This window comes from Actinophytocola sp. KF-1 (assembly GCF_054661535.1).
Genome location: NZ_BAAFVK010000004.1, coordinates 85,094 through 197,361 on the forward strand (window position 1 = coordinate 85,094; position 112,268 = coordinate 197,361).

Annotated in this window: 112 protein-coding genes and 1 pseudogene (1 of these 113 cut by a window edge); 67 read left to right on the top strand and 46 right to left on the bottom strand. The window is 72.2% G+C overall.

The annotated features are described in order from the left end of the window. Positions 1-331: 331 nt before the first annotated feature. Entirely contained in the window at positions 332-1,294 is a 963-nt protein-coding gene (locus ACYQ77_RS13450; RefSeq protein WP_459710908.1) for a helix-turn-helix transcriptional regulator, read from the bottom strand. Further along, a complete protein-coding gene (locus ACYQ77_RS13455) occupies positions 1,291-2,262 on the bottom strand; it encodes a helix-turn-helix transcriptional regulator (RefSeq protein WP_459710910.1) in 972 nt (323 codons plus the stop codon). Before ACYQ77_RS13455 ends, ACYQ77_RS13450 begins: the two co-directional genes overlap by 4 nt. A 145-nt stretch (positions 2,263-2,407) precedes the next feature. On the opposite strand from ACYQ77_RS13455, the gene ACYQ77_RS13460 reads away from it, so the two are divergent. Continuing rightward, a complete protein-coding gene (locus ACYQ77_RS13460; RefSeq protein ID WP_459710912.1) occupies positions 2,408-3,130 on the top strand; it encodes a FadR/GntR family transcriptional regulator in 723 nt (240 codons plus the stop codon). Further along, positions 3,127-3,843 (top strand): sterol desaturase family protein, encoded by a 717-nt coding sequence (locus tag ACYQ77_RS13465; protein WP_459710915.1) that lies wholly within the window; start codon positions 3,127-3,129, stop codon positions 3,841-3,843. The genes ACYQ77_RS13460 and ACYQ77_RS13465 overlap by 4 nt, the downstream gene beginning before the upstream one ends. Here the strand turns inward: ACYQ77_RS13465 and ACYQ77_RS13470 are convergent. Beyond that, entirely contained in the window at positions 3,840-4,526 is a 687-nt protein-coding gene (locus tag ACYQ77_RS13470) for a TetR/AcrR family transcriptional regulator (protein WP_459710918.1), read from the bottom strand. The genes ACYQ77_RS13465 and ACYQ77_RS13470 overlap by 4 nt on opposite strands. Positions 4,527-4,619: 93 nt before the next feature. Here ACYQ77_RS13470 and ACYQ77_RS13475 point away from each other — a divergent pair, with 93 nt between their 5' ends. Then, a complete protein-coding gene (locus ACYQ77_RS13475; protein ID WP_459710920.1) occupies positions 4,620-6,770 on the top strand; it encodes an MMPL family transporter in 2,151 nt (716 codons plus the stop codon). Here the strand turns inward: ACYQ77_RS13475 and ACYQ77_RS13480 are convergent. After that, a complete protein-coding gene (locus ACYQ77_RS13480) occupies positions 6,767-7,447 on the bottom strand; it encodes an ArsR/SmtB family transcription factor (RefSeq protein WP_459710922.1) in 681 nt (226 codons plus the stop codon). The two genes, ACYQ77_RS13475 and ACYQ77_RS13480, sit on opposite strands and share 4 nt — an antisense overlap. 64 nt (positions 7,448-7,511) lie before the next feature. Here ACYQ77_RS13480 and ACYQ77_RS13485 point away from each other — a divergent pair, with 64 nt between their 5' ends. Further along, positions 7,512-8,162 (top strand): flavin reductase family protein, encoded by a 651-nt coding sequence (locus tag ACYQ77_RS13485; protein ID WP_459710923.1) that lies wholly within the window; start codon positions 7,512-7,514, stop codon positions 8,160-8,162. On the opposite strand, the gene pafA is transcribed toward ACYQ77_RS13485, so the two are convergent. The 8 genes from pafA to arc form a co-directional block, all read right to left on the bottom strand. Continuing rightward, a complete protein-coding gene (gene pafA, locus ACYQ77_RS13490) occupies positions 8,087-9,445 on the bottom strand; it encodes a Pup--protein ligase (RefSeq protein WP_459710925.1) in 1,359 nt (452 codons plus the stop codon). The two genes, ACYQ77_RS13485 and pafA, sit on opposite strands and share 76 nt — an antisense overlap. A gap of 81 nt (positions 9,446-9,526) precedes the next feature. Beyond that, positions 9,527-10,282, bottom strand: a complete 756-nt coding sequence (prcA, locus tag ACYQ77_RS13495) for a proteasome subunit alpha (protein WP_459710926.1) — start codon at positions 10,280-10,282, stop codon at positions 9,527-9,529. A gap of 37 nt (positions 10,283-10,319) precedes the next feature. Continuing rightward, positions 10,320-11,201 (bottom strand): proteasome subunit beta, encoded by an 882-nt coding sequence (gene prcB, locus ACYQ77_RS13500; protein ID WP_459710929.1) that lies wholly within the window; start codon positions 11,199-11,201, stop codon positions 10,320-10,322. A gap of 54 nt (positions 11,202-11,255) precedes the next feature. Beyond that, on the bottom strand, positions 11,256-11,450 hold the full coding sequence (locus ACYQ77_RS13505) for a ubiquitin-like protein Pup (RefSeq protein WP_459710932.1): 195 nt from the start codon (positions 11,448-11,450) through the stop codon (positions 11,256-11,258). Between the two features lie 104 nt (positions 11,451-11,554). Further along, positions 11,555-13,063: a depupylase/deamidase Dop gene (dop, locus tag ACYQ77_RS13510; protein WP_459710934.1), complete on the bottom strand. Its 1,509-nt coding sequence runs from the start codon at positions 13,061-13,063 to the stop codon at positions 11,555-11,557. 23 nt (positions 13,064-13,086) lie between these two features. Continuing rightward, a complete protein-coding gene (locus tag ACYQ77_RS13515; protein WP_459710935.1) occupies positions 13,087-13,971 on the bottom strand; it encodes a hypothetical protein in 885 nt (294 codons plus the stop codon). Between the two features lie 36 nt (positions 13,972-14,007). Next, complete coding sequence (locus ACYQ77_RS13520; protein WP_459710937.1) at positions 14,008-14,910, bottom strand: aldo/keto reductase; 903 nt, start codon at positions 14,908-14,910, stop codon at positions 14,008-14,010. After that, positions 14,911-16,725 (bottom strand): proteasome ATPase, encoded by a 1,815-nt coding sequence (gene arc / locus ACYQ77_RS13525; protein WP_459710939.1) that lies wholly within the window; start codon positions 16,723-16,725, stop codon positions 14,911-14,913. A 516-nt stretch (positions 16,726-17,241) separates the two neighbouring features. On the opposite strand from arc, the gene ACYQ77_RS13530 reads away from it, so the two are divergent. The 4 genes from ACYQ77_RS13530 to ACYQ77_RS13545 all read left to right on the top strand — a co-directional run bounded on the left by ACYQ77_RS13530 (position 17,242) and on the right by ACYQ77_RS13545 (position 19,846). Next, positions 17,242-17,664: an Rv0361 family membrane protein gene (locus ACYQ77_RS13530; RefSeq protein WP_459710941.1), complete on the top strand. Its 423-nt coding sequence runs from the start codon at positions 17,242-17,244 to the stop codon at positions 17,662-17,664. Between the two features lie 161 nt (positions 17,665-17,825). Next, the gene (locus ACYQ77_RS13535) at positions 17,826-18,470 is read left to right on the top strand and encodes a hypothetical protein (RefSeq protein ID WP_459710943.1); all 645 of its coding nucleotides are present in this window, start codon (positions 17,826-17,828) and stop codon (positions 18,468-18,470) included. Between the two features lie 31 nt (positions 18,471-18,501). Beyond that, a complete protein-coding gene (locus tag ACYQ77_RS13540; RefSeq protein WP_459710944.1) occupies positions 18,502-19,272 on the top strand; it encodes a hypothetical protein in 771 nt (256 codons plus the stop codon). After that, positions 19,259-19,846, top strand: coding sequence for a hypothetical protein (locus ACYQ77_RS13545; RefSeq protein ID WP_459710946.1), 588 nt, complete (start codon positions 19,259-19,261; stop codon positions 19,844-19,846). Before ACYQ77_RS13540 ends, ACYQ77_RS13545 begins: the two co-directional genes overlap by 14 nt. Before the next feature lie 27 nt (positions 19,847-19,873). On the opposite strand, the gene ACYQ77_RS13550 is transcribed toward ACYQ77_RS13545, so the two are convergent. Next, the gene (locus ACYQ77_RS13550; RefSeq protein ID WP_459710948.1) at positions 19,874-20,707 is read right to left on the bottom strand and encodes a tRNA (adenine-N1)-methyltransferase; all 834 of its coding nucleotides are present in this window, start codon (positions 20,705-20,707) and stop codon (positions 19,874-19,876) included. A 130-nt stretch (positions 20,708-20,837) separates the two neighbouring features. On the opposite strand from ACYQ77_RS13550, the gene ACYQ77_RS13555 reads away from it, so the two are divergent. Next, the gene (locus ACYQ77_RS13555) at positions 20,838-21,557 is read left to right on the top strand and encodes an Rv0361 family membrane protein (RefSeq protein WP_459710950.1); all 720 of its coding nucleotides are present in this window, start codon (positions 20,838-20,840) and stop codon (positions 21,555-21,557) included. Here ACYQ77_RS13555 and ACYQ77_RS13560 read toward each other — a convergent pair. After that, the gene (locus ACYQ77_RS13560; protein ID WP_459710951.1) at positions 21,554-22,684 is read right to left on the bottom strand and encodes a M50 family metallopeptidase; all 1,131 of its coding nucleotides are present in this window, start codon (positions 22,682-22,684) and stop codon (positions 21,554-21,556) included. The genes ACYQ77_RS13555 and ACYQ77_RS13560 overlap by 4 nt on opposite strands. A 99-nt stretch (positions 22,685-22,783) precedes the next feature. On the opposite strand from ACYQ77_RS13560, the gene ACYQ77_RS13565 reads away from it, so the two are divergent. Together ACYQ77_RS13565 and ACYQ77_RS13570 are read left to right on the top strand one after the other, a co-directional pair. Continuing rightward, positions 22,784-23,662 carry a RecB family exonuclease gene (locus ACYQ77_RS13565; protein WP_459710953.1) on the top strand — a complete coding sequence of 293 codons (879 nt, stop codon included), beginning with the start codon at positions 22,784-22,786 and terminating at the stop codon, positions 23,660-23,662. Next, the gene (locus ACYQ77_RS13570; protein ID WP_459710955.1) at positions 23,663-24,430 is read left to right on the top strand and encodes a thioesterase family protein; all 768 of its coding nucleotides are present in this window, start codon (positions 23,663-23,665) and stop codon (positions 24,428-24,430) included. A 65-nt stretch (positions 24,431-24,495) separates the two neighbouring features. Here the strand turns inward: ACYQ77_RS13570 and hisG are convergent, their stop codons facing one another. From hisG to ACYQ77_RS13585, 3 genes are read right to left on the bottom strand one after another with little or no spacing between them, the layout of a single operon-like run. Further along, positions 24,496-25,341, bottom strand: a complete 846-nt coding sequence (hisG, locus tag ACYQ77_RS13575; RefSeq protein ID WP_459710957.1) for an ATP phosphoribosyltransferase — start codon at positions 25,339-25,341, stop codon at positions 24,496-24,498. Between the two features lie 11 nt (positions 25,342-25,352). Continuing rightward, the gene (locus ACYQ77_RS13580; RefSeq protein WP_184809902.1) at positions 25,353-25,616 is read right to left on the bottom strand and encodes a phosphoribosyl-ATP diphosphatase; all 264 of its coding nucleotides are present in this window, start codon (positions 25,614-25,616) and stop codon (positions 25,353-25,355) included. A 39-nt stretch (positions 25,617-25,655) separates the two neighbouring features. Next, positions 25,656-26,348 carry an HAD family hydrolase gene (locus tag ACYQ77_RS13585; RefSeq protein ID WP_459710959.1) on the bottom strand — a complete coding sequence of 231 codons (693 nt, stop codon included), beginning with the start codon at positions 26,346-26,348 and terminating at the stop codon, positions 25,656-25,658. Positions 26,349-26,400: 52 nt separating this feature from the next. Here ACYQ77_RS13585 and ACYQ77_RS13590 point away from each other — a divergent pair, with 52 nt between their 5' ends. Then, positions 26,401-27,300: a PAC2 family protein gene (locus ACYQ77_RS13590; RefSeq protein ID WP_459710961.1), complete on the top strand. Its 900-nt coding sequence runs from the start codon at positions 26,401-26,403 to the stop codon at positions 27,298-27,300. A 10-nt stretch (positions 27,301-27,310) separates the two neighbouring features. Continuing rightward, positions 27,311-28,450, top strand: a complete 1,140-nt coding sequence (locus tag ACYQ77_RS13595; protein ID WP_459710963.1) for an MFS transporter — start codon at positions 27,311-27,313, stop codon at positions 28,448-28,450. 74 nt (positions 28,451-28,524) lie between these two features. Here the strand turns inward: ACYQ77_RS13595 and mshC are convergent, their stop codons facing one another. Continuing rightward, on the bottom strand, positions 28,525-29,763 hold the full coding sequence (mshC, locus tag ACYQ77_RS13600) for a cysteine--1-D-myo-inosityl 2-amino-2-deoxy-alpha-D-glucopyranoside ligase (RefSeq protein ID WP_459710965.1): 1,239 nt from the start codon (positions 29,761-29,763) through the stop codon (positions 28,525-28,527). 129 nt (positions 29,764-29,892) lie between these two features. Between mshC and ACYQ77_RS13605 the strand changes: the two genes are divergently transcribed. Together ACYQ77_RS13605 and ACYQ77_RS13610 are read left to right on the top strand one after the other, a co-directional pair. Then, complete coding sequence (locus ACYQ77_RS13605) at positions 29,893-31,068, top strand: S8 family peptidase (protein WP_459710968.1); 1,176 nt, start codon at positions 29,893-29,895, stop codon at positions 31,066-31,068. A gap of 15 nt (positions 31,069-31,083) precedes the next feature. Continuing rightward, the gene (locus ACYQ77_RS13610) at positions 31,084-31,323 is read left to right on the top strand and encodes a hypothetical protein (protein WP_459710970.1); all 240 of its coding nucleotides are present in this window, start codon (positions 31,084-31,086) and stop codon (positions 31,321-31,323) included. Here the strand turns inward: ACYQ77_RS13610 and ACYQ77_RS13615 are convergent. Next, positions 31,309-32,277 (bottom strand): aldo/keto reductase, encoded by a 969-nt coding sequence (locus ACYQ77_RS13615; protein WP_459710972.1) that lies wholly within the window; start codon positions 32,275-32,277, stop codon positions 31,309-31,311. The genes ACYQ77_RS13610 and ACYQ77_RS13615 overlap by 15 nt on opposite strands. Before the next feature lie 55 nt (positions 32,278-32,332). On the opposite strand from ACYQ77_RS13615, the gene ACYQ77_RS13620 reads away from it, so the two are divergent. Next, positions 32,333-32,983 (top strand): DUF427 domain-containing protein, encoded by a 651-nt coding sequence (locus ACYQ77_RS13620; RefSeq protein WP_459710974.1) that lies wholly within the window; start codon positions 32,333-32,335, stop codon positions 32,981-32,983. Between the two features lie 37 nt (positions 32,984-33,020). Here ACYQ77_RS13620 and hrpA read toward each other — a convergent pair whose 3' ends face one another. After that, the gene (gene hrpA / locus ACYQ77_RS13625) at positions 33,021-36,929 is read right to left on the bottom strand and encodes an ATP-dependent RNA helicase HrpA (protein ID WP_459710976.1); all 3,909 of its coding nucleotides are present in this window, start codon (positions 36,927-36,929) and stop codon (positions 33,021-33,023) included. A gap of 86 nt (positions 36,930-37,015) precedes the next feature. On the opposite strand from hrpA, the gene ACYQ77_RS13630 reads away from it, so the two are divergent. Beyond that, positions 37,016-37,393 carry a PPOX class F420-dependent oxidoreductase gene (locus tag ACYQ77_RS13630; RefSeq protein WP_459710977.1) on the top strand — a complete coding sequence of 126 codons (378 nt, stop codon included), beginning with the start codon at positions 37,016-37,018 and terminating at the stop codon, positions 37,391-37,393. A 7-nt stretch (positions 37,394-37,400) separates the two neighbouring features. Here the strand turns inward: ACYQ77_RS13630 and ACYQ77_RS13635 are convergent, their stop codons facing one another. Together ACYQ77_RS13635 and ACYQ77_RS13640 are read right to left on the bottom strand one after the other, a co-directional pair. Next, positions 37,401-38,027: an L-threonylcarbamoyladenylate synthase gene (locus ACYQ77_RS13635; protein WP_459710979.1), complete on the bottom strand. Its 627-nt coding sequence runs from the start codon at positions 38,025-38,027 to the stop codon at positions 37,401-37,403. Between the two features lie 60 nt (positions 38,028-38,087). Further along, the gene (locus ACYQ77_RS13640) at positions 38,088-38,738 is read right to left on the bottom strand and encodes a TetR/AcrR family transcriptional regulator (protein WP_459710981.1); all 651 of its coding nucleotides are present in this window, start codon (positions 38,736-38,738) and stop codon (positions 38,088-38,090) included. Positions 38,739-38,836: 98 nt separating this feature from the next. Here ACYQ77_RS13640 and groL point away from each other — a divergent pair, with 98 nt between their 5' ends. Further along, positions 38,837-40,453 carry a chaperonin GroEL gene (groL, locus tag ACYQ77_RS13645; protein WP_459710983.1) on the top strand — a complete coding sequence of 539 codons (1,617 nt, stop codon included), beginning with the start codon at positions 38,837-38,839 and terminating at the stop codon, positions 40,451-40,453. A gap of 402 nt (positions 40,454-40,855) precedes the next feature. Here groL and ACYQ77_RS13650 read toward each other — a convergent pair whose 3' ends face one another. The 3 genes from ACYQ77_RS13650 to ACYQ77_RS13660 are packed head-to-tail and all read right to left on the bottom strand — an operon-like array spanning position 40,856 to position 43,366. Then, a complete protein-coding gene (locus ACYQ77_RS13650) occupies positions 40,856-41,227 on the bottom strand; it encodes a DUF3037 domain-containing protein (RefSeq protein ID WP_459710985.1) in 372 nt (123 codons plus the stop codon). Continuing rightward, entirely contained in the window at positions 41,211-41,996 is a 786-nt protein-coding gene (locus ACYQ77_RS13655; protein WP_459710988.1) for a HipA family kinase, read from the bottom strand. The genes ACYQ77_RS13650 and ACYQ77_RS13655 overlap by 17 nt, the downstream gene beginning before the upstream one ends. Positions 41,997-42,013: 17 nt before the next feature. Beyond that, the gene (locus ACYQ77_RS13660) at positions 42,014-43,366 is read right to left on the bottom strand and encodes an MFS transporter (protein ID WP_459710990.1); all 1,353 of its coding nucleotides are present in this window, start codon (positions 43,364-43,366) and stop codon (positions 42,014-42,016) included. A 72-nt stretch (positions 43,367-43,438) separates the two neighbouring features. Here ACYQ77_RS13660 and ACYQ77_RS13665 point away from each other — a divergent pair, with 72 nt between their 5' ends. Beyond that, on the top strand, positions 43,439-43,948 hold the full coding sequence (locus tag ACYQ77_RS13665; RefSeq protein ID WP_459710992.1) for a winged helix-turn-helix transcriptional regulator: 510 nt from the start codon (positions 43,439-43,441) through the stop codon (positions 43,946-43,948). A 744-nt stretch (positions 43,949-44,692) separates the two neighbouring features. Here the strand turns inward: ACYQ77_RS13665 and ACYQ77_RS13670 are convergent. Next, the gene (locus tag ACYQ77_RS13670) at positions 44,693-45,211 is read right to left on the bottom strand and encodes a hypothetical protein (RefSeq protein WP_459710994.1); all 519 of its coding nucleotides are present in this window, start codon (positions 45,209-45,211) and stop codon (positions 44,693-44,695) included. 252 nt (positions 45,212-45,463) lie between these two features. On the opposite strand from ACYQ77_RS13670, the gene ACYQ77_RS13675 reads away from it, so the two are divergent. Continuing rightward, positions 45,464-46,453 (top strand): hypothetical protein, encoded by a 990-nt coding sequence (locus tag ACYQ77_RS13675; protein WP_459710996.1) that lies wholly within the window; start codon positions 45,464-45,466, stop codon positions 46,451-46,453. A gap of 67 nt (positions 46,454-46,520) precedes the next feature. Further along, positions 46,521-47,666 (top strand): annotated as a pseudogene (locus tag ACYQ77_RS13680) (extracellular catalytic domain type 1 short-chain-length polyhydroxyalkanoate depolymerase); the annotation flags it as partial. Here the strand turns inward: ACYQ77_RS13680 and ACYQ77_RS13685 are convergent. Next, positions 47,618-49,921, bottom strand: coding sequence for an MDR family MFS transporter (locus tag ACYQ77_RS13685; protein ID WP_459710999.1), 2,304 nt, complete (start codon positions 49,919-49,921; stop codon positions 47,618-47,620). The pseudogene ACYQ77_RS13680 and the gene ACYQ77_RS13685 overlap by 49 nt on opposite strands. Before the next feature lie 62 nt (positions 49,922-49,983). On the opposite strand from ACYQ77_RS13685, the gene ACYQ77_RS13690 reads away from it, so the two are divergent. Beyond that, positions 49,984-50,553 (top strand): mycothiol transferase, encoded by a 570-nt coding sequence (locus ACYQ77_RS13690; RefSeq protein WP_459711001.1) that lies wholly within the window; start codon positions 49,984-49,986, stop codon positions 50,551-50,553. Positions 50,554-50,634: 81 nt separating this feature from the next. On the opposite strand, the gene ACYQ77_RS13695 is transcribed toward ACYQ77_RS13690, so the two are convergent. After that, complete coding sequence (locus tag ACYQ77_RS13695) at positions 50,635-51,942, bottom strand: cytochrome P450 (protein ID WP_459711003.1); 1,308 nt, start codon at positions 51,940-51,942, stop codon at positions 50,635-50,637. Between the two features lie 161 nt (positions 51,943-52,103). Here ACYQ77_RS13695 and ACYQ77_RS13700 point away from each other — a divergent pair, with 161 nt between their 5' ends. The 16 genes from ACYQ77_RS13700 to ACYQ77_RS13775 all read left to right on the top strand — a co-directional run bounded on the left by ACYQ77_RS13700 (position 52,104) and on the right by ACYQ77_RS13775 (position 63,516). Next, entirely contained in the window at positions 52,104-52,334 is a 231-nt protein-coding gene (locus ACYQ77_RS13700) for an acyl carrier protein (protein ID WP_459711005.1), read from the top strand. Further along, positions 52,331-53,887, top strand: coding sequence for a long-chain-fatty-acid--CoA ligase (locus ACYQ77_RS13705; protein ID WP_459711007.1), 1,557 nt, complete (start codon positions 52,331-52,333; stop codon positions 53,885-53,887). The genes ACYQ77_RS13700 and ACYQ77_RS13705 overlap by 4 nt, the downstream gene beginning before the upstream one ends. A gap of 38 nt (positions 53,888-53,925) precedes the next feature. Continuing rightward, positions 53,926-55,182, top strand: coding sequence for an SDR family oxidoreductase (locus ACYQ77_RS13710; protein ID WP_459711009.1), 1,257 nt, complete (start codon positions 53,926-53,928; stop codon positions 55,180-55,182). Between the two features lie 23 nt (positions 55,183-55,205). Beyond that, a complete protein-coding gene (locus ACYQ77_RS13715; protein WP_459711011.1) occupies positions 55,206-56,144 on the top strand; it encodes an isopenicillin N synthase family dioxygenase in 939 nt (312 codons plus the stop codon). 13 nt (positions 56,145-56,157) lie between these two features. Continuing rightward, entirely contained in the window at positions 56,158-56,775 is a 618-nt protein-coding gene (locus tag ACYQ77_RS13720; protein ID WP_459711013.1) for a hypothetical protein, read from the top strand. Next, on the top strand, positions 56,772-57,674 hold the full coding sequence (locus ACYQ77_RS13725) for a transglutaminase domain-containing protein (RefSeq protein ID WP_459711014.1): 903 nt from the start codon (positions 56,772-56,774) through the stop codon (positions 57,672-57,674). The genes ACYQ77_RS13720 and ACYQ77_RS13725 overlap by 4 nt, the downstream gene beginning before the upstream one ends. Further along, positions 57,671-57,916 carry an acyl carrier protein gene (locus ACYQ77_RS13730; protein WP_459711016.1) on the top strand — a complete coding sequence of 82 codons (246 nt, stop codon included), beginning with the start codon at positions 57,671-57,673 and terminating at the stop codon, positions 57,914-57,916. Before ACYQ77_RS13725 ends, ACYQ77_RS13730 begins: the two co-directional genes overlap by 4 nt. Position 57,917: 1 nt before the next feature. Next, the gene (locus tag ACYQ77_RS13735) at positions 57,918-59,192 is read left to right on the top strand and encodes an aspartate aminotransferase family protein (protein ID WP_459711017.1); all 1,275 of its coding nucleotides are present in this window, start codon (positions 57,918-57,920) and stop codon (positions 59,190-59,192) included. Between the two features lie 76 nt (positions 59,193-59,268). Then, positions 59,269-60,393, top strand: a complete 1,125-nt coding sequence (locus ACYQ77_RS13740) for a glycosyltransferase (RefSeq protein ID WP_459711019.1) — start codon at positions 59,269-59,271, stop codon at positions 60,391-60,393. Positions 60,394-60,425: 32 nt separating this feature from the next. Continuing rightward, the gene (locus ACYQ77_RS13745) at positions 60,426-60,776 is read left to right on the top strand and encodes a DUF190 domain-containing protein (protein ID WP_459711021.1); all 351 of its coding nucleotides are present in this window, start codon (positions 60,426-60,428) and stop codon (positions 60,774-60,776) included. Continuing rightward, complete coding sequence (crcB, locus tag ACYQ77_RS13750) at positions 60,773-61,240, top strand: fluoride efflux transporter CrcB (RefSeq protein ID WP_459711024.1); 468 nt, start codon at positions 60,773-60,775, stop codon at positions 61,238-61,240. The genes ACYQ77_RS13745 and crcB (ACYQ77_RS13750) overlap by 4 nt, the downstream gene beginning before the upstream one ends. Further along, the gene (locus ACYQ77_RS13755) at positions 61,240-61,551 is read left to right on the top strand and encodes a DUF190 domain-containing protein (protein WP_459711026.1); all 312 of its coding nucleotides are present in this window, start codon (positions 61,240-61,242) and stop codon (positions 61,549-61,551) included. The genes crcB (ACYQ77_RS13750) and ACYQ77_RS13755 overlap by 1 nt, the downstream gene beginning before the upstream one ends. Further along, entirely contained in the window at positions 61,548-61,916 is a 369-nt protein-coding gene (crcB, locus tag ACYQ77_RS13760) for a fluoride efflux transporter CrcB (RefSeq protein ID WP_459711027.1), read from the top strand. Before ACYQ77_RS13755 ends, crcB (ACYQ77_RS13760) begins: the two co-directional genes overlap by 4 nt. Positions 61,917-61,920: 4 nt before the next feature. Further along, positions 61,921-62,556, top strand: a complete 636-nt coding sequence (locus tag ACYQ77_RS13765) for a class I SAM-dependent DNA methyltransferase (protein WP_459711029.1) — start codon at positions 61,921-61,923, stop codon at positions 62,554-62,556. Positions 62,557-62,641: 85 nt separating this feature from the next. Then, on the top strand, positions 62,642-62,773 hold the full coding sequence (locus tag ACYQ77_RS13770) for a hypothetical protein (protein WP_459711031.1): 132 nt from the start codon (positions 62,642-62,644) through the stop codon (positions 62,771-62,773). Positions 62,774-62,871: 98 nt separating this feature from the next. Beyond that, on the top strand, positions 62,872-63,516 hold the full coding sequence (locus ACYQ77_RS13775; protein WP_459711032.1) for a phosphoribosyltransferase: 645 nt from the start codon (positions 62,872-62,874) through the stop codon (positions 63,514-63,516). On the opposite strand, the gene ACYQ77_RS13780 is transcribed toward ACYQ77_RS13775, so the two are convergent. Beyond that, positions 63,497-63,679, bottom strand: coding sequence for a hypothetical protein (locus tag ACYQ77_RS13780; protein WP_459711035.1), 183 nt, complete (start codon positions 63,677-63,679; stop codon positions 63,497-63,499). The genes ACYQ77_RS13775 and ACYQ77_RS13780 overlap by 20 nt on opposite strands. Positions 63,680-63,761: 82 nt before the next feature. Here ACYQ77_RS13780 and ACYQ77_RS13785 point away from each other — a divergent pair, with 82 nt between their 5' ends. The 8 genes from ACYQ77_RS13785 (at position 63,762) to ACYQ77_RS13820 (ending at position 74,062) form a co-directional block, all read left to right on the top strand. Further along, positions 63,762-64,154, top strand: coding sequence for a ChaB family protein (locus ACYQ77_RS13785; protein ID WP_459711037.1), 393 nt, complete (start codon positions 63,762-63,764; stop codon positions 64,152-64,154). 17 nt (positions 64,155-64,171) lie between these two features. Continuing rightward, a complete protein-coding gene (locus ACYQ77_RS13790; RefSeq protein ID WP_459711039.1) occupies positions 64,172-64,348 on the top strand; it encodes a hypothetical protein in 177 nt (58 codons plus the stop codon). Between the two features lie 234 nt (positions 64,349-64,582). Further along, positions 64,583-65,092, top strand: a complete 510-nt coding sequence (locus ACYQ77_RS13795) for a YbaB/EbfC family nucleoid-associated protein (RefSeq protein WP_459711041.1) — start codon at positions 64,583-64,585, stop codon at positions 65,090-65,092. Between the two features lie 6 nt (positions 65,093-65,098). Continuing rightward, a complete protein-coding gene (locus ACYQ77_RS13800; protein WP_459711043.1) occupies positions 65,099-65,416 on the top strand; it encodes a WXG100 family type VII secretion target in 318 nt (105 codons plus the stop codon). A 4-nt stretch (positions 65,417-65,420) separates the two neighbouring features. Then, the gene (locus ACYQ77_RS13805; RefSeq protein WP_459711045.1) at positions 65,421-71,522 is read left to right on the top strand and encodes a WXG100-like domain-containing protein; all 6,102 of its coding nucleotides are present in this window, start codon (positions 65,421-65,423) and stop codon (positions 71,520-71,522) included. 18 nt (positions 71,523-71,540) lie between these two features. Then, entirely contained in the window at positions 71,541-72,008 is a 468-nt protein-coding gene (locus tag ACYQ77_RS13810) for a hypothetical protein (protein WP_459711048.1), read from the top strand. Between the two features lie 23 nt (positions 72,009-72,031). Then, a complete protein-coding gene (locus ACYQ77_RS13815; protein ID WP_459711049.1) occupies positions 72,032-73,564 on the top strand; it encodes a TNT domain-containing protein in 1,533 nt (510 codons plus the stop codon). 84 nt (positions 73,565-73,648) lie between these two features. Next, positions 73,649-74,062 (top strand): hypothetical protein, encoded by a 414-nt coding sequence (locus ACYQ77_RS13820; RefSeq protein ID WP_459711051.1) that lies wholly within the window; start codon positions 73,649-73,651, stop codon positions 74,060-74,062. A gap of 3 nt (positions 74,063-74,065) precedes the next feature. On the opposite strand, the gene ACYQ77_RS13825 is transcribed toward ACYQ77_RS13820, so the two are convergent. Continuing rightward, entirely contained in the window at positions 74,066-74,650 is a 585-nt protein-coding gene (locus ACYQ77_RS13825; protein WP_459711053.1) for a TetR/AcrR family transcriptional regulator, read from the bottom strand. 67 nt (positions 74,651-74,717) lie between these two features. Between ACYQ77_RS13825 and ACYQ77_RS13830 the strand changes: the two genes are divergently transcribed. Further along, complete coding sequence (locus ACYQ77_RS13830) at positions 74,718-75,176, top strand: GNAT family N-acetyltransferase (RefSeq protein ID WP_459711054.1); 459 nt, start codon at positions 74,718-74,720, stop codon at positions 75,174-75,176. 105 nt (positions 75,177-75,281) lie between these two features. After that, positions 75,282-77,027: an Hsp70 family protein gene (locus ACYQ77_RS13835; protein ID WP_459711056.1), complete on the top strand. Its 1,746-nt coding sequence runs from the start codon at positions 75,282-75,284 to the stop codon at positions 77,025-77,027. On the opposite strand, the gene ACYQ77_RS13840 is transcribed toward ACYQ77_RS13835, so the two are convergent. Further along, positions 77,002-78,138, bottom strand: coding sequence for an acyl-CoA dehydrogenase family protein (locus tag ACYQ77_RS13840; protein WP_459711058.1), 1,137 nt, complete (start codon positions 78,136-78,138; stop codon positions 77,002-77,004). The two genes, ACYQ77_RS13835 and ACYQ77_RS13840, sit on opposite strands and share 26 nt — an antisense overlap. After that, the gene (locus ACYQ77_RS13845; protein ID WP_459711060.1) at positions 78,135-79,922 is read right to left on the bottom strand and encodes an AMP-dependent synthetase/ligase; all 1,788 of its coding nucleotides are present in this window, start codon (positions 79,920-79,922) and stop codon (positions 78,135-78,137) included. The genes ACYQ77_RS13840 and ACYQ77_RS13845 overlap by 4 nt, the downstream gene beginning before the upstream one ends. A 100-nt stretch (positions 79,923-80,022) precedes the next feature. Here ACYQ77_RS13845 and ACYQ77_RS13850 point away from each other — a divergent pair, with 100 nt between their 5' ends. Next, positions 80,023-81,177, top strand: coding sequence for a TetR/AcrR family transcriptional regulator (locus ACYQ77_RS13850; RefSeq protein ID WP_459711062.1), 1,155 nt, complete (start codon positions 80,023-80,025; stop codon positions 81,175-81,177). Positions 81,178-81,305: 128 nt separating this feature from the next. Continuing rightward, positions 81,306-82,214 (top strand): hypothetical protein, encoded by a 909-nt coding sequence (locus ACYQ77_RS13855; protein WP_459711064.1) that lies wholly within the window; start codon positions 81,306-81,308, stop codon positions 82,212-82,214. A 978-nt stretch (positions 82,215-83,192) separates the two neighbouring features. Here the strand turns inward: ACYQ77_RS13855 and ACYQ77_RS13860 are convergent. The 6 genes from ACYQ77_RS13860 to ACYQ77_RS13885 form a co-directional block, all read right to left on the bottom strand. Continuing rightward, positions 83,193-83,852 carry a DUF899 domain-containing protein gene (locus ACYQ77_RS13860; RefSeq protein WP_459711066.1) on the bottom strand — a complete coding sequence of 220 codons (660 nt, stop codon included), beginning with the start codon at positions 83,850-83,852 and terminating at the stop codon, positions 83,193-83,195. Further along, on the bottom strand, positions 83,849-84,319 hold the full coding sequence (locus ACYQ77_RS13865; protein ID WP_459711068.1) for an SRPBCC family protein: 471 nt from the start codon (positions 84,317-84,319) through the stop codon (positions 83,849-83,851). The genes ACYQ77_RS13860 and ACYQ77_RS13865 overlap by 4 nt, the downstream gene beginning before the upstream one ends. Next, positions 84,316-84,645, bottom strand: a complete 330-nt coding sequence (locus ACYQ77_RS13870; RefSeq protein WP_459711070.1) for an ArsR/SmtB family transcription factor — start codon at positions 84,643-84,645, stop codon at positions 84,316-84,318. The genes ACYQ77_RS13865 and ACYQ77_RS13870 overlap by 4 nt, the downstream gene beginning before the upstream one ends. A gap of 1 nt (position 84,646) precedes the next feature. After that, positions 84,647-85,078, bottom strand: coding sequence for an SRPBCC domain-containing protein (locus tag ACYQ77_RS13875; protein ID WP_459711072.1), 432 nt, complete (start codon positions 85,076-85,078; stop codon positions 84,647-84,649). A gap of 152 nt (positions 85,079-85,230) precedes the next feature. Then, positions 85,231-86,490 (bottom strand): cytochrome P450, encoded by a 1,260-nt coding sequence (locus ACYQ77_RS13880; protein ID WP_459711915.1) that lies wholly within the window; start codon positions 86,488-86,490, stop codon positions 85,231-85,233. A gap of 131 nt (positions 86,491-86,621) precedes the next feature. Beyond that, positions 86,622-87,761 carry an endonuclease gene (locus ACYQ77_RS13885; RefSeq protein WP_459711074.1) on the bottom strand — a complete coding sequence of 380 codons (1,140 nt, stop codon included), beginning with the start codon at positions 87,759-87,761 and terminating at the stop codon, positions 86,622-86,624. Between the two features lie 178 nt (positions 87,762-87,939). On the opposite strand from ACYQ77_RS13885, the gene ACYQ77_RS13890 reads away from it, so the two are divergent. The 9 genes from ACYQ77_RS13890 to ACYQ77_RS13930 all read left to right on the top strand — a co-directional run bounded on the left by ACYQ77_RS13890 (position 87,940) and on the right by ACYQ77_RS13930 (position 98,834). Then, positions 87,940-88,791 (top strand): SDR family NAD(P)-dependent oxidoreductase, encoded by an 852-nt coding sequence (locus tag ACYQ77_RS13890; RefSeq protein ID WP_459711076.1) that lies wholly within the window; start codon positions 87,940-87,942, stop codon positions 88,789-88,791. Continuing rightward, positions 88,788-89,321, top strand: coding sequence for a carboxymuconolactone decarboxylase family protein (locus ACYQ77_RS13895; protein WP_459711078.1), 534 nt, complete (start codon positions 88,788-88,790; stop codon positions 89,319-89,321). The genes ACYQ77_RS13890 and ACYQ77_RS13895 overlap by 4 nt, the downstream gene beginning before the upstream one ends. After that, complete coding sequence (locus tag ACYQ77_RS13900; RefSeq protein ID WP_459711080.1) at positions 89,318-89,941, top strand: TetR/AcrR family transcriptional regulator; 624 nt, start codon at positions 89,318-89,320, stop codon at positions 89,939-89,941. The genes ACYQ77_RS13895 and ACYQ77_RS13900 overlap by 4 nt, the downstream gene beginning before the upstream one ends. A 348-nt stretch (positions 89,942-90,289) precedes the next feature. Then, a complete protein-coding gene (locus ACYQ77_RS13905; RefSeq protein ID WP_459711082.1) occupies positions 90,290-92,416 on the top strand; it encodes a sensor histidine kinase in 2,127 nt (708 codons plus the stop codon). Further along, positions 92,413-92,835 (top strand): roadblock/LC7 domain-containing protein, encoded by a 423-nt coding sequence (locus tag ACYQ77_RS13910; protein WP_459711084.1) that lies wholly within the window; start codon positions 92,413-92,415, stop codon positions 92,833-92,835. The genes ACYQ77_RS13905 and ACYQ77_RS13910 overlap by 4 nt, the downstream gene beginning before the upstream one ends. Further along, positions 92,832-93,986, top strand: a complete 1,155-nt coding sequence (locus tag ACYQ77_RS13915; RefSeq protein ID WP_459711087.1) for an ABC transporter substrate-binding protein — start codon at positions 92,832-92,834, stop codon at positions 93,984-93,986. The genes ACYQ77_RS13910 and ACYQ77_RS13915 overlap by 4 nt, the downstream gene beginning before the upstream one ends. A 357-nt stretch (positions 93,987-94,343) precedes the next feature. After that, on the top strand, positions 94,344-94,763 hold the full coding sequence (locus ACYQ77_RS13920; protein WP_459711089.1) for a YciI family protein: 420 nt from the start codon (positions 94,344-94,346) through the stop codon (positions 94,761-94,763). Between the two features lies 1 nt (position 94,764). Then, positions 94,765-96,039 carry an RNA polymerase sigma factor gene (locus tag ACYQ77_RS13925; protein ID WP_459711091.1) on the top strand — a complete coding sequence of 425 codons (1,275 nt, stop codon included), beginning with the start codon at positions 94,765-94,767 and terminating at the stop codon, positions 96,037-96,039. A gap of 137 nt (positions 96,040-96,176) precedes the next feature. Further along, complete coding sequence (locus tag ACYQ77_RS13930; protein WP_459711093.1) at positions 96,177-98,834, top strand: hypothetical protein; 2,658 nt, start codon at positions 96,177-96,179, stop codon at positions 98,832-98,834. 31 nt (positions 98,835-98,865) lie between these two features. Here the strand turns inward: ACYQ77_RS13930 and ACYQ77_RS13935 are convergent, their stop codons facing one another. Further along, positions 98,866-99,507, bottom strand: coding sequence for a hypothetical protein (locus tag ACYQ77_RS13935; RefSeq protein ID WP_459711095.1), 642 nt, complete (start codon positions 99,505-99,507; stop codon positions 98,866-98,868). A 129-nt stretch (positions 99,508-99,636) separates the two neighbouring features. On the opposite strand from ACYQ77_RS13935, the gene ACYQ77_RS13940 reads away from it, so the two are divergent. Continuing rightward, a complete protein-coding gene (locus ACYQ77_RS13940; RefSeq protein WP_459711098.1) occupies positions 99,637-99,939 on the top strand; it encodes a hypothetical protein in 303 nt (100 codons plus the stop codon). Positions 99,940-99,972: 33 nt separating this feature from the next. On the opposite strand, the gene ACYQ77_RS13945 is transcribed toward ACYQ77_RS13940, so the two are convergent. The 3 genes from ACYQ77_RS13945 to ACYQ77_RS13955 are packed head-to-tail and all read right to left on the bottom strand — an operon-like array spanning position 99,973 to position 101,621. Further along, entirely contained in the window at positions 99,973-100,905 is a 933-nt protein-coding gene (locus tag ACYQ77_RS13945) for a class I SAM-dependent methyltransferase (RefSeq protein ID WP_459711100.1), read from the bottom strand. A gap of 4 nt (positions 100,906-100,909) precedes the next feature. After that, positions 100,910-101,323, bottom strand: coding sequence for a TIGR03668 family PPOX class F420-dependent oxidoreductase (locus ACYQ77_RS13950; protein ID WP_459711102.1), 414 nt, complete (start codon positions 101,321-101,323; stop codon positions 100,910-100,912). Positions 101,324-101,345: 22 nt separating this feature from the next. Beyond that, positions 101,346-101,621 (bottom strand): DUF2087 domain-containing protein, encoded by a 276-nt coding sequence (locus ACYQ77_RS13955; protein ID WP_459711104.1) that lies wholly within the window; start codon positions 101,619-101,621, stop codon positions 101,346-101,348. A 156-nt stretch (positions 101,622-101,777) separates the two neighbouring features. Here ACYQ77_RS13955 and ACYQ77_RS13960 point away from each other — a divergent pair, with 156 nt between their 5' ends. The 4 genes from ACYQ77_RS13960 to ACYQ77_RS13975 are packed head-to-tail and all read left to right on the top strand — an operon-like array spanning position 101,778 to position 105,434. Then, positions 101,778-102,392, top strand: coding sequence for a M15 family metallopeptidase (locus tag ACYQ77_RS13960; protein WP_459711106.1), 615 nt, complete (start codon positions 101,778-101,780; stop codon positions 102,390-102,392). After that, on the top strand, positions 102,389-103,495 hold the full coding sequence (alr, locus tag ACYQ77_RS13965) for an alanine racemase (protein WP_459711108.1): 1,107 nt from the start codon (positions 102,389-102,391) through the stop codon (positions 103,493-103,495). Before ACYQ77_RS13960 ends, alr begins: the two co-directional genes overlap by 4 nt. Beyond that, positions 103,492-104,451 (top strand): D-alanine--D-alanine ligase family protein, encoded by a 960-nt coding sequence (locus ACYQ77_RS13970; protein ID WP_459711110.1) that lies wholly within the window; start codon positions 103,492-103,494, stop codon positions 104,449-104,451. Before alr ends, ACYQ77_RS13970 begins: the two co-directional genes overlap by 4 nt. Continuing rightward, a complete protein-coding gene (locus tag ACYQ77_RS13975; protein WP_459711113.1) occupies positions 104,448-105,434 on the top strand; it encodes an acyltransferase family protein in 987 nt (328 codons plus the stop codon). Before ACYQ77_RS13970 ends, ACYQ77_RS13975 begins: the two co-directional genes overlap by 4 nt. Here ACYQ77_RS13975 and ACYQ77_RS13980 read toward each other — a convergent pair. Further along, positions 105,426-106,289 (bottom strand): S1 family peptidase, encoded by an 864-nt coding sequence (locus ACYQ77_RS13980; RefSeq protein WP_459711115.1) that lies wholly within the window; start codon positions 106,287-106,289, stop codon positions 105,426-105,428. The genes ACYQ77_RS13975 and ACYQ77_RS13980 overlap by 9 nt on opposite strands. A gap of 153 nt (positions 106,290-106,442) precedes the next feature. Between ACYQ77_RS13980 and ACYQ77_RS13985 the strand changes: the two genes are divergently transcribed. Continuing rightward, positions 106,443-106,688, top strand: coding sequence for a hypothetical protein (locus ACYQ77_RS13985; protein WP_459711117.1), 246 nt, complete (start codon positions 106,443-106,445; stop codon positions 106,686-106,688). A gap of 9 nt (positions 106,689-106,697) precedes the next feature. Here ACYQ77_RS13985 and ACYQ77_RS13990 read toward each other — a convergent pair whose 3' ends face one another. Continuing rightward, positions 106,698-107,603 (bottom strand): LysR family transcriptional regulator, encoded by a 906-nt coding sequence (locus ACYQ77_RS13990; RefSeq protein ID WP_459711119.1) that lies wholly within the window; start codon positions 107,601-107,603, stop codon positions 106,698-106,700. Positions 107,604-107,673: 70 nt separating this feature from the next. Between ACYQ77_RS13990 and ACYQ77_RS13995 the strand changes: the two genes are divergently transcribed. Next, on the top strand, positions 107,674-108,507 hold the full coding sequence (locus ACYQ77_RS13995) for an SDR family NAD(P)-dependent oxidoreductase (protein ID WP_459711121.1): 834 nt from the start codon (positions 107,674-107,676) through the stop codon (positions 108,505-108,507). A gap of 39 nt (positions 108,508-108,546) precedes the next feature. Here ACYQ77_RS13995 and ACYQ77_RS14000 read toward each other — a convergent pair whose 3' ends face one another. Beyond that, positions 108,547-110,787 carry a hypothetical protein gene (locus ACYQ77_RS14000; protein ID WP_459711123.1) on the bottom strand — a complete coding sequence of 747 codons (2,241 nt, stop codon included), beginning with the start codon at positions 110,785-110,787 and terminating at the stop codon, positions 108,547-108,549. 165 nt (positions 110,788-110,952) lie between these two features. Continuing rightward, positions 110,953-111,786 (bottom strand): class I SAM-dependent methyltransferase, encoded by an 834-nt coding sequence (locus ACYQ77_RS14005; protein WP_459711124.1) that lies wholly within the window; start codon positions 111,784-111,786, stop codon positions 110,953-110,955. 110 nt (positions 111,787-111,896) lie between these two features. On the opposite strand from ACYQ77_RS14005, the gene ACYQ77_RS14010 reads away from it, so the two are divergent. Beyond that, on the top strand, positions 111,897-112,268 hold the start of the coding sequence (locus ACYQ77_RS14010) for a glycoside hydrolase family 76 protein (RefSeq protein ID WP_459711126.1). It continues 1,113 nt past the right edge of the window; 372 of the gene's 1,485 nt are visible here — the first part of the coding sequence; its start codon is at positions 111,897-111,899; its stop codon lies off the right edge, out of view.

A 112,268-nucleotide genomic window follows, 5' to 3' on the forward strand; every position in this document is an offset into this window, starting at 1 on the left:
GCAGCCCCACCACGGCAGCCCCACCACGGCAGCCCCACCACGGCAGCCCCACCACGGCAGCCCCACCACGGCAGCCCCACCACGGCAGCCCCACCACGGCAGCCCCACCACGGCAGCCCCACCACGGCAGCCCCACCACTGCACAGTCGGGGCGCTCCACACGCCAGTGGCCACAGGAACGGAGGCCCGCCGCTATCGGTTGCCCCCGGAACTACAGACACCGACCACCGGCGCCCTCGAAAGCGACGGGGCGCACGCAACCGAACCTGCCGCCCCGGTGTGAGCGCGCGCCGGACCGCTCAGCGGACACGACCCGGCAGCGGGCCGGGCGTCAGCGGTAGCGGGCCAGTGCTCCCAGTGCGCGGGTGCGCAGCGCGGACACCAACTCCTCCGGGCCCTCGACCACGGCGTCACCGCCCAGGCCGAGCAGGAGGCGGACCATCCACGACAGGTCGGCGTAGCGCATCCACACCCTCAGGTGGCCGCCGTCCAGTTCGGCCACTTCCTCCACCGGGTAGTACTCCGACACCCAGCGGCCGTCCGGGGACAGGACGAACTGGGCGACCGGCTGGTCCGGTTGCGCGTGGAAGAGGCCGGCCGTCGTGTCGGTGTGTTCCGCGTACGGCGGTGGGGCGGCCGGCTCGTCGAGTTCCGTCACGTCGTCGATGCGGTCCATGCGGAACAGGCGCACGCCCTCCGCCCTGCGGCACCACGCCTCCAGGTAGCCGCGGCCCTCCACGATCAGCATGCGCATCGGATCAACCGTGCGTTCGGTGATCTCGTCCTTGGACGCCGTGTAGTACGTCATCCGCAGGGCCTTGTTGCCGCGCAGTGCCTTCTGGACCACCTCGCGGGCCTTCGCCGTCGTCGCGCCCTCGCGTACGCCCAGGCCCACCGCGACGCCCGCGGGTTGCGCCTGGCCCGCCGCCGCCTCGATCTTGGCCACGGCTCTGCGGACGGCGTCCGCGTCGGCCACGCCCGGGGCGTCCAGCAGGGTGCGCAGGGCCACCAGCAGCGCGGTCGCCTCCGAGCCGGTCAGTCGCAGCGGGCGGCTCATGCCCGCGTCGAAGTTGACCGAGATCGTGTCGCCCTCGAAGGACAGGTCGATGAGGTCGCCCGGGCCGTAGCCGGGGAGGCCGCACATCCACAGCAGTTCGAGATCCTTGCGCAGCTGCCTGGCGGTCACGCCGAAGTCGGCCGCCGCCTCGTCGACGGCGATGCCCGGCCGCGCGATGAGGTACGGCACCAGGGCCAGCAGCCTCGGGAGGCGGTCGGTCGATGATGTCGTGTTCACGTCGCCTCCGCCACCGCGAGCAGCCGCTCGTGCACCGCCTTGCGCAGCACGTCCGGTTCCAGCACCACCGCGTCCTGCCCGTAGCCCGCGATCCAGCTCGCCGCCGAGTCGGTGTGCAGCACCTCCAGCTCCACCAGGTCACCCGGTTCGCCGTCCAGCACGCGCTCGCCCACCACGGTCGCGCGCCTGCGCAGGCCCGCCGCCCGGTGTTTGGCCAGCCACAACCGCACGGTCGACGTCTCCGGTGGCTCGTTGCTGGAGCTGGCCACGAACTTCAGCAGGTCGACGTCCTCCGGGCGGCGCACGGTGCCCGGCTTCCCCACCAGGCGCACGTCGCCGACGATGCGGGACAGGCGGAAGCACCGGGGTGCGTCGCGGTCGCGGTCGTGCCCCACCACGTACCAGCGGCCGCGCCACGACACCACGCCCCACGGCTCGAGGGTGCGGCTGCGCAGCTCGGCAGGCGACGGTCTGCGGTAGTCGAAGCTGACCGCCTGGCCCGCCTGCACCGCGGCGAGCAGCGGGCCGAAGGCGGGCTCGGTCGTGCGCACCTTCGGCTCGACGACCGCCGGCGCGCCCTGGTCCACGTCGACCCCCGCGGCACGCAGCTTCAGCAGCGCGCCATGCGCGGCGCCCGTCAGCTCCGGGGAGTCCCAGAGGCGGACGGCCAGCGCGACCGCGGCCGCCTCGTCGGGCTCCAGCTCGATGTCGCCGAGCTCGTAGTCGCGGCGGGCGATGCGGTAGCCGTCGACCTTGTCGAACGACCAGTTGCGCCCGACCTCGAGCGGGATGCCCAGCTCTCGCAACTCGGTCTTGTCGCGCTCGAACATGCGGAAGAACGCGTCGTCATTGGGCGCGTCACCGTAGCCGGACACAATCTTGCGAATGCTCTCGGCAGGCAGGTACTGGCGCGTGGACAGCAGGCACAGCACCAGGTTCACGAGTCTTTCAGCGCGGACGACGGACACGTTTCGAACTCTAGCCCGACTGGTCGAGGCGAGTCCCGTTGGCGCGCCAAGGTGTTCGAACGAACGGTCCATTGACTCGGTCAAGATGCCCCAAGCACTGGTATGACCACTTGACCTCTGGCCCGTGACCAGGTAGTTCTTGGGCATGGCCCTGCAACCCGTGTCCCGGCGCTCGGTGCCGGACGAGGTGTTCGACCAGATCCTCGACGACGTCGTCAGCGGTGAGTTCGCCCCCGGCGAGGCGCTGCCCAGCGAACGGAAACTCGCCGAGGTGCTCGGGGTGTCCCGGCCCGCGGTCCGGGAGGCGCTGCAGCGCGTCGCCCAGGCAGGGCTCGTCGAGGTGCGCCAGGGCGACGCGACGACCGTGCGGGACTTCCGCAGGCACGCGGGTCTCGACCTGCTCCCCCGCCTGCTCCTCCCCCGGGGCGAGCTCGACCCGGCCGTCGCGCGCAGCGTGCTCGAGGCGCGGCTGCTGATCGGCCCCAAGGTCGCCGAACTCGCCGCCGCCCGGGCGGGCGCGCGGATCGAGGCGCCACTGCGGGCCGCCATCGCGGCGATCGACGACGACCCCGACCCCGTCGCGCGGCAGCGGCACGCGCTCGTGTTCTGGGACCACGTGGTCGACGGCGCCGACTCGATCGCGTTCCGGTTGATGTTCAACAGCCTGCGCGCCGCCTACGAACCCGCGCTCGGCGCGCTGGCCACGCTCATGGCCGCCGAGGTCGACCAGGTCGACGTGTACCGGGCGCTCACCGACCGGATCGCGGGCGGCGACGCCGACGGGGCCCGGCACGCCGCGCAAGCCCTGCTCGCCCCCGCCACCGAAGCGCTGCTCAGCGCCATCCGACAACTCGAGGAGCTGCCATGACCGACGTGCAACGGCTCGCCAAGCAGCGCGTCGCCGAGGACGAGGCCGCGTTCACCGGCCCGAAGCGGCGTTCGATCGGCCTCGGCGGCGCGGCGAAGGCGTTCTTGCGCCACCCGTCCCCCTGGATGATCGGCGTGCTCCTCGCCGGCGCGGCGACGGCTCGCGGCCTGGTCGGCGACTGGCGGCTGTCGGACCTGTGGACGCCGCTCGTCATGCTCGCCGTCTTCCCGTTCTTCGAGTGGGCGGTGCACGTCTGCGTCCTGCACTGGCGGCCGCGGCACGTCGGCCGCGTCACCATCGACCCGCTGCTGTCGCGCAAGCACCGCGCCCACCACGCCGACCCGCGTGACGTGCCGCTGGTGTTCATCCCGTGGCAGGTGCACCTGTGGCTGGTGCCGCTGGTCGTGGCGGTCGGACTGCTCGCGTTCCCCCGGCCCGGCCTCAGCCTCACCTTCCTGACCGTCGTCGGCCTGCTCGGGCTCGGCTACGAGTGGACCCACTACCTGATCCACAGCGACTACCGGCCGCGCTCCCGCGTCTACCGCGCGATCTGGCGCAACCACCGGCTGCACCACTACAAGAACGAGCACTACTGGTTCACCGTGACCAGCTCCGGCACGGCCGACCGCGTCCTGGGGACCTACCCCGACCCGGCGACGGTCGCGACCTCCCCCACCGTCCGCGACCTGCACGCCAGGGAGGGGCGCGGCTAGTCCGGCAGCTCCGTCAGCTCGTCGGCCAGCAGGGACTCCTGCTCCCGGTCCAGGCCGTTGCCCTTGAGACCGTGGCCGAGCACGAGCATGCTCCGCACGATCACCTCGTCGCGCAGGTTCTCCGACAGGTCGGACAGCGGGCCGTTCAGCAGCGTGGCGAGGCCGTGCACCATGGCCCACGCGGTGATCTCGGTGATCGGCCTGCGTTCCGGGGTGAGGTAGCCGACCGCGACCAGGTCGTCCAGCGCGCTGACCAGGAGCTGGTACGGGCTCGTCTCGGTCCGTTCGATCGGGGGCGGCGCCTGGCCCGCGGGCGCGAACACCGTGTGGAACAGGCCCGGTTCCTGCCTGGCGAACGCCAGGTAACCGCGGCCGAAGGCGCCGAACCTCGCCAGTGCGTGCCGGACGGGGTCGCCGCCGGTCGACGGGCGGTCCGCGAACGCCTTGACCATGGCCGTGGTCAGTTCCTCGAGCGCGCGCTCCTTTGCCGCCGACAGCAGCTCCTCGTGGTTGGCGAAGTGGCGGTACGCGGCGGTCGGCGTCACGCCGACCTCTCTGGCCGCGGCCCTGATCGTCACCGAAGCGGGGCCGCCCCTCGCGGCGAGGTCGGCAGCCGCCGCGACCAGCGCGTTGCGCAGGTCGCCGTGGTGGTAGCCGCGTTTGCCCGGCGTCGAGTCGTCCATGCCCGCAATGTTGACACCAGTAAACATCCATGGCAAGTTAACACCCATCAAGTTTACGACTGTACACATTGGGCGACGCTGAGAGGGAACACCATGTTCGGACGAATCGGACGGTTCACCGCGTCCCACGCACGGGCGGTGCTCACGATCACCGTCCTGCTCATGGTCGGGGCGGCGGCGCTGGGCATCACCGCGTTCGGCAAGCTCCAGACGGAGGGCTTCGACGACCCGAACGCCGACTCGAGCCAGGCGATGGCGCTGATCGACAGCCAGTTCGGCGGCGAGAACGACGTCGTCTTCCTGTTCTCGTCGAAGACCGGCTCGATCGACGACCCGGCCGTGACGAGCGCGGCGGCCGAGCTGACCGACCGGCTCGCCACCGACCCGGGCATCACCGGGTTCACGTCGTACTTCACGACGAAGGCGCCACCGATGCGGTCGGCGGACGGCCAGTACGCGATCGGCGTCGCGCGGCTGACCGACGAGGGCCACGTCAAGGAGCTGCGAGCGGACTACGCCGAGGGCGACGGCCCGCTCCAGGTCCGGATCGGCGGCCCGGACGCGATCGGCGTCGACATCAGCAACCAGGTCGCGAGCGACCTCGCCGTCGCGGAGGCCATCGCGGTGCCGATCATCATGGTGCTGCTGGTCATCGTGTTCGGCAGCGTGATCGCCGCGCTGCTGCCGCTCGCCATCGGCACGATCGCCGTGTTCGGCACGTTCGCCCTGCTGTCCGTGCTCGGCTCGCTCACCGACGTGTCGGTCTTCGCCATCAACCTGACGACCGCGCTCGGCCTCGGCCTCGCCATCGACTACGCGCTGCTGATGGTGTCCCGGTTCCGGGAGGAGCTGGACCGCGGCCACGACACGATCGAGGCCGTCGCCCGCACCGTGGAGACCGCGGGCCGGACGATCGTGTTCAGCGCGCTGACGGTCGCGGTCGCGCTGGGGGCGCTCATCCTGTTCCCGCTGTACTTCCTGCGTTCCTTCGCCTACGCCGGCATCGGCGTGGTGCTCATCGCGATGACCGCCGCGATCCTCGTCCTCCCCGCGCTGCTCGCGGTGCTCGGGCACCGCGTGAACTCGATGCGGCTGCCCTGGGTGAAGCGGACCCCGGGCTCGGTGTCGGCGCTGTGGGCGCGGGTCGCGGGCGCGGCGCTGAAGCGGCCGTTCCTGCTGGGCGCCCCGGTGGTGCTCCTGCTGGTGGTGGCCGCCGTGCCGCTGCTGAAGGTGGAGTTCGGCACGCCGGACGACCGGGTCCTGACCGACTCGGCGGAGACCCGCGTGGTCGGTGACGTGCTGCGCGCGGACTTCCCCAGCGACGACGCGAAGGCGCTCCAGCTGGTGACCAGGCACCCGGCGGGCACGACCGTCGTCGGCGACTACGCGCAGGACCTGTCGCGCCTGCCCGGCGTCGAGTCGGTGACCGCCAGCGTCGGCACCTACGCCGACGGCCGCGCGGTCGGCCCGGGCGTCGCGGCGTACGCGGCGAAGGACATGCAGCAGCGGCTGACCGTGCTGACCTCCTACGACGCCCACTCCACCGAGGGCCAGGAACTGGTCACGAAGGTGCGCGAGACCCCGGCCGACGGCATGGAGGTGCTGGTCGGCGGCCCCGCGGCGCGCCTGGTGGACAGCAAGGACGCGATCGCGAGCAAGCTGCCGCTGGCGGCCGGGCTGATCGCGGTGAGCACGTTCCTGCTGCTCTTCCTGTTCTCCGGCAGCGTGCTGCAGCCGCTGCGGGCCCTGCTGTTCAACGTGCTGGGCCTGTCGGCGACGATCGGCCTGATGGTGATGATCTTCCAGGAGGGCTGGCTGGCGTCCTGGCTCGGCTTCACCCCACTGCCGCTCGACACGAGCATGCTGGTGCTGCTGTTCTGCGTGGTGTTCGGCCTGTCGATGGACTACGAGGTGTTCGTCCTCAGCCGCATCAAGGAGATGCACGACCAGGGCGCTGACCTGCGCGAATCGGTCAAGCACGGCCTGTCGCGCACGGGCAGGCTGGTGACGATGGCGGCCGTGCTGCTGGCGGTGAGCCTCCTCGCGTTCGGCACCAGCGGCGTCAGCTTCGTCCAGATGTTCGGCATCGGCAGCGGCCTCGCGATCCTCGTCGACGCCACCCTGATCCGCGGCGTGCTGGTCCCGGTCGGCATGCGGGTGCTCGGCCGCGCGGCCTGGTGGTCACCGCCCGCGCTGCGCAGGCTCCACGACCGGATCGGCCTGCGGGAGAAAGACCTCGTTTAGGGAGCGAGTGCGGCGCCCAGGGACTCCGGTTCCTGGGCGCCGAGTCTTGCCAGCCAGCCGTCGTCGTGCACGGTGACCGCACGGTGCGGGTCGCGGCTGAGCCAGCCCGCCGCCAGCCCACGACGCAGGATCGCCGCCGGGAGGGCGCCCGCGAGGTGCTCACGCCGCTCGGTCCAGTCGAGGCAGTCCCGCAGCAGCGCCCGCCGCGGTGTCCCGACGTCGATGCCCAGCGCGGCGAAGGTGGCCCACCCGCGTTCGGTGACGGCGAGCCCGTTCCGGTCGTCGACCAGCCCCGCGCCGATCAGCCCGTCCCGCAGCGCCACCCCGAGCCGGCCCGCGAGGTGGTCGTAACAGGTGCGGGCGTCGGCCAGCCGACGGGCCCGCACGCTCTGCCGGAGACCGCGCGGCTGCTCGGGCCCGGCGAGGCCGGCGAGCCGTTCGACGACCTCGGCGACCTGCGGACCGGACAGGCGCACGTACCGGTGGCGGCCCTGCTTCAAGGTCCGCACGAACCCGGCGTCGGTGAGCACGCGGACGTGCTCACTGGCGGTGGACGCCGCGATGCGGGCCGCGTGGGCCAGCTCGCTGACCGTCCACGCGCGGCCGTCGATGAGGGCCATGCACATGGCGGCACGGCTCTCGTCAGCGAGCACAGCGGCTACCGAGGCGACGGACATACCCCGATCGTAGGCAGCGGACACGTCGGCCGGGACCGAAGCGTCGAGCCGCGAAGCTGGCGCCATGGTGATCGATCCGCCCGTGCTCTACCCGGGCACCCCCGTCGTGCTGCTGTCGAGCGTCAACCACGACGGCTCGACGAACCTCGCGCCGATGTCGTCCGCGTGGGCGCTGGGCCGGACGGCGGTGCTCGGCCTCGGCACCGAGGGGCACACGTTCGCGAACCTGCGCGAGCGGCCCGACTGCGTCCTCAACTACGCGAGCGCCGACCTGTGGCAGGCGGTGGAACGGCTCGCCCCGCTGACCGGCGGCCCGCCCCGCGGCCTGTTCCGCACGGAACGGGACAAGTTCGGCGCGGCGGGCCTCACCGCGGTGCCCGGTGACGTCGTCCGCGCCGACCGGGTCGCGGAGTGCCCGATCCAGGTGGAGGCCGTGGTCCGGGACGTCCGCGCCCTCACCACCGGCGACGGCGGTGTGGTCGAGGTCGAGGTCCGGCGCGTCCACGTGCACCCGGAACTGGCCGAGCCGGACCTCAGGCACGTCCGGGTGTCCGCGTGGCACCCGCTGCTCTACGTCTTCCGCCACTACGTCGCGGCGGGAGCACGCCTCGGCCAGACGTTCAGGGCGACGTCGAGCCCTCAGAGCGAGGCGATCAACCGCTCCACGCGCTCGTCCACCGCCCGGAACGGGTCCTTGCACAGCACGGTCCGCTGAGCCTGGTCGTTCAGCTTGAGGTGCACCCAGTCCACCGTGAAGTCGCGGCCCGCCTGCTGTGCGGCGGCGATGAAGTCGCCGCGCAGCTTGGCCCGCGTCGTCTGCGGCGGGGTGTCCTTGGCGGCCTCGATCTCCCCGTCCTCGGTCACCCTGGCGACGAGGTCCTTGCGCTGCAGCAGGTCGAAGATCCCGCGGCCGCGCCGGATGTCGTGGTAGGCGAGGTCCAGCTGCGCGATGCGGGGCGAGGACAGCTCCAGCCCGTGCTTGGCCTGGTACCGCTCCACCAGCCGGTGCTTGATGGCCCAGTCGATCTCGCGGTCGATCCGCGTCAGGTCCTGCGCCTCGACGGCGTCGAGGGTGCGGCCCCACAGCTCGATGACCCGCTCGGCCACCGGGTCCGGCCCGCGCTTCTCCACGTGCTCCTTGGCACGCGAGAAGTACTCGCGCTGGATGTCCAGCGCCGAGGCCTCCCGGCCGCCCGCCAGCCGCACCAGCCTGCGGCCGGTCAGGTCGTGGCTGATCTCGCGGATCGCGCGGATCGGGTTGTCCAGGCTGAAGTCCCGGAACTGGACGCCGTCCTCGATCATCTCCAGGACGAGGTTCGCGCTGCCGACCTTCAGCAGCGTGGTGGCCTCGGCCATGTTCGAGTCGCCGACGATGACGTGGAGCCTGCGGTAGCGCTCGGCGTCCGCGTGCGGCTCGTCGCGGGTGTTGATGATCGGGCGGGACCGGGTGGTCGCGGACGACACGCCCTCCCAGATGTGCTCCGCGCGCTGCGACAGGCAGTACACGGCGCCACGCGGGGTCTGCAGGACCTTGCCCGCGCCGCAGATCAGCTGGCGCGTGACCAGGAACGGCAGGAGCACGTCCGCGATCCGCGAGAACTCACCCGCCCTGGTGACCAGGTAGTTCTCGTGGCAGCCGTAGGAGTTGCCCGCCGAGTCGGTGTTGTTCTTGAACAGGAAGATGTCCCCGCCGATGCCCTCGTCGGCCAGCCGCCGCTCGGCGTCGACGAGCAGGTCCTCGAGGATCCGCTCCCCCGCCTTGTCGTGCGTGACCAGCTGCACCAGGTCGTCGCACTCCGCGGTGGCGTACTCGGGGTGCGAGCCGACATCGAGGTAGAGACGCGAGCCGTTGCGCAGGAAGACGTTCGAGGAACGTCCCCAGGACACCACTCGCCGAAACAGGTACCGCGCGACCTCGTCCGGGCTCAGCCTGCGCTGTCCGTGGAAGGTACAGGTCACGCCGAACTCGGTTTCGATGCCGAAGATCCGCCGCTGCATCCCTTCAGCCTAGGCGCTTCCCGGCCGGAGATCTCCTGGCCGCACCGAGGTGAGATGAACAAGTCATCGAAGAACTCCTCATCAGCCCTCGTCGGATCCGGTGGACCCGGCTTCCTGTGATTCCTCCTGCTGCTCCGCCGACCCGGACGATTCGGACGGAAGCAGCGCGGTGAGCGCGGCGCCCTCGATGCGCCGGAACGCCCGCTTGGGCCGCGACCGCTCCAGCACCGCGACCTCGAGCTTGCCGATCCCGTTGTCACCGTTGGTGACCCCGGCGGAGAGCGCGGTGACCGCGAACGCGAGCGCGGCCTCCAGCGACATGCCCTCCTCGTAGGTCTCCTTCATCTTGTTCGAGATCGGCTCCGTCTGCCCGCCCATGACCAGGTACGACGGCTCGTCGACGATCGAGCCGTCGTAGGTCAGGCGGTACAGCTGGTCGGTCTCGGCCGTGGCGCCGACCTCGGCGACGCACAGCTCCACCTCGAACGGCTTGAGCTGGTCGGAGAACACCGACGCCAGGGTCTGGGCGTACACGTTCGCGAGCTGGCGGGCCGACACGTCGCGCGGGTCGTTCGCCAGACCCCACAGGTCGACGTGGCGGATGCCGCCGCGGCGCAGGCCGTCGTACTCGCTGTAGCGGCCGGTCGCGGCGAACCCGATCCGGTCGTAGATCTCCGAGACCTTGTGCAGCGTCGCCGACGGGTTCTCGGCGACGAACAGCACGCCGCCCGAGTACTTGACCGCCACCACACTGCGGCCCCGGGCGATGCCCTTGCGGGCATACTCCGAGCGGTCCCGCATCAACTGCTCGGGTGAGGCGTACAGCGGCATCGTCACGGTGGGGGCTCCTCGTCTCTCTCGTCTCGGGTCGGCGTCAGCCGCGTGGCTGGCTGGTCCGCTGGGCCACCACGGCCTCGGCGACCGCGGCCGCCTCCTCCTCGGGCACGTGGACCGCGCCCTCCTCGGCCGTGATGGTCACGATGCTGGGGTAGATCTTGCGGGCGAGGTCGGGCCCGCCGGTCGCCGAGTCGTCGTCGGCGGCGTCGTACAGCGCCTCGACCGCGTTGCGGATGGCGGTGCTCTTGTCGCTGTTCGGGTCCCACAGCTTCTTGAGCGCCGACCGCGCGAACAGCGAGCCGGAACCCACGCCGTGGAAACCGGCCTGCTCCTCGTAGCGGCCGCCGACCACGTCGAACGACACGATCCGCCCGGCGGTGGCCGGATCGGGCGCGTCGACGTCGAAGCCGACGAACAGCGGCAGCGCGGCGAGCCCCGCCATCGCGCTGTCGAGGTTGCCGCGGACCAGCGCCGCGAGCTTGTTCGTCTTGCCGTCCAGGGACAGCGGGACGCCCTCGATCTTCTCGTAGTGCGACAGCTCGACCTGGTAGATGCGGACCATCTCCAGTGCGAGGCCTGCCACGCCCGCGATGCCCACCGCGGAGTAGGCGTCGGTGACGACGACCTTCTCCATGTTGCGGTGGGAGATGAGGTTGCCCGAGGTCGCGCGCCGGTCACCGGCGATGAGGACACCGCCGTTGAACGTGATCGCGACGATCGTGGTGCCGTGCGGCGGCTGCGGGTCGAGGTCCGCCAGCTGCCGCATGCGCACCGGCTCCTCGATGCCGAGGCCCCGGGCACCCGGCAGCAGGTGCGGCGCCTGCACGCGCAGGAAGTCGATGAACGAGGACGTCTCGGCGGTCATGTAGGCAGCCGGGAGCGCGGCGCCCGGCATGGCGCGGGATGAGGTGTTTTCCATGCCTCTTTCTGTCCTGTCGGCGGGAGGAACGGCGAGCGAGGAACCTACCCTCGCCTACTCGCCGCCCTTTTGCACGTACGCGCGGACGAAGTCCTCGGCGTTCTCCTCGAGCACGTCGTCGATCTCGTCGAGGATCGTGTCGACGTCCTCGCCGAGCTTCTCCCTGCGTTCCTGGCCGGCAGGGGCCGCGCCGTCGACATCGTCGTCGCCGTCACCGCCGCCTTGCCGGTGCGTCTGTTCCTGAGCCATCTCGCCTCCCGGTATCGGGACTGGTTGCCGTCAAGATTACCGACCGGCACTGACATTTTCGCGGACCATCCGGCTGATGATCAGGTTCGCCTGCCGCGAAACCATCACTTTCTCGTGGTGCCGGTGAGCGCGTCGACCAGCTCTTCCGCGGTCGCGGACGCTTCGAGCAGCTCGCCGACGTGTGACTTGGTGCCCCGGAGCGGCTCCAGCGTCGGGATACGGACGAGCGACTCGCGCCCCAGGTCGAAGATGACCGAGTCCCAGGACGCGGCGGCGATCGCGTTCGGGTAGCGCTCCAGGCAGCGGCCGCGGAAGTACGCCCTGGTGTCCTGCGGCGGCGTGGTGATGGCCGCCTGGACCTCCTCCTCCGTGACGAGCCGCTTCATCGACCCGCGCGTGACCAGCCGGTTGTACAGGCCCTTCGCCAGCCGGACGTCGGAGTACTGCAGGTCGACGAGGTGCAGGCGGGGCGAGTTCCAGCCGAGGCCGTCGCGGGCGCGGAAGCCCTCGAGCAGCCGCAGCTTGGCGGGCCAGTCGAGCCGGTCGGCGCACTCCATCGGGTCGCGGGCGAGCGCGTCGAGGATGTCGCCCCACGTCTGCAGGACGTGCATCGAGACCTCGTCCTGCTCGGTGCGGTCGATGTGCTCGGAGATCAGCTCGTGGTAGGCCCGCTGGATGTCCAGCCCGGTGAACTTGCGCCCGTTGGACAGCTCCACGGTCGTCTTGAGCGTCGGGTCGTGGCTGATCGTGTGCACCGCCCGCACCGGGTCGGCCAGCTTGAGCGCGTCGAACCGGACGCCCGCCTCGATCAGGTCCAGGACCAGCGCGGTCGTGCCCACCTTGAGGTACGTGGAGGTCTCGGCCAGGTTCGCGTCGCCGATGATGACGTGCAGCCTGCGGTACTTGTCCGCGTCGGCGTGCGGCTCGTCGCGGGTGTTGATGATGCCGCGCTTGAGCGTGGTCTCCAGGCCGACCTCGACCTCGATGTAGTCGGCGCGCTGGGACAGCTGGAAGCCGGCCTCCTCCCCCGCCGCGCCGACGCCGACGCGGCCGGACCCGACCACGACCTGCCGGGAGACGAAGAACGGCGTGAGGCCCGCGATGACCGAGGTGAACGGGGTGTTGCGGGCCATCAGGTAGTTCTCGTGCGTGCCGTAGCTCGCGCCCTTGCCGTCCACGTTGTTCTTGTACAGCTGCAGCCGGGGCTGGCCGGGCACGGTGGCGGCGCGCATGGCCGCCTCCTCCATCACCCGCTCGCCTGCCTTGTCCCAGATCACGGCGTCGCGGGCGTTCGTGACCTCGGGCGCGGAGTACTCGGGGTGCGCGTGGTCGACGTAGAGGCGGGCGCCGTTGGTGAGGATGACGTTCGCGGCCCCCAGGTCCTCGACCTCGGGGTCCGACGGGGGCATCCCGGGGGCGCCGAGGTCGAAGCCCCTGGCGTCCCGCAGCGGCGACTCGACCTCGTAGTCCCAGCGCGCGCGGCGCGCGCGCGGGATGTCCGCCGCGGCCGCGTAGGCGAGTACGACCTGGGTCGATGTCAGTACCGGGTTGGCGGTGGCGTCTCCTGGCACGGCGATGCCGTACTCCACCTCGGTACCCATGATCCTGCGCATGTCACCAGCCTACGGGGACCTGCTCACTCCGCGTCGACAGCCACGCATTCGGTGCGCCCGCTCGTCACGTGCAACCGGACACCGTCCGTGGCCTCCGGCGAGCCCCAGAAATCGATGTCGGCGGTCAGCGTCGTACTACCGTCGCTCGACCGCAGTTCGAGGTCGACGCCCCGGTTGTCCTTGGTGTCGACGTACTCCTCGCGCTTGACGACCGCCCAGCCGTCCGCCGCCGCGACGAGTGCGTCGGCGGCCGGGCCGAGGTCGTCGAAGGCGGTGACCTCCGCGTAGACGACGTCGTACATGGACCACCGCGCCCCGCTGCGCTTGCCGGCCGAGCAGCTCCCGTACGCGCGGCGTTGCTTGTCCTCGACGTGCACGCCCTCCTTGGGGCGCACGCCCAGCTCGCGCTCGACCGCGGCCAGGGTGTCGTCGACCTCGTCGAGCATCGCGTCGAGCCGCTCACCCTGCCTGCCGGTCAGCTCCGGCGCCTCGACCGCGCCAGGCAGGTTCAGCTCGGACCGCTCGTAGGTGGTGCAGTCCTTCTCCACGACCATCCGCACCGTGCCGTCGGCGCGGACCACGAGGTCCACCGGCTCGCCGAACTGGTGGTGGTTGGCGAGCACGAGGGTGCCGTCCTCGGCGCGTTCCGGCTGCCAGCCCAGCTTCAGCGCCGCCGCCCGCAGCTCGTCCGGCGTGCCGTCGACGCGTGCGGACAGCCGCCAGCGGTGGTCGTCCGGCGGGTCGGAGAGCGGCTTGGTGTCGCACGTCTCGCCCGTGAAGGTGGCGTCGACGTCCGGGTCGACGGCCGTCAGCACCGCCAGGACCCCCTGCTGGACGTGCTCCGGCACGTCGATCGGTTCTTCCGACTCGGCGCAGCCCGCGAGGGCCGAGACCGCGAACAACGCCATGACCAGTGATCTACCCCTGCGCACCGGGGAATCACATCACGCCCAGGCGAGCGCCGAGCGGTGTTTCCAGTAGTCCGCGGGCGGTTCGGCGAGGTCGGGCAGCTCCGCGTGCGGCAGGGACGCCGCGGCGAGGTTGCTCGCCAGCTGGCGGGTGCCCGCGGCCCCGGACAGCACGGTGTCCGCCCATGGCTGCGCCAGCGCGGCGGCCAGCGCGACCGCGTCCGGGCCGACCTCGAGGGACCTCGCGAGGGCGGCCACCGGTTCCGGTGGCTCGACCGCGAGCCTGCCGTTGGCCAGCGCCTCCTTGACGAGCACGTGCGCGCCCGCGGCGTGCGCCTCGGCGAGCGCGGGGCCCGCCGAGGGCTCCAGGAGGTTCCAGGTCGACTGCACGGCGGTGAAGACCGGCTGCCCGTGGCGTTCGAGCGCGAGCGCCCTGCGGACGGTCGTGGCCTGGTCGGGGCCCGAGGTGGAGAAGCCGGCCCGGACCGGCAGCGCCGCCAGCGCGTCCTGGAGCGCCAGGTCGTCGAACAGCGGGCTGTCCGGGGTCAGCGAGTGCACCTGGTACAGCGCGATCCGGCCGCCGAGCAGCGCGGTGCTCTCCGCCCACTGCGCGCGGAACCGCTCGAGGGTGTGGGACTTCTCCTCGTGCACGGCCGCGTCGAGCCGCCAGCCGCCCACGTACGCGTAGCCCCATTTGCTGGACACCGTCACGTCGGACGGCGCCCGCGCGTCGAGCCAGCCCGCGAGGAACTCCTCGGCGCGCCCGTACGAGCGGGCCACGTCCACCCAGCGGACACCGGCCGCGTACGCGGCGTCCAGCACCGCCCACGACGCGTCCCGCATGGCGTCCACAGAACGGGAAGGCGGCAGCTCGGACCGGCCGACGTTGATGTACGCCGGCCGGCCGAGTGCCGCCAATCCCAGTCCGATACGTGCCAACTACAGGTACTGCCCCGTGTTGGTCGCCGTGTCGATCGCCCGGCCCGACTCCTGGTTCTTCCCGGTGACGAGGGTGCGGATGTAGACGATCCGCTCCCCCTTCTTGCCGGAGATGCGGGCCCAGTCGTCGGGGTTCGTGGTGTTCGGCAGGTCCTCGTTCTCCGCGAACTCGTCGACGATCGCGTCCAGCAGGTGCTGCACGCGCAGGCCGGGCTGCTTGGTCTCCAGCACCGACTTGATCGCCGCCTTCTTCGCCCGGTCCACGATGTTCTGGATCATCGCGCCCGAGTTGAAGTCGCGGAAGTACAGCACCTCCTTGTCACCGTTGGCGTAGGTGACCTCGAGGAACCGGTTGTCCTCCGTCTCCTCGTACATGCGCTCGACGGTGTGCTGGATCATCGCGTCGATCGTCGCCTTGGCGTCCCCGCCGAACTCGGCGAGGTCCTCGGCGTGGATCGGCAGGTTCTGCGTCAGGTACTTCGAGAAGATGTCCCGCGCCGCCTCCGCGTCCGGCCGCTCGATCTTGATCTTGACGTCGAGCCGGCCGGGCCGCAGGATCGCCGGGTCGATCATGTCCTCGCGGTTGGACGCGCCGATCACGATGACGTTCTCGAGGCCCTCGACACCGTCGATCTCGCTCAGCAGCTGCGGCACGATCGTGGTCTCGACGTCGGACGAGACACCGCTGCCCCGCGTCCGGAAGATCGAGTCCATCTCGTCGAAGAACACGATGACCGGGGTGCCCTCCGACGCCTTCTCACGCGCCCGCTGGAAGATCAGGCGGATGTGCCGCTCGGTCTCGCCGACGAACTTGTTGAGCAGCTCGGGGCCCTTGATGTTGAGGAAGTACGACTTGGCCTCGTGTGCCTTGCCGTCCCCCCGCGCCGCCGCCACCTGCTTGGCCAGCGAGTTCGCCACCGCCTTCGCGATGAGCGTCTTGCCGCAGCCGGGCGGGCCGTAGAGCAGGACGCCCTTCGGCGGCCGCAGCTCGTACTCGCGGAACAGCTCCGCGTGCAGGAACGGCAGCTCCACCGCGTCGCGGATCTGCTCGATCTGCCGGAACAGGCCACCGATGTCCTCGTAGCGGACGTCCGGCACCTCCTCCAGCACCAGGTCCTCGACCTCGGCCTTCGGCACCCGCTCGTACGCGTAGCCCGACTTGGCGTCGACCAGCAGCGAGTCACCCGGCTTGAGGGTGGCCTCGCGCAGCGGGTCGGCGAGCCAGACCACGCGCTCCTCGTCCGCGTGCCCGACCACGAGCGCGCGCATCGGCGGCGAGTCGTCCGCCTCCGCGAGCAGTTCCCGCAGTGTGGACACCTCGCCGATGCGCTCGAAGGTGCCCGCCTCGACGATGGTCAGGGCCTCGTTCAACCGCACCGACTGACCCCGGCGCAGCTCGTCGACCTCGACCGCGGGTGAACACGCCACCCGCATCTTGCGGCCCGCCGTGAACACGTCCACGGTGCCGTCTTCGTGCCCCTGGAGGAACACGCCGTAGCCGCTCGGCGGCTGTGCGAGCCGGTCGACCTCCTCCCGGAGCGCGAGGAGCTGGCTCCTCGCCTCCCGCAGGGTCTCGACCAGCTTCGCGTTACGCTCAGTCAACTGGCTGACCCGCTCCGACGCCTCGGCGAGCCGCTGCTCGAGCAGGCGGGCATGCCGAGGCGAGTCCGTCAGTTTCCGGCGCAGCAGCGCTACTTCCTCCTCGAGGAACCGGATCTGGGCAGCTTCCGACGGCTCGTGCCCAGAAGCCGCCTCCAGTCCAGCGCCGTGCTCGTCGGCCTCCTCTGGCCGACCACCGGGACGATCGTGCTGCATGTCGGCACCTCCTCCCGAAATTCTTCCTACCCCCACGGTACCGGTGTAGACCGACAAAGTAAGACCATCCACATCTCGGAACCGTCGCGTCACACCACGGAAACCGTGACAGTTCGAAGTGGATTAGGCCATCTCGGCGCGTGTCGGAACCACCCACCCGCTACGGTGCGTCAGGTAGTCGACCGACGATGGAGCCGTCGGCGGCAACTCGGAGACTTGGCGATGGGGTCGCCACGGAAAAGGGAGATACCAGCGATGTCGCAACCGCCGCAGCAGCCGGGGCAGTGGGGCGGCCAGCCCGGGTGGGGCCAGCAGCCCGGCCCTGGTCAGCAGCCTGGCGGCTATCCTCAGCAGGGGGGTTACCCCCAGCAGGGCGGATACCAGCAGCAGGGGGGCTATCCGCAGAGCGGCCCGCAGCCCCAGCAGCCGAACCCGTACGGACAACAGCCGCAATTCGGACAGCAGCCCTACGGTCAGGGCGGCGGCTACGGTTACCCACCGCAGAAGAAGAGCGCGATGCCGTGGATCCTCGCCGGCGGCGGTGTGGTCGTCGTGGCCGTGGTCGTGGTCCTCATCATCGTGCTGACCGGCGGGGGCGGCACGAGCAGTCCTCAAGACCTGGCCGAGTCTGCCGCCAGCGCGATGAACGACAAGGACTACGACGCGGTCGCCGAGCTGACCTGCGAGGGGGACAAGGAAGACGTCAAGGAGAACGTCGACATCGGCTCGGCCGACCCGGCGTTCAAGAACGTCTCGGTCGAGTTCACGATCGGCGAGGTGAAGGAGGAGGGCGACACCGCCACCGCCGACGTGTCGATGAAGCTCAGCAACCTCCCCGCGGAGTACGAGGGGATGCCCAGCAGCGTCAACGGCGTCCTGAACATGAAGAAGGACGGCGGGGACTGGTGCATCACCGGCTTCTCGCCCGCCGCGGGCTGACGTAACGAATTGATCAAGCGGCCGCCGCCCGGGCGTGTCCCGGCGGCGGCCGCTGTCGTGCGTCTTGCCTACGATGGCACCGTCGACGGAATTGCCGGGAACGTACCGCGCTCCTGCTCCGTCTTCGTTGCAAAGACCGAGTGAGGAGTCCGGGGCCCGACATGACATATCCACCCCAGCAGCCTGGCCAGTTCAACCAGTCGTCGTACCAGGGCCTGGGCAGCTACTCCGGTGGTCAGGGCGGACCGGGGAACAAGAACACCGGCAAGATCGTCGCGATCGTGATCATCGCGCTGCTGGTGCTCGGCGGTGGCGGCGTCGCCACGTACTTCCTCACCAAGGGCGGTGACGACCCGAAGAACGACGCGTCCTCCGAACAGACCAACCGGGACGACTCGAAGGACACGGGGAGCGACGAGGACCCGTCCACCGACGCGTCACCGGATCGTGACCAGGAGGACGACTCCGACGACTCGGATGCGAGCAACACTCCAGACGACGTGCGCGATGACTACATGGCCGCGTACGAGAACAAGGACTTCGCCGACGTGGTCGACAACGCCTGCCGGGCGTACAAGACCAAGTTCGGCACCGACACCTCCGAGCTGGAGACCAAGCTCGCCGACTACGACATCTCCGCGTCGCCGGACGGCGAGGTCGAGATCGACGACCAGCACCCGGACAGCGCCACCGCGAAGATCGACCTGACGCTCGTCGGCGACGGCCAGACCCAGGAGCCGAAGATCCTCATCAAGATCGTGCAAGAGAGCGGCCAGTGGCGGTTCTGCGGCGAAGGCACCGCCTGACCACCCGTCCCCGACCATCGGAGCCCCAGTCATGACGTACCCGCCGCAGCCGGGCCAGCCCGGTCCGTACGGCCAGCAGGACCCCTACGGCCAGCAGGGCCAACCCGGGCAGTACGGGCAGTACGGCCAGCAGCCGCAGCAGGGCGGCCAGTACGGCCAGCCGCAGCAGGGTGGTCAGTACGGCCAGCAGCCGCAGCAGGGCGGTCAGTACGGCCAGTACGGGCAGACCAGCCAGTTCGGCACCGACCCCTACGGCCAGCAGCAGTACGGCGGCCAGCCCGGTTACCCGGGCGGCGAGCCGCCCAAGAGCAAGCGCGGCATGATCATCGCGATCGTCGTGATCGCGGTGCTGCTGGTCGGTGGCGGCATCACCACGTTCCTGCTGCTCAACAAGGACGACAACGGGTCGGGCAACACGGCGGGCGGCAAGGAGACGAGCCAGTCGTCCGAGCCGACCACCGGGGACGACCCGACGTCGGAGGACGAGCCGACGGACGAGACCACCACCGAGGAGGAGCCCGGCGGCGGGGGCGACCCGGAGGAGGTCGCCGCGGCCGCGCAGGACTACACCGACGCCGTCAACAACGAGGACGAGGCCGCGGCCACCGAGCTGACCTGCGAGAAGAGCGGCGGCGGCACCATGTACGACGCGCTCGCGGGCCAGGCGACCGCCGAGGTGGGCGAGGTCACCATGGTCAGCGACACGCTCGCCACGGTGGACATCACCGTGCAGGGCGCCTCCGGCCAGGCGATCCCGCTGCCGCTGGAGTTCAAGGACGGAGCCTGGTGTGTCTCGATCTGACGAGGACGTCGCGACCCCCGGCGACGCCGGGACGGGCAGCGGCGAGGCGACCGGGCCCGCCGGCGGGCGGAACAAGGTCCTGATCATCTCGGTCGTCGCGGTGGTCGTGCTCCTGGTCGCCGGGCTCGTGGTCTACCTGCTGACCAGCGGCGACGACTCGGGCAACCAGGCGGACCAGTCCCACGACGTGCCGACGATCACCGGGTCCGCGGCGCCGACGACCGAGGGCACGGCGTCGCCGAGCGCCTCGGTGGCCCCGCCCGCGACGGCGACCGGAGTGACCGGCGCGCCGGAGGCGCCCAAGGACGCGCAGGACGCGGAGTCGGTCGCCGAGCAGGTCGCCACCGCGATCTCCGGCGCCGACGTCACCACGCTGAACGAGCTGTCCTGCGACCCCGGCAGCGCGGGCACCGAGGAGACGTTCCCCGCCGACGCCAAGGCCGAGGTGGTCGGCGAGCCGAAGATCACCGGGGACACGGCGACCGTCGACCTCAAGCTGACCATCGGGCAGAACGAGCCCGCCACGGTGCCCATGCCGCTGACCAAGAAGGACGGCCGCTGGTGCATCCCGTGACGTGACGCCTGCCCTGGCCCGCGCGGGTCAGGGCTGGCGGCCGCGTCGCTGCGGTCTCGGCGTCACCACGCCGTCGGCGAGCCTGCGGGCCGTCAGCAGGAACGCCGTGTGCGCCTGCATGCGGTGCTCGGGCCGCACGGCGAGGCCGACCACGTGCCAGGGCCGCATGAGCGTCTCCCACGCCTCCGGCTCGGTCCAGCACTGCTGTTCGCGCAGTGCCTCGGTGACCCGCGACAGCTGCGTCGTCGTCGCCACGTACACCACGAGCACCCCGCCCGGGATGAGGTTCGCCGCGACCGTCGGCAGCACCTCCTCGGGCGAGAGCATGTCCAGGATGACCCGGTCGACCTCGCCCTCGTGGGTGGCGAGGTCACGGACCCGCAGGTCCCAGTTCTTGGGTTCCTCGCCGAAGAACGAGGTCACGTTGCGGACCGCGTGCACGGCGTGGTCGTCGCGGACCTCGTAGGAGATGACCTGCCCCTCCGGGCCGACGGCCCGCAGCAGCGAGCAGGTGAGCGCACCGGAGCCCGCGCCCGCCTCCAGCACGCGCGCCCCGGGGAAGATGTCGCCCCACATGACGATCTGCCCGCTGTCCTTCGGGTAGATCACCTGCGCGCCGCGCGGCATGGAGAGCACGTAGTCGGCGAGGCGCGGGCGGAGCGCGAGGTAGCCGGTGCCGCCGACGGACGTGACGACCGAGCCCTCCGGCTGTCCGATGAGGTCGTCGTGGGCCACCGCGCCCCGGTGGGTGTGGTACTGCTCGCCCTCCGCGAGCACGAGCGTGTAGTGCCGTCCCTTCGGATCGGTGAGCTGTACCCGGTCGCCCACCCGAAACGGCCCGCTCGCCCTGACCTCCGTCACCCGAATCCCGCTCCATCTCGTCCGTGCCGATGCCGACCGCGTGATGGTCGCAGAGACCCGCGACGGCTCGTTGACGGGGACCGGCACTACCCTGACCACGCCAGCCAGCATGTGATCATCAGGGGAGATCATGACGTACCCACCGCAGCAGCCCGGCCCGTACGGTCCGCAGGACCCCTACGGCCAGCAGAACCCGTACGGTCAGCAGAACCCGTACGGGCAGCAACCGCAGTACGGGCAGCAGCCGTACGGCGCTCCGCAGTGGGGTCAGCAGCCCGGCTACCCGGCCGCCCCGCCCCCGAAGAAGAAGACCGGGCTGATCGTCACGCTCGTGATCGTGGCCGTGCTGGTGGTCGGCGGCGGGGGTGTCGCCGCGTTCCTGCTGCTCAAGGACGACAACGGCGGTTCGGGCGGCGGTGCGGACAGCCCGCGTGCGGCCGCCGACGCCTACGTCGAGGAGCTGGGCGCCGCGGTGAGCAAGGCACCCGCGGACGCCTCCCTGGACAAGGTCAAGCCGCTGATGTGCGCGGACGACTACAAGGAGCTGAACGGCGAGCTGCAGGACGCGAAGAAGGACGACGACGCGTCTGAGAAGCCGGACCCGACGACGTTCACCGTCGCCAACTTCAAGGAGGAGGGTGAGGGCGCCACGTTCGACATGACGCAGAAGCGTGGCGACCGGGAGCGCGACCCGCTGAAGATGGACGTCAAGAAGGAGGACGGCCGGTGGGTCGTCTGCGGCATCTACAACGGGTCGAGCGACTCCGAGGGCAGTGACGGGACCAGCGGCGCCGAGGAGCCGACGGCCAAGGACGACACGATCCCGAACCCGATCCCGAAGACCAGCTAGTACCTGTGCCGGGGGATCAGGCTGGCCCGCAGGTCGTCCCGGTGGAGGACGCCCGCGGGCCTGCCCTCCTCGTTGACCACCAGGAACTGCCAGGCCGCGGTCTCCGCGACGCGTTCGGCGATGTCCTCGCCCGCCTCGGAGTCCAGGAGCACCGACTCGGGGCGGATCGGCTCGGCGGCCTGCTCGGCGGGCGCCATCGGTGACGTCTCCGCCAGGCGTTCCGCGGCGACCGGGTCGAGCAGGCCGGCCGCGACCCCGTCGGCACGCACCAGCACCACCCCGCGCCCCGCGGCGGCGCTGAGCGCGTCGGCCACCGGGCTCTCCGCGGGCAGCTGCAGGATCGGGCGCACCAGGTCGGCGAGCGCGAGCCCGTCCGGCCAGTTCCTGCGCTGGTCGGCGGCGAGCTCACCCCGCGCGCCGGACACGACGAACCACGCGGTGAGCGCGCACACGCCCAGGCGCAGCCAGCGGTCGGGGCTCTCGTTGGCGAGGCCCCACAGCGCCCACAGCATCAGCAGCCCGGCGACCAGCCAGCCACCGACGACCGCGGCGCGGGTGCCGATCCCCCGCTGCCCCGACACGGCCCAGACGCCGGCGCGCAGCAGGCGGCCGCCGTCCAGCGGCAGGCCGGGCAGGATGTTGAAGACGGCGACGGCCACGTTGGCGACCGCGCACTCGAGCACGAGCAGCCAGACCGGGCCCTCGGACGGCATGAACAGCAGCAGGACGCCGCACAGCCCGGCCAGCACCGCGGACACGGCGGGGCCTGCCGCGGCGATCATGCCCTCCTGCGACGGTTTGCGCGGGGTCCTGCTGATCTCGGCGAGGCCGCCGAGCAGGAACAACCGCAGCCTGCGCACCGGGATGCCCAGTTGCAGCGCGACCACGCAGTGCCCGAGCTCGTGCGCGAGCACCGAGACGCCCAGGAGCACCGCGAAGGCCGCGGCGAGCGAGATGGACACGACCGCGTCCGCGTTCGGCAGGAAGCGTTCGACCAGCGGCGCGTAGAGCACGACGATCGCGACCGACCCGATCCACCACGACGGTGACAGCAGCACGGGCACCCCACGGAACCGGAAGAGCAGCAGGCCCCCGTCGCGCTCGGCCCAGTCCGGTCCGTGTGTCATGCGAAGCAGACTAAGGGGAAACATGTGGGAAAGCCGTGTGAGACGGACATGCGCGGCCCTTGCCCGGAATTGTCGGTGGTACCGCCTAGGGTCTTGGTCATGACGGAAACCCCTGCCGCGATCGTCGAGGAGGACGTGCCGCTGCCGCGCAGGCCCGCGTTGTCGCCGTCGCGGGCCGGTGACTTCAAGCAGTGCCCCCTGCTGTACCGGTTCCGGGCGGTGGACCGGCTGCCCGAGACGCCGTCGGTCGCCCAGGTGCGCGGGATCGTCGTGCACGCGGTGCTGGAGGAGCTGTTCGCGTTGCCGGCGGCCGAGCGGGTGCCCGACCGGGCGCACGCGCTGCTCGGCCCGGTGTGGGCGCGGCTGCGGGAGGAACGGCAGGAGCTGGCCGACCTGTTCCCCACCGAGGACAGCCAGGACCACTGGCTGGAGTCGGCGGCGCGGTTGATCGACGGGTACTTCACGCTGGAGGACCCGCGCCGCCTCGACCCGGAGGCACGCGAGCTGCTGGTGGAGACCGAGCTGCCGTCCGGGGTGCTGCTGCGCGGCTACATCGACCGGCTGGACGTCGCGCCGACCGGGGAGATCCGCGTCGTCGACTACAAGACCGGCACGGCGCCCCGCGAGATCGGCGAGGCCAAGGCGCTGTTCCAGATGAAGTTCTACGCGCTCGTGCTGTGGCGCCTGCGTGGCGTGGTGCCCAAGCAGCTGTGGCTGATGTACCTGGCCGACCGGCAGTCCCTGCGGTACACCCCGGACGAGGCGGAGCTGCTGCGCTTCGAGCGGACCCTCGACGCGGTGTGGCAGGCGATCCTGCGTGCGGGCAAGACCGGTGACTTCCGGCCGAACAAGAGCAGGCTGTGCGACTGGTGCTCACACCAGGCGCTGTGCCCGGAGTTCGGTGGCACGCCACCGGAGTACCCGGGCTGGCCGGAACCCGACGCGGGCGACGAATCCGTTGTGGACAGGGCGGACTGAATGTTCTACGAACCACTCGGCGACGACCGCTACCGGTCCACTGTGCACACCACGGGCCCGTGGTCGTCGCAGACCCAGCACCTCGGCCCGCCGTCGGCACTGCTGGTGCGCGCGATGGAGCGGCTGCCCTCGGCCGTGCCCATGACGATCGCGCGCGTGACGGTCGAGATCCTGGGCCCGGTCCCGGTGGCCGAGCTGTCGGTGACCGCGGCCGTGGACCGGCCGGGCCGGTCGGTGGAACTGCTGAGCGCGGAACTGTCGGCCGGCGGCCGCGTGGCGGTGCGGGCGAGGGCGTGGCGGATCGTCCGCTCGGACACGAGCGCGGTCGCGGCCACGATCGACGAGCCGTTGGCGCCGCCGTCGGCGGGCCGGGTGATGACCCGGCCGGAGGGCTGGCACCCCGGCTACCTGGACGTCATGGAGTGGCGCTCCCTGGCGGGGTCACTCGGCGAACCGGGCCCGGCGACGGTGTGGGCGCGGCAGCAGGTCCCGCTGGTGGGCGACGAGGAACCGTCGGGCCTGCAGCGCGTGCTGACGGTGGCCGACTCGGGCAACGGCGTGTCGAGCCTGCTGGACCCGAGGAAGTGGCTGTTCATCAACTCGGAGCTGACGGTGCACGTGTACCGCGAACCGGCAGGCGAGTGGATCGCGCTGGACGCGAAGACGGCCATCGGCCCGGACGGCTTCGGCACGGCGGTGTCGGTACTGCACGACCTGAGCGGTGCCGTGGGCCGCGGCGCGCAGGCACTGCTGATCCGACCGCAGTAGACGAACGCCGGGTCCACGCTTCAGCGCACTCAACGTCCCGAGGGCGTCGTCGAGGGCATCGGGTGTCAGAGGCGGCAGGAGCGGATGTCCGACGCCAGGACCGCCCGCGCGCCCAGCGCCGCGAGCTTGTCCATGACCGCGTTGGCTTCCTTCCTCGGCACCATCGCGCGGACGGCCACCCACTCGGGCGACGCGAGCGGCGCCACGGTCGGCGACTCCAGCCCGGGCGTCACCGTGATGGCCTCGTCGAGCAGGGACTTCGGGCAGTCGTAGTCCAGCATCATGTACTGCTGCGCGAACACCACACCCTGCAGGCGCCCCGCAAGCTGCTCCTTCGCGGCGGAGTCGGGGGCGTTCGTGCCGTGCACGAGGACGGCCTCCGACCTGCAGATCGGGTCGCCGAAGACGACCAGGTTGTGCTGGCGGAGGGTGCGGCCGGAGTCGACGACGTCGGCCACCGCGTCGGCGACGCCCAGCTGGACCGAGATCTCCACGGCCCCGTCGAGGCGGATGACGGTCGCGTCGATGCCGCGCACGGCCAGGTCCTGCTTGACCAGGTTCGGGTAGGACGTCGCGAGGCGCTTGCCCGCCAGGTCCTCGATCTTCCAGTCGGTGCCCGCGGGCGCGGCGTAGCGGAATGTCGACCCGCCGAAGCCGAGCGGCAGCCGCTCGGCGACCGGCGCCGCCGACTCCAGCGCCTGGTCGCGGCCGGTGATGCCGAGGTCCAGCTCACCGGAACCGACGTAGATCGGGATGTCCTTCGGCCGGAGGAAGAAGAACTCGACGTCGTTCGCGGGGTCGAGCACGGTCAGGTCGCGCTGGTCATGGCGTTTCCGGTAGCCCGCCTCGGCCAGCATCTCGGCGGCGGGCGCGGCCAGCGCACCCTTGTTCGGCACGGCAACCCGCAACATCGGCGAACTCCTCAGAGGTGGCGGTAGACGTCATCCAGGGTGAGGCCGCGCCCGAGCATCAGCACCTGCACGCGGTACAGCAGCTGGGACACCTCTTCGGCAAGGCGCTCGTCGGACTCGTGTTCGGCGGCGATCCACACCTCGCCCGCCTCTTCAAGCACCTTCTTGCCCTGCGCATGGACCCCCGCGTCGAGCGCGGCGACGGTGCCGGAGCCCTCGGGGCGGTTGACCGCCCGGTCGCGGAGTTCGGCGAACAGCTCGTCGAACGTCTTCACGACGATGATCCTGCCATCACCGGCCAACCCACTTTCGGGTCAGCCCACCAGGGCCGTGAGGTCGGCCACGGAAAGCCCCTCGAGCGACGTCCGGAACACGCGCCGCTCCCCCGGGTCCACGTCGACCTCGCACGGCACGACCAGCACCGTCGCGCCCGCGGCCACCGCGGACGAGACCCCGGTCGGCGAGTCCTCGATCGCGACGCACGCGGCCGGGTCGACGTCGAGCAGGCGGCACGCCTTGAGGTACGGCTCGGGCAGCGGCTTGTTCCTGCCGTCGACCTCGTCGCCGCAGACGGTGACGTCGAAGTTGTCCCGCCCGATCGTGTCGAGCGCGATCTCGACCAGGTCGCGCTCGGTGGACGTGACCAGCGCGATCCGCAACCCGGCCGCCCGCACGGTCGCCAGCGCCTCGGCCGCGCCGGGCCGCCAGGGCAGGTCGCCGCGGAACACCTCGGCCATGCGGCGGTCGATCCAGGCGGCGCTGTCGGCGACCTGCTCTGGCGACGGGTCGGGGATGCCGACCTCGGCGTACAGCAGCCGCAGGGTCACCATGACGTTGGTGCCGACCATCGCCTGCCGGGTCGCCGTGGACAGCCTGCCACCGAGTTTCTCGGTCAGCTCGTACAGCGGGATGTCCCAGAGCTTCTCTGAATCGAGAATGGTGCCGTCCAGGTCCCACAGGACGGCGGCCGGGACGTCGGGGGACCTCGGTTCGGTCTCGGCTGGCATGTCGACCAGCCTACGATCTCCGGGAGCGGCCCTCGGGTCGTAGGCTTGCCCGGTGACCGATCCGGACCAGCAGCCGACCGCACCCGACGTCCCAGCCGGCGAGCCGCTCGTCGAGCCAGTGATGATCTGTGCCTTCGAGGGGTGGAACGACGCGGGCGACGCGGCGACGGCTGCCATCGAACACCTGCAGCTGACCTGGGAGGCCACCGCGCTCTCCGAGATCGACCCGGACGACTACTACGACTTCCAGGTCACGCGCCCCACCGTCCGCATGGTCGACGGGGTGACGCGCCGGGTCGAGTGGCCGACCACCCGGCTGTCGGTGTGCCGTCCCCCCGGTGCGACCAGGGACGTCGTCCTCATGCACGGCATCGAGCCGAACATGCGGTGGCGCAAGTTCTGCGCCGAGCTGCTCGAGCAGATCGACGACCTGGGCATCAGCACGGTGATCACGCTCGGCGCGCTGCTCGCCGACACCCCGCACACCCGTCCGGTGCCCGTGACCGGCACCGCGTACGACGCGGCGTCGGCGGCCCGCTTCGGTCTGGAACGTTCCCGGTACGAGGGCCCGACCGGCATCGTCGGCGTGCTGCAGGACGCGTGCGTGCAGGCCGGGGTGCCCGCGATCTCGATCTGGGCCGCGGTGCCGCACTACGTGTCGCAGCCGCCGTCGCCGAAGGCCACGCTCGCGCTGCTGCACCGGGTCGAGGAGGTCCTCGACCTGGAGGTCCCGCTCGGCGACCTGCCGGACCAGGCCGAGGAGTGGCAGCGCACGGTCAGCGAGATGGCCGAGGAGGACGAGGACGTCCGCAACTACGTCCGCGCGCTCGAGGAACGCGGCGACGCCGACCTCGCGCTGAACGAGACGAGCGGCGACGCGATCGCCGCCGAGTTCGAGCGCTACCTGCGGAGGCGCAGGCCGGGACCGGGCCGGGGCCAGTCGGGCGTCTGACCGGGTGGGCTTGATCGACCGCGACCGGGTCGCCCGCGCGGGTCTGCACGCAGGCGGGTTCCTCGGACCGTTCGGCGGCGGCGTCACCGCCTCGATGCTGCCGGAGCTGGGCAGCGACTTCGGCGTCGCCACGTCGGTGGCCTCGGCCACCATCACGGCCTACCTGGTGCCGTTCGCCGCGTTCATGCTGTTCTCCGGCACGCTCGGCGCCCGCTGGGGCAGGCGGCGCAGTGTGCTGGGCGCGTACGTGGTGTCGTTCGCGGGTTCCGCGCTGTGCGTGGTGGCGACCGCGTACCCGCTGCTGCTCGCGGGCCGTGCCGTGCAGGGCATCGCGAACGCGTTCACCACTCCCCTGCTGCTGGCGACGCTCGCCGCGACCACGCCCCGCGACCGGCTGTCGCGCTCGCTCGGGTTGTTCGCGTCGCTGCAGGCGGCCGGGCAGACGAGCGGTCCGCTGGTCGGCGGGCTCGCCGCCGAGGCGACGTGGCGGCTGGCGTTCGTCGGTGTCGGGGTGGCGGCGGTGGTGCTGGCGCTGGTCGGCGTGCCGCACGAGGTGCGCGACGGCGCCGAGCCGGAGAAGGTCCGCCTGCGCTCCGCGTGGCGCCCGGAGGTGATGCGGGCCGCGGTGGTCGCGCTCGCGGGCTGGGGCTGTCTCGGCGGCCTGACGTTCCTGGTCGCGTACCGCACCGACGACGGCTTCGGCCTGACGTCCGGTCAGCGCGGGCTGCTGCTCACCGGGTTCGGGGTGGTCGGCATGCTCACGGCGGGGCTCGTTGGCCGGATCGTCGAACGCATCGGCGGCCGCAGGGGCGCGCTGATCGGCGCGATGGCGGGTGCGGTGCCGGTGGCCTTGATCGGCGTGGTGCCGTGGGTGGGCGCGGTCGGCGCGCTCTGGGCGCTCGGCGGCTTCTGCGCCCAGTTCATCCAGGTGGGTCTCAATACGCTCGTATTGACCAGCGAGCACAACCCGGCGGGCGCGGTGTCGGTCGTGCAGGCGTTCCGGTTCATCGGCGCGGCGTCCGCACCACTCGCGTTCACGCCGATCTACCACTCCTCGACGGTGCTCGGCTTCCTCGTCCCGGCCGTGCTGCTGGTCGTGACCGCACCGCTGGCACTGATGAGCCGGGGCTACGCCACGGTACGGCGTTGACGCGACCGGCCCACCTGACGATCGCGCGGTCTGAGCGGTGGCCCCGGTCAGACGGACCGGGGCCACCGCCACGCTCAGAGCAGGACGCCGAGCAGCGCGTCCACGGCGGTGCGCACCAGCGCGCCGCTGCCCGCGTCGGACCCGCCGGCCGACAGGGCCTCGTCGGCCCACGCGTCGACCGCCGCCAGCGCCGCCGGCGTGTCCAGGTCGTTCGCCAGGTGCGTCCGCAGCCGGTCGACCAGGTCCTCGGCGGGCGGCGCGGCGGCCAGCGACACCGCGGCACGCCAGCGCGCCAGCCGCTCCCGCGCCGACGACAGCACCTCGTCGGTCCACGGCCGGTCGAGGCGGTAGTGACCGGACAGCAGCCCGAGCCGGACGGCCATCGGGTCGACCTGGTCGGCGCGCAGGCGGGACACGAACACGAGGTTCCCGCGCGACTTGGACATCTTCTCGCCGTCCAGCCCGATCATCCCGGCGTGCGCGTAGTGCCGGGCGAACGGGTGCTCGCCGGTCAGCGCCTCCGCGTGCGCGGCGCTGAACTCGTGGTGCGGGAAGATCAGGTCCGACCCGCCGCCCTGCACGTCGAAGCCCATGCCGAGCCGGTTCAGCGCGATGACGCTGCACTCGACGTGCCAGCCGGGCCGCCCGGGCCCCAGCTCGCTCTCCCAGCTCGGCTCCCCCGGCCGCGCGGCACGCCACAGCAGCGCGTCGAGCGGGTGCCGCTTGCCGGGGCGGTCGGGGTCGCCGCCGCGCTCGGCGAAGAAGGTGGCCATCTGCTCCGGCGAGTAGTTCGACACCGCGCCGAACCGGCCGGACGCCAGGTGCGAGTAGTAGATGTCGGGGTACTCGGCGTCGTCGACCCGGTAGGCGACGCCCGCGGCGAGCAGCTTGCCGACCGTCTCCACGATCTCCGGGATCGACTCCACCGCGCCGATGTAGTCCCGCGGCGGCAGTACCCGCAGCGCCGTCATGTCCTCGCGGAACAGGGCCGTCTCCCGCATCGCCAGCACGACCCAGTCGTCCTGGTCGCGCTCGGCGCGCTCCAGCAGCGGGTCGTCCACGTCGGTGACGTTCTGCACGTAGTGCACCTCGTGGCCGTTGTCGAGCCACTGCCGGTGCACCAGGTCGAACGCCAGGTAGGTCGCCGCGTGCCCGAGGTGGGTGGCGTCGTACGGGGTGATGCCGCAGACGTACATGGTCGCGGTCGGACCGGGTGCCGTCGGACGGATCTCGCCCGCCGCGGTGTCGTACAGCCGCAGCGGACGGGGGGTGCCGGGAACGCGGGGCACCGGGGTGGATGGCCAGCTCTGCATGCTTTCGACGATAAACGTCCCGCCTGGAAGCGGGTCCGACGGACGGATCATGTGACGCCCGTTACACCACGTCATCGGCGTGCGACTACCTAGTACGCGAGCCGAGCGAACGAGAAGAAGGTGGCGGCCATGACGACGGCTGCAGACGGGACGACGGGACGGTACCTCGTCCTGCTGGAGGACGACTGGACCGGCGCGACGAGCGAGCTGAACCGGGTGGCCGGCATCCGCACCGCGGACACGGCCGACGGCGAACCCTCCGCGCTCTGGGAGGCCGACGGTCTCCTGATGAGCGAGCTGGGCGTGGCACTGGTCAACGCCGACGACGAGCAGGTCACGGCGCTGGCGCGGGCGGCGGACGAGCCGGGCCCGATCGCGTTGATCGAGCCGGAGCGCTACGTGCGGGCCATCGAACCCTCCGCGCCCGCGGCCGACACGGAGGCGCCCACGGTCGACGAGACGCTGTTCACCTGGGGGCTGCAGGCCACCGGCGCGCCGAACAGCACCGCGACCGGCGAGGGCATCAAGCTGGCGGTCCTGGACACCGGCTTCGACCTGACGCACCCGGACTTCGCCGACCGGACCGTGGTGTCGGCGTCGTTCGTCCAGAACGAGGAGGTGCAGGACGGCCACGGGCACGGCACGCACTGCATCGGCACCTCGTGCGGACCGCGCGAGCTCGACAGCGGCCCCGGCTACGGGGTGGCGTACAAGGCGGACATCTACGCGGGCAAGGTGCTGAGCAACCAGGGCTCCGGCGCGGACGGCGGCATCCTGTCCGGCATCGACTGGGCGATCACCAACGGGTGCGCCGTCGTGTCGATGTCGCTCGGCGCGCCGACCCAGCCGGGTCAGGCGTACTCCCGCACCTACGAGCGCGTCGCGACACGCGCCCTGGAGAAGGGCACGCTGATCATCGCGGCGGCGGGCAACGAGAGCGACCGGCGGGCGGGCCGGATCAACCCCGTCGGGCACCCGGCGAACTGCCCGTCGATCATGGCGGTCAGCGCGATCGACGTGGCGCGGACGATGGCGTGGTTCTCGTGCGGGACGGTGGACGCGATCGGCGCGGTCGACCTGACCGGCCCCGGGGTCGACGTCCACTCCAGCTGGCCGCAGCCGCTGCGGTACAAGCGGATCTCCGGCACCAGCATGGCGACCCCGCACGCGGCGGGTGTCGCGGCGCTCATCGCGCAGGCGACCGGGGCGCGTGGACTGGAGCTGTGGGCTCGGCTGTCGCAGCTCGCCAGACGGCTTCCTTTGCCGGGCACCGACGTTGGGGCAGGATTGGTGCAAGCGCCCTGACATCGAGGAGGCCTGGTGGCGGACGAGCAGGTGGTCATCTCGGTGGCCGACGACCAGGTCGACGACATGTCCACAGTGGTGGACGCACTGCGGGCCGCGGGCCTGCGGGTGAGTGAGGTGCTCGACAGCGCCGGCGTCGTCACCGGCACGGTCGACGGGGAGGCGCTGGCCTCCTTGTCGACCGTGCCCGGTGTGGTCGACGTGGAACGGTCGCGTGTGTACCAGGTCCCGCCGCCCGACTCACCCGTGCAGTAGCCGCGCGATCTCGGTCATCTGCTCCGGCCGCAGCGGGCCGTGGGCGAGCGCGCCCGCGTTGTCCGCCGCCTGGGTGACGTTGCGGAAACCCGGGATCGGGATGGTCCGTTCGCTGCGTGCCCACAGCCAGGCCAGCGCGCCCTGCGCCAGCGTGCGGCCGTCGCTGGTGAGGATGTCGCGCAGGCTGTCCACGGTGGCCGCCCACTCGGCGGCCGGCACCCCGTCGGTGAAGAACCGCAGCCACTCGGGCGCGGCCGAGCGGATGTCCGCGCCGGTCGCGGGCCTGCTGCTGTCCCGGCGGCCGAGCAGCCCCATGGCGAGCGGGGTGCGGTTGACGCTCGCGAGGTCGTGCCGCGCGCACAGGTCGAGGATCTCGGGGGCGTCGTGCAGCACGCTGCACTCGTGCTGGACGGCGACGTACCCGGGCCTGCCCGCCCACGCGGCGGCGCGCTCGGGGTCGTCGGTGCTCCACGCGAACCCGCGGATGAGCCCCTCCTTCACCATCTCCTCCGCCGCGTCGGCGAGCGCCTCGGCGTCGGCGACCGACGGTGCCGTGTGGAGCTGGTAGAGGTCGAGGTAGTCGGTGCCGAGGCGGGTCAGGGTGGCCCGGATGGCGGTACGCATGTATTCCACGGAGTTGTCGGCGCCGGTCAGCACCTTCGTGTCCTCGTCGAACACGTTCCCCCACTTGCTGGCGACGACCACCTCGTCGCGGTGCTTGCCGAGCGCCCGCCCGAGCACCCGCTCGCTGCGGCCCGCGCCGTAGACGTCGGCGGTGTCGAAGAACGTGACACCGAGGTCCAGCGCCTTGTGGACGGCGGCGATCGACTCGTCGTCGTCGACCTCGCCCCAGCCGAGTGGTTTGCCTTCCGTGTCGGAGAACGGGCCGCCGATGGCCCAGCACCCGAAGCCCAGCGCGCTGACCTGGCGATCTCCCAGTCGTCGTGTGTTCATGTCTGCCCATCGTGGTACGTGGAGCGCGCTCCAGGTCCAGAGTAATTTTGGCGGCATGCGCTCAGAGGTGAGCCCGAAACGGGTCCGGGTGTACGCGGGTGGGCAGTTGGTCGCGGACAGCAAGTCACCCGTATTGGTGTGGGAGGTCCCCTACTACCCGACGTACTACCTGCCGTCGGCGGACGTGCTGGCGACCATCACGCCGTCCGGTGACGTGGTGGCGGGCGACGTCACGGTGCCGGGCGCCGCCCGCCGCGACGGCGACCTGGTGCGGCTCGAGTTCTCCGCCATGGACGAGTGGCTGGAGGAGGACGAGCCGATCTACGTGCACCCGCGCGACCCGTACAAGCGGGTGGACATCCTCGCCAGCTCGCGGCACGTGGAGGTGCGGATCGACGGGGAGACGGTCGCGTCGTCGCGGCAGCCGAGGATCCTGTTCGAGACCTCCCTGCCGCCGCGCTACTACCTGCCGCTGTCGGACGTCCGCATGGACCTGCTGCGCCCGTCGACGACCACGACGTCCTGCCCGTACAAGGGCACGGCGTACTACTGGAGCGTCGGCGACCACGAGGACGTCGTGTGGATCTACCGCACGCCGCTGCCGGAGAGCCAGAAGATCGCCGGGCTGGCGTGCTTCTACAACGAGAAGGTGGACCTGATCATCGACGGCGAGCCGCAGGAGCGCCCGCGTACCCCGTTCAGCTGACGCGAGCTCGTCCACCTCGCGGCGGCACAGCTGCGCGTCAGTAGCCCAGTGCCTCGTCGATGGCCCGGTAGATGCGTTTCTCCGAGACCGGGTACGCGGTCTTGAGCGTCTGCGCGAAGTAGCTGATCCGCAGTTCCTCGATCATCCAGCGGACCTCGCGCAGCTTGGGGTCGTCCGGGCCCAGCTGGTCCTTCGCCTCCTCGTAGGCCTCCCACACGCCCTGCACCGCGTACGCCCAGTCGGCGTCACGGGCGGGTCGCTCGGGGAGCTTGTCGATGCGGCGGAGGATGCCGGTGAGGTACCGCTCCACGTCGGACAGGTGGCGGTACCCGGTGGCGGTCACGAAGCCGTCGAACACCAGGGCGTCGCGCTGGGCGCGCATGTCCGCCACCGACTCGGCGAACACCTTTCCGGTCATCCTGGACAGGGCCGCGTCCAGCGTCGCGTCGACCGCCAGCGCGCCGCGGGTCTTGCCCAGCACGTCGTACAGGACGTCGTGCAGGTCCGCCCGCACCGTGTCGCACAACGCCCGGAACGCGTCCGCCGTCCACACCGGACCACCGGCCGCGGCGATCAGGTGGTCGGCCGCGCAGTTCAGGCAGTCCGCCAGCAGGCCCGGCACGCTGCCGTGCGGGTTCGCCGACAGGGCCAGCTTCGTCGCGTTGTCCAGCCTGCGCACGACCTGTTTCACCGGGTTCGGCACGGTCAGCAGGACGAGTTTGCGGGTGCCGCGCCACATGGCGGCGGCCTGCTCACGCTGGTTGTCGAACAGCCGTATGGCCACCGACGCGCCCTCGTCCACGAGTGCCGGGTACGCCGTCACCTGCTGGCCGGCGCGCCGCAGTGACACACTGCGGGGCAACTCGTCGAAGTCCCAGGACGTCAGGCCCGACCTGGTGATGCCCTCCGCACCGGTCGCCAGCGACTCACGCACCCGGTCGGCCAGCTCCCGTTGCAGCGCGCCGAGGTCCTTGCCCTGGATGATCGGGGTGCCGTCGGACTCCTCGACCACCTGGAACGTCGTCTTCAGGTGCTGCGGCACCTGGTCGAGCTGCCACGCGTCCGGCGGCACGACGACGCCGGTCAGCTCACGCAGCACGGCGCCGACGTCGTCGACCGTGGGTTCGGGGCCCAGCCGGTCCAGGACCGCGGCCACGTAGTCCGGCACCGGCACGAAGTTGCGGCGCAGCGGTTTGGGCAGCGACCGGATCAACGCGGTCACCAGCTCGGTGCGCATGCCGGGCACCTGCCACGGCAACCCGTCGGCACTCACCCGGTTCAGCAGCGGCAGCGGCACCCGCACGGTCACGCCGTCGGTCGCCTCGCCGGGCTCGAACCGGTAGGTCAGCGGCAGCCGGACGCCGCCTGACCGCACGGCGTCGGGGAAGTCCTCCGGACTGACGCCGACGTCCGGGTTCACCAGCAGGTCGCGGGTGAACGTCAGCAGGTCCGGCTGCTTCTCCCGCGTCTTCTTCCACCACGTGTCGAAGTGCCGCCCGGACACGACGTCCTGGCCGACCCGCTCGTCGTAGAACGCGAACAGCGTCTCCTCGTCGACCACGATGTCGCGGCGCCGCGCCTTGTGCTCCAGCTCCTCGACCTCGCTGAGCAGCGCCGCGTTCTGCTTGAGGAACCTGTGCCTGCTCTCCCACTCCCCCTGCACGAGCGCGTGCCGGATGAACAGCTCGCGCGCCACCGGCGGGTCGATCCGGCCGTAGTTCACCGGGCGGTCGACGACGATCGGCACGCCGAACAACGTGACCCGCTCGGACGCCATCACCGCGCCGCGCTTCTTCTCCCACCGCGGTTCGCTGTAGTTGCGGCGCACGAGGTGCCCGGCGAGCGGCTCGATCCACTCCGGTTCGATCTTGGCGACGATCCGGCCCCACAGCCTGGTCGTCTCGACCAGTTCCGCGGCCATGATCCAGCGCGGCTGCTTCTTGAACAGCGCCGAGCCGGGGAAGATGCCGAACCGGGCGTTGCGGGCGCCCAGGTAGTCGTGTTTGGACTCCTTCACGTCCTTGAGGCCGATGTGCGACAGCAGCCCCGAGAGCAGCGACATGTGCACCTGCTTGGCGGGGGCAGGCGACTCGTTGGGCGTGACGTCGAGGCTCTTCGCCATCTGCTTGAGCTGGCCGGCCACGTCCTGCCACTCGCGCACGCGCAGGTAGTTCAGGTACTCGGCGCGGCACAGCCTGCGGAACCGGTTGCCGGACATGTCGCGCTTCTGCTCGGTCAGGTAGTCCCAGAGCTTGAGGTAGGACATGAAGTCCGACTCCGGGTCCCGGAACCGGGCGTGCATCTGGTCGGCCTGCGCCTGCTTGTCCGCGGGCCGTTCGCGGGGGTCCTGGATGGACAGCGCGGCGGCGATGATCGTGACCTCGGTGACGCAGCCGTTCTTGTCCGCCTCGATGACCATGCGGGCGAGCCGCGGGTCGACCGGCAGGCGGGACAGCTTGCGCCCCAACGGGGTCAGCCGTGGCGTGGTGTCCTTCGTGGACGTCTCCAGCGCGCCGAGCTCGTGCAGCAGGTTCATGCCGTCGGTGATGTGGCGGCGGTCCGGCGGCTCGACGAACGGGAACTCGGCGATGTCACCGAGGTCGGCGGCGGCCATCTGCAGGATGACCGACGCGAGGTTGGTCCGCAGGATCTCCGGGTCGGTGAACTCGGGCCGCGCGTCGAAGTCGTCCTCGGCGTAGAGGCGGACGCAGATGCCGTCGGAGGTGCGGCCGCAGCGGCCCTTGCGCTGGTTGGCGGACGCCTGCGAGATCTTCTCGATCGGCAGCCGCTGGACCTTCAACCGGTTGCTGTACCGGGAGATCCGCGCGAAGCCGGGGTCGATGACGTACTTGATGCCGGGCACGGTCAGTGAGGTTTCCGCCACGTTCGTGGCCAGCACGACGCGGCGCCCGCGATGTCGCTGGAACACCCTGCGTTGTTCGCCCGCGGACAGCCGCGCGTACAGCGGGAGGATCTCCAGCCCGGGTTTGTCCAGCGCGACCAGCGCGTCCGTGGTGTCGCGGATCTCCCGCTCGCCGGAGAGGAACACGAGGATGTCGCCAGGTCCCTCGCCGGACAGCTCGTCGACCGCGTCGAGGATCGCCTGGGTCTGGTCACGCTCCGGGTCGGCGTCCGGGTCGTCCGGGTCGACGATCGGGCGATAGCGGACCTCGACCGGGTAGGTCCGGCCGGACACCTCGACGATCGGCGCGGGTCCGTCGCCGGTGTCGAAGTGCCTGGCGAACCGCTCCGGGTCGATGGTCGCCGAGGTGATGATCACCTTGAGGTCGGGGCGGCGCGGCAGCAGGCGCTTGAGGTAGCCGAGGATGAAGTCGATGTTGAGGCTGCGTTCGTGGGCCTCGTCGATGATCAGCGTGTCGTACTGGCGCAGCATCCGGTCGGACTGCAGCTCGGCGAGCAGGATGCCGTCGGTCATCAGCTTGACGTAGGTCTTGTCGCTGACCTGGTCGGTGAACCGGACCTTCCAGCCGACGGCGTCGCCCAGCGGCACGTCCAGCTCGTCGGAGATCCGTTCGGCGACGGTCCGCGCGGCGATGCGGCGCGGCTGCGTGTGGCCGATCAGCCCGCGCACGCCCCGGCCCAGCTCGAGGCAGATCTTCGGCAGCTGCGTGGTCTTGCCCGAGCCGGTCTCGCCGGCCACGATCACGACCTGGTTCTCCGCGATGGCCGTGCGGATCTCGTCCCGTCGCTGGCTGATGGGCAGCTCGTCGGGGAAGGTGATCTTCGGCACGGACGCGGCACGGGCCGCCACTCGGCGCGTGGCCTTGTCGATCTCCTCTTCGATCTCCGTGATCCTGGCGTCCCGCACGTGGGGCTGCTTGATCTTCCCGAGGCTGTCGATGCGGCGGCGCAGGCGCCGCTCGTCCCGGATCATCAGGTCGGACAGGCGCGCACGCAGGTCGTGGGTGCGGGTGGGCGTACTCATCTCGTCTCCGAGCCTAACTGCGTGTACCAGCGGGTTATTTCCCCGCCGCCGGGAATAGCCGCGTGACGTGGCCGGTTGGTGGCGGTATGACCAAGAAGTTGAGCCCTCAAGAACTTGAGCTGCTGAGCGAGCCGCAGATCGCGACCGTCGCGACGGTGATGGCCGATGGCTCACCGCAGCTGACACCGGTCTGGATCGACACCGACGGCGAGGCGATCCTGTTCAACACCGCGAAGGGGCGTGTGAAGCACCGCAACCTGCTCCGCAACCCGAAGGTCGCCGTGACCGTGGTCGACAAGAACGACTTCTACCGTCTCGTCTCCGTCCGCGGCACCGCCGAGATCGTCGAGCACGGCGCCGACGAGCACATCGACAAGCTCGCGAAGAAGTACCTCGGCGCCGACAGCTACCCGTGGCGCAAGGAGGGCGAGCAGCGGGTGATCGTCCGCGTCGTCCCGGACTGAGCCCGGCTCACGCCAGGCCGAACCGCGCCAGGTCGCCTGCCCCTTCGCGGATGACCTCGGCCTCGTCGTCGGAGAAGTCGATCACCGTGGTCGGCTCGGTACCGCACTCCCCCGAGTCGATCACGGCGTCGACGACGTGGTCGAGCGCCTCCTTGATCTCCCAGCCCTGGGTCATGGGCTCTTCTTCGCCGGGCATCAGCAGCGTGCTGGAGAGCAGCGGCTCCCCCAGCTCGGCGAGGATCGCCTGGGCCACCACGTGGTCCGGGATCCGCACGCCGACGGTCTTCTTCTTGGCGTGCATCAGCCTGCGCGGCACTTCCTTCGTCGCGGGCAGGATGAACGTGTACGGCCCCGGCGTGGACGCCTTCACCGCGCGGAACACCGTGTTGCTGAGGTAGACGAACTGCCCCAGCTGCGCGAAGTCGTGGCACACCAGCGTGAAGTGGTGCCGGTCGTCGAGGTGCCTGATCGCGCGGATCCGCTCCAGCCCCTCCTTGTTGCCGAGCTGGCAGCCCAGCGCGAAGCAGGAGTCGGTCGGGTAGGCGATCAGCCCACCGGACCGCACGAGGTCGACGATCTGGCCCACCGATCGCCGCTGCGGGTTCTCCGGATGCACGTCGAAGTACTTCGCCACCCACGCGAGCTTAGGGCGATCACCGTTCCGCACACCTGTTCACACGCCGCGCGACCGCCGTCACCCCTTCCTCGCCGCCTCCTCCGCGGCCCGCAGGGCGGGCGCCACCCCGGCGAGCGCCTCCCGCAGCAGGTCAGGCAGGGGCCGGCCGGACACCACGACGACCAGGCCCTTGGCCGCGGCCTCCGGGTTCTCACTCGGCTGCACCCAGGACTCGATCGCGACACGGGCCGCGGCGGACACCGCGGACGCGAGCACGGCGGGTAAGAGCCGGTCGTCGGTGTCTAATCGCTCGGCGATCGCCGCGGCCAGCGGATCGCTGAGACCCGTCACCGCCTCGACGTACTCCGCCCGCAGCCGTGGCGCCGTGGTGACCAGCCTCAGCATGTCCCCCTCCGGGGGGTTCGCGTACTGGCCGACCACCGCCTCGATGACGCTGTCGGCGAGCGGCTCCTCCTCCGGCCCCATGCGGACCGCCTCCGCGGCCTCCACCGCGCGCGAGGCCATGATCGCCCAGACGATGGCCTGCTCGACGCTGGAGAAGTAGTTGTTGTAGGTGCGGGGCGAGACGTTCGCGGCACCCGCGACCTCCTGCACCCGCACGTTGGACATGCCCTTCTCCATCGCCAGCCGCAGCGCGGCCTTGCTCAGGGCCTCACGGGTGGCCGCCTTCTTGCGTTCGCGCAGCCCGCCGGTCTCGTTCGACGTCATGGCGCCAGCATAGCAGTTAATATGCGTGTGCGCATTATTGCGCGTACGCAGTTTTGCTGTACCGTGGTCGCACAGGCAACCCGAAAGGACACCCGGCCATGGCCAAGATGATCGCGTTCGACGAGAACGCCCGCCGCAGTCTCGAACGTGGCATGAACGCACTCGCGGACGTGGTGAAGGTGACGCTCGGCCCGCGCGGCCGCAACGTCGTGCTCGAGAAGAAGTGGGGCCCGCCCACCATCACCAACGACGGCGTCTCCATCGCCAAGGAGATCGAGCCGGCCGATCCCTGGGAGAAGATCGGCGCGGAGCTGGTCAAGGAGGTCGCGAAGAAGACCGACGACGTCGCGGGTGACGGCACCACCACCGCCACCGTGCTCGCCCAGGCGCTGGTCCGCGAGGGCCTGCGCAACGTGGCCGCCGGCGCGAACCCCATGGCGCTCAAGCGCGGCATCGAGAAGGCGGCGGAGGCGGTGTCGGCGGAACTGCTCAGGACCGCGCGACCGGTCAGCACCAAGGACCAGATCACGGCGACCGCGTCGATCTCCGCCGCGGACGCCACGATCGGCGAGCTGATCGCAGAGGCCATGGACAAGGTCGGCAAGGAAGGCGTCATCACCGTCGAGGAGTCGCAGAGCCTCGGGCTGGAACTGGAACTGACCGAGGGCATGCGCTTCGACAAGGGTTTCGTCGCTCCGCACTTCGTCACCGACACCGACCGGATGGCGGCCGTGCTCGAGGATCCGTACGTGCTGCTGACCACGGCCAGGATCGCGTCGGCAAAGGATCTGCTGCCGTTGCTCGAAAAGGTGATGCGGTCCGGGAAGCCGCTGGCGGTGATCGCGGATGACGTCGAGGGCGAGGCGCTGGCGACCCTGATCGTGAACAAGCTGAAAGGCACGTTCGCCTCGGTCGCCGTGAAGGCCCCGGGCTTCGGCGACCGCCGCAAGGCCATGCTGCAGGACATGGCGGTCCTCACCGGCGGGCAGGTCGTCTCCGAGGACCTGGGCCTCAAGCTGGAGAACGCCGACATCTCGCTGCTGGGCCGCGCCCGCAAGGTCGTCGTGACCAAGGACGAGACCACGATCGTCGAGGGTGCCGGCGACGCGGCCCAGATCCAGGGCCGCGTCAACCAACTCCGCGCCGAGATCGAACGCAGCGACTCGGACTACGACCGGGAGAAACTCCAGGAGCGCCTGGCAAAACTCGCGGGCGGGGTGGCCGTGATCAAGGCGGGCGCGGCGACCGAGGTGGAACTCACCGAACGCACACACCGCATCGAGGACGCGGTCCGCAACGCGAAGGCCGCCGTGGACGAAGGCATCGTGGCGGGCGGCGGCGTGGCACTGCTGCAAGCGGGAGAGGCCGCGCTGGCACACCTCGACCTGTCCGGCGACGAGGCAACCGGCGCGCAGATCGTGCGGGTCGCCCTGTCCGCACCGCTCAGGCAGATCGCCGTCAACGCAGGCCTGGAAGGCGGCGTCGTGGTGGAGAAGGTACGCGGCCTCACCCCGGGCACCGGCCTGGACGCCGCGACGGGCGAATACCGCGACCTGATCGACGCGGGCATCATCGACCCGGCCAAGGTCACCCGCTCGGCGTTACGCAACGCCGCGTCCATCGCCGCGCTGTTCCTCACCACCGAGGCCGTGGTCGCGGACAAGCCAGAAGACCCACAACCCCCGGCACAGGAGGCGAACAACATGGACTTCTGACCCCGGTCCGGTCGCGGCCTCGTGGTGCCGTCCGTGCTTTCCCGCCACGACCAGGTCCGCCCGACCGTCGGCGAGCGCCGCGGCAGCGCGATGCGATCCGTCACCCGCACCGGGAACCCGACACGCCACTCGCTCGGCGCGCGCGAACCTCTCGCTGTCCGACCCGATCGGCACCGGTCGCGACCACGCAGACGGAACGTCGGGCCCGTGGAGACGCGGCCGGCACCGTGGAGACGCTGCCGGCACCGTGCGGTGGCTGCCCGCTATGGGACCTACCGCTGCGGACCTGCCGGTCGATCAAGGTCACCACGGGCGAGGGACAGTTCCTCGGCAGTGCCTGTCGGAGTGCCGGCACGGCTCACCTGGGGGCGATTCCCGTGCGAGCACACACCTCGCGCGGCCTCACAGGTGGACCTGTGTGCTCAGCAGGCGGTCGAGCTCCGCGGCGGGGTCCTCCGTCAGGCCGGTGTGTGCGGGTGAGGTCTGCAGGATCGTGCTGCGCGGTGCCGTCAGCCAGCGGAAGCGCTGTCCGACGCTGCTGGCCGCCATCGGGCCGGTGCCCTCGCAGGCCTGGCACATCGAGACCAGGGCGGCGTCCAGCGTCTCCAGGTCGAGGTCCGGGTCCAGGGCCCGCAGGCGATCGCGGTCGACGGCGACCGCGCAACGCAGGAAACGGAGGGGTGCGCAGTAGACGATCGCGCCGACGTTCATGAACTCGCCGCGGTCCGGGCGGGGCACGGCACGTACGAGGACGTACTCAAACACGTGCGGCACGGGTCTCCTCCAGTGCGGCGACCCAGTTGGGTGCGTCGGCGAGGCGCGCCGCGAAGTATGCCGCATACGCCTCGCGGACCTCAGCCGGTGAGCCGAACTCGGGGTCCAGCCAGGCGTCCGGCACCAGCTCCAGGACCTCGCGCACCAGCTCGGGGGTGACCTGTGGCCGCAGCTCGGCGTCGGCTTCGGCGATCGAGCCGGCCACCGGCATCATCACGTGGTCGGCGGCGTCGTAGCGGTACGTCGGCGCCGGCTGCCAGCCCGGCAGCCAGCGGTGGTGGAAGATCAACGACGCGCCGTGGTCGATCAGCCAGATCTGGCGGTGCCACAGCAGCATGTTGGGGTTGCGCCAGCTGCGGTCGACGTTGAGCACCAGCGTGTCCAGCCACAGCAGGCGCGCGGCGAGGTCGCTGCCGGGGTCGCGGACGCGTGGGTTGAAGTCGAACGAGCCGGGCAGGTAGTCGACGCCCAGGTTCTGGCCCGCGCTCGCGCGCAGCAGGTCCTGGATCTCCTCGTCCGGCTCCGCGCGGGACAGCTCCGGGTCCAGGTCCACCAGCACCAGCTCCGGCACCCGGAAACCGAGCCTGCGCGCCAGCTCGCCGACGACGATCTCCGCGGTCAGCGCCTTGAGACCCTGACCGGCGCCGCGGAACTTGAGCACGTACATGCCGAGGTCGTCCGCTTCGACGAGACCGGGGAGCGACCCGCCCTCCCGGAACGGCGTCACGTAGCGGGTCGCCGCCACGGTACGCAGACTTCGCTGATCCACATTCGCATCATGGCAGGTCAGGCCCGGACGCTCACACGCGCTTTCACCCCGGTGACCGCGACCAGCAGCGCACCGGCCAGCGACAGCGCCGCCGTGACGACCGCGGCCGTGTCCCAGCCGGCGACGAGCGCACCGAGGTCGGCGTGGGCCGCGATGACCGCGACGACCGTGATGCCGAGCGCGGCACCGACGTAGCGGGCGGTGTTGTTCGCGCCGCTGCCGACGCTCGCCTTGCCCGCGGGCACGCTGGTCACGGCGATCTGCCCGAGCGCCGCGTTCAGCACGCCGCTGCCCACGCCGGCGACGAGCAGCCCCGGCAGCAGGTCCGCGGCGGACGTGGCGGTGTCGAGACCGGTCAGCATCAGCTGCCCGGCCGCGATCACGAGCAGGCTGGCCACGATCCGCGCTCGCGCCCCCAGCCCCGCCGGCAGTCTGCGGGCGAGCAGCGCCACGACCGCGCTGGTCGCCGACCACGCGAGCAGCAGCAACGCGGCGTCGAGCGTCGAGTAGTGGAAGGCGCGCTGGAAGAACGTGGGCGTGAACGACATCAGCGCGATGATGCCCGCGCCGGTGGCGGTGCCCGCCACGATCGACGCGACGAACTCCGGGCGGCGGAACAACGCGAGGTCCAGCATGGGCGCACGCACGCGCCGCTCCCACCACGCGAACGCCACGAGCAACGCGACGGCGCCCACGAACAACACGGTCACGACCGGCCGGCCCCAGTCCTGGCGGCCCTCGACGAGCCCGGCGAGCAACGCCACCAGCCCGGTGCCGAGCAGCGCCGCGCCCAGGACGTCGACGGGCCGGGGCCGCTCGGCCCGCTGCTCGCTCAACACGACCCGGGCCACCACCGCGAGGACCACGGTCAACCCAGCCAGCAGCCAGTACCCGGCACGCCACGACCCGGCGGCCGCCAGCAGTCCGATCACGACCGGTCCGGCCGCGATGCCCGCGCCCACGCTCGCGCCCCACACCCCGGTGGCGTGCGCGCGCCGCGGCCCGGCCGGGAACTCGGCGGCGATGCAGCCGAGGCTGCACGAGAGGACCGCGGCGCCGCCGATCCCCTGCCCGATCCGCGCGATCACGAGCACAAGCGTGTTCGGGGCGACGGCGGCCAGCACCGACGTCAGCGCGAGCAGCCCCGCACCGGCGACGAACACCCTGCGCCGACCGTGGTCGTCGGCCACGGCACCCGACACGAGCAGTGCGACCGCGAGCCCGACGGACATGGAGCTGAGGATCCACGCCTGCCCGCCCGGCCCGCTGCCGAGGGCGTCGGCGGTGATCGTGAGCGACGCCAGCGGCGTCGTGAACGCGACGAGCACGAGGAATGTCCCACCCGCGGCGACGGCCAAAGTCCGGTTCACGACCACTCCCATCGGTTCAGTGACCGAACTGTAGCCCACATGGTTCGGTGAATGAACTGATAGTCTCGTCACGTGGGACTAGGGAAGAACTACGACGGCCAGGACTGCTCGCTCGCCCGCGCACTGGAGATCGTCGGCGAACGCTGGACGATGCTCGTACTGCGCGACTGCTTCTTCGGCGTCCGCCGGTTCACCGACCTGCAGGCACACCTGGACGTCCCCCGCGCGGTCCTCACCGAGCGCCTGACCCGCCTGGTCGACGAGGGCATCCTCGAACGAACCGAGTACCAGCGCGGCCGCCACGAGTACCGGCTCACCCAGCGCGGCCTGGACCTGTGGCCGGCACTGTTCGCGCTCTCCCAATGGGGCGAGGAACACCGCGCCCCGAACGGCCGCCGCCGGATCTTCACCCACGCGGCCTGCGGCACCACCCTCGAACCAACCGGCCTCTGCCCTGCCTGCGGCACGGTCCCCCCACCGACCGACATCGACATGACCCCGGGCCCGGGCATGCGACCCCTCCGCGATGACCCGGTGAGCGTGGCGCTGCGGTCCCGCCACCGCCTGCTGACCCCACTCTGACGCACCAAGGCGGCAAGCCACGGCCACCACGGGGATCGCGACAATCCCTCCGTGACGGCACCGCGATCGCACCAATGCCCGACACAACGCAGGCGGCAGGTCACCGAAAAACCGTCCGCGCAACAACCTCACCAATACGGCACTGGAGTCGCTCCCACGCGTCCTGACCCGGCCCGACAGATCGGCGGGGCAGGCCCAGACACAACCGGCGCACGCCAACCGCGCCGACATGGCACCCGTCCCACCATCGCCTGCCACCCGACCCGTGAAGATCACGGCGACGAGCACACCGGCATCGCGATCCCACCACTGCCCGGCCATCTCGCCCCTGACGCATCCCGGCGGCAAGCCACCGGACGGGCCGGGGCTGGCATGACGGGCGATCTCACTACCGCACCCTGAGCCCAGCCTGGCAAATCACCGCGGCAAGCTGTCGGTCAGAACCGGCCACCCCCGGGCAGGGCAACCTCCATCCCGCTCACCCAGCAATGACAAATCGAGGCCGCGAATCGCAGGCAGGTTCGCCCATCATCCATGCGGCGGCAACCCCGAGGGGCCGAATCTCGTTCAGCGACACAGGCACGGAAGCCGTGGATCACCCGAGACAGCCGGTGGGTTGCGGGCCAACGCCACCGCGAGCACGAAACAAAAGATGAATTTCCGTCCACTATGGACGGGAGTCACCGGGCACCCTGGGAGACGCGAAAGCGGGCGTCTTCCAGGGCGTCCGAGTCGAAGGTGATGTCACCTGGCGCCGAGCGGTGCGCACTGCCCGGCGCTGTGGCGTTCGATCGTGGTGCGGCCGTGTACGGCGGTGAGGAACTCCCGTCCCCGGTCCTCCGCGATGGCGCGCAGTTCCGGCATGAGGGGGTTGTCGACCACGACGGTGCGGTTCGAGCGGAACTCGTAGGCTCGGATGGGGGTGGTGAGGCTGAGGTTCACCACGGTATGGGGCCAGCCCCGTTGAATGGGGAGCACGTCACCGCGGTGTTGGAGCGCCTCGAATTCCAGGTTCTCGCCGAACAATGTCAGCGCGCCCTCGTCACCGCATTCGTAGACGAGCACGATCACGTCCGTCTCCTCGTGGCGGTGCGGGTTCGCGATGAACCCGCCCGGCACGTCGAGACCACCGGCACACACCTGGATACCTGGCGCGTTGCCGTTCTCCCGGCCGTCGACCAACGGCCTGATCCGGTGCCCCTGCGGGGTGCGCACCGGATCGACCGACTCGAAGGGGATGGCGGTCGGAGGCTTCGTCAGCATGGGCATTCCTCTCGTCGGGGGGCGCCCCGGTGCCCAAAGCTTGGGGCTCCTGTCCAGCCTTGGGAAGAGAATGTGATGTGACGAAGTAGACATGTTCACGAACCTTCATCCGCCCCGGCAAATGTCCCCTGAATAGCCCCTTCACCTGCATTTACGGGGTGGTTCGGCAAATGCCGGGAATCCCTCCGGAGGTGGAGCGGGCCGGTACTCCGGAGGGAAGTGCGGACCCGCGCGGGACGGCACAGTCGCGGCATGGACCTCGTACGGAGCGCGGCCGTCGCCGCCAGCGCCGCCACCGCCGGACTGGGCATCACGTGGCCGGCGACCGGCGCCGGCAACCCGCTCGACCACCCCGGCCGCCCCTTCAGCTCCGCGCTGGCGGACTACCCGGACGGCTGGGCGAACTGGCTTTTCCTCACCGGCGCGCTGGTCGCGCTGACCGCCGCGCTGTGGCCACGGCGCGCCGTGGTGGTGGCCGCGGTCGTCGCCCTGCTCTGCCTCATGGACGCGTCGACCCTGATGGCGGCCGGCTACCTGCCCGCGGTGCTCGTCGGCTCGCTGTTCGGGCTCGGCGAAGCCAAAATGTCGCTGCTCTTCTCCCCCGGCCTGCTGGTGCAACTGCTGCTGCTCACGTCGGTGGCCGCGTTCGGCGCGCTCCTGGCCCGGCGGGTCACCGTGTCCGACGACCTCGCGCGTGCGACGGCCCGCACCCGGCGGTGGACGCGGATCGCCGTCGAGGCGCCGCTCGTGTACGCGCTCACCCGGGTCCTGATGTTCTTCCACGTCCCCGGTTTCGACATGTTCCCGTTCGGCTCCGCGGTCCTCTGGGCGGGCTTGGGGCTCGCGGTGTCGGCGAGTCTCGGCGCCTGGCTGACGTGCGGGCTCGTCCGCCCGTGGGGCGAGGTGTTCCCGCGCTGGCTGCCGTGGCTGCGCGGCAGGCGCGTGCCGATCCGGCTGGCCGTCGTGCCGGGCCTGCTCGTGGCGGTGATGGTGCTGACCGCGTCCAAGGACCTGTTCCTGTCGCTGGGCGACGGCGGCCTCGACGCGCTCACCGAGTGGCCGCTCGTCGCGCTGCCCGGCTTCCTGTGGCCGCTGTGGGCGTTCGCGCTCGCGATGGCCACCGCGAACTACGGAATTCGGCGGGCACTCGCGGAAGCGAAAATTTCGAAACGGCACGACGCGCCAGAAATGGTGTACCTTCCGAGCACGGGCACACAATCTCCGAAAATTTCCGGAAATTGAGACAGTTCTCCGAGGAGTTCCCGTGAGAAGGATCCTGAGCAGGCTCGGGGTCGCCCTCCTGCTGGCGGTGGCGCTGCTGGGCGCACCGACACCGGCGTCGGCGGCGAGCCTGGTCGAAGTCACCGGCTTCGGCACCAACCCGAGCAACCTGCGGATGCACCTCTACGTGCCCGACAACATCGGCACGCGGCCCGCCGTCGTGGTCGCCGTCCACTACTGCACCGGCTCCGGTCCCGCCTTCTACAGCGGCACCGAGTTCGCCCGGCTCGCCGACCAGTACAAGTTCATCGTCATCTACCCGTCGGCGACCCGCAGCGGCCAGTGCTTCGACGTGTGGAGCCAGGAGGCGCTGCGGCGGGGCGGCGGCAGCGACCCCGTGGGCATCGTGTCGATGGTGAACTACGTCCAGCAGCGGTACGGCACCGACCCGGCCCGCGTGTTCGTCACCGGCGCGTCGTCCGGCGCGATGATGACGAACGTTCTCCTCGGCGACTACCCCGACGTGTTCAAGGCGGGCGCGGCGTTCATGGGCGTGCCGTTCGGGTGCTTCGCCACCACGCCGCCGAACACGTGGAACAGCGAGTGCGCGAACGGCCAGGTGACCAAGACCCCGCAGCAGTGGGGCGACCTGGTCCGCGGCGCCTACCCCGGCTACACCGGCGCGCGGCCACGCATGCAGGTGTGGCACGGCACCGAGGACGCGACGCTGCGGTACCCGAACTTCGGTGAGGAGATCAAGCAGTGGACCAACGTGCTGGGGGTGAGCCAGACCCCGGCGTACACCGACAGCCCGCAGTCGGGCTGGACCCGCACCCGGTACGGCGGCACCGGCACGACGGCGCCGGTCGAGGCGATCAGCGTGCAGGGCACCGGGCACAACCTGCCGCTGGGCGGTATGGCGGCGATGGCGCTCGCGTTCTTCGGCATCACCGGCGGCACCGAACCGCCGCCCCCGCCACCGCCGCCGGGTCCCTGCCGCGTCGACTACGCGGTGAACGCGTGGAACACCGGCCTGACCGCCGCGATCACCATCACGAACACCGGCACCGCCCCGGTCGGCAACTGGTCGCTGGCGTTCACGCTGCCGGGCGGGCAGACCATCACCGCGGGCTGGAACGCCACGTTCAGCCCGGCGAGCGGCCAGGTCACGGCCCGGCCGATGAGCTACAACGCGACGATCGCCCCGTCGGCGTCGGTGGGCATCGGCTTCCAGGCGACGCACACCGGCAACACCGCGGAGCCGACGGCGTTCACGCTCAACGGGAACCCCTGCACGGTGACATGAGTCCGGATCTGGCAGGAGGGTGACGGCTCGGTGCTGGAGACCACGAGACGGCACGACCAGCGGATCGACGCCGTGGACTCCGGTGCCCTGCCGGCACCATCGACGCGCGCGGTCACACCCGAGCCGCGACCCGACCCTGTGCTGACCGGCGCTCCCGGGCCGTCGGTCTCGTCCTCGGTGAGCAGGCGGCGGGCGATGGTCTGGACGGCGGCGCGCAGGTCGGTGCCGGGTGGGCGGCCGATGTCCTGCTCAACGCGTTCCTCCAGCCACGCCGCCCACGCGCCGCGGATCAGCTCGGCCTCGGTGCGGCCGGCCGCGGTGTGCGTGTAGCCCCAGCCGTCGCGGGTCAGGTAGCCCTCGTCGGTGACCCGGTCGAACACCGGCCGCAGCACCTCGGCGGGCAGGCGGCGGCGCGCGGCGATCGCGTGCAGGTCGGCGGTGCCCGTGGTGCGCGCGGCGAGTTCCACCTGGATCACCGCCCACGCGGCGGCCACGTCCAGGCGCGTGCCGGAGCCTGCGATGATGCGCCGCAGCGTGTCCGCCTCGGTGCCGCGGATGATCCGGCCGACGGCGGACTCGAGCTGGCACCGCGAGTCCGACGACGTCGGCGACGCGAACCCCTCGCCGAGGTCGGTCGAGCCGATGCGGGCGCTGTCGCGCAGCCGGACCTGTTTGAGGAACAGCGAGACGACGAACCCGGCGAGCGCGACCGGCACGGTCCACAGGAACACGGTCCGCAGCGCGTCGGCGTACGCGTGGATGATCGGGTCGGCCGCGGCGGCCGGGAGCGCGTGCAGGCCCTGCGGGCTCTGCGCGGCTGCGGTGACCGTGGCCGGGTCGGCGACGCCGGTGCGCACGGCCGCCGCGACCCCGGCGGTGAGGTCGGTGGTGAGCGCGTTCGAGTAGATCGTGCCGAACACGGCGGTGCCGAACGCGCCGCCGAGCGTGCGGAAGAACGTGACGCCGGAGGTCGCGGTGCCGAGGTCGGCGTAGTCGACGGTGTTCTGCACGGCGATCGTCAGCACCTGCATGCACAACCCGATGCCCGCGCCGAGCACGAACATGTACAGCGACACCAGCCACGCGCTCGTGCCGGGACCCATGCGGGACAGCAGGAACAGCCCGAACGCGGTGACGAGCGAGCCGGCGATCGGCAAGATCCGGTACCGGCCCGTCTTGCTGACCACGTTGCCGCTGAAGATCGACGCGCACAGCAGCCCGGCGACCATCGGCAGCGTCCGCACGCCCGCGAAGGTGGCCGAGTCGCCGTCGACGTACTGCAGGTACGCCGGCAGGAAGATCATCGCGCCGAGCATCGCGAACCCGACGATGAAGCTCAGCAGCGAGCACACGCCGAACACGGGGTTGCGGAACAACCGCATCGGCAGCATCGGCTCGGCGGCGCGGGTCTCCGCCCAGCAGAACAGGCCGAGCGCGACCACGCCGCCCGCGAACAACCCGATGATCACCGGGGAGCCCCACGCGTACTCGGTGCCGCCCCAGCTGGTCGCGAGCACGAGCGCGCTGGACCCGGCCGCGACGAGCCCGATGCCCAGGTAGTCCACGACCGCGCGGCCGGCCGCCTTGACGACGGGAATGGTCCGCGCGGCGGCGAACACGACGACGATCGCGATCGGCACGTTGACGTAGAACGCCCACCGCCACGACAGGTGGTCGGTGAACAGCCCGCCGAGCAGCGGCCCCACCACGGTCGACACGCCGAAGACGGCACCGATCGCGCCCTGGTACTTGCCCCGCTCCCGCAGCGGGATGACGTCGGCGATCAGCGCCATGGCGGTCACCATGAGCCCGCCCGCGCCGATCCCCTGCACGGCCCGCCACGCGACGAGCAACGTCATGGAGGTGGCCGTGCCGCACAGGAACGAGCCGGTGATGAAGACGATCGTCGAGACCTGGAAGACCAGCTTGCGCCCGAACAGGTCACCGAACTTGCCCGCGAGCGCGGTCGCGACGGTCTCGGCGAGCAGGTAGGCGGTCGCCACCCACGACATGTGCGCGGCCCCGCCGAGGTCGGCGACGATGGTGGGCAGCGCGGTGCCGACGATCGTCTGGTCGAGCGCCGCGAGCAGCATCCCGAGCACGATCGTCACGAAGACGATGTTGCGGCGCCGCCCGTCCAGCACGGGCGGTGCGACGTCGACCGCCTCCTTCGTGGTCGTCACCAGGTCACGATCACACGGTGCCCGCGTCGCCGCACCTCGAGCGCGGGCATACGGTGGCAACCATGAACGCGACACCGTGGGAGCCGCCACTGGCGGGCACCGAGGCCGAGCACCTGCTCGGCGCTCTGGACCGCCTCCGCACGACCTTCCGCTGGAAGGCGGACGACCTGGACGCGGCCGGTCTCGCTGTGCGCGTCGGCGCGTCCAGCCTCACGCTCGGCGGGCTGCTCAAGCACCTGGCCGTGGTCGAGGACTACACGTTCACGTGGAAGATGTCGGGCGAGCAGCTCGGCGGGCCGTGGCCACCGTGGGAGACCTGGCAGGGGTGGCACTGGCCGTTCACGTCGGCGGGCGAGGACACCCCGGAGCAGCTGTACGCGTACTGGGACGACGCGGTGGAACGGTCCCGGGCGAAGCTCGCCACCGCCCTGACGTCGGGCGGGCTGGACCAGCCGGTCCACGCCCAGGACGACGACGGCAACCACGCCAGCCTGCGGCGACTGGTGTGCGACATGCTGGAGGAGTACGGGCGGCACACCGGCCACGCGGACCTCCTGCGTGAAGCCGTGGACGGCCGCGTCGGCGAGGACCCGCCACCCGGCTGGCAACCGAAGTCCGGTCGTCACGCCTAGCTTCGCTCGCGGGCACTGCGCGCGGGGGCGGACGCGCAGCCTCCGGGATGCGCGCGACCACGTTCTGCCCGAGCCGCGCCGTCAGCGCGGGGTGGCGATGATCCGCGCACCTCGGCTCGGGATCAGCGTGATGTTGCGTGGCTTGGCGAACTCCGGGGCGGCGCGCTCCGGGCGCACGTCGTAGCGGGTCAGCGCTGCCCGCAGGGTGGCCACCATCTCCTTCAACGAGAACCCGGCCCCCAGGCACCGCCGGACGCCGCCGCCGAAGGGGATCCACGTGCCCAGCGGCAGCGGCTTCCCCAGGAACCGTTCCGGGCGGAACTCGCCCGGGGCGTCGTGGAACTCCGGGTCCTCGTGTGCCAGCGTGGTGTTGGCCGCGACGATGACGCCCGCGGGCAGCCGGTAGCCGGCGATGTGCGTCGGCTCGGTGAGGACCCTCGGCACGTTCTGGATGATCGGGTGCCGCCGCAGCGCCTCCTTGGCCACCGCCTCCAGGTAGTCGCCGTCGTCGGCGTCGGCGGCGGCCTGGGCGCGGCGCAGCACGTCCGGGTTGCGGGACAGGTCGTGGAAGGACCAGGCGAGCGCGGTCGCCGTCGTCTCGTGGCCCGCCAGCAGCAGCGTGATCATCTGGTCGCGCAGCTCCGCGTCCGTGAGGTCGGTGCCCGGCACGCTCAGCAGCCGGGACAGCACGTCGCCCCGCGCGGCGACGTCCGGGGCGGTGCGCCGTTCGGCGATCTCCGCGTACAGCAGGCGGTCGACCTCGCGGAGGTTGTCGGCGCCGCGCCGCCACGGGGGCAGCCGGGTCAGCGCCGGGTAGCTCCACCCGAGCGCGGTGATCGGGCCCATGTCCGTCAGCGTGCGGATCCGCGGCCGCAGCGCGGTCAGCCGCGGGCCGTCGGACATCCCGAACACCACCCGCAGGATGATCTCCAGCGTCACGTCGTTCATGGCCTCGTGCACGCCGAACGCGCGCCCGGCGGGCCACGACTCGACGTTCCGGGCGGCCAGTTCGGCCATCATGTCGCCGTACCCGCGCAGCGCGGCACCGTTGAACGCCGGCATGAGCAGCTTGCGGACCCGCAGGTGCTCGTCCTCGTCGGTGATCATCACCGAGTGCGGGCCCATCACCGGGCGGAGGATCTCGTTGCCCTCACCGGCGTGGAACACCGCGGGCGTGCCCGCGAACACCTCGCGGATGTGCTCGGGACGGCACAGCGTGACCACCGTCTTCCCGCCGAGCAGCCGGACCGTGAACACATCCCCGTGACGGCGCCGGAAACGGCGCAGCAGGTGCGGCCGGACCGTCATGAACAACGCCGTCTGGATCGGGGCCGGCATCCGTGAGCCGGGCGGGATGGCCGTGACCTGCGTCGACTCGAGCGTCGCCATGTCCAAGGTATACGGTCCGGAATCGGTGCGTCACAAGGTGATCCCACTCCGGTGCAAGTGCCGTGCGAGCGACCCGGCGCAATTACCGGGCAGTGGTTTCGTGCCTGTTTACTCCACGGACAACGGTGTTGTTCGAATTCGCGCCAGTGAATGGAATGCACATGTTAGAGGGGCGTGTACGCGACGTGATCGCGTCGGTGTTGTCGATGTCGCCTGGTGAGCTGCCTGCCCGGCTGTCGCCCGAGACGGTGCCCGGCTGGAGTTCGCTGCGCCAGGTGCAGCTCGCGCTGGCGCTCGAGCAGGAGTTCGGTGTGGAGGTCGACCCGAACGTCATCCCGGACCTGGTGTCCGAGGCGGCGATCGTGGACTACGTGCGGGAGGTGGCCGCGTGACCGGCACGCACGTGCCGCACCTGCGCACGGTGCACGACGTGATCGCCCACCGCGCCCACGAGCGGCCCGACCACGTCGCCGTGATCTGCGAGGACCGCATGGTCACCTACGGCGGCCTGCACCGTTCCAGCACCAGGACCGCGAACGCCATGCACCGGTCCGGTGTGGAGGCCGGCGACCGGGTCGCGTACCTCGGCAAGGAGTCCGAGCAGTACTACGACATCCTCTTCGCCGCCGCGAAGGCGGGCGCGGTGCTGGTGCCGGTCAACTGGCGCCTCACCCCCGCCGAGATCCACCACATCCTGCTCGACTCGGGCACCACGCTCCTGTTCGCCGACGAGGAGTTCCTCGACGTCACCGCGAAGCTGAAGGCCGACCTGCCGCGGCTGCGGCGGATCGTGCCCATCCCCGCGCTCGCCGACTGGCGCGGCACCGACGACACCGACCTCGCACCGGCGTTCGGCGAGGACCACCCGCTCGCGCAGGTGTACACGAGCGGCACCACCGGCAACCCGAAGGGCGTGGTGCTGGCGCACCGCAGCTTCTTCGCCGTGAAGGACGCGCTGGTGTCCGCCGGGCTGGACTGGATCGACTGGCGCCCCGGCGACGTGAGCCTCATCGGCATCCCCGGCTTCCACATCGGCGGCCTGTGGTGGGCGATCCAGGGATTCAGCGCGGGCATCACGATGGTGTCGGTGCCGGTGTTCGCCGGGCACCAGGTCGTGCGCCGCATCCGCGACCTCGGCGTCACCACCGCGTGCATGGTGCCCGCGCAGATGCAGATGATGCTCGCGCCGCCGCGCCCCCGCCGCACGGACTTCGCGTCCCTGCGCAAGATCGTCTACGGCGGGTCCCCCATCTCCGAGGCGCTGCTCGAACGCTGCATCCGGACGTTCGACTGCGACTTCGCCCAGATCTACGGCCTGTCCGAGAGCGGGAACACGGCCGTGTGCCTGCCACCGTCCGAGCACGTGCCCGGCGGGCCGCGCATGCAGGCGGCGGGCCACCCCTACCCGGGGGTCGACGTCAAGATCGTCGACGAGGACGGCGCGCCGCTGCCTGCCGGGCAGGTCGGCGAGGTGTGCCTGCGGACCCCGGCCGCGATGCTCGGGTACTGGGGCCTGCCGGACGCGACCGCCGCGACGCTCGTCGACGGCTGGCTGCACACCGGTGACGCTGGCTACCTCGACGACGACGGGTTCCTGTTCATCCGCGACCGCATCAAGGACACCATCATCGTCGCGGGCGAGAACGTGTACCCGGCGGAGATCGAGAACGCCGTCGCCGCGCACCCGGCCGTGCTGGAGGCCGCCGCGGTCGGCGTGCCGCACGAGCACTGGGGCGAGGTCGTGCACTGCTTCGTGGTGCCACGGCAGGGCGAGACCCTGACGACCCGCCAGCTGGTCGCGTTCCTCCGCGGCCGCATCGCCGACTTCAAGATCCCCTCCGGCTTCGAGCTCGTCGGCGCGCTCCCCCGCAACCCCAGCGGCAAGATCCTGCGGCGCGAGCTGCGGGAACGGTTCTGGCAGCACCTCGACCGCCGCGTGGCATAGCGGCACCCCCGACCACCCCTCACGAACAGGCGGAACCCATGCGAATCACCCTGCGGCACAACAGCGACCGGCTCGCGTTACTCACCGGAAGGCCGAAGCTGCTGTCCCTCCGTTACTCGGCCGACCCGGCCATCGTCTCGCGGGCGCTGCCGCGCCGCGCCGACGACGAACGCAAGACCGTGCTCCTGCTGGGCGGCAACGGGTTCGTCGGCATCCACTTCCTGCACGACCTGCTCGACGACGAGCGGGTGGAGAAGGTGTACGCGCTGGTCCGTCCGAAGGGGACGAACTCCGGCGCGGCCCGCATCGCCCGGCAGGCGCGCAAGTACAAGATGGCGCTGCCGGAGTCGGACAAGCTGGTGGTGCTCGAGGGCAGCTACCTCGACCCGTCGTTCGGCCAGGACGAGGCGACCTACGAGGAACTCCTGTCGCAGGTGGACGTCGTGATCGACGCGGCGGGCGGCACCACGCACGAGTACCCGTACTCCCGGTACCGCCGCGAGAAGGTCCTGCCGACGCTCACCCTCGCCGAGTTCTGCCTCACCCGCAGGTACAAGACGCTGCACGTGATCGGCTCGGTCGGCAGCGAGGTCTACACGAAGCTGCGTGACTTCTACCGGCCGAGCTTCTTCTTCTGCGGCTACAGCAAGATGAAGTTCATCGTGAAGCACCTGTCGCTGGCGATGAACCGCGCGGGCGTGCCGATCCACGTGTACCAGGCGCCGTTCGCGCTCGGCGGGCCCGGCACCCGGTTCAAGGACCCGGGCATGGAGTACTCGTTCTGGAACATGGTCTGGCACATGGTGCAGCAGGGCAAGACCTACCAGTTCGGCGGCACCAACCCGATGGTGGCCGGGGATGTGCTGGCCAGGGCGGTGCTGAACAACGCGCTGTCGCCCGCGCCGCGGCCGATCAGCTACCCCGTGACGCCGGTGACGAACGAGCAGCTCGCCGAGCGGCTCGGGCTGGAGCTGGTGCCGTACAAGGAGTTCCGCCGCGGGCTCGTGCGGGCGAACCGCTTCCGGCTCGGCGAGGTCAAGTGGCGCGACCCGATCTCCAGCGCGCGCCGCGAGTGGCAGCGCGCGAGCTTCGTGCGCTCGCTGTTCCCCCGCTGCCTGCCCACGCTGCTGACCGACATCGACAAGGCCGCGCAGGCCCCGGCCGTGCCGCTGCACGCCGGCATCCCGGCCATCGACGTGCTCGAGGCGAACGCCAGGAACATCCGCAAGATCGCGAAGGACCTGCCGGTCCGCGCGCCGGAGGAGCAGGTGGCCGCACCGAAGGCCGCTGCCTGAGACACCACGGGACGGGGTGCGAGATGAATACACGAGACAGCGACGAGTTCGTGCCGGTCATCGACCTGTCCACTCGGGACACCGAGGAGGGCAGGGCGGCCATCGCCGCCGCGATCGGCAAGGCGTGCGAGACGTCCGGGTTCTTCACCGTGACCGGCCACGGGGTGGCGCCCGAGCTGGTCAACCGCATGTACGCGACCACGAAGGGCTTCTTCACCAGCCCCGAGGAGGAGAAGGACCGCAGCCTCAACCAGGGTTCCGGCGTGTCGGGCCTGCGCCGGGTCGGCGGCCCGTACGAGGCGTTCGCCGCGCACGTGACCGGTGACCTGCCCGAGGAGGAGCGCGCCGCGCTCGGCGACCACCCCGCGACGTGGAAGGCCGCGAACATCTGGCCGGACGAGGACTTCAAGGCGACCTGGTACGACTACATCGCGGCGATGACCGACCTGTCGGCGGACATCATGCGGCTGTTCGCGCTGGCGCTGGGCCTGCCGGAGCGGTTCTTCGACGACAAGTTCGACAACCACGTGTCGCTGATCCTCGCGAACTACTACTACGCCGAGCCCGACCCCGAGGCGCTGCGGCGGGAGAAGCACACCGACTGGGGCAGCCTGACCGTCCTGTACATCGAGGACGAGCTGGGCGGCCTGCAGGTGCAGCGCGGCGACGACTGGCTGGACGTGCCGTCGATCCCGGGCAGCTTCGTGGTGAACATCGGCGACCTGATGGCGTTCTGGACCGGTGGCCGCTGGGCGTCGACCGTGCACCGCGTGGTCACGCCGCCCGACGCCGCGCTGCGGTCGCGGATCTCGATCCCGTTCTTCTACCTGCCCAACCACGACGCCACGATCGAGCCCATGCGGCCGCTGGCCGAGGCGAGTGCCGAGTCGGACCTGGAGCGGGTCACGGTCGGCGAGTGGTTCTCGCACAAGATGCAGACCGTGTACAAGGCAGCTGCCTGAGAAGAGGTGTGCCATGCGGCTGGAGACGCGCGACCTCCGGTGGGGCGAGACGTGGCGGGCGGCGCGGCTGCTGGCGCACGCCTACCGGGACGGCACGATCTGGGCGGCGGCGGGTGACGTCGCCCGGTGGCGCAAGCAGGCCGGGCTGACGCTGCTGTACCTGGCGGAGCTCGTGATCTGCCGGTGGGAGAAGGGGTTCACGCTCGTCGCGGTCCGCGGTGACCGGCTCGACGGGGTGATGATCTCCTACACCCACGGGGAACGGCCCACCCCGTGGTGGGGCTGGCTGCTGCGGTCGTTCGCGTGCGTGTTCGCCGGGCCGGTCGCCGTGGCCCGCCTCGTGCGGGTCTCGAACGACCTGGAACGGATGAAGCCGAAGGAGCCGCACGTGTGGTACGCGGTGCTGGGCAGGCGGGACGACGCCCCGGGTGTCGGGTACGCGCTGCTGCGCGCGGGCCAGGCACGGGCGGACGCGCTCGGCCTGCCGGGCTACCTCGAGACCTCGGCCGGCGAGGAGCAGGTGCGGATCAACGAGATGCTGGGCTGGGAGCTGCGCGACGAGTACGTGCTGCGGACCGGCGCGGTCGTCCGCACGATGTGGCGGGACTGCCCGGTGAAGGTCGGCTCATGACCACCGCGCTGTCGCTGGACGGGATCTACCTGATCCCGCCCGAGCACCACGTGCCGGACACCGACCGGGCCGCGGCCGCGCAGCTGCTCGGCTGCGACGACCGGACGCTCGACACGCTGGTCCACAGTGGGCTGACCGTGCGGGACGACCGGTTCGACGGCCGTGACCTGTTCAACCTCGCGCTGCACTCCGGCACCGGGCGGACGGTGCCGGAGCAGGCGTTCGCGTTCTCGCTGCGGTGGATGCGCGGCTCGGCCGAGTCGCTGCTCGCCCCGCGCACGCTGTCGTTCACCCTCACCGCGAAGTGCGCGTGCGCGGACGTGGTGCTGGCGGTGCCGCGACCGGACGTGTACGGCGGCGCGGTCACCCCGCCGCCGGAGGCGGACGAGGTCGCGGCGACCACGGTCACCGCGACCATCCGCACCGAGGGCAGGGCGGTGCCGCTGCGGTCACCGGTGCTGCGCGGGCTGGTCGAGGAGTTCGCCGCGCTGGGCGTGCGGTGGGTGAGGCTGCCCGACGCGCTGCGCGAGGACGAGTCGCTGGTGACCACGCACCGGGTGGCGACGTGCGAGTCGGCGAGCCGGTGGCTGGCGCGCCGCTGCCGCGCGGCCGGGTACGCGGCGACCACCAGGATCGGCTGGGTCGTCGGCATGCTCGACCTGGTGCACGCGTGGGTGGAGGTCACCGACGACGACGGCGAGACCAAGGTCGTCGACCCGATCTTCTCCGGGTTCGCCGCGGGCGTGCCGGGCGCGAACCCGCTGCTGACCGACCCGGCGGTCGCGCTGCGCACGAACCGGCTCGTGCCGACGGCGTTCGAGGTCGGTGCGAGGGTGGCGCGCCACGATTGCGACGTGGCCCCCACCGTCCGGATCAACCCCGTCAAGGAGGCGTCATGAGCGTCCCCGCATTCATCACCGACTTCCTGTACGCGAAGTGCCCCGACGCCGGGCCCATCGGCGAGGACGAGGACCTGGTGCTCACCGGTGTGCTCAACTCGATGCACTTCGTGGAGCTGCTGTACCTGATCGAGTCCGAGCTGGGCACCGAGATCTCCATGGACGACGTGTCCAGTGAGGACTTCCGCACGATCGCCAGGATCCGCGACCGGTTCTTCCCGGCGCTGCCCGAGGCCGCCTGACATGTCCGCGCTCGACGACGCGCTGGCGCGGGCACGGGCCCGGTTCGTCGCGGACAACCCGGCGAGCCGGGCCGCGCACGAGCGGGCGGCCGCGCACCTGCCGGGCGGCAACACGCGGACCACGCTGTTCTACCCGCCGTTCCCGCTCACCATGGCCCGCGCCGAGGGTTCCCGCCTGACCGACCTGGACGGGCACACGTACGTCGACCTGCTCGGCGACTACACGGCCGGCCTGTACGGGCACGACCACCCGGTGATCCGCAAGGCCGTCGAGGGCGCGCTCGACCGCGGGTGGAACTACGGCGCGCACAACACGGACGAGGCGCTGCTCGCGGGTGTGCTGTGCGAACGCTTCCCGAGCCTGGAGCTGGTGCGGTTCACCAACTCCGGCACCGAGGCGAACCTGCTGGCCCTCGCGACCGCGACCACCTACACCGGCCGCGACACGATCCTCGTGTTCACCGGCGCCTACCACGGTTCCGTGCTGTCCTTCGGCGACAGGGACTTCCCCCTGAACGTGCCGCACCGGTTCGTGGTCGCCGAGTACAACGACCTCGCCGACACGACGGCCGTGCTCGACCGGTATGCGGACGACCTGGCCGCGATCCTGGTCGAACCGGTGCTGGGCAGCGGCGGCTGCCTGCCGGCCGACCCGGCGTTCCTCGCGTTCCTGCGCCGCCGCGCCGACGAGACGGGCGCGCTGCTGGTCTTCGACGAGGTGATGACGTCCCGGATGTCGGGCGGCGGCATGCAGGAGCTGCTCGGGATCACCCCGGACCTGACCACGCTCGGCAAGTACACGGGCGGGGGCATGACGTTCGGCGCGTTCGGCGGCCGTGCGGACGTGATGGCGATGTACGACCCGCGCAGGCCCGGGTACGTGGCGCACGCCGGGACGTTCAACAACAACGTGCTCAGCATGGCCGCCGGGTACGCGGGGCTCACGCAGCTGTTCCCGCCGCCCGCCGCCCGCGAGCTGTTCGACCGCGGCGAACGCCTGCGCGCCAGGCTGAACGAGATCGCCGAGGGCACCCCGATGACGTGGACCGGCATGGGCAGCATGCTCACCGTCCACTTCGGAACCGGCGAGATCCGCACGCCACGCGACATGCGGCCCGCGCCCGAGTACCGGGAGCTGTTCCACCTGGAGATGCTGGCGCGTGGTTTCCACCTGGCGCGCCGCGGCATGATCGCGCTGAGCCTGGCGGTCAGCAACGAGGAGTGCGACGCGTTCTGCGCGGCGGTCGCCGACTTCACCGCCCATTGGAACGTATAGCGCACCCCCGGTCTTGCGGCAAGACCCCGTCCCCGGCGAACAATCGGCGCCCACAGCCGAGTTCGAGGGGGTTCCCATGCGTGTACTGCTGTCCACGATCGGGTCACGGGGTGACGTCCAGCCGTTGGTGGCGCTCGGGGTCCGGCTGCGGGAGCTGGGGCACGAGGCCAGGCTGTGCGCGCCGCCGGACTTCCGGGCGTTCGCCGGGGAGCACGGCCTGCCGTTCGTGCCGGTCGGGCCGGAGCTGCGGACCGGGGCACGGGCCGTGGACCCGAGGACCGCGGTCGCCGACATGGTCGCCGGGCAGTTCGCGGCGCTGCGGACGGCCGCCGCGGACTGCGACGTGCTCGTCGGCTGCAACCAGTTGCAGGTCGCGGCGCCGTCGGTGGCCGAGTCGCTGGGCATCCGGTACGTCTTCGCCGACTACAGCCCGATCGCGTTCCCGTCGCCGCACCACCTGCCGCCCCGCCTGCCCGGGCAGCGGCCGGGCGAGGACCCCGCCACCGCGTGGGCGCACGAGGCGGAGCGCCGCACCGCCACGTTCGGGCCCGCGCTGAACGAGCACCGCGCCGCGGCGGGCCTGGACCCGGTCACCGACGTGCTCGCCCACATCCTCACCGACCGGCCGCTGCTGGCCGCCGACCCGGCGCTCGCGCCCGCGCCGCCCGATCTCGCGGCGACGCAGACCGGTGCCTGGCTGCTGCCCGACGACCGTCCGCTCGCGCCCGAAGTCTCCGCGTTCCTGGACGACGGCGAACCACCGGTCTACGTGGGGTTCGGCAGCACGCTCGCACCGAACACCACCGGCGCCGCGGCGGTCGGCGCGGTCAGGGCACTGGGCAGGCGCGCGATCGTGCTGCGCGGCTGGGGCGGCCTGGCCCCCGAACCGGCCCCGGACTGCCTGACCATCGCGGAGGCCAACCTCCCGGCGTTGTTCGGCCGGGTCGCCGCCGTCGTGCACCACGGCGGCGCGGGCACCACGACCGCGGCGGCCCTCGCCCGCGCACCGCAGGTGGTGGTCCCGCAGCACTACGACCAGCACTACTTCGCCGAACGCGTCACCGCACTGGGCATCGGCGCCACCGGGGAGCTCACCGAGGCGCTGGCGCGGGCGCTCGACCCGGCGGTGGCCGCCAGGGCACGCGCGTTCGAGGTGCGGACCGACGGGGCGCTGGTCGCGGCCGCGTCCGTCTCCGGTTGACCGGGCACCGGCCGCGGCGTGTACTCGGGGGCGTGACACCGTCCGGACGTGCGCTGCGGCTGACCGTCATCGTCGGCCTGCGCGACCAGTGGCAGCACCGGCCCGTGTACGCCGAGGTCGTGCGGCGCGCGCACCAGGCGGGGCTGGCAGGCGCCACCGTCGTGCCGGGCATCGAGGGGTACGGCGCGAACTCCCGGATCCACACCACGCACCTGTTCCGGCTCTCCGAGGACCGGTCGATGGTGGTCGTCATCGTCGACGCCGAGGAGAAGATCCGGGCGTTCCTGCCGCGACTGGACGAACTGGAGATCGACGGCCTCGTCATGCTCGACGAGGTGGAGGTCGTCCGCCACGCGCCGGGTATCGTCCGGAACCGAGCATGACCAGAACCGAACCGATCGATCCGGACGTCGACCTGCGGGTCCCGGCACACCGCCGGGAACTGGTCCGCGGGCATCTGCCGGTGCTCGGCGTGATCTCGCTCGGCGGTGGTCTCGGCGCGCTCGCCCGCTACGGCCTGGCCACCGCGCTGCCCGCGGCACCAGGCCACGTCCCGTGGGCCACGTTCCTCACCAACGTCAGCGGCTGCTTCCTCATCGGGGTGCTGATGGTGCTCGTCACCGAGGTGTGGACGGCGCACCGGCTGGTGCGGCCGTTCCTCGGCGTCGGGTTCCTCGGCGGGTTCACCACGTTCTCCACGTACGCCGTCGAGATCCACGGCCTGCTGCGGCCGGGGTCCGTCGGCGTCGCGTTCGCCTACCTGGTGGGCACGCTCGCCAGCGCGCTGCTCGCGGTGCTCGCCGCCGTGTGGCTCACGCGGCTGGCCGTCCGCGGCACGGGGGCGTGATGCGTGCGCTGCGGCTGACCGTGTTCGTCGGCGGGGACGACACCTGGCACCACCGGCCCGTCCACCACGAGATCGTGCGCCGGGCCCACGAAGCGGGCCTGGCGGGCGCCACCGTCATGCGCGGGTGCGAGGGCTACGGCGCGACGTCCGTGGTGCACACGGACCGGATCCTCAGCCTCACCGAGGACCTGCCCGTGGTCGTCCTCATCGTCGACGCCGAGGAACGGATCCGCGGGTTCCTGCCGCGGCTGGACGACCTCGTCACCGAGGGCATGGCCGTGGTCGACGAGGTCGAGGTGGTGCGCCGGTGACGGCCGTGCTCGTGTTCCTCGGCGCCGCGGTCGGGGCGCCGCTGCGGTACCTCACCGACCGGCTCGTCCAGTCCCGCCACGACAGCCTGTTCCCGTGGGGCACGTTGACGGTGAACGTGGTGGGCAGCCTCGTGCTCGGCGTGCTCGCCGGCGCGGGCGCCGCGGTCCCGCACGGGGTGCTCGCGCTGGCGGGTGTGGGGTTCTGCGGCGCGCTCACCACGTACAGCACGTTCAGCTACGAGACGCTGCGGCTGGCGGAGCAGCGGGCGTACTTCTACGCCGTGCTGAACGTGGTCGTGACGATCGTCGCCGGGCTCGGCGCCGCGTTCCTCGCGTACGGCACCACGTCCGCGCTGCTTGACTGACGGCGTGCAGTGGCTCACGAACACCAGGACGTCGTACGACGCGGTGGCGGCGGCGTACGCGTCGCGGCTGCGGGACAGCATGACCGAGCGGCCCTACATGCGCGGCATGGTGACGTTGTTCGCCGACCTGGTGCGCGCTGCGGGCGACGGCCCGGTGGTGGACGTGGGCTGCGGACCCGGCCACGTCACGCGGTTCCTGCACGACCTCGGCCTGGACGCGTTCGGCATCGACCTGTCGCCCGGCATGATCGAGGTGGCGCGCGACGACCACCCCGGCATCCGGTTCGAGGTGGGCTCGATGACCGACCTCCGCCTCCCCGGCGCGTCGGTCACGGGCCTCCTCGCGTGGTGGTCGCTGATCCACGTCCCCGACGACGAAGTGCCGGTGGCACTGGCACATTTCCACCGGGTCGTCCGGCCGGGCGGCGTGGTGATGGCCGGTTTCCACTCGGGCAACGGCACCACGCACAAGACGAACGGCTACGGCGGCCACGCGATGGACGTCCACATCCACCGCCGTCCGCCCGCGCGCATGGCGGCGTGGCTGAGCCAGGCGGGTTTCACGGTCGAGGCCATCACGACCCTCGACCCGACCGCACGCGTGCCGGGGGCCGTGCTGATCGCCCGCCAGTCCACTTGACACCCCGGGAGCGCGGCGCAGTAGTGTCCAGTTCGAGCGGGGCGTGTGGGAGCGCCGCGTTCGACAGGGGAACCGGGGAGGATCCATGTCCGAGCAGAGCGTGATGACCACGCCCATCTTCGACGAACTGGTCAACGAACTGGGCGGCCCGCCGCAGCGCGACACCGCGGCGCCCCAGCCGGAGAAGGACGCCGACCAGGCACGCGACGACCGCTGAGGCGGTGAACCGGACCGTCTGAAACGGTCCAGCGGTTGACAGTGCCCGTCGGCGGTTACCCGATGGGCATGCGCCCGACAGCCGGTAGATCGACAGTGATGACCACGCGGTTCATCGACCGGGAGCACGCGGGCAAGGAACTGGCCGGCAGGCTCGCCGCGCACGTCCGCACGGAGCGGCCGCTGGTGCTGGCGCTGCCCCGCGGCGGTGTGCCGGTCGCCGCGGAGATCGCCGCTGCCACGGGCGGCGACCTGGACATCGTCGTCGCGCGCAAGATCGGCGCGCCCGGCCAGCCGGAGTTCGGCGTCGGCGCGCTGGCCGAGGACGGCGAGCCGGTGCTGGACTGGGACACCCTGGCCGATCTCGGTGTCACGGACGACCAGCTGGCGGCCACGATCCGCGAGGAGCGCGCCGAGATCGCCCGCCGCCGCGACCGCTACCGGGACGGCAGACCGGCGCCGGCCGTGACCGGCCGCGAGGTGATCCTGGTCGACGACGGCCTGGCGACGGGCGTGACGGCACGTGCCGCCCTGTTGTGGTTGCGGGAACAGCGGCCGCGCCGGCTGGTGCTGGCCGCGCCCACGTGTGCCGGTCAGGCGGAACGCGAGCTGGCCGGGTACGTCGACGAGATCGTGTGCCTGCACGTGCCGCCGTACTTCTACGCGGTGGGCCAGGCCTACGCGGACTTCCGGCAGCTGACCGACGCGGACGTGCTCCGCATCCTCAACGCGACCCGCCGGTAGTGGCCTTGGAGCCCGGCACGACACCGAAGGCGGTGGTGACGAAGAAGACGCTGATGACGACGAGCAGGTGGTCCACGTGCATGCCGGGGGCGAGCACCTTGAGGGCAAGGTGGACGATCTCCCCCACGAGCAGGCGCGTGAACGCGACGTTGACCCAGGACATGACGCTCGATCCCCTCACGATCGGATTCCGAGCGACTACCCACAGGTCCGCACGGCAAAACCGCGGCCGGAGAGGATTCACCATGCCTGCGAAGCAGGAACTCCCCAGCACACTGCGCCGCTCACCGGAGAAGGCGCAACGCACGTGGAGCGAAGCACACGACTCGGCGGTGCAGACGTACGGCGAAGGCGAACGCGCCCACCGGACCGCGTTCTCGGCGCTGAAGCACTCGTTCGAGAAGGTCGGCGACCACTGGGAACCCAAGCCCCGCAAGGGTCCTTCCGACCGCCAGGCCGCCCGCCGGACGTCACGTCCCGGCCGGACCGCGGGTGGTGTGGACGCCAACGCCAGCAAGCGGCACCTGTACGAACTGGCGAAGAAGCTGGACATCCGGGGCCGCTCGACGATGTCGAAGCGTGAACTGGTGGTGGCGCTGCAGAAGGCCAACAACCGCGCCACGCGCGCAAAGTCCTGACGCGCCCGCCGCGTGCGGTGACGCCGCGCGGTACGGTCGCGTACCGGCGCTTCGACCGCACCGGTCTCGCGGCCGCACCGCCGCACTCGATGACGTTCGAGTCCGGTTACACGATCGAGACGTTCATCGAGCTGCCGTCGCCCAAGATCGTCTCCCGCGCGCTGCGGCCCGGCCCGTTCCGCACGGCGATCTGACCCGACGTCGGCCTGACAGCGCGTCACCCCGCCACCGGCGATCCGATCACCCGATCGGGTCGCCGGTGGCGTTTCGTGTCGATCTTGTGGGTTGTGCCCACCGCTGTCGGTGGTGTGTGTGAAGCTGTAGCCGCGTCGCACAGGTCACCGTGAAAAAAGTCGGTGTTCGATGAATCCGATCCGGGTGCCGGTGCGTCGGAGCCCGTGACAGTCCCGCGAGGGGGAAGCAGAACGATGTCCGAACGAGACGACCGCAGGGCGCAGCTGGAGGCGCGCAACGCCGCCATGCGCGAGAACGTCGCCGCGCTCATGAGCGACCTGCGGCGCCGCACAGCCGACCTCGCCGACGCGCAGGCCAGGGCGAACGCGGTCACCGGCAAGGCCACCTCGGAGGACGGGCTCGTCCGCGCCGAGGTGAACCCCGCCGGTGTGCTCACCAACATCGAGTTCTCCTGGGCCGCGTTCGACCGGCACACGCCGGAGAGCCTGGCCAAGGCCGTGGTGCAGACCGCGCAGGCGGCGGCCCGCTCGGCGCGCGAGCAGGTCGAGGGCGCGCTCGCGCCGCTCACGGAGGACACCCCGGACCTGTCCAACCTCTTCGAGGGCGCGCCGTCGTTCGCCGACCTGCTGCGCCCACCGGCCCCCGAGGACACGGCGGCCGACGACGACCGCTCGTCGCGTCCGCGGTCGCGCCGCGACGAGGACGACGACGAGAACGGCAGCAGCATCTACGGGAGGGACTAGGCGCCCATGCCTGACGGATTCAACGTCCAGACCGACCGGCTCCGGCGCGGGGCCGACGGCTTCGGCGCCTCGGGTGACGCGCTGAGCCAGGCGGGGACGACGCTCGGCAGCGCGCTCGACGCGCAGGGCCAGTGCTGGGGCAACGACGAGTCCGGGCAGACGTTCGCCAAGGACTACGTGCCCAACGCCCAGAAGGTCCGCGACGCCATCGGCTCGCTGGCCGAGGCGCTGCACGCGATCAAGACCGCGCTCGTGGAATCGGCGAACTCGTACGACAACGTCGACACCAAGAGCCGCGACGGCTACCGGGCGATGGAAGGCTGAGCAGTTGTCGATCACCATCCCACCAGAGATCACCTGGCTGTTCCCGATCGTCGTCGGCGAGAGCTGGCCGGAGGGCGACGAGGACAAGCTCCGCGCGCTGGGTGACGCCTGGCGTGCCGGGGCCGTCGACATCGGCGAGGTCATCGCCCAGGCGAAGACCGCGGCCGACCAGGCCATGGCCGGGATGGACGGCAAGGCGGCGGACGCGTTCGAGCAGTACTGGAACAAGTTCGTCGAGGGCTCGGAGGCCTACCTCACCCAGCTGCAGGAGGCCTGCGAGGGCCTCGGCGACTCGTGCGACAACTGCGCGCTCGAGGTGGAGTACGCCAAGTACTCGATCATCGCCGCGCTGATCCTGCTGGCGATCGAGATCGCCGCCATGATCGCCGCGGCGTTCGGCACGTTCGGCGCGTCCACGGCGGGCATCCCCGTCGCGCAGGCCGCCACCCGCATCACCGTACAGATGATCTTCCGCCAGCTGATCATGGCCATCCTCAAGGAGGTCCTGATCGAGGTCGGCATCGACGTCGCCATCCAGGGCCTGCAGATGGCGAAGGGCGACCGCACCAGCTGGGACTGGAGCAAGACCGGCAACGCCGCCCTGTCGGGCGCCATCTCGGGCGCCATCGGCGGCGGCCTCGACTTCGTGCCCACGAGGGCCACCGGCCTGGGCGGCAACATCGTGGAGGGCGCCGTCCGCGGCGGCGTGGAAGGCGTCGCGTCGACGGTCGCCACCGCCGCGGTCACCGGCCAGGACATCACCGCGGGCGACCTCCTCAAGGCAGGCGTCTCGGGCGGTGTCGGCGGCGGCATCGGTGGCGCCAAGACCCACTTCGACACGCCGGACGTGAACACGCCGGGCAGCCCGAACATCCCGGGCACGCCGGGTTCCCCCGGCACCCCGGGCACGCCCGGCTCGCCCGACGGCCCGCCGACGCCTTCGCCGTCGTCGCCATCGCCGTCGTCGTCGCCGTCGTCGCCGTCGTCGCCCGGTGCCAACACGCCGGGCGGCCCGGCCCCGTCGACCCCGTCGACCCGTACGCCGGACAGCACCACGTCCGCGAGCGGCTTCTCGCCGACGCCCGACGGGCCGTCGACGTCCAGCACGCCGGGCACGAGCGCGCCGCCGCGGTTCCCGACGGGCGGGCCGGGTGACGGCGGGTCGCAGCACTCGCCGGGCGGGTACACGCCGGGTGGTCAGCCGGGTGGTCAGCCGGGTGGGTCGCCGTCCCAGACGCCGGGAGGCCCCCCTCGGCCGAGCGGACCGGCACCGAGTTCGCCGAGCGGCTACTCGAGCCCAGGCTCCAGCTCCCCGGGCGGTTCCACCCCCGGCGGTTCCACCCCGGGCAGTTCCTCCCCGGGCAGTTCCTCCCCCGGTGGCTCCACCCCGGGCAGTTCCTCCCCGGGCAACTCCTCCCCCGGTGGCTCCACCCCGGGCAGTTCCTCCCCGGGCAACTCCTCCCCCGGTGGCTCCACCCCGGGCAGTTCCTCCCCCGGTGCCTCCACCCCGGGTAGCTCCTCGCCAGGTGGCTCCACCCCTGGTGGGTCCACCCCGGGCGGTTCCACGCCGGGTGGCAGCAACCCGGGTTCGACGCCGGGCGGGTCCACGCCAGGCAGCTCCACCCACGGTCCGACGCCGGGTGCTTCCAGCCCCGGTGGGCCCAGCGCTGCCTCGACCCCGGGTGGCCCCGGCGGTCCGTCCGCCGGTGGCCCGACCCCAGGTGGGCCCAACCCGGGTGGTCCGACTACAGGTGGTCCTTCCGCAGGCGGCCCGACGCCAGGTGGCCCCGCGGCGGGCGGTCCGACCGCGGGCGGCCCAACCCCAGGCGGACCCGCGGCAGGCGGTCCGACCCCAGGTGGCCCAACCCCAGGCGGACCCGCGGCAGGCGGTCCGACCCCAGGTGGCCCAACCCCAGGCGGACCCGCGGCAGGCGGTCCGACCCCAGGTGGCCCGACTCCGGGCGGCCCGACTCCGGGCGGTCCAACCCCAGGTGGCCCGACTCCGGGCGGTCCAACCCCAGGTGGCCCGACTCCGGGCGGTCCGACTCCCGGTGGACCCACGCCGGGCGGCCCGATCGCAGGTGGGCCCACCCCGGGTGGCCCGAACCCCGCGAGTCTGTCCACGAGCGGTCCCACGCCCAACGGCCCGACCCCCGGCAGTCCGATCACGGGTGGTCCGACCCCGAGCCCGACCGTGGGCGGACCCACCCCAGGTGGTCCGACCCCAGGCCCCGGCGGCTACACCCCCAACGGTGGCCCGACCCCGAACGGCAACCCGGGCACCGGCACCCCGGGCGGCTTCGGCCCGACACCGACCGGCTTCAACTCCCCCGGCGGCGACGGCCCCAACCAGGGCGGCTTCGCCCCGATGGGCGGCGGCGCACCCATGGGCGGCACGCCCGGCGGCGGCCCGAACGGCCGCCCCGGCGACGGTTCCGGCTACTCGACGGACGCGAGCACCGCGGCCCCGTCGGCGTTCGCCGACCCGGGCACGTACACCGACCGCGGCGGGCAGCCCGACCAGCGCGGCATCCCGTCGCAGCCGCAGTCGCAGCCGAACCAGGGCTTCACGTCCCCACCGCCGGCGGCAGGCGGCTTCGGCGGCCCGCAGCAGGGTGGCGGCCCGTCCGGACGTCCGGAGTTCGGTCCCGGCGCCCGCCCGTTCGGGCCCGGCGCCAACCCGAACCAGGGCTTCGGCCCGAACCCGGACGCGCTGAACCGCCCCCAGCCCGGCGGCCCCACCCGTCCGGACGCGGGCACCCCCGGCGGCCCGTCCCGCCCCGGCACGCAACCCGCCGGCCCGACCCGCCCCGACGGCACCGGTGGCCCCCGCCCAGGCGGCCCGGCGACCCAGCCCGGCGGCCCGACCCGCCCGGACGTGACCACCCACCCGGGCGGCCCCCGCCCCGACGCGGGCACGCAACCAGGTGGCCCGTCCCGCACCGACGGCACGCAACCAGGCGGACCCACCACCCGCACCGACACCCAACCGGGCAGCCCCATCACCCGACCCGACGGCACCCAGCCAGGCGGACCGACCAACCGCACCGACACCCAGCCCGGCAGCCCAACCCGACCCGACGGCACCCAACCGGGCAGCCCCACCAACCGCACCGACACCCAGCCCGGCAGCCCGGCCCGACCCGACAGCACCCAACCGGGCAGCCCCACCAACCGCACCGACACCCAGCCCGGCAGCCCGGCCCGACCCGACAGCACCCAACCGGGCGGCCCGGCCCGACCGGACAGCACCCAACCCGGCAGCCCAACCCGTCCGGACGGCAGCCCGCAGCCGGACGCGGGCCCCCGCCCCGACGGCACGCCGGACACGGCCCCCGAACCGGACGTGTCGCGCTCGCCGGAACCGGACGTCTCCCGGTCGCCCGACGACAGCACGCCGCCGGACAGCACGCCGCCCGATGCCGACCCCGCGATCAACGGCGAGGACGCCGACGGGCCGACGCCCGACTCGACGGACACCGACACCGACACGAGCACCGACAGCGACACCGACGCGCCGCCGGTCAAGGGTGACACCGACGACGGACCGAAGGTCGACGAGAACGGCGTGCCGCTCAACTACCTCGGCAACCGGCAGGGTGAGCACGACTTCGCCGACATGGGCGAGTACATCCCGATGGGCGGGGACCGCTCCAACGGGATGGGCAGCTACGACCAGCGGGTGGCGCCGCTCATCGCGGACCACAACCCGTGGGGTGAGCACGGGACGCGCGAGGAGTTCAACGCGCACCACCGCCCTGACGGCACCTTCATGTCCAACCAGTGGCCGCCGAACGACGGTGCGGTGCCCGGGTCGGAGCGGCAGGTCACGCTCCCCCGCGGCACGGTGCTCGACCGGTTCGGGGCCGAGTCCGGCCGGTTCCTGTCCCCGCTGGGCACGGACGGCCAGCCGTACCACTACCGCGACCGGGCGATCTTCCCGGACAACGCGGAGGTCGGCTACCACGTGTACGTCGTCGAGGACCCGAACGGGTTGCCGGGGACGCTGGCGGACGTGGCACCCGCGCTGGGGCAGCCCGGCGGCGGCAGGCAGTTCACGCTGCCGGAGGACGTCAAGCTGGCGCAGCTGATCGCCGACGGCACGATCCGCGAGGTGCACGTGCCGCCCGCCGACGGCCGGGTGCTGCCCGAGTCGTTCGGCCGGGACAACGGGGACGGCACGCAGAACACCGACACCATCTCGGTGGACGACGCCCACAACGGCATCGACCCGGCCGACGGGCCGGACACCAGCGACGGACCGGACAGCACCGACGGACCGGACAGCACCGACGGGCCGGACGGCACGGACACGACGCCACCGCTGCCGGACAACCTGCAGCAGATCGCGGACAACAGCAGCTTCCGCACCCCGGCGGGCGGCGCGCTGTTCGACCCGTCGGACGTCCGCACCCGCGACGCGGCGAACGCGGTCGCCCCGATCGACGGGCACTTCGTCCTCGACGTGCACAGCGACGGGCAGCACGCGATCGTCAACGGTCAGCAGCTCAACGGCGCCGACCTCGCCGACCTTGCCCGCCACATGGGCTGGAACGGCACCGACCCGATCATCCTCAACGGGTGCGAGGCGGGCCGCAGCCCCGACGGGCTGGCCGCCGACCTGGCACGGGCGTCCGGCGCGCAGGTCATCGCGCCGACCGAGCGGTCCTGGTCCGGCGAGCAGAACACCACGCCGTACTCGTCCAGTGTGGACAGCGTGGACGACCGCGGCCGCGCCCGGCCGACCATCCCGCCGGACGGCGGCTGGCGGGCGTTCGACCCGGACGGCGGCATGCGCGACACCGGCAGCAACGGCCTGCCCGTCGACACGCAGTCCCCCGCCACGCCGGACGGCACGCCCGGCGACGCCGCGGGCACCCCGGACGACGGACCCACCCCGACGCCGACGCAGGACAGCGGGCAACCGCTGCGGTTCGGGGACGACGTCGACCGCGGCCGCATCCAGTCGCCGTGGCACCCGCCGGCGGTCACCGACCCCGGTGCGCCGCACACGATCACCGTCGACAACAACGCGGCCGCGGCGGCGAACCAGAACGACCCGCACCGGCCGCTGCGCGACGGCGAGCGGCTGATCGGGCGGACCGGGCTCACCCCGAACTCGCAGTACAACGTCCCGGGCCGGGGCACGTACTACACCGACGGGACCGGCACGATCACCCACGCCGACCTCGAGGTGTCCAACACCCGCGACGGCATCAAGGCGGTCGGCGCGGACCAGAACCCGGACGCGTCGTACCCGGAACCGAACACCACCTACCGGATCACGGTGGGCGGCTCGGAGCACGTCTACACGACCGACGCGGCCGGGCTGCCGCCCCGGTACACGGACTGGAACCCGCCGGCCCCGACGGGTGGCACGGTCAACTTCCCGGTGCCGGGTCTGCCGCCGACCGACCCGAGGGTCCGGCCGCCGACACGCGGCGACGCGCTGTCCGACCGGGACTGCTGGCCGCCGAACTCGCAGATCGTGCACACCACGCCGCACGGCACGACCACGCTCTACACCGGTGACGCGGACCCGAACACGGGCACGGCGCGGGTCGTGGCGATCGACACGTGGTCGAGCCCTGGCGCGGGCGCGAACAACAACGTCCTGGTCAACGACCTCAACCCGGAGCTCAACAACCTCCCGCCGAACACGGTCACGCGCATCAACGGTCAGGACGTCTACGTGACGAACGACCACGGCGTGACCTACCACGCGACCGACGAGCGCACCTACGGGCACTCGGCGCCGCGCAGCCAGGAGGCGCAGGACCTGATCGCGGCGCTGGGCTCCGGCACCGACGGCGGCCACATCCGGCCGACCGGGGCGGACGGCGCACCCGACGCGCGGAACCAGTTCCCGCAGGACAGCGACGAGAACCGGCCGCAGAAGGGCCAGCCGTCCAGGGAGACCTGGTACGGCCAGGACATGGAGGCTGGGCGCGAGCAGCGCCGCGGCACCACCCACCTGTGGCACGACTTCGTCACCGAGGGCTCGCACACCGGCAACCCGGCCCAGCCGACGGTCGTGCACGAGCGGTGGGTCATGCGGGACAGCAGTGGCAGGATCAGGCTGCACTTCCGGCGTTACGACAACTAGCAGGAGAAACGCGACACGATGTCTGAGCCCTGGGACGAGCAGGCCCGCCAGAAGCGGTACGAGGAACTGCTGCAGCAGATCGGTGCGGCGCTGATCGGCGCCGCACCGCAGGGGTGGCGCCGGATCGACCTGATCGCGAAGATCGCCGAGGGGGTGCAGGACTTCGGTCTCACGGTGATCATGCCCGACATGTCCACCCCCGAGGTCGAGCCGCCCGCCGCGGCCGGGCAGGCGCTGCTGGAGCTGCGCAAGCTGATGTACGACCCGCAGCGCGGCGCGTGGCTGTCGGCGAGGTACGTGATCAACCCGCCGGGCGAGTTCCGTATCTTCTACAACTACGACCACGACCCGCTGTGGGAGCCGCCGATCCCGCCCGCGTACTTCGAGCGCGACCTCGCGACCTACCCTCGGCCCGCCGAGGCGGTCCCGGGCTGGCTCCGGCGCACGATCGAACAGGCCAGGACAGGCCAGCCGGAAACGAACTGATCCTGGTAGGAGGACCTCCTTTCATGACCCGCCCAACGCCGCTCGGTTTCGAGGCACAGCGCGACCTGCAGCGGAAGATCGCCGACCTGCTGGTCGTGCGCGCGCCGGCCGACCGGGACCAGATCAGGGTGATGTACCGGGCCGTCGGCAACCACGAGGAGCTGGTCGGGCACATCCTCGGCATCGACGGTCAGCTGCGGCCGTGGGACGCGCCGCGTGAGCTGCTGGAGTACTTCCGGCAGCTGCGGGCGGGCATGTACAAGGAGGAGGTCGGCACCTGGTACGCGGCCAGCACGGTGGTCGAGTACCCGATCAAGATCTCGGTCAACTACCTGTACAAGGAAGACCCGCGCTGGGCGCAGGCGCCGTCCCGCACGGCCGTGCTCGACGAGCTGGAGATGTTCCCCAGGACGCCGGACAACGTGGCGGACTGGATGAAGACCGTCCTGCCGAACGCGGAGCGGGTCGCCGAGGTGGCAGGCCGGTTCCGGCACGCGCGCATCTTCGACTACCGCGACCAGAGCGGCCGTCCGGTCGTGAACCGGCCGCCGGTGCCGGAGAACGAGGTCGCCGGCGTGCTGGAGTACCTCAACACCGCGCACGTGATCATGGGTGGCCGCGGCTTCGACAAGGACCTGTTCGTCCCGGACAGCCCGGCGGACGTGCCCGCCGCGTTCCACACCGACGGCACGTGGATCTGGCCCGCGTCGGTGCCGCACTACCTGGCCAAGCACGGTGTGCCGCCGGAGGCGGACCTCGTCGCGCACATCCGCGCGAACGGGTTCACCCCGCCCCAGCTCGGCCAGGACGCCAAGGAGGCCGCGTACATCGCGCTCACCGGCGAGATCCCGGCCCCGCAGCCGCAGCAGGCCGCGCCCCAGCAGGCCGCGGCGCAGGCGGCCGCTCCCCAGCAGGCCGTGCCGCAGGAGACCGGGCAGCTGTCCGACCGCGACCGCCGGGTGCTGGCGATCATCGAACGCCGGGTGAGCGAGGCGGGCGCGCTGCCGCAGGCCTACCGGATCCTCGACTCGGCGGAGGGCGCGCTGTGCCTCGAGCGGGTCGGCGAGGAGTGGCAGGTCGCCGACTACGAGCGGGGCAAGCCGCGCAACCCGCAGCGGTTCAAGCAGCTGTGGGACGCGGGCGCGTACCTGCTCGGCTCGCTGTCGATCATCCCGTCGACGCTGCGCGCGGGCGGCGGCGACCGCAACACCGCGCACGCCCTCAACGACTGGCCCGTGCAGCCGCTGCCCGGCGAGCCGCCGCTCACGCTGCTGTCCGACAAGCACATCGCGGTGCTCATGCCGGGCCGTGAGCTGGTCCGCTACGGCCAGCCCGCGGGCAACCTGACCTTCGCGGCGGGCACCGAGTTCTCCGCCATGTCACTGCGCGCCGAACGCGAGCAGCAGGGGCCGCGCCGCTACCGCGTGGCGCGCGAGCTGCGCACGCTGTCCGGACAGACCGTGCCGTGGCACAACCAGCCCGGTGGTGGCACGGCGTACCTGCTGCCGAAGTCCGTCGAGGACCACCTGGCGGACGGCAGCCTGACCGAGGCGTGACCGCGAAAGCTGTGATCGGTTGACGCGACGTCCCCATAGCGTCGTCCTCGTCGACGAGACGAGACGAGACGACAAGGGGATGTCATGGGACTGTTCGGGAACCGCAAGAGCCGGGAAGAGCGCGGCGTCGAGATCGCGAACAAGGTGGCGAGCGGCAAGGGGTTCTACGGCCGGGTGACGAAGGCGTTCCTCGGCGACGAGGACTTCAGCCGCCTGCAGGGCGCGGTCGGCGCGTTCAACAACGGCATCGACGTGCAGGCGATGATCGCCGCCGGTGTGCCGACGGTGCCTGCCGTGGTGGTGTCCATCGAGGACACCGGGCAGCTGGTCAACCACGACCCGGTCGTGGACCTGGTCGTGCAGTTCGCCGACGAGAGCCGGGTCGCGCTGCGGACGCTGGTGTCCAAGCTGCGCATCCCGAGGGTCGGCGAGGCGGTGCGGCTGGTCGCGGACCCGCGGCTGCCCGGCGCGTACCTGTACGCCGGCCCGGCGGAGTGAGCGTCACAGCCCGAAGGCGGCCAGGGCGGCGTCCAGCATCGCCTCCTGCGCCGCGGGCGGGTAGGTGGCCGGGTCGGCGGACGCCAGGGCCGCGGCGCCTTCGACCATCGCGATCAGCGCGAACGCGGTCGTCGTCACGCGTGGTCGCGGCCACGTGGGAGCGACGGCCGCGACGAGCCCGCTGATCCGGTCCCGCCAGGCCTGGTTGTTCGTGTGGTGCAGGTCGGCGAGTTCCTCGTCGCCGACGGTGGCGGCCAGGAACCCGACCCACACGACGCTTTCCCTTGCGGTCTCCTCGTCCAGGGCCATGCCCTGCGCGAGCACGGCGCGCAGGGCGTCCCCCGGGGTCGCGGCCGCCGCTTCGAGCGCCTCGACGCGGACACGGGTGCGTTCGTGGAGGAGCTGCCTCGCGTGCCGGAGCAGCGCGCGGCGGTTGGGGAAGCGGTGCATGACGAGGCCCGTCGTGCAGCCCGCCGCGGCGGCGACCGCGCGGATGGTGAGGCGTTCGAGCCCCTGTCCGGCGAGGACGTCCCAGACCGCGCGGGAGAGCCGCTCGTGCTGGGCGGGCAGGTCGGCCGTTCGTGACACTCGTCCCGGCTCCTCGGCGTCGTTCGTAGCAACTGTTACGGTAACAGATGTTACGAGAGGAGCGCCCGTGGCGGACTGGAGCATCGAGGAACGACCGTGGGACGACCCCGCCGGCGCCGACCTGCGGCGGCGGCAGCGCGCGGAACTCGACGCGCGCTACGGCAGCGACGACCACGAGCCCGGTCCCCCGCCGACGGCGGCCGACGTGGACGTCTTCCTCGTCGCGGTCGAGGGGGGCGGCGCGGCCATCGCGTGCGGCGCGCTGCGCCGACTGGACGCGGGCGCGGCCGAGATCAAGCGGATGTACGTGGCCCCCGGCCGGCGCGGGTCCGGGGTCGCGACGAGCGTGCTGCGCGCACTGGAGTCCGCCGCGGCCGAGCGCGGCTGGCGCACGCTGCGCCTGGAGACCGGCACCGAACAACCCGACGCGCAGCGGTTCTACCGGCGCGAGGGCTACCACGAGATCCCGCTGTTCGGCAGCTACGCGGGCTCGACGCTGTCGGTCTGCTTCGAGCGCGCCCTCTGACACAGCGTGTGTTGCCCCGTGCGGTAATCGATCTGCGATTATGTGAGATTGACTTTGCTTGCTTTGGTTTGTTTTGATGACCTGGGGCGATCACAGGGAGGTGTCGTGCGGTACGCGGTGGGTATCGACCTGGGCACCACGTTCACCGCGGCCGCCGTCGACGGCGATGACGGGACGCGGATGGTGGCGTTGTCGCAGGACATCGTCGTGCCCGCGGTCGCGTGCCGCACCCCCGACGGAACACTGCTGACCGGCAACGCCGCGCTCCGCGCCGCGGCGGACGACCCGGCGCGGCTCGTGCGCGGGTTCAAGCGCAGGCTCGGCGACCCGACACCGCTGGTGCTCGGTGGCGCCGCGTACTCCCCCGCCGCGCTGATGGCCGCGCAGCTGCGAGACGTGCTGGACCAGGTGACGATGGCGATGGGCGCGGCACCAGCGTCGGTCGTGCTGACGTGCCCGGCGATCTGGGGTCCGTACCGGCGGGAGCAGTTCGCCGAGGTGCCCAGGCTGGCCGGGGTCGGCGAGCACGAACTGATCACCGAACCCGAGGCCGCCGCGCGGCACCACGGCCGCGAACGCACGCTCGGCGACGGTGAGGTCGTGGCGGTCTACGACCTGGGCGGCGGCACACTGGACACGACGGTGCTGCGGATGCGCGGCGGCGCGATGGAGATCCTCGGCACGCCCGAGGGCGTCGAGCACCTGGGCGGCATGGACTTCGACGACGCGCTGCTGGCGCACCTCGACGAGCGGCTGGACGGCGCGATCAGCGGGCTGGACCCGGCCGACCCGGCCGCGGCGGGCGCGCTGGCGGCGATCCACGCGTTGTGCGTGCGGACGAAGGTCGAGCTGTCGACCGAACCCGACGTGACCGTGGCCGTGCCGCTGCCGTCCGGGTTCCGCGAGGTGACCGTCACGCGGCGGGAGTTCGACGACGCCATCCGCCCGTCGGTGGCGCTGACGCTGGACGCGCTGCGGCGCACGGTCGAGTCGGCGGGGCTGCGCGCGGACGACCTGTCGGCGGTGCTGCTCGCGGGTGGCTCGTCGCGGATCCCGTTGGTCGCGCGGTCGGTGCACGCGGAGTTCGGCAGGCCGGTGCGCGTGTCGCAGCACCCGAAGCACACGGTGGCCCTCGGCGCGGCGAAGACACCGGCGGCAGCGCCTGTTCCCGCTCCGGTCCCACGGTGGGTCGCGACGGCGCCCGCTCCTGCGCCGGTCCCCGCACCCCGGCGCCGGTGGATGATGCCGGCGACGGCGGCGGTGGCCGGCCTGGTGGCGATGCTGGTGGCGGCGTTCGTGGTGTTCAGCCCGGACGACGGCCACGCGGTCGCCGATGCGCGGCCGGGGTCGCTGGTGGTGTTCGACGACGACGTCGTGGGGCCGTACCGCGCGTACGTCGCGTCGCCGGAGAAGTGGGACGGCACCGAGGTGCTGGGCGGGCGGGCCGCGCACACGGCGATCGCGGCCGAGGTGTCGGACGGGTTGCGGGTCACGTGGAGCGGCGCCGCGGCCGGGCAGGTCTACCTGCAGTCGGTGCAGGCGGTCGATCTTTCGTCCTATGTGGACGACGGAGCGTTGCGGTTCGACGTCCTGGTGCACTCCTCGGCAGGAGGTGCGGTGTCGGTGGCGGCGCACTGCCGGTATCCGTGCGGGGGCGAGGTGCCGATGCCCGGGGACTTGCCGGTCGGCGAGCAGGTCCGGGTGACGATCCCGGTGCGGTGTTTCGTCGAGGCCGGACTCGACGCCTCGGCGGTGAACACCCCGTTCCTGGTGTACGGGCAGGGGGCGCTGGATGTGACGTTCCGGGACATCGAGTGGGTGCGGGTCACAGGCCGTACGTCTTGCCGATGATGTCGCGCTGGATCTCGCTCGTGCCGCCGTACACCGTGGACACCACCGTGGCGCGCAGCAGGCGTTCCATGCCGTACTCGGTGGCGTACCCGTAACCACCCAGCATCTGCATCCCGTCCAGCGCCATCGTCTTCGCGAACTCCGTCGCCTTCAGCTTCGCCATGGACGCCTCCCTCGGCAGGAGCTCGCCCGGGTTCTCGTCGATGCGGCGAGCCACGTCGTGCACCAGCAGCCGCACGCACTCCAGTTCCGTCGCGTGGTCGGCCAGCCGGTGCCGCAACGCCTGGAACGTGCCCACCGGGCGGCCGAACTGCTTGCGTTCCTTGACGTACCCGACCGTGTCGTCGAACGCCCTGCGGGCCGTGCCCAGCATCAGCGCCGCGAGGATCATGCGTTCCAGGTTCAGGCCCGCCATCAGCTGGCGCCACGCCTGGTCCACCGCCCCGACGACGGCGTCGTCCGGGAGGAAGCAGTCCGTGAAGTAGAGATCGTTGACCTCGCGGCCGCCCATCGTGTCGATGCCGTGGATGGCGAGGCCTTCCGCACCGGCGGGCACGGAGAACATGGTCATGCCCTCGTGTTTGCTCCCGGTGCTGGACGTGCGGGCGACCACCAGGACGTGGTCGGCGATGTGGGCGTTGGAGCACCACGTCTTCTGGCCGTTGAGCACCCAGCCGCCGTCGGTGCGGGACGCCTTGCACGTCAGCGCACCCACGTCCGAGCCGGCGTCCGGTTCGGACATCGACACCGCGAGGACCCTGCCTGCCAGGAAGTCCCCCAGCACCTGGCGCTTCTGGTCCTCGCTGCCGAACTTCTCGTACGACGCCGCGGTGATCGCCGACGTGGCGAAGCCGCCGATCGGGGCCTGCCAGTAGGCCGTGTGCTCCAGGAACAGGACCAGGTCCACCATGCCCTGGCCGGCGCCGCCGTACTCCTCGGGCACCGCGACGCCCAGCCAGCCGAGGTCGGCCATCTTCCGGTACAGCTCCGCGTTGTGCGGGTTCTCTCCGCCGTCGGTCAGCGTGCGCCACTGCTCCCGGGTGCCCACCTCGCGACGGCAGAAATCGTCGATGGCCGCCACGAAGTCACGGCGTTCGTCGGTCAGGGTCACGCATGTCCTCCCGCGTAGAGTTCCTCGATCACGTCGGCGTAGCGCTGTTCGATCACCCGCCGCCGCAGCTTGAGCGTCGGGGTCAGCTCCCCGCTCTCCGGGCCCCACGCGCGGTCGAGCACGCGGAACGCCTTCACCTGCTCCGGCCTCGACAGCGCCGCGTTGGCCCGCTCGACCGCCGCCGCGATCTCCGCGCGCACCCCCGGTTCCGCCGCCAGGTCCTTCAGCTCCACAGTGGACAGGCCGTGCGCACCGGCCCACGCCGGGGCGGCCTCCTCGTCCAGCACGAGCACCGCGGTCAGGTACGGGCGACGGTCGCCGACCACCACCGCGTAGCCGATCAGCGGGTGCGCCCGCAGCAGCGACTCGACCTTGCTCGGCGCGATGTTCTTGCCGCTCGCGGTGATGATCAGTTCCTTCTTGCGGTCGGTGATCCGCAGCATCCCGTCGTCGTCGACGGTGCCGATGTCACCCGTCGGCAGCCAGCCGTTCTCGTCGGTCGCGGGCTCGATGCGGCCGTCCTCCTGCAGGTAGCCGAGGAACACCAGCGGGCCGCGCACCTCGATCTCCCCGTCCGCCGCCAGCCGGACCTCCATGCCCGGCATCGGCAGGCCGACCGTGCCCGCGCGGTAGCGGTCGGAGAACGTGCTCGTGGCGGCGCCCGTGGTCTCCGAGAGGCCCCAGACCTCCATGATCGGCATGCCGAGGCTGCCGAAGAACTCCAGCACCTGCGCCGGGATCGGCGCCGCGCCGCTGCCGAGCCGGACCGCCTCCGCGAGCCCGAGCCGTTCCCGCAACGGGCGCAGCACCACCCGGTCGGCCTCCGCGAACGCCGTCGCCGTCTCGTCGGGGAGCTCACCGCCGGTGGCGCGGACGCGGTAGGCCTCGGCGGCCAGCTCACGAGCCCGGTCGATCACCGCGCGGCGTTCGTCGTCCATGGTCGACAGGATGTGCTGGACGCCCGCCGCCATCTTCTCCCACACCCGCGGCACGCCGAAGAAACCCTGCGGGCGCACGCTGTTCAAGGTGGGCAGCAGCTGCGCCGGGTCCGCGCAGATCGTGACGTGCCCCGCGGCGTACACCGGCAGGTACATGCCCAGCACCCGTTCCGCGATGTGTGCGAGCGGCAGGTACGCGACCGTCCTCGGATGGTCGGGCGTCGGCTGCACCAGCTCCTGCAGTGCGCACTGGTAGAGCACGTTGCGGTGGGACAGCACGACGCCCTTCGGGTCGCCGGTGGTGCCCGACGTGTAGATCATCGCGACCGGGTCGTCCTGCGCTGCCTCGGTCAGCGCCGCGTCGTGCCCGGACGTGCGCAGGTCGGCGTACCGGGTGTGCGTGCCCGCGGCCTCGTCGACCACCACGACACCCTTGAGGCCCGGCATCTCGGCGAGCGCGGGTCCCCAGCGCGTCAGCTCGGCCGCGCCCTCGAGCACCACGACGGTCGCCGCGCTGTGCAGGGCGACCTGCCGGATCTGCTCGGGGCTCAGCGTCGCGTACGTCGTGCACGGGATGGCGCCCAGCTCGACGGCCGCGAAGTCGACGACCCAGTGCTCCGGGCGGCTGGACATGGCGATGAGCATGCGGTCGCCGCGCCGCAGCCCGAGCGCGGACAAACCGCCCGCGACGGCGAGCACCTCCTCCCCCAGCTCCCGCCAGGTCATCGTGCGCCCGTCGGCGCCGGTCAGCGCGGGCCGGTCGCCGTGCACCGCGGCGTTGCGCCGCAGCAACCGGGTGACCGTCCACGAACCCAGCGCAGCCTGTACCTCATCGGCCGTGACCATCGTTGCTCCTGCCGAATCGCGACTAACTTACTGCGCCATCTTGGCAGGTGATGGGCGCGTTGGACAATCCCCCTCGCCGACCTGCCGCTACACTCTCGGCATGCAGCCCAGCCAGCGCCGACGGCCGAAGGACCGCAAGGCGACCATCGCGCTCACCGCGGCCGAGCTGTTCTGCGCCCGGGGATTCCACAATGTCGGCGTCGAGGACATCGCGAAGGCGGTCGGCATCACCGGCCCGGCGATCTACCGGCACTTCCCGACCAAGCAGGCCATCCTCGCCGCGGCGGCCGAGGAGCTGGGCAACACGTTCGCCGAGACAGTGGCCGCGGCCGACGGGCTGGACGCCGCGATGGCCGCGCTCGTGCGGTACACGCTCGACCACCGGTCGGTGGCGCGGCTCTACCAGTGGGAGGGCCGCCACCTGTCCGCCGAGGCGCGACCGAGGGTGGCGGAGCGGTTCGACGCGGCGGTGCACGGGCTGCGCGACCAGCTGGTCGACCTCCGGCCCGCACTGTCCAAACGCGACGCGGCGACGCTCGTGACGGCCGCGCTGAGCGTGATCGCGAGCCCGGCGACGCACCGGGCGAGCCTGTCGAGGGCGGCGGCGGAACGCGTCATCACCGCGTGCGTCCGGGCCGTGCTCGCCGCCGACCTGCCCGAGCCGCGCGGGCAGGGCCCCCGCGACCACGACCCGGCGCGGCTCGCGCTGCTCCCCCGCCGCGAACGCCTGCTGGCCGAGGCGGTCCGGCTGTTCCGCGAACGCGGGTACCACGAGGTGGGCATCGCCGACATCGGCGAGGCGGCCGGCATCAACGCCTCCAGCGTGTACACGCACTTCGCGGGCAAGGCCGACCTGCTCGCCGCCGCCTACTACCGCGCGACGAGCCGCCTCGAACTCGCCACCGCCGAGGCACTCGTCGACGCGGGCACGCCGGCGCAGGCGCTGCGGCGGCTGGTCGAGACGTACGTGCGGATCACGTTCGACGGCGCCGACCTCACCGCCGTGTACGTCTCCGAGAGCGAGAACCTGCCCGCGGCCGACCGCCACCGGCTGCGGGTCGCGCAGCGGCGGCACGTCGACACCTGGGTCAGCCTGGTGTCCGAAGTGGACGGCACGGAACCGCCAGCCGCGGTCCGGTTCCGGGTGCACGCGGCGCTGAACGTGGTCACCGACCTGGCCCGTTCCCGGGGCGCGTCCGTGACCGAGGAGCGGACGGTGGCGCTCGTCCGCAGCCTTCTCTCCACAAAGGACTGATCGGCGCGCGCGGTCTGGAGCGCGGCTGGATGACCGCTGGATTGGCGCTGTTCGGCCGATTGTGGACGCGGCCGCACCCGTCGAGGCTCGAAGGGGAAGCACCAGTCCAGCCGGAGGTGGAGACGCCCATGACCGACGTGGTGACCGAACCCGGTCAGCGGACCCGCAACGGCGCCGCCGTGGCGGCGAGCGTGGTGGCGGGCATCCTGCTCGCCGTCCTGTGGTCGTACGAGTTCGTGGACAGCGTGATCGGCGACAACGTGGCGAACACCCTGCTGGGCCACGAGGCGAAGGCGACGCCCATCGTCGGGACCGGCGCCGGCTTGCTGTTCGCGTTCGTGTCGGGGTTCGCGGGCACGTTCACCGCGTGCAACATCGCGATGGCCGCGTCGATCGGGCCGATGAGCCAGGCCGGTCAGGGGCAGCGCGCGGACACGCTGCGGGCGTTGCTGCGGCCGCTGGGCGCGTTCACGGCGGGGATGGTGACGGTGTCGGCCGGGTACGGGTTCGTCGGGGTGCTGCTCGGCGACTCGCTGCCGCAGCTGTCGACGGCCGTGGTCGGTGCGATGCCGGTGCGGTTGATCCAGTCGTCGGTGGTGTTCGGGCTCGTCGGGATCGCGCTGGCGTACCTGGGCTTGGCGGCGCTCGGGGTGGTGCGGGACGTGTTCGCGAGCAGGCCGACCGCGCGGGTGGTGTTCCTCGGCGCGCTGGTGGGGGCGTTCCTCATCGGGCGGCCGTACCCGATGTTCGTGAAGCTGTTCCACTGGGCCGCGGACACCGGCAACCCGCTGTACGGGGCGGCGACGTTCGCGTTGCAGTCGCTCGGGAACATCGCGATCGTGACGGTGTTGTTCGCGCTGCTGATCGTGGGCACCCGCGGGCGGTTCCTGACGTGGCTGGCGGGCTCGCCTCGGCGGATGAGCCTGGTCAGCGGGACGTTGCTGCTCGCGCTCGGCGTGTTCACGGTCGTGTACTGGGACGTGCGCGTGCCGTCGATCTTCGGGTTCGGCTGGTTCCCGGCGATGCCGTACAACTGACGGCTCTTCGGACAACGCGGCTCGTGGTCGGCGTTCCTGTCGGTGGCCGCCGCTGCGCTGTCTATCATGTGGTGACGTATCTGTGACCTCCGAGCACGCGCAAGTCAGGGTGACGACTCGGCCAGGAGGTCTCGCCATTCGGGCGGGAGCCCATGCGCGGAGTTGGACAGCGCTTGGTGGTGGTCCGCCGCCCGGTCGATGACCTCGCCAACCGACCGGGCCGTGATCGTGACGGGCTGCCAGGGTTCCTCATGCCGGAAGAGGAGCGCCAGCGGGCCTGGAAGTGTTCATACGAAGCGCTGTCCCCAGCCCTGGCCCGCCCGACCGACGTCCGGTCCTCAACCCGCCCGTCACCGACCTTCCACAGTTGCGGCGCGGGATCGAGGCCGGCGATGACGAACCCGGCGTAGGGGATGGTGGTCATCCAGTCCAGGAGGTCCGGCACCGGGGCGGCGCGGCGCGCGACGAGCTGCGAGAGCACGTAGCGGGGCATGTCACCGGTCACGCCGACAGCCAGGTCACCACGCAGAATCGCCAGCCTGGATCCGCCCCGCACCGTCGCTGGACAGCACCTTGGTGTCGGCGACGAACGACACCCGGTGGGCGTGGATGCCTGCGACAACGAGACGCACGGCGTCGATTCAAGCACGCCACCCGACAGGCCGGGCGGCCATCACCCCGGCGCGCGACGACCATCCGATCGTCTACTGTGGACTGTTATCCGAAGGCGGTTCGGTGTCCTCGTCCGGGCTCGGCGACGCACACACGTCGGCGTCCGTCTCGGTGCAAGTACCGGCGAGGTGCTGGACGCAAGCGGTTGCCCATGGCGGGCACGAGGGCGCTCGACTCGGCCGGGTTGTCGGTGGTCGACGTAGGCTGGATTCCGGGGGCCGGAGGCCACGCTGCTGTCGCGGCGTGGCCTCCGGCCTCGTTGTCCTTCTTGGCTCCTGATCACGGAGTCGTGGTCGGCCGGCGCGATCAGTACGCGTCATGCCAGTTCCACCACTCGTATGGCGGGGTCTGCGGGTAGCCCTCCGGGGAGTCCTCCCACGCCTCCTGCCTGCCGAAGGCCGTGATGTCCAGGTAGGACCACGTGCTGCCCATCGCCTCGTCGCCGCGGTTGTTGACGAAGTACGTGCGGTACACGCGGTCGCCGTCGCGGACGAAGGCGTTCGTGCCGTGGTACTCGGCGACCCCGAAGTCCGCGTCGAACTCGTCGAGGATCGTGTACCAGGGCATCGTCCAGCCCATGCGGGCCTTCACGCGGTCGATGTCCGGCTGCGGTGCGCGCGACGCGAACACGAGCGTGGTGTCGCGGGCGTTCAGGTGGCGGACGTCGGCGACCTGGTCGGCCACCAGCGAGCAGCCCTTGCACGCGTGGTCCGGCCAGCCGTGGACGCCCGGCTCCAGGAACGCGCGGTACACGACGAGCTGCCGCCTGCCCGCGAACAGGTCCAGGAGGGTCACCCGGCCGGACGGCCCGTCGAAGGCGTACTCCTTCGCCACCGCCACCCACGGCATCCGCCGCCGGGCCGCGGCCATCGCGTCACGGGCGCGGGTCAGCTCCTTCTCCTTGACCAGCAACCGTTCCCACTCGGCCTGCCATTCCTCCGCGGAGACCACCGGTGGCGTCCTCACCGCGTCACCGCCTTCTCCGGCACCTGGTGGTTGCCGTTCGCGTTGGGCCTGCCCACCCCGGTGGTGATCAGCTCCGGCAGGCTGGTGCCGACGTAGAAGCCCCACGCGTTGACGCAGATGTCGTAGCACTCGTACTCCGACACCAGCCCGTGGTGGGTGAAGCGCAGCTCGGTGCCGCCGTCGGTCGCGGTGATCTCGAACGTGACCGTGGTGCCGATCCACTCGGTCTTGTCGGTGGTGAAGCCGAAGTGGTTGTCGAGCACCAGCCACGCCACCTTGCGGTCCGGCACCACCTCGGTCACCCGGATCCGGCAGCGGTGCAGGTCGCGCATGTGGTAGTCGAACTCGTCGCCGACGGCCGCGGTGCCGCCCTCGATCTCCTCCGACCACCAGCCACGCACGTTCGTGACGGCGGCGAAGACCTCGGCCGGACTCCGGTCGACGGTGATCGTGGTCGTGTAGCTCATGGTCCCTCCAGGTGTTTGCGAAGTGCGTCGAGGCGGCCGTCCCAGTCACGGGCCAGGGCGGCCAGGTACTGCTGCGCCACCTGCATCGGCGCGGAGCGCAGCCGGTAGCGGACGCGGCGCCGCTCCCCCGGCTCGGCCGTGACGAGACCGGCCTCGGTCAGCAGGTTGAGGTGTTTGGCGATCGCCTGGCGCGTGATCGGGAGGCGCGTTGCGAGGTCGGTGGCCGTGGCCGGGCCGCCCGCCGCGAGCGCGGACAGGATGGTCCGCCGCGTCGGGTCGGCCAGCGCGACGAAGACCTGCTCGGCGACCGCCTCCATGTCGGACATCTCAGGCGGCGTCGAGGTAGGCGACCAGCTCGTCCAGCTCGCTCTGCCAGCCGCGGGTGTTGCCGTTGAACGCCTGCTCGTGCGCGTCGTCCGGCAGCTGCGCGAACCCGGACTCGACGACGGTCAGCCGGGTGCCCGCGCCGAGTGGCTCCAGCGTGAACTCGACGTACGTGCGGCGCGGGTCGTCCTCGGGCAGGCCGTAGATGTGCCAGGTGAAGCCGAACACCGCGGGCTCCTCGACCCGTTCCACCCGCATGCTCGCCTTGTCCCCGCTGTCCCAGCTCATCGACGCCGCGCCGCCCGGGCGCAGGTCGATCGCCGCCTGGTTGCCGAACCACGCGGCCAGGCCCTCCGCCGTGGTGAGCGCGGCCCACACCCTCTCGCGCGGCTGCTTCAGCTCGACCACGCGCTCGATCCGGTCCGGGAAAGCCATTGTCCATGCCTCCATCGTGTAGCAACCCAACGGTTGCCACACTATTGCAACCAGTCGGTTGCGTCAAGGCGTGCGCGACCGGTTCGCGGGCAGGCGTCGGCGACCGCGACGTCGTGCTGTGTGCGGGATGGGCGCGGCCGGAGCGACCCGGCTCAGCCGTCGAGGCGCACCGGCAGCCGCTCGAAGCCGCGCAGGATGCGGGTGCCGCGGCGGGTCGCGCCGGGCAGGCGGCGCAGCTTCGGGTGCCGCGCGAACAGCGTCCGCAGCCCGACCTCGCCCTCCATGCGGGCGAGCGCGGCGCCGAGGCAGTAGTGCCGGCCCGCGGAGAAGGCGATGTGCTCGCGGGCGTTGTCGCGGCGCACGTCGAACCGGGTGGGGTCGGCGAACACCTCGGGGTCGCGGTTCGCGGCGGCGAGGACCGTGGTGACCAGGGCGCCCTTCGGCACCGCCTCCCCGGCGACCTCGGTGTCCCGCAGGCAGGTCCGCCCGGTCAGCAGCACCGGCGGGTCGAGCCGCAGGATCTCGTCGACCGCGTTCGGCCACCCCGACGGGTCGGCCGCGAGCACCTCCAGCTGGCCGGGGTGGTCGTGGAGCAGGGCGACGCCGTTGCCGAGCAGGTTCACGGTGGTCTCGAACCCGGCGGCGAGCACGAGGCCCGCCGTGGCCCGCAACTCGAGGTCGTTGAGGCCGACGCCGTCCTCGCGGGCGGCGACGAGCTTGCTGAGCAGGTCGTCGCCGGGGTGGGTGCGCAGGTGGGCGAGGTGCCCGGTGAGCCAGGCGTCGAACGCGGCGAGCGCGGCCTCGACCGCGCGGAACTGCCGCCACGGCAGCCCCATGTCGAGGCTCGGCGCGGCCGCGGCGCCCAGCCGCAGCACGCGCTCCCGCTCGGCCGCGGGCACCCCGAGGATCTCGGCGATGACCGTGACCGGCAGCAAGCTGCAGTAGGTCTCGACGAGGTCCGTAGGCTCGGCCGGGTCGATCGCGTCGAGCAGCTCGTTGGCGATGGCCTCGACCCGCCCGCGCAGTTCCTCCACCGCGCGCACGGTGAACACGCGGGTGACGAGCTTGCGGTAGCGGGTGTGGTCCGGCGGCTCGGTCACCAGCAACGACGGCGGCGCCACCGGGTGGATGAACTCGACCGCCGACCAGCCCGCCAGCCGCCCGGGCAGCCGGTTCGAGTCGGGCGCGATCCCACTGCGGAAGTCGTTGCCGGTCAGGACCTGCTTGACGGTGGCGTGGCTCGCGGTGAGGTAGGAGAAGGCGCCCTTGTGCAGCCGCCCGTGCGCCCGGATCTCGGCGAAGAGCCCGTCGAGGTCGGCCGTGGACCCGGACGCCGAGGCCGCGAACAGGCGGGCCTGGAGGTCGCCCTTGCGCGCCGCCGCCAGGAGCGCCGCCCGCGGGAGCCCGTGCATGAGCCCCCACCGGACGACCGGCTTGACCACGTTCTCGACCCGTCCCGCGAGCGTCACGTTCGCTCCCTCCCCGGTGGTACTGGCGCGTACCAAGAGTACGCCGCCCACCGGGGAGGGCACGGCCACGACCCTCAGTTCCAGATGGCCTGCGCCCATTCCGGGTGGTCGACGAACGGGTTGCGGTTGTGCTGGAACTGGTCGTAGATCACCTGGTTGCGGCGCTTCTCGAACGCGTCCGGCGGGTCCGCGGCGTGCCACGACAGCAGCACCGGCAACCGGCCCATGTACGGGGCCGTGCCGTTGCCGACCGAGTCGTTCATCTCCAGGTTCGCGAAGCCGTCGTCGCCCTCGTAGCGGACGGCCATGTAGAAGATCATCCGTGCCACGTCGCCCTTGACGGCGTCGCGGGGTTCGAACGAGTCGGCGTCGGTGTAGCTGTCCGGGGCCTCGCTGACGGGCGAGCCCCCGTTGTCGAAGTCCTTGTTGCCGCGCACGCTGTTGACGGTCACGTCCTCCGGGCGCAGGTGGTGGACGTCGGTGCCGGGGCCGGTCGCGGTGCCGAAGTCGCCGTGGGACTTGGCCCAGACGTGCTCGCGGTTCCAGTCGTTCGCGTCGCCGCCGTTGGTGGTCTTCGACTGGGAGCGGCCGGAGTACAGCAGGATCACGTTGTTGGCGTTCGCCGGGTCCTGGTCGGTGACCTTGAGCGCGTCCCAGACCTGGTCGTAGGACAGCTTCGTGCCGGTGCTGATGATGGCGTGCAGTTCGGACTTCAGCGCGGCGCCGGTGAGGCCGATCGCGGACCGGTAGTAGGTCTCGTCGTAGCCGCCGTCACCGCCACCGGGCGGCGGGGTCGTGCCGTCCGCGGGGGTGATCGCGGTCGGGGACTTCAGCCCCGGGTGGGAGAAGTACGCCGCGAGCACGCCGGTGACGTCGAGGCGGTCGCCCATCACGTCCGGATTGGACATCAGCCCGTAGTCCGCGCGGAACGCGCTGGACACCTGGACGTACACCATCCGCGCCGTGCTGGTCTCACCTGGACTGTCGGCGAGCGCGATGGCGTAGTCGGACGGAAAGCCCGACGTGACAACGGTGTTGGTCGCCGTCGGCTGTCCGACCACGTAGCCGCGGACGGTCGCCTGCGCGCCGGTCTGCTGACCGATCGCCTGTGCGACGGTGAGTGGCGCGGCAGCGGCCGCACCGGACGGAACCTGTACCAGGGCCACGGCCAGCGCGGCGCCCACCACGGACGCGAGCAGCGGCCATCGCCTCATGCGAGCGATGTGCACGAGTTGATCCCTTCCCCGACTTGAAGGAAGAGTCGCACGAAATTTTCCGCCCAGAAGCGGCCGAATGGAGCAGTTGACCAGGGATTTCGCAGATGGGAATCCCTTGCCCCGACGGCGGAATCTTTGTGAACACCGATGTTCGCAAACCTGCTACGGTGGCCGCATGAGGCGCGGGAGGACACTGACCGGGCGCCGCGTGCTCGTCACCGGCGCCGCACGCGGCATCGGCGCGGCACTGGCCCGCAGGCTGCACGAACGCGGCGCGCGGGTCGCGCTCGCCGGGCTCGAACCGGACGGGCTGGCCGCGGTCGCGCGCGACTGCGGCGACGCGCCGTGGCGGGAGTGCGACGTCGGCGACGCCGCCGCGGTGCACGCGGCCGTCGACGAACTCGCGGCACGGCTCGGCGGGCTGGACGTGGTCGTCGCGAACGCGGGCATCGCCAGGCAGTGGTCGGTGCTGCACGGCGACCCCGAGGTGCTCGCGACCACGTTGCGCGTCAACACGTTCGGCGTGTGCCACACGATCCAGGCCGCGGCCCGGCACGTCGCCCACCCCGGCGGGTACGTGCTCGCCGTGTCCTCACTGGCCGCAGCCGTGCACCTGCCCCTGCTCGGCGCCTACAGCGCGTCGAAGGCGGCGGTCGAGGCGCTCGGCGACACCGCGCGGCTCGAGCTGGCGCCGACCGGCGCGCGGGCCGGTGTCGCCTACTTCGCCGAGCTGGCAACGGACATGACCACGCGCGGCTTCGGCACCAAGGCCGCCGCCGCGTTCTTCGGCGGGCACCGCACGCTCAGCCCGGTCACCCCGCTGCCGGTCGCGATCGACGCGCTCGAGCGCGGCATCCGCAGGCGGGCCGCGCGGATCTGCGCGCCGAGGTGGACGTGGCCGGTCCTGATGGCACGCATGCCCGCCCAGCGCGCGATCGCCCTGCGCGCGCGGGGGCCACGGCTGCGGGAGGCGCTGGCGATCGCGGCCACCGAGGACGTCGGGTTCACCACGGAGCAGCCGGGATGACCGCGCCGCGCATCGCCCCCGGCACCCGCCGCCAGCTGGGCTGGTTCGGGTGGACGTTCTCGCGGCTGGCGGGGTTGCGCACCGGGACGGCACCGCCCGCGGTGTTCACCGTGCTGGGCCGCAACCGCAGGCTCTTCCGCCGGTGGCTGCTGTTCGCGAGCGCGCTCATGCCGGGCGGCAGGCTGCCGCGCAGGGACACCGAACTGGTCATCCTCCGCGTGGCCGCGCTGCGCGGGAGCGCGTACGAACTGCGGCAGCACACGCGGATCGCCCGGTCCGCCGGGCTCACCGCCGACGAGATCGAGCGCGTGCAGGACACCGGCGCCGGCTGGGACGGCCGCGACGGCGTGCTGATCGCGGCCACCGACGGCCTGGTCCGCGACCGCGACCTCGACGACGCGCGGTGGACGGCGCTGCGGGCCGAGCTGTCCGAAGTAGAGTGTCTGGAGTTCTGCCTGCTCGTGACCCACTACGATCTGCTGGCCACCGTCCTCGGCACGCTGCGGGTCCCGCCGGACGAGCCGAGGTGAGCCACGCGCCGCTGCCGAGGGGCAGGCACGGGCTGACCAGGGACGAGGTCCGCGACGCGCAGCGCGCGCGGCTGCTGCTGGGCATGGCCGAGGCGGTCGGCGAGCACGGCTACCCGCGCACCACGGTCGCGCACGTGCTCAAGCGGGTCCACATCTCCCGCGAGACGTTCTACCAGCACTTCTCCGGCAAGGAGGACTGCTTCCTCGCGGTGCTCGACGAGTCCGCGCGCCTGCTGGCCGCGACGCTCGCCGCCGACGCGGGCGCCGCGTCCGAGCCGGCACTCCCCCGTCTGGAACGCGTGCTCACCACCTACTTCACGACGCTCGCCGAGCAGGTGCCGTTCGCGCGGGTGTTCTTCGTGGAGTCCTACGCGGCGGGGATTCCCGCGCAGCGCAAGCGGGTCGAGGTGCAGGAACGCTTCGTGGACCTGGTGGTCGCCGCGTTCGCCGGGTCGCCGGAATGGCGGGCGCTGCCCGATCCGGCGTTCGCGTGCCGCATCGTCGTCGGCGGCATCAGCGCGCTGGTGTCGGCGGCGCTGATCAAGGACGAGGCGGACCGGCTCCGCGACGCGGCGCCGAAAGTCGTGGCGCTCCTGAGACATCTGTTCCCGTCGACGTGAGACCGACAGCAGGCGTCGCAACCGGTTCCGCGTGACCCCGTCGCTTACCACACCACCGCGAGCGCGGCATGACGAGTGCTGTGTGACAGTGGCAACCGTGCCGGCGCCAACCAGCTGGGCGGAGAGATGTGCGAATGCGAGCGCCGCGACCACGCAGGAGGAAACCGTTGAACGGCACGGCGTCGTGCTGTCGCATGTGGATGCTCTCACCTGCGTGTTCCACAACATGATCACCAATTCACCCGAAAGTGTTGCACGATACTTCGTTGGCAGGGTAGAAATTCCCCCACTCCTGAACCCCTGCAGATCACGTGTACCTGCGCCCGTTCGCCACCGAGGGGAGCACCTGTGAGCCTCGCGCGGAAACTGGCGCTGCTGGTCGCGGTCCCGCTGGTCGCCGTCATCGGCTACGCGGCACTGGCGCTGGTCACCAGCGTCGGCCAGGCGGTGGACAGCGGACGGCTCGCCGACGAGGTGTCGCTCGCGCGCACCGCGGGCGTGCTGACCCGCGACCTCCACCGCGAACGGCTCGCCTCGCTCGCGCTGCTGCAGGGCGCGCCGACCGACGAGCAGCGCGCCGACTTCCGCGCGCTGGCACGGAAAACCGACGCCGACGCCGCAGGCTACCGCGGCCAGCGCGCCGAGCTGGACACCGTGCCCGACCACTTCGCCGACGTGCTCGAGCGCATCGACACCGGCCTCCACGACCTGCCTGGACTGCGGGAGCAGGTGCTGTCCGGCAGGAACGCGAACCTGTCCGCCATCACCTTCCGGTACCGGATCATCGCCGCCGACCTCGCGACGCTGCGCGAACGGGTGTCCGCGGGCGCGCCTGCCGAGCTGACCGGCGACCTGCGGGCCGCCGCGCAGCTCTCGCGCATCACCGAGTACATCGGACTCCAGCAGATCGCGGTGCTGCGCGCCGCCGCCGACCCGTACCTCACCCCCGCCGCGAACGACGAGGTGCGGGCCGCCCGCGCCGGGGTCGTCGACGCCGCGTACGCGTTCGGCCAGGGCGCCCCGGCCGCATGGCGCGGCTGGTACGACCGGGCCCGCGTCGGCGACGACGCCAGGTCGGTCCAGGTCATGGACGACGCGGTCGCCCGCACCCAGCCCGGCCAGAAGGTCACGCTGGACGCCGCGGCGTGGAACAAGGCCATGAACGCGCACCTCGACCAGCTCGCGGCCGTCGAACGGCGCGTGGACGACGCGGTGGTCGCGTCCGTCGAGGCCTACCGGGACGGCCAGGTGCTGCGGTCGCTCATCCAGGCGGCCGCGGTGCTGGTCACGCTCGCCGCGGCCGTCGTGGTCGCGATCTGGCTCGGCGCCCCCATGATCCGCGGCCTGCGGCAGCTGCGCACCGCGGCGCACACCGCGGCCTACGAGAGCCTCCCCGCCGCGGTCTTCGCGCTGCGCGGGCGCAACGCGCTCGGCAAGGCGACGCCCAAGGAGTACGCCGACGCGGCGAACGACGCGATCGCGGTCCGCGGCACCGACGAGATCGCCCAGGTCGGCAAGGCGTTCAACGAGCTCAACCACTCGGCCATCCACCTCGCGGCGCAGCAGGCCGCCATGCGCGACCAGATGGACGAGATGTTCGTCGCGCTCGCGCGCCGGGCGGAACGGCTGACCTCGGCGTTGATCGCGCAGGTCGACCTGACCGAGCGCGGCGAGCAGGACCCCGACCGGCTCGCGGCGCTGTTCGTGCTGGACCACCTGGCGACCAGGATGCGCCGCACCAACAACAGCCTGCTCATCCTAGGCGGCGAGGGCTCGGCCCGCGTGCGCAAGGAGCCGATGAGCTGCCACGACCTGCTGGGCGCCGCGGTCTCCCAGATCGCGCGGTACCAGCAGGTCGACCTGCACAGCGAGATCGACCACCAGAACCTCGACCGGGTCATCGCGGCGGAGATGACCGACCACCTCGCGCACCTGTTCGCCGAGCTGATCGACAACGCCACCGCGTTCTCCTCGCCCAACGCCAGGGTGACGGTCGTGGCGGCGCCGGCGGGTGACGGGGCGGTGGTCACCGTGACGGACAAGGGCATCGGCTTCACCCCGGAAGCGCTGGCGGCGGCGCGGGCCCGGCTGGCCGACCCGGACCAGAACCCCGGCGCGGTGCGCACGATGGGGCTCGCGGTGGTCGGCCGCATCGCGTCCTGGTACGGCATCGACATCGAGATCCGCTCGGCGCCCAGGCAGGGCACCGTGGTGAAGGTCAGCCTCCCGCCGAGGGTGTTCACCCGGCGCGCGGACTTCGACTGGTTCCACGGCCAGGCCAAGGCGGCCGCGCCGAGCCGGATCGCCACCACGTCGTCCGGCGAGCCGTCGGTCACCCCGTCCGCGGGCACGGACCGGCGGGACTCGGCGAAGATCTCTGGGGTCATGACAGCCTTCGCGCGGGGCATCGGCGCCCACCGCGCTGCGAACGGCAAACCGGACCGGCCGGCCCCAGATCTCGTGGAGAAGAGTTGACCAGGGAACTGTCGAACATCGACTGGCTGCTGAACGACTTCGCCGACCGGGTCACCGGTGTCACGCACGCGGTCGGCGTGTCCGCCGACGGCCTGCTGGTCGCCGCGACCCGCTCGCTGGCGGGCGGCGGCGGCGAACAGCTCGCGGCGATCGCGTCCGGGCTGGTGAGCCTGCTCTCCGGCGCGGCGCGGCTGCTGTCGGCGCAACCCGTGGCGAGCAACCTGACGGAGATGAACGGCGCGTTCATGTTCTCGATGGCCGTGAGCGACGGCGCGTCGCTGCTCGTCGTCGCCGACCACACGTGCGACATCGGCCAGGTGTCCTACGAGATGGCCGAGCTGATCAACAAGGTGGGCCCGGCGCTGACCCCCGCCGCCCGCAGCCGCACCATGGCGCCGCCTGAGCGGACCACGTCATGAGGCGGGTGGTCGCGGCCTGTGCCGCGGTGGCGGTGCTGGCGAGCGGGTGCACGGCCGAGGAAGGTCCGCCGCCCGTCCGGGTCGGCCTGCTCACCGCGTTGTCCGGCACCCAGCAGGCGCCGGGTTCGGACATCCACCAGGGCTTCCTGCTGTACCTGGAGACACACGGCAACAAGCTCGGCGGGCGCGAGGTGGAGCTGTTCACCGCCGACGAGGGCGAGGACGCGGCCACCTCGGTGCCCGCCGCGGAGAAGCTGGTGCAGCAGGACGAGGTCGACGTGCTGACCGGCACCATCTCCAGCGGCGCGTCCGGCGGGGTGGCGCAGGTCGCGACGCGCGCGCGGATCCCGTTCGTGGGCGCGAACGGCCGCCCGAAGATCGAGGACACCACCTGGGTGTGGCACACGAGCTTCCTCACCGAGGACTTCGGCGCGTCGCTCGGCCGGTACATGGCGGAGGAGATCGACGGCCCGGTCTACGTGATGGGCCAGGACTTCGTCGGCGCGTACGAGGGCATGCGGGGCTTCCTGCGCGCCTTCCGCGAGGCCGGTGGGGAGCTCGCCAACCCGGGCGGCGAGCCGACGCTGACCCCGATGGCCACGAAGGACTACCGGCCGTACCTCGACGCGATCACCGCGACGGGCGCCAAGGCGGTGTACGGGTGGTACGTCGCGAAGCAGGGCGTCGACTTCCTCAAGCAGTACCCGACGTCCGCCGCGGCCCGGCTGCCGCTGTACGGCAGCGGTGCGACCGAGGGCACGAAGGCCCTCCCCGCGATCGGCGACGCGGCCATCGGCGTGCGGTCGGCGTTCCACTACGCGCCCAACCTGGACAACCCGGCGAACCGCGCGTTCGTGGCGGCGTGGGACACCAAGTACCCGGGCGTCGTGCCGTCCGGCCTCGCCGTGTCGGCCTACGACGCGGGCGCCGTCCTCGACCGGGCCATCGCCGCGGCGGGCCCGGCCGCGGGCCCGGCCGAGATCAACGCGGCGATCGCACGGCTCGGCAAGATCGACAGCCCCCGCGGCGAGTGGGAGTTCGGCCCGAAGACCCACACCCCCGTCCAGAAGTGGTACCTGCGCGAGGTCCGCCGCGACGGCCGCTCCCTCTCCAACGCGGTGATCCAGGACCTGGTGACGCTGGGCAGCTGACGGTCATCGCCGCGCGGCGGCGTCCCGCACCGCGGTGAGCATGATCGCGCTCGCCATGGCGAAGCACGGCCACCCTCCCGCGTTGGTATCGCGGAGCGTCGTCGCGAGGTGTGCGGAGCGGTGGCGTCGCGGCCGGGATGTCCGAGGGCGCCGGCGGGCACCCGCCGCACCGGCCCGTGCGGGTCTGCTGTCCACGCGCCGTGCGACCCACGGCTGGAGCCCAGGTGGCGGGCCTGCCGCGCACAGCGTCGGCGATCTTTCGAAATTCTTCCCGGCCCGTGTCGATCCCCGGTGGCGGCCGTTCGACCCAGGGGTGAGAGGGTCCGAGCGGGACCCGCACACCAGGGAGACAACACCGTGAAGTACATGCTGATCTGGCGCGCGACCGACGAGGCCTACGCGAGCATGGGGAACGTCGACTTCGACAAGATGATCGAGATGGTCGGCAGGTACAACCAGGAGATGATCCGCGCGGGCGTGCTGGTCGCCGCCGAGGGGCTGGACAGTGCCGAGGAGGGCGTGGTCGTCGACTACTCGTCCGAGCCGCCGGTGGTGACCGACGGGCCGTACGGGGAGACGAAGGAGCTGTTCGGCGGGTTCCTCATCCTGAACGTGGCCTCGAAGGAGGAGGCCGTCGAGTGGGCGAAGCGGTCGCCGATCACCGGGGCGGGGTTCAAGGCCGAGATCCGCCGGGTGACCGAGATCGACGAGTTCCCGCAGGACAACGAGTGGATCCGCAGGGAGCGGGAGTGGCGCGAGGCCACCGGTCAGCTCTGACATGGCCGACCCCACCGGCCGGAAGGCCGTCGCCGCTGTCTGGCGGATCGAGTCCGCGCGGATCGTCGGTGCGCTCGCGCGCTACACCGGCGACTTCGCGCTGGCCGAGGACCTCGCGCAGGAGGCGCTCGCCGAGGCGCTCGTGACCTGGCCGCGGGAAGGGGTGCCCCGCAACCCGGCGGGCTGGCTGCTGACCGTGGGCAGGCGGCGGGCGATCGACGCGTTCCGCCGCCGCTCCGCGCTCGACGACCGGTACGCCGCCTTCGCCCGTGAGCTGGGCGAGGGCGGCGTCCACGCGGGCAGCCCGCAGGGCAGCGACGACGCCGAGCTGTGGGACCCCGACCGGATCGACGACGACGTGCTCGCGTTGATGTTCATCTCCTGCCACCCCGTGCTGTCGCGGGAGGCGCGGGTGGCGTTGACGCTGCGCGTGGTCGGCGGTCTGACGAGCGACGAGATCGCCAGGGCCTTCCTCGTCCCGACCGCCACCGTGCAGGCCCGCATCACCCGCGCGAAGAAGACGCTCGGCGCGGCCCGGGTGCCGTTCGAGCTGCCGACGGGCAGGGAACGGGCCGACCGGCTCGGCTCCGTGCTCAGCGCCATCTACGTGATCTTCACCGAGGGCTCGACGGCCAGCCACGGTGACGACCTGATCCGGTTCGACCTCGCGGGCGAGGCCCAGCGCCTCGCCCGCGTGCTCGCCCGGCTGGTGCCCGACGAGCCGGAGGTGCACGGCCTGCTCGCGCTGCTGGAGCTGACCGCCGCCCGCTTCCCCGCCCGCACCGGCCCCGACGGTGAGCCGGTGCTGCTGGAACACCAGGACCGCGGTCGCTGGGACCGGGCGGCCATCCGCCGCGGCCGGGCCGCGCTGACCCGCGCGGAGAAGGTCGGCCGCGGCCTCGGCGCGTACGGCCTGCAGGCGGCGATCGCCGAGTGCCACGCCGTCGCGCCGTCGGTCCCCGAGACGAACTGGGCGCGGATCGTGCTCCTCTACGAGGCGCTCGGCAGGCTCGCGCCGTCGCCGGTGGTCGACCTCAACCGCGCGGTGGCGGTGTCCATGGCCGACGGGCCCGCCGCGGGGTTGACGGTCGTCGACGGGCTGGTGGCGGACGGCGCGCTCGCGGGCTCGCACCTGCTGCCGACCGTGCGCGGGGAACTGCTCGCGCGCATGGCCCGCGCGGCCGAGGCACGCACCGAGTTCGAGGCCGCGATCCGGTTGTGCGCCAACGAACGGGAACGCGCCGTGCTGGCCCGCAAGCTCGCCGACCTCGGCTGACCTTCCCCGGGGGTTCCGTCACCGTCCCGCCGCGAAACCCGAGGCAAACCACCAGCAGCCCGGGAAGACCCGTCCTCCTTTGGCGGAACCCTCCCCCCACCGGTAGAACGGTGGGGAGCCAACTGGGGAGGAATCACATGCGCTTGCGCGTATTCGTGCTGCCCGTGCTGCTCGTGGCCGGTCTGGCCACGCCGGCACACGCGGCGCCACCACCATCCGCACCACCACCCGCCGGCTGGGCCGTCGACGGTGCCCGCCTGGTGTGGCGGGCCCCCGATCGGGTGCCGGTCGGCGACGCCGCCGTCGAGTTCTGGTCCGGTGACCGGCTGCTCGGCAGACCGGTGCCGTCGGCCGACCACCGCACGTTCACGCTGACCGGCGCGGAGGTCGCCGACCCGAGGGCACTGGCGGTCCGCGCCGGCGGGCGACGTCTCGACGCGGCGGAACCGACGACACCGCCGCGGTCGCGCCCCGCACCGCCGCCCGCGCCGCGGCCGGCCGGGGCTGTCGACCCCGGCACCCCCGGCCCGTACCGGACGACGGCCGGCGAGTACGCGATCGACCCGGTGCGGCTGCCCGGCTACCCCGCGGCCGTCGAGATGGCGGGCGTGGTGGTCGCCCCCGTCGGTGCGCCCGGCCCGCGCCCGCTCGCCCTCTTCCTGCACGGCAGGCACCAGACCTGCTGGGACCCCGCCGACGAGAACAACGTGACCCTCGAGTGGCCCTGCCGGGACGGCATGGCCGCGGTGCCCAGCCACCGCGGCTACCTGCAGGCGCAGCGGCTGCTCGCGTCGCAGGGGTACGTGACCGTGTCGATCTCGGCGAACGGGATCAACGGACAGGACGCGGGGCTCCTGGACGCGGGCGCGCAGGGCCGCTCGTCGCTGGTGCGGCAGCACCTGGCGCGCTGGGCGGACTGGGCGGGAAGGGGCCGCGGTTCGGCGCCGGACATCGTCAAGGCCGTGCCGAGGGCCGACCTGTCGAAGGTGTTGCTGGTCGGGCACTCGCGCGGCGGCGAAGGCGTGAACCGGGCCGCGACCGACAGCATCAGCGCGCCTCCGCCCGGCACCGGCTACGACGGCCCGGTGCGCTGGACGATCCGCGGCACCCTCCTGATCGGGCCGACGATCTTCGGCCACAACCCGGCGCCGGACGTGCCGTCGGTGACGATCCTGCCCGGCTGCGACGGCGACGTCGCCGACCTGCAGGGCCAGATGTACGTCGACGCGACGCGCGGGGTCAGCCGGGGCGCCGCGCTGCACAGCGCGCTGTACGTCGTCGGCGCGAACCACAACTTCTTCAACACCGAGTGGACACCGGGCCAGTCGGAAGCCCCGTCGTCCGACGACTTCTGGCCCACCGGCGACCCGGTGTGCTCGCCGGGCACGCCGGTCCGCCTCACCGCGGCGCAGCAGCAGGACGTGGGCGCGACCTACATCGCGGCCGCGGCGCGGCTCTTCGTGGCCGGTGACCGGCGGGTGCTGCCGCTCGTCGACGGCTCCGGGACGCGTGCCCCGTCCGCGGGCCCGGCGCGGGTGCTGAGCCACGCCGTGGGTGGCGGGCGCACCCCGTTCGTCGTTCCGGACGCGGCCACGACCGCGAGCGGCGGCGCCCGGATGTGCAGGCAGGTCACCGAGGACGTGGCGAACGCGTGCCTGGCCGGGAACTCGTGGTGGCAGCCGCACTTCGTGACGCTCTCCGGGGTCTTCGACGACCCGGACCGGTTCTCGGTCGCGCTCGACGGCGGCGGCGTGGTGCGGCCCGGCGCACCGGTGTCATTGGCCGGGTCGCGTGCCCTGGCGCTGCGGGTGATCGTCCCGCCGAACACGACCGGCAACCGGTTCGACGTCGCGATCACGGACACCCGGGGCCGCGAGGCCGTGCTGGGTTCGGTGTCGGTCGACGGGCTGCCCGCGAGTGAGCGGATGTCGGCGTTGTGGGCGCAGGAGGTGCGGGTTCCGTTGCCGCGGCACGGGATCGACCTCACCAGGGTGGCGTCGCTCGAACTCGTCGGCGGCGGTCAGGCGTGGCTCGTCGACGCGTACGGGTGGCGGCCGGGGCTGCCCGCGCCGCGTCCGGTGGCGCTGCCGAGGGTCGACGTGGGGGCGCTGACCGTCGAGGAGGGCGACGCGGGCACGCGGTCCTACGAGGTCACGGTCTCGGTGTCCGGCGACCGCCCGGGCACGCTGCGCCTGTTCACCGGCGACGAGCACGGCGCGGTGACGTCCCGGCTGGTGACCGTCCGACCAGGACAGACCGAGATCCGGTTGCCGTTCGAGGTCACCGGGAACACGCGGTGGAGCACCGGGGCCAACCAGGTGGTGCTGGCCAAGGCGATCCGCGGCGTGGTGTCCGGCGGCTACGCGGGCGGGCTCGTCGTGCTCGACGACGACCCGGAGCCGACGGTGACGATCAGCCCGGTCGCGGGCCCGGTGCGGGAGGGCGGCGCGCTGACGTGGACGGCGACGTCGTCCGCGGTCGCCGATTCGCCGCTCGTCCGCTACGGCTGGCCGATCCCACCGTCGGCCGGGCCGGAGCTGTCCAGCACGGACGTGGCCGCGGACTGGTTCCGGGAGAACAGCTTCTTCGACCCGGACCCGCTGCCGTCGCGGCCGCTGTCGACCACGTCCGTGCAGCTGGCGCTGGTCATCGTGCCGGGTGAGCTGACCGGTGCGCTGACGATCCCGACGGTCGCCGACGCCGAGGCGGAACCGGACGAGCACGTCCGGCTGTACCTGACGAGCTGGCCGCCGACCGCGCCGGACGTGGAGGTCACGGGCACGGTGACGGACTGAGCCGCGCCGGTGACGGGGCCGCGCGGTCCCGTCACCGGTGTTCGCGGCAGCTCTCGAGGTGCAGCTGCGTGATCGGCCTGCGCGTGTCGTCGAACGCCCGGCCGACGTACATGTCGGCCTCGCGGTGCGTGTCCGGGTGCTCGATCAGGGTGCGCAGCTGCCGCGACTCGAGGTCGAACGCCCGCCTGCTGCCGACGAGGAAGAGCGTGCGGGCGGCCATGTCCCAGCGGAGGTGGTCGCGGAAGTCGTTGTGCGAGCGGCTGATCCGGTCGTCGACCGTGATGTCGGGGAACGGCGCGGCGGGCAGGCGCACGGTGTGCGGCACCGCGTGCGCGAGGCGGGCACGCACCCGCTTCCACCGCGACACGGGGAACCCGAGGCTGTGGTGCAGCAGCACGAGGTCGATGCGCTCGCCGCCCACCTCCTCGTCACAGGTGGCGGGCGACTCGCGCAGCGGCAGGTACACGATGCTGCGCCGCGACCGCGCGGCGAGCCACCACGCACAGGCGAGGTCGACGGTGGCGGCCCGGTCGAGGGAGAGGTGCCCGCCGATTCCCGTGTCGTAGAGGGGCGCGTGCGGCAGCGGGCGCGCGGGCCGGACCACCCGGTACTCGTCGCCGCCGAGCCGCACATGGCTGACGAGCGTCCGCCACCGCACGCCCCGCAGGTCCACGCGCGCGAGCGTAGAGAACGCGGATCAGGTGACACCACCGGATTCCTGTTACGCGCGGCCGTCGGATCGCGATGCACGAGCACGTCCTCCCGAGCACGCTCGACGTCGTCGACCACGAAGGGGATCACGATGAACAAAGGCCCGGTGCAGCAGTTCAAGAAACAGCTCGACGCCCGCCACAAGGCCCTGGGCAAGATGAAACCGTCACCCGTGCGGCCGGGCAGTGCCCGCGGCAAGAAGAGCCACCCGACCGTGGTCGTCGACGGCGTTGCGTACGAGCCGGTCGATGTCGAGGCCGCGCAGGCCGACATCGCAGCCAAGAAGCGGCTCGTCGATCATTGTCTTGAGCTGCTCGACGCCCCGGACGCCAAGGACAACGTCTCGGTCAAGGTCTTGGCGGCCGTGTTCAAGGACTGGGCGAAACTCCTCTGACGGCCACCCCGCCGACGGTCCGGGCGCGGCTCGTCACCGCTCCAGCCATGCCGTGCTCGCGCGTTCCGACTCCGCCGCGCCCGCGACCGGGAAACCCATGTCGCGCAGGTGTTCCTCGGCTCGGCGGTCGCCGGTGCCGCCCGCGTAGTGGCTGACGAGCAGGCGGCCGCCCGGTTCGACGAGGGTCAGCGCGTGCCGCACGAGGTCCGGGCGGCGGTGGCGCGGCACCGCGTCCAGGAGCACGTGCACGAACGTGAAGCGGCGGCCGTCGGCCGGCTCCCAGTCGATGGCGTTGCCGACCTCGATGCGGTCCGCCCACCTCGGCAGGCGTTGCCGGGCCAGGTCGACCAGGCGAGGCGCGAGGTCGATGCCGTACGGCTCGATCACCAGGCCGCGTTCCGCCGCCCACTCGCGGACCGACTCCATCAGCAAACCGTTGGCACAGCCCACGTCGAGGAACGTCCCGGACCGGTGCACGCCGTCGACGATCATGCCGCGGCGGGCGCGCCAGCGGGCCGCGTCGCCGCCGAAGCCCGAGCCCGCCTGCGGTGTCGTGCCGCGCAGGTAGGCCGGTTCCAGCACCCGGACGTTGTCCGCGTAGTAGCCGGCGTCGGACTGGGTGCGGAACGAGCGCGCGGCGTCGCGCACCACCGGCAGCCGCTCGGCGAGTTCCTCCGCGGTGGCGGTCACGTGCGGCCGCTCGGCGCGGAGGTCGCCGTCGAGCCACACGTACACGTGGTCGCCGTCGACGGCGAACGGGTGCACGCGCTGGAACCGGAAACCCAGCTGGTCCATGGGAATCCGCACGGTCGTGTCGAGCAGCCAGTGCTCGCCGGGCCGCACGTCACCGGCCGGCAGCGCGGGGCCGGGCAGGGCCACGCACCGCCCGTCGGGCAGGAACGGCACGAACGTCATCCTGCGCACGGCGGCGGGCTCGGGATCGACCTCGGTCAGCCGGTATGCCATGGCGCTACCCGTGGGCCCAGCCGCGCCAGGTGGCGACGTCGATCCAGATCACCGGGCCTGGTGGCGGGTGCGCGAGGTACTGGCGGTACTTGGCGCTGAGCCAGTCGATCGGTTCGGCGGCGTCGGCGCCGGTGCGGATCCCGGCCACCCCGTCGGCGCGGACCCACCACAGCCGCGACCAGTTCTCGTCGTAGTGGTCGGCGAGCAGGCTCACCCTGGGGTTGGCGCGGATGTTGCGCAGCCGCCGGAGGTCGTTGCTCTGCTTGGGTTTCCGGTCGACGGCGAGCACGACCACCGCGCCCCGCACCGCGAACACGACCGGCACGAGGTGCGGCCGCCCCTGTTCGTCGGCGGTCGCCAGCCGCGCGACGCGTGCCGCGCCGAACAGTGACCGGGCCTGTTCCTCGTCGAGTCGCATCGTCTCCCATTGTGCGCCCCGGTCAGCCCAGCACGTCCACCCAGCCGCCCGAGCGCCAGTAGACACCGTCCTCCCGGGTGAGGAAACCCTCGTCGACCAGGTGGCGGCGGACCGCGACGTGGTCGGTCTCCCCGCCCGCGCACCAGGCGCGCAGCACGACGTCGACCTCCCTCTCCGGGAAGCGGCGGCCCGGCTCGAACGAGAGCACGAGGTGCGCCAGCACGACCCGGCGCCGCGCGCGGCGGGCGGGCAGCCGCACCAGCCTGCCGTCGGACACGAAACCACGCAGCTGATCCACGTCCGCACGATGGCTCGTGCCGAGGTCGCGGCGCAACCGAAATCCGGTTCTCAGCCGATCGGCCGATTCGCCGCCGCCGAGATCGGCCGATCGGCCGGGCGGCCGGTCCTTCCGGCCGACCCGCCGTGACCTGCGGCGTTCCTAGCATCGGTCGCCATGACGACGATCTTGCTGTCCGATCCCCTCGTCCACGCCATCCGGGTGCGGGACAACGGGGACCCACTCGTGCCGTTGCCGTTCGCGCCCGGCGTGCTGGTGCGGTCGGGGCTCGCCGAGCGGCTGGTCCGGGCGCGGTCGGTCCTGCCGTCCGGTGTGGACCTGCGCGTCATCGAGGGCCACCGCAGCGTCGCCGACCAGCGCGCCATCATCGACGAGTACTCGCGCGAGCTGCGGGTGCTGCACCCGGACGCGGACGAGGTCGAGCTGACCCGCCTGTACAGCCGCTTCGTCGCGCCCGTCGCGGTGGCGCCGCACGTCGCGGGCGCGGCCGTCGACCTCACGCTGGTGGACGACGCCGGTGCGGAGCTGTGGATGGGGACGGCGGTCGACGCGACCCCGGAGCAGAGCGGCGGCGCGTGCTGGTTCGACGCCGACGTGGACCGGACCGCGCGGCGCAACCGTGCGGTCCTCGCGCACGCCCTCACCGGCGCGGGCCTGGTCAACTACCCCACCGAGTGGTGGCACTGGTCCTACGGCGACCGGTACTGGGCGCTGCTGTCGGGCGCCGACCACGCGCTCTACGGGCCGGTCCGGACGGGCGTGCCGGCATGACCGCGCTGGCCACCCGCCTCCGCACGCCCGCCCTGGAGATCGACCTGTCGGCGGTCGCCGCCAACACGCGCCGGTTCGTGCGGACCACCGGCGCGGCGGTGATGGCCGTGGTGAAGGCCGACGGGTTCGGGCACGGGCTCGCCGACGTGGCGCGGACCGCCGTGACGAACGGCGCGACGTGGCTCGGGGTCACGTCCGTCGCGGAAGGCGTCGCGGTCCGCGCGTCCGGTGTGGACGAACCGGTGCTGAGCTGGCTGAACCCGGTGGACGTCGACGTGGCGACCGCGGTGCGCCACCGCGTCGACCTGGCCGTGCCGAGCGTGCGGCACCTGGCGGCGATCGCCGCGGCCGAGGCGGGCGCGCGGGTGCACCTGCAGCTCGACACCGGCATGGCCCGCGACGGCGCCGCCGAGGACGAGTGGCGCGCGCTGATGACCGCGGCCCGGCGGGCGGAGGCCGCCGGGCACGTCGAGGTCGTCGGCGTCATGGGGCACCTGGCGATGGCCGCCGAACCCGGTCACCCGGCGAACAAACGGGGCAGGCTCGCGCTGCTGAACGGCATCGAGCTGGCCGAGCAGGCCGGGCTGCGCCCGTCGGTGCGGCACCTGGCGGCCACGGCGGCCACGCTCACCGACCCGGACACGCACCTGGACATGGTGCGCGTCGGCGCCGGGCTCGTGGGCATCGACCCGTCCGGCACCACCCGGCTGTGCGCCGCGCTGCGGCTGACGGCGCCGGTCGTGCAGGTGCGGCGGGTCGGCGCCGGGGTGGGTGTCGGGTACGGGCACACCCACGTGACCGACCGCGCGACCACCCTCGGGCTGCTGCCGGTCGGGTACGCCGACGGGCTCCCCCGCGTCGCGTCGGGCCGCGCGCACGTGCTGGTGGCGGGGCTGCGCAGGCCGGTGGTCGGGGTGATCTCCATGGACCAGGTCGTGGTGGACCTCGGCGACCACGTGGTCGAGCCCGGCGAGGAGGCCGTCGTGTTCGGGCCCGGTGACGACGGCGAGCCGACCGTCGGCGACTGGGCGAGGTGGGCGGGGACCATCCCGCACGAGATCGTGACCGGCATCGGTCACCGGGTGGAACGGAGTGTCCGATGAGGGACCGCACGAGGGTCGCCGTGATCGGCGGCGGGCAGAACTGCGAGCACGACGTGTCCCTCGCGTCGGCGGCGTCGGTGCGGGACGCGCTCGACCAGGAGCGGTACGAGCCGGTGGCGCTGACGATCGGCCGCGACGGCGGCTGGCTCGGGCCCGACGGCGACCCGCTGGGCCTGTCCCGCGCGGACAGCCTCGCCGAGGCGCTGCGGATCATGGCCACCTGCCACGTGGTCGTGCCGTTGGTGCACGGGCCGCGCGGCGAGGACGGCACGCTCGCCGCGCTGTGCGACCTCGCGGGCCTCCCCTGCGTCGGCTCGCCGCTGCGCGCCGGTGCGCTCGCCATGGACAAGTGGGCGACCAAGCTGGTGGCGGAGGCCGTCGGCGTGCGCACCGCCCCCGGCAGGCTCGTCACCCGTGCCGACGCGGTGGTGTTCGACGGCCCGGTCGTGGTCAAGCCGGTCGCCGCGGGGTCGAGCTTCGGCGTGCGGCTGGTGACGGAGGAGGCGGACCTCGAGCCCGCGCTGCGTGCCGCGCTGGAGCTGGACGACCGGGTGCTGGTGGAGCAGGTCGTCACCGGGCGGGAGATCGACGTCGCCGTGCTCGACGACCCGGACACGGGCCGCCGCACCGGGCCGCCGCTGGAGATCGTCGTGGGCGGCGGGCTGTTCGACACCACCACGAAGTACGACGGCAGCGCGGAGTTCCTGATCCCGGCGGCGCTGACCGACACCGAGGCCAAGGCGCTGACCGATGCGGCGCTGCGCGTGTACGAGGCGCTCGGCTGCCATGGCCTGGCCCGCGTCGACTTCTTCCTCACCGCGGACGGCCCGGTGCTGAACGAGGTCAACACGATGCCCGGCATGACCGCCGCGTCGCAGGTGCCGAAGATGTTCGCCGCCGAGGGGCTCACCTACCCCGGGCTGCTGGACCGGCTGATCCGGGCAGCGCTCGGGTGAGCGCGGGCCGCATCGCCGGGCTCGACGTGCTGCGCGGGCTCGCGATCCTGCTCGTCGTGCTGCGGCACGCGGTCCCGGACGTGTTCGCGGGCGCCGGGGTCGTCGGCGTGGTCATGTTCTTCACGCTCAGCGGGTACCTGATCACCGGTGTGCTGGCGAAGGAGCTGAGCACCACCGGCAGGGTCGACTACCGGCGGTTCTACCTGCGCAGGGCGCGGCGGCTGCTGCCCGCGCTCGTGGCGCTGGCCGCGGTGTTCGCGGTGGTGACGCTGGTGTTCGACCCGCTCGGCGACCGCGACCGGCTGCCCGCGACCACCGCGGTGCTGCTGACGTTCACCGGGAACCTGCCGGTGGCCGACGTGAGCGCGGCCGCGTTCCACTCGTGGACCCTCGCCACCGAGGAGCAGTTCTACCTCCTGTGGCCCGCGCTGCTGGCGCTGGCGTGGGCACGGGGCCGGGTCGGCGCGGCGCTCGTGGCGACGGCGGTGGCGGTGCTCGGGGCGGTGCTGGCGTGGCTGTGGCCGTACGCCGACAACGCGTACGTGCTGCCCACGTCGTGGTTCCTGTGCTTCGTGATCGGCGCGGCGACCCGCCTGCGTGGTGACGCGTCGCGGATTCCGGCCGCGCTGGTGCCGCTGGTGCTGGCCGCGCTCGCCGCGTTGTCGGTCGTGCCGCTGCGGGGGCACGCGCTGACGTACCTGGTCGCCGCCCCGGCCATCGCCTGCTTCACGGCGGTGCTGCTGCTGGCGTGGTCGCGGTGGACGGACCTCACCCACCACGTCGCGCGGGGGCTGGCCGCGCTCGGTGTGGTGTCGTACGGGGCCTACCTGTGGAACTACCCGCTCACGTTGTGGCTGCGCCCGGACCTGGGTGCGGCGGCCGGTCCGCTCGCGGCCGCGCTGACGATCGTGGCGGCGGCGCTGAGCTGGCGGTTCGTCGAGGAACCGGTGATGAGGAGGGTCCGCACCCGCGGGTCACCGTGACGTGCCGCCGGTCTGCTGGTGGATCCAGTCGGCCACCACGTCGACCCGCGCGACGATCTCCAGCCCGGGCTGCGGGCAGGGCGGTCCGGTGTTCACGACCGCCACGAGCACGCCGGTGCGGTCGTCGGCGGAGACGAAGAACGGGGCGCCCGAGTCCTCCGGGCAGGGCGTGTTCTCCACGGTGCGGTTGCCGACCGACTCCGTCTCGAGCGTGAGCCGCTCGACGTCGGCGACCGTGAACCGGCCGCGTTTGAGGTGGTCGGAGGGCTTGCGCACGGTGGGCGACAGCGAACCCCAGCCCGCGAACTGCAGTTGCGCGCCGACCGCGGGCGGGGCGTCGGCCACGGTCAGCGGCGTGACGTCGGTGACCGCGGCGGACAGGCGGACGACGGCGAAGTCGTGGAGCGGGGACTGCCGGACGTCGACGACCCGCGCGACGTGCCCGCCGGGGTCGCTGTCCTTCAGCTTGCCGATCGTCACGGTCACCGTGTACGGCGGCGGTCCGCTGATCCGCCGGTCGTTGACGTCGTGGAAGCAGTGCCCGGCGGTGGCGACCCACTCGGGTGCGATCAGCGCGCCGCTGCACGCGCCGCTGCGCACCCCGCCACCGGCGACGGGGATGTCGTCCGACGTCAGCTTGGCGTTGAAGGGCAGGACGGGCGGGGGTGGCGGCGGCTTCGTGGTGGTCGTGGTGGTCGGCGCCGCGGGCGTGCCGCCGGTGGTGGCCGCCGCGCGGCCCGGTTCCGGCAGCCCCGCCGCACGCAGGTCACCGGTCCCGACGTAGGCGAACGCGACACCCGCGCCCACGACGAGACCGACCGCCAGGGCACTGAGCCGTCCCGATCGAGTCCTCACGTCTTAGATCACGTCCAGGAGGTCGGGATGGTTGCGGGTGTGCACGTTTCGGTCACGAGATTATGACATCCGGGGTTGCGATATACGTACGTTGCTTGATGTTTCACCGGGCGGTGCGGGGCAGGCTTGGCTCGCACGTTCGGAGGTTGCGAGATGGACGACGAGGCGCTCAGAGCGCTGGCACAGGTCGCGTCGGGGCACGTGGAGTTCCACACCGGCGCGTGGGGTGGTCCCGCGGGCTACCGGTGGCGCGGGGCGGCGGGGGTCATGCCGCTCGGCTGCGTGCTGGAGCGGCTGGAGGCGAAACACCTGATCGCGGTCGAACCGCGGCTCGGCCCGCTGGAGCGCCGGGTGACCGTCACCTCGGACGGCATCGCCGCGCTCGCGGGCCTGTCCTGACGGCGTCAGTCAGGGCCCGGCCGCGGCGGCGCGGAGGGCCTCGGCCAGGCGGGCCGCGGGCTCGGTCAGCGGACCGGGCAGGCGAGCGAGCAGCAGACGCCGCTGCTCGGCGGGGCCGCCGTGGACCGGCAGGACCCGCACCCCGTCCGGGACGACGGGCGTGAGCGAGGCGGGCACCGTGGTGATGCCCAGCCCCGCGGCGACGAGCTGGAGCTTGGCCAGCCAGTCCCGCGCGGTGTGCGCGATCTCGGGCCGCTCGTCGAGACCGGGCCACACCCCCATCACCAGGTTGTCGCCCGTGCCCGCGATCCACCGCTGCCCGTGCAGTGCAGCGACGTCGACGGCGTCCCCGCGGGCGAGGGGGTGCGTGGCGGGCACGGCGACGCGCAGGCTCCGCTCGGTCAGCGTCCGCACGTGCAGCGGCGGGGACTCGGCGTCGGGCGCGCGGAACGGCGGCGCGGACGCCAGCACCGCCAGGTCCAGCGTGCCCGCCCGGAGGGCCCGCACGAGCGCGGGCGTGCTGCCCTCGCGGGTGGTCACGGTGATGGCCGGGTGGGTGCGGCGCAACGCGGCCAGTGCCGTGGGCACCAGCCCGGCGCCCGCGCTGGCGAACCACCCGAGCCGGACCGTGCCGCGCTCGTCGGGCATGCCGGCGAGCTCCCGCGCGGTGGCGTCGATCTGGTCGACGACGGTGGCGGCGCGGCGCACCACGACGTGCCCGGCGGGCGTGAGCCGCACCCCGTCGTGGCGCCGTTCCAGCAGCCGGGTGCCCGCGGCACGTTCCAGCGCCGCGATCTGGCGGGACACGGCGGACTGCGTGTAGCCGAGCGCGGCGGCCGCCGCGGTGAGCGTGCCCCGCTCGGCCACCTCGCGGAACACCCGCAGCGCGGTCAGCGACGCGTCCCCGAAGGCCATGACATACAGGAATACCAGACGTGCGGAACTCTCGTTGGCCGCATGGCCGCCGCGCTCCTAGCGTTGAGGCATGACACCGAGAATCGCACTGGTCACGGGTGCCACGCAGGGCCTGGGCCGGGCGCTGGCCGAGGGCCTCGCCCGCCGCATGGCCCCGGCGGACGTCGTGTACCTGACCGGCCGCGACCGCACCCGCGTGCGGTCGGCCGCCGACGCCGTGCGCGGCGGCGGGGCGCAGGTCCGCGGCGAGCTCCTCGACGTGGCCGACCCGGACGCGGCGGCCCGCTTCGCCGAGCTGATGCGCGACCGGCACGGCGGCGTGGACGTCGTGTTCGGCAACGCGGTGATGCGCATCGGCCCCGGCGACGACCCGCGCGAGATCATCGAGCCCTACACCGAGGTGAACAACTTCGGCACCACGAGGCTGCTGCGCGCGTTCGGTCCCCTGGTGCGCGACGGCGGCAGGCTGATCGTCGTGGCCAGCTCGCTGGGCACGCTGTTCCACCTCGCCCCCGTGCTGCACAGCAGGTTCGACGGCCTCACCGCACTGGACGACGTGGACAAACAGGTGACCGCGTGGCGCGACGCCGTGCTGGACGGACGTGCCCGCGCGGGCGCGTGGCCGGGTTTCGTGAACATCCCGTCGAAGATCGCGCAGGTGGCGGCCGTCCGGACCCTCGCGGCGGCCCGCCGCGCCGAGGACGCCTCCCGCGGCATCCTGGTCGCGGCGGTGTGCCCGGGAATGATCAACACGCCGACGTCGGCGTTGTGGTGGGACGTCAGCACGGCGCCGAGCCCCGAGGAGGCGGCGGGGCCGTTGCTGGACATGGCGCTGGGGCCGGTCGACCCGGCGCACTACGGGGAGCTGGTGCGTGCGGGTGTGGTGGTGCCGTGGGCGCCGTGACCCTGCCCGCGGCGCGGGGCCGCGGGCAGGGGTGGTGAGTCAGAAGCAGGCACAGCTACCGGAGTCGGTGTCGCCGCCGTAACCGGAGTCGGTGTCGCCGCCGTAACCGGAGTCGGTGCCATATCCGGAGTCGGTGGAGCCGCCGGAATCGGTGCCGTAGCCGGAGTCGGTGCCATAACCGCCGGAGTCGGTGGAGCCGCTGTAGCCGGCGTTGCCCTCCGGGCCGTCGCCGACGTCGGTGCTGGCGGGGTCGGTGTCGTTCTGGTTGGGGGTGGAGTCGGCGGCGCCGCTGAGGCCGTCGCCGTCGGCGTCGCCGGTCCCGGACGTGCCGCCCCCGTCGGAGACGCCACCCGAGTCGTTCGCCGAGTCCGACACCGAACCGGAGCCGGTGCTCGAGCCGCTCGCGGAGTCACTCCCGAAGCCACTCCCCGAATCGCTGCCGAAGCCACCGCCCGAGTCGCTGCCCGTGTCACTTCCCGAGCCGCCGCCGAGGCCGCTGCCCGAGTCAGTGCCCACACCACCTGAGTCACTGGGTGAGTCGCTGCCCGAGTCGGACAACGACCCCGAGAACGACCCCGAGTCGGCGACGTCGGAACCGCCGTAGCCTTCACCGCCCTCCGGGCCATCGCCCTGGTCGGTGCTCGCCGGATCCGTGTCGTTCTGGTTCGGCGTCGCGTCCGCCGAACCCGTCAACCCGTCACCATCCGCATCGCCGTAACCGTCACCACCCTCCGGGCCATCACCGCGGTCCGTGCTCGCCGGATCCGTGTCGTTCTGGTTCGGCGTCGCGTCCGCCGAACCCGTCAACCCGTCACCATCCACGTCGCCGTAGCCCTCGCCGCCCTCCGGGCCATCACCGCGGTCCGTGCTCGCCGGGTCCGTGTCGTTCTGGTTCGGGGTCGGGTCCGCGGCGCCCGTCAGGCCGTCGGCGTCGGCGTCGTCCGCGGGCGCCGGGGCGTAGCCCTCGCCACCCTCGGGGCCGTCGCCCACGTCGCTGCTCGCCGGGTCGGTGTCGTTCTGGTTCCACGTCCCGTCCTGGCGGTCCGGGATGCCGTCCTTGTCGTGGTCGGCGTCCGGGCCGCCTTCCGGCGGGCTGGTGGGCGCGGGGTTGTCGACGCGGTCGCTCGGGTAGCCCCTGCCACCGTCCGGGCCGTCACCGACGTCGGCGCTGGCCGGGTCGGTGTCGTTCTGGTTCCACGTGCGGTCTTCCGCGTCGGGGATGCCGTCGTGGTCGCGGTCCGGCATGGCGGCGCGCTCGGCGGCCGCCGCCGCGTCGGCTCGTTGCTGGGCCCGCTCCAGCGCCTCCCGGTACCGCGACTCCGGACGGTTCTGCGCCCGCCACGCGTCCTGCTGGGCCCCGGCGATCCGTTGCTGCTCGGCCCAGCTCTCCTTCGCCCGCTCCACCTCCTCCGGCGTCGGCGCCGGGAGCGGGTCGCGGCGGATCTCCTTGTCGATGGACAGCGCGCCGCTGAAGTCGAACCAGTCCCGCCAGCTCCACGACGACTTCTTCTCGGGCTGCGGCTGTGCCTCGGTCTTGGGCGCGGGCGCCTTGATCTCCGGCAGCGGGCGCTCCTTCAGCGGATCCGCGGGCGTCTTGTTCTCGATCGTGCCGCCGCCGGGGACCGGGGTCGTGGTGGTGTAGCCGTCGGGCATCTCGACGTCGTAGGTGCCGTCGGCGTTGCGCTGGACCTTCACCTCGGCCTCGTAGCTGCGGCCGTCGCGGGTGGTGACCGTGCCCTTCGCGGTGTAGCTGCCCGACACCTCGCCTTCCGGCGAGAGGTTGAGGTCGACCGACGACGTGAACTCGCCGTACTCGCCGAGGTCCAGCTTCATGGTGCCGTTCGCGTTGAGGCCGTCGGGTTTCGGCGCGATGCCGGTGAACTTCGGGCCGCTCGGCGTGCCCGCGCGGACCCCGCCGCTGACGATGAAGCTGCCGGTGTACGGGTCGTACGCGATCGTGCCGGTCACCGACACACCGGGCCGGACCGGTACGCCACCCGAGATGCCGATGCCGTTCGGCGCGGGCGCCGCCTCCCAGAACTGGCCGCCGCGCGCCTTCATCTCGGTCACGACTTCCTGCTGCCGCAACGTGTCCTTGCCCGCCACGCGCCCGAGCTCCGCGCTCAGCTCCTGGTCGGTCATGGTGCGGACGTCGACCGCGGGCGCGGGCCGCGATTCCTGTGTGGACTGTGTGCCGGCGGGCTCCGCGGCCGCCACCCCCGCGGACAGGCCCATGCCGACCGTGGTGATGGCCGCGCCGAACAGCACTCTCCCCGTCACCCCGAGAGGGTGACCCGATTTCTTCGCCATGGAGGCATCTCCGTTCCCCGACAACGCCATGTAAGCGCAATCACGCTATCGAGATCTCGAAGATTTCTCGCGTCGTACGTGTCCGGCCGGCGCAGTCCGTTGCTCCGAACGTCCCGCGCCGATCGGGTGGACTTCTCAGGCAGCGGTCGCGGTGAGCGCGAAGGCCGTCGGCCTGATGTCGCTCGTCGGCAGGCCGGAACCGGAGACATACCAGCGGACCAGCTCGGGCGCGGTCAGCGTGGCACCCGCCGTCCAGCCGGTTTCGGCGAGCAACTCCTCCGCACGCGCGATCGACGGCCGGTAGGTGACGTGCTCCCCGCTGACCGCGAAGTGCAGCCGCGCCAGCCGTGCCACGGCCCGGCTCCCGGTCGAATCGGCGGCCTCCACACCGAGCCCGAAGTTGACCGCGAGCCTGCTGCCCTCGGCCCCGAGACCGCGCACGGTGCTCAGCAGGTCGCGCACCTGCGGCTCGGTCAGGTACATCGTGACCCCCTCGACGGTGAACACACTCGGTTCCCCGGCGCGGAACCCGGCCGCGACCAGCGCGTCCGCCACCGGGTCCCGCCCGAACTCGACCGGGACGTACGCCGGGCCGCCATCGGGCGCGCGGCCGCGTTTGTCGTGCTGCGTGGCCGGGTGGTCGACCTCGAAGAAGCGCACGCCGGGCCGGGCGAGCCGCCACGCCCGGCTGTCGTAGCCCGCGGCCATGACCACGACCTGGCGCACGCCCGCGTCGAGCGCGCCGGTGACGGCGTCGTCGAAGAATCGGGTGCGCGCCGCGAGCCACGCGAACATCCGGTTGTGGCCCAGGCGCGACACCGGCGGCCAGCGCAACGCCCTGGCCATCGACGCCCACGCGGGTCGCAGCATCGCCGCCGCGAAACGGTCGTCGAGGACGCCGAGCCAGGTCAGGTGCGCACGAGCCAGCGCGACGTTCTGAGCGGTCGATGACGGCGACGATTTCCGCATCGCGCCAGCCTGTCACGCCGCGTGCGCCGCGTCGATTCGCCCCTTCGGCCGATTCGGAAAGCGCTCTCATGGGTCACGGTGGAATTTCCCTGCTACAGACGAGGTGCCCCGTGAGACGCACATCGCTGGTCTACGTCCCTGTCCTCATCACGATGTCCGCCGTGCTGACCGCCCACCCGGCGACGGCCGAACCGACCACCGGCCCGCCGACCGGCACGGCGGAACCCGTTGCCACGGCGACGATCTGCAACCGCTACTGCGACGCCCGCGACCCGTCCCTGGCGACGGGCGACCGCGTCGCGGTGACGGCCGGGGTGTCCGGCCGGACGCTCGCCCTCCACCTCTCCGACGGCGACCCGATGGGCTGGGCCGCGATCGAGGGGACCCGCGCAGGCGACGAGGTGTGGCTCGACCGGTCGTTCGACGGCGGCAGCACCTGGGCGGACGGCAGCCGCCTCGGCCTGACCGCCGCGCCGAGCGGG

Coding starts and splice junctions, on each gene's coding strand:
- ACYQ77_RS13460 (WP_459710912.1), top strand. CDS start 2,408: ATGGCCCTGCAACCCGTGTCCCGGCGCTCGGTGCCGGACGAGGTGTTC.
- ACYQ77_RS13465 (WP_459710915.1), top strand. CDS start 3,127: ATGACCGACGTGCAACGGCTCGCCAAGCAGCGCGTCGCCGAGGACGAG.
- ACYQ77_RS13470 (WP_459710918.1), bottom strand. CDS start 4,526: ATGGACGACTCGACGCCGGGCAAACGCGGCTACCACCACGGCGACCTG.
- ACYQ77_RS13475 (WP_459710920.1), top strand. CDS start 4,620: ATGTTCGGACGAATCGGACGGTTCACCGCGTCCCACGCACGGGCGGTG.
- ACYQ77_RS13480 (WP_459710922.1), bottom strand. CDS start 7,447: ATGTCCGTCGCCTCGGTAGCCGCTGTGCTCGCTGACGAGAGCCGTGCC.
- ACYQ77_RS13485 (WP_459710923.1), top strand. CDS start 7,512: ATGGTGATCGATCCGCCCGTGCTCTACCCGGGCACCCCCGTCGTGCTG.
- pafA (WP_459710925.1), bottom strand. CDS start 9,445: ATGCAGCGGCGGATCTTCGGCATCGAAACCGAGTTCGGCGTGACCTGT.
- prcB (WP_459710929.1), bottom strand. CDS start 11,201: ATGGAAAACACCTCATCCCGCGCCATGCCGGGCGCCGCGCTCCCGGCT.
- ACYQ77_RS13505 (WP_459710932.1), bottom strand. CDS start 11,450: ATGGCTCAGGAACAGACGCACCGGCAAGGCGGCGGTGACGGCGACGAC.
- dop (WP_459710934.1), bottom strand. CDS start 13,063: ATGCGCAGGATCATGGGTACCGAGGTGGAGTACGGCATCGCCGTGCCA.
- ACYQ77_RS13515 (WP_459710935.1), bottom strand. CDS start 13,971: ATGGCGTTGTTCGCGGTCTCGGCCCTCGCGGGCTGCGCCGAGTCGGAA.
- arc (WP_459710939.1), bottom strand. CDS start 16,725: ATGCAGCACGATCGTCCCGGTGGTCGGCCAGAGGAGGCCGACGAGCAC.
- ACYQ77_RS13530 (WP_459710941.1), top strand. CDS start 17,242: ATGCCGTGGATCCTCGCCGGCGGCGGTGTGGTCGTCGTGGCCGTGGTC.
- ACYQ77_RS13535 (WP_459710943.1), top strand. CDS start 17,826: ATGACATATCCACCCCAGCAGCCTGGCCAGTTCAACCAGTCGTCGTAC.
- ACYQ77_RS13540 (WP_459710944.1), top strand. CDS start 18,502: ATGACGTACCCGCCGCAGCCGGGCCAGCCCGGTCCGTACGGCCAGCAG.
- ACYQ77_RS13555 (WP_459710950.1), top strand. CDS start 20,838: ATGACGTACCCACCGCAGCAGCCCGGCCCGTACGGTCCGCAGGACCCC.
- ACYQ77_RS13560 (WP_459710951.1), bottom strand. CDS start 22,684: ATGACACACGGACCGGACTGGGCCGAGCGCGACGGGGGCCTGCTGCTC.
- ACYQ77_RS13565 (WP_459710953.1), top strand. CDS start 22,784: ATGACGGAAACCCCTGCCGCGATCGTCGAGGAGGACGTGCCGCTGCCG.
- ACYQ77_RS13570 (WP_459710955.1), top strand. CDS start 23,663: ATGTTCTACGAACCACTCGGCGACGACCGCTACCGGTCCACTGTGCAC.
- hisG (WP_459710957.1), bottom strand. CDS start 25,341: ATGTTGCGGGTTGCCGTGCCGAACAAGGGTGCGCTGGCCGCGCCCGCC.
- ACYQ77_RS13585 (WP_459710959.1), bottom strand. CDS start 26,348: ATGCCAGCCGAGACCGAACCGAGGTCCCCCGACGTCCCGGCCGCCGTC.
- mshC (WP_459710965.1), bottom strand. CDS start 29,763: ATGCAGAGCTGGCCATCCACCCCGGTGCCCCGCGTTCCCGGCACCCCC.
- ACYQ77_RS13605 (WP_459710968.1), top strand. CDS start 29,893: ATGACGACGGCTGCAGACGGGACGACGGGACGGTACCTCGTCCTGCTG.
- ACYQ77_RS13615 (WP_459710972.1), bottom strand. CDS start 32,277: ATGAACACACGACGACTGGGAGATCGCCAGGTCAGCGCGCTGGGCTTC.
- ACYQ77_RS13620 (WP_459710974.1), top strand. CDS start 32,333: ATGCGCTCAGAGGTGAGCCCGAAACGGGTCCGGGTGTACGCGGGTGGG.
- hrpA (WP_459710976.1), bottom strand. CDS start 36,929: ATGAGTACGCCCACCCGCACCCACGACCTGCGTGCGCGCCTGTCCGAC.
- ACYQ77_RS13630 (WP_459710977.1), top strand. CDS start 37,016: ATGACCAAGAAGTTGAGCCCTCAAGAACTTGAGCTGCTGAGCGAGCCG.
- ACYQ77_RS13640 (WP_459710981.1), bottom strand. CDS start 38,738: ATGACGTCGAACGAGACCGGCGGGCTGCGCGAACGCAAGAAGGCGGCC.
- groL (WP_459710983.1), top strand. CDS start 38,837: ATGGCCAAGATGATCGCGTTCGACGAGAACGCCCGCCGCAGTCTCGAA.
- ACYQ77_RS13670 (WP_459710994.1), bottom strand. CDS start 45,211: ATGCTGACGAAGCCTCCGACCGCCATCCCCTTCGAGTCGGTCGATCCG.
- ACYQ77_RS13675 (WP_459710996.1), top strand. CDS start 45,464: ATGGACCTCGTACGGAGCGCGGCCGTCGCCGCCAGCGCCGCCACCGCC.
- ACYQ77_RS13690 (WP_459711001.1), top strand. CDS start 49,984: ATGAACGCGACACCGTGGGAGCCGCCACTGGCGGGCACCGAGGCCGAG.
- ACYQ77_RS13695 (WP_459711003.1), bottom strand. CDS start 51,942: ATGGCGACGCTCGAGTCGACGCAGGTCACGGCCATCCCGCCCGGCTCA.
- ACYQ77_RS13700 (WP_459711005.1), top strand. CDS start 52,104: ATGTTAGAGGGGCGTGTACGCGACGTGATCGCGTCGGTGTTGTCGATG.
- ACYQ77_RS13710 (WP_459711009.1), top strand. CDS start 53,926: ATGCGAATCACCCTGCGGCACAACAGCGACCGGCTCGCGTTACTCACC.
- ACYQ77_RS13715 (WP_459711011.1), top strand. CDS start 55,206: ATGAATACACGAGACAGCGACGAGTTCGTGCCGGTCATCGACCTGTCC.
- ACYQ77_RS13720 (WP_459711013.1), top strand. CDS start 56,158: ATGCGGCTGGAGACGCGCGACCTCCGGTGGGGCGAGACGTGGCGGGCG.
- ACYQ77_RS13725 (WP_459711014.1), top strand. CDS start 56,772: ATGACCACCGCGCTGTCGCTGGACGGGATCTACCTGATCCCGCCCGAG.
- ACYQ77_RS13730 (WP_459711016.1), top strand. CDS start 57,671: ATGAGCGTCCCCGCATTCATCACCGACTTCCTGTACGCGAAGTGCCCC.
- ACYQ77_RS13735 (WP_459711017.1), top strand. CDS start 57,918: ATGTCCGCGCTCGACGACGCGCTGGCGCGGGCACGGGCCCGGTTCGTC.
- ACYQ77_RS13740 (WP_459711019.1), top strand. CDS start 59,269: ATGCGTGTACTGCTGTCCACGATCGGGTCACGGGGTGACGTCCAGCCG.
- crcB (WP_459711024.1), top strand. CDS start 60,773: ATGACCAGAACCGAACCGATCGATCCGGACGTCGACCTGCGGGTCCCG.
- ACYQ77_RS13755 (WP_459711026.1), top strand. CDS start 61,240: ATGCGTGCGCTGCGGCTGACCGTGTTCGTCGGCGGGGACGACACCTGG.
- ACYQ77_RS13770 (WP_459711031.1), top strand. CDS start 62,642: ATGTCCGAGCAGAGCGTGATGACCACGCCCATCTTCGACGAACTGGTC.
- ACYQ77_RS13775 (WP_459711032.1), top strand. CDS start 62,872: ATGACCACGCGGTTCATCGACCGGGAGCACGCGGGCAAGGAACTGGCC.
- ACYQ77_RS13780 (WP_459711035.1), bottom strand. CDS start 63,679: ATGTCCTGGGTCAACGTCGCGTTCACGCGCCTGCTCGTGGGGGAGATC.
- ACYQ77_RS13785 (WP_459711037.1), top strand. CDS start 63,762: ATGCCTGCGAAGCAGGAACTCCCCAGCACACTGCGCCGCTCACCGGAG.
- ACYQ77_RS13795 (WP_459711041.1), top strand. CDS start 64,583: ATGTCCGAACGAGACGACCGCAGGGCGCAGCTGGAGGCGCGCAACGCC.
- ACYQ77_RS13800 (WP_459711043.1), top strand. CDS start 65,099: ATGCCTGACGGATTCAACGTCCAGACCGACCGGCTCCGGCGCGGGGCC.
- ACYQ77_RS13810 (WP_459711048.1), top strand. CDS start 71,541: ATGTCTGAGCCCTGGGACGAGCAGGCCCGCCAGAAGCGGTACGAGGAA.
- ACYQ77_RS13815 (WP_459711049.1), top strand. CDS start 72,032: ATGACCCGCCCAACGCCGCTCGGTTTCGAGGCACAGCGCGACCTGCAG.
- ACYQ77_RS13820 (WP_459711051.1), top strand. CDS start 73,649: ATGGGACTGTTCGGGAACCGCAAGAGCCGGGAAGAGCGCGGCGTCGAG.
- ACYQ77_RS13845 (WP_459711060.1), bottom strand. CDS start 79,922: ATGGTCACGGCCGATGAGGTACAGGCTGCGCTGGGTTCGTGGACGGTC.
- ACYQ77_RS13850 (WP_459711062.1), top strand. CDS start 80,023: ATGCAGCCCAGCCAGCGCCGACGGCCGAAGGACCGCAAGGCGACCATC.
- ACYQ77_RS13855 (WP_459711064.1), top strand. CDS start 81,306: ATGACCGACGTGGTGACCGAACCCGGTCAGCGGACCCGCAACGGCGCC.
- ACYQ77_RS13865 (WP_459711068.1), bottom strand. CDS start 84,319: ATGAGCTACACGACCACGATCACCGTCGACCGGAGTCCGGCCGAGGTC.
- ACYQ77_RS13870 (WP_459711070.1), bottom strand. CDS start 84,645: ATGTCCGACATGGAGGCGGTCGCCGAGCAGGTCTTCGTCGCGCTGGCC.
- ACYQ77_RS13875 (WP_459711072.1), bottom strand. CDS start 85,078: ATGGCTTTCCCGGACCGGATCGAGCGCGTGGTCGAGCTGAAGCAGCCG.
- ACYQ77_RS13880 (WP_459711915.1), bottom strand. CDS start 86,490: ATGCACGGGCTCCCGCGGGCGGCGCTCCTGGCGGCGGCGCGCAAGGGC.
- ACYQ77_RS13885 (WP_459711074.1), bottom strand. CDS start 87,761: ATGAGGCGATGGCCGCTGCTCGCGTCCGTGGTGGGCGCCGCGCTGGCC.
- ACYQ77_RS13890 (WP_459711076.1), top strand. CDS start 87,940: ATGAGGCGCGGGAGGACACTGACCGGGCGCCGCGTGCTCGTCACCGGC.
- ACYQ77_RS13895 (WP_459711078.1), top strand. CDS start 88,788: ATGACCGCGCCGCGCATCGCCCCCGGCACCCGCCGCCAGCTGGGCTGG.
- ACYQ77_RS13915 (WP_459711087.1), top strand. CDS start 92,832: ATGAGGCGGGTGGTCGCGGCCTGTGCCGCGGTGGCGGTGCTGGCGAGC.
- ACYQ77_RS13925 (WP_459711091.1), top strand. CDS start 94,765: ATGGCCGACCCCACCGGCCGGAAGGCCGTCGCCGCTGTCTGGCGGATC.
- ACYQ77_RS13930 (WP_459711093.1), top strand. CDS start 96,177: ATGCGCTTGCGCGTATTCGTGCTGCCCGTGCTGCTCGTGGCCGGTCTG.
- ACYQ77_RS13940 (WP_459711098.1), top strand. CDS start 99,637: ATGAACAAAGGCCCGGTGCAGCAGTTCAAGAAACAGCTCGACGCCCGC.
- ACYQ77_RS13945 (WP_459711100.1), bottom strand. CDS start 100,905: ATGGCATACCGGCTGACCGAGGTCGATCCCGAGCCCGCCGCCGTGCGC.
- ACYQ77_RS13950 (WP_459711102.1), bottom strand. CDS start 101,323: ATGCGACTCGACGAGGAACAGGCCCGGTCACTGTTCGGCGCGGCACGC.
- ACYQ77_RS13960 (WP_459711106.1), top strand. CDS start 101,778: ATGACGACGATCTTGCTGTCCGATCCCCTCGTCCACGCCATCCGGGTG.
- alr (WP_459711108.1), top strand. CDS start 102,389: ATGACCGCGCTGGCCACCCGCCTCCGCACGCCCGCCCTGGAGATCGAC.
- ACYQ77_RS13970 (WP_459711110.1), top strand. CDS start 103,492: ATGAGGGACCGCACGAGGGTCGCCGTGATCGGCGGCGGGCAGAACTGC.
- ACYQ77_RS13985 (WP_459711117.1), top strand. CDS start 106,443: ATGGACGACGAGGCGCTCAGAGCGCTGGCACAGGTCGCGTCGGGGCAC.
- ACYQ77_RS13990 (WP_459711119.1), bottom strand. CDS start 107,603: ATGGCCTTCGGGGACGCGTCGCTGACCGCGCTGCGGGTGTTCCGCGAG.
- ACYQ77_RS13995 (WP_459711121.1), top strand. CDS start 107,674: ATGACACCGAGAATCGCACTGGTCACGGGTGCCACGCAGGGCCTGGGC.
- ACYQ77_RS14005 (WP_459711124.1), bottom strand. CDS start 111,786: ATGCGGAAATCGTCGCCGTCATCGACCGCTCAGAACGTCGCGCTGGCT.